General features: G+C 66.0%; 103 protein-coding genes, 5 tRNA genes and 1 riboswitch (1 of these 109 cut by a window edge). Of the genes, 42 read left to right on the forward strand and 66 right to left on the reverse strand.

The window, feature by feature from the left end; genetic code table 11:
• Positions 1 to 235, forward strand: partial view of an AMP-binding protein gene (locus QTH97_RS02705; RefSeq protein WP_286566474.1) — the end only. The gene continues 1334 nt to the left of window position 1, outside the view; only the last 235 of its 1569 coding nucleotides appear in the window; its start codon lies beyond the left edge, outside the window; it ends in the stop codon at positions 233 to 235.
• A gap of 13 nt (positions 236 to 248) precedes the next feature.
• On the opposite strand, the gene QTH97_RS02710 is transcribed toward QTH97_RS02705, so the two are convergent.
• Positions 249 to 1436 carry an aminotransferase-like domain-containing protein gene (locus tag QTH97_RS02710; RefSeq protein WP_286566475.1) on the reverse strand — a complete coding sequence of 396 codons (1188 nt, stop codon included), beginning with the start codon at positions 1434 to 1436 and terminating at the stop codon, positions 249 to 251.
• Between the two features lie 152 nt (positions 1437 to 1588).
• Between QTH97_RS02710 and QTH97_RS02715 the strand changes: the two genes are divergently transcribed.
• From QTH97_RS02715 to nth, 3 genes are read left to right on the forward strand one after another with little or no spacing between them, the layout of a single operon-like run.
• Positions 1589 to 2461 (forward strand): hypothetical protein, encoded by an 873-nt coding sequence (locus tag QTH97_RS02715; RefSeq protein WP_286566477.1) that lies wholly within the window; start codon positions 1589 to 1591, stop codon positions 2459 to 2461.
• Positions 2462 to 2469: 8 nt separating this feature from the next.
• Complete coding sequence (locus QTH97_RS02720; protein WP_286566479.1) at positions 2470 to 4158, forward strand: SulP family inorganic anion transporter; 1689 nt, start codon at positions 2470 to 2472, stop codon at positions 4156 to 4158.
• A 13-nt stretch (positions 4159 to 4171) separates the two neighbouring features.
• Complete coding sequence (gene nth, locus QTH97_RS02725; protein ID WP_286566481.1) at positions 4172 to 4810, forward strand: endonuclease III; 639 nt, start codon at positions 4172 to 4174, stop codon at positions 4808 to 4810.
• Positions 4811 to 4814: 4 nt separating this feature from the next.
• Here nth and QTH97_RS02730 read toward each other — a convergent pair whose 3' ends face one another.
• The 4 genes from QTH97_RS02730 to QTH97_RS02745 are packed head-to-tail and all read right to left on the reverse strand — an operon-like array spanning position 4815 to position 8663.
• The gene (locus QTH97_RS02730; protein WP_286566482.1) at positions 4815 to 5363 is read right to left on the reverse strand and encodes a histidine phosphatase family protein; all 549 of its coding nucleotides are present in this window, start codon (positions 5361 to 5363) and stop codon (positions 4815 to 4817) included.
• Positions 5360 to 6157, reverse strand: coding sequence for an adenosylcobinamide-GDP ribazoletransferase (locus QTH97_RS02735; protein WP_286566483.1), 798 nt, complete (start codon positions 6155 to 6157; stop codon positions 5360 to 5362). The genes QTH97_RS02730 and QTH97_RS02735 overlap by 4 nt, the downstream gene beginning before the upstream one ends.
• Positions 6154 to 7197 (reverse strand): nicotinate-nucleotide--dimethylbenzimidazole phosphoribosyltransferase, encoded by a 1044-nt coding sequence (gene cobT, locus QTH97_RS02740; protein ID WP_286566484.1) that lies wholly within the window; start codon positions 7195 to 7197, stop codon positions 6154 to 6156. Before cobT ends, QTH97_RS02735 begins: the two co-directional genes overlap by 4 nt.
• Entirely contained in the window at positions 7194 to 8663 is a 1470-nt protein-coding gene (locus QTH97_RS02745; RefSeq protein ID WP_286566486.1) for a cobyric acid synthase, read from the reverse strand. The genes cobT and QTH97_RS02745 overlap by 4 nt, the downstream gene beginning before the upstream one ends.
• Positions 8664 to 8786: 123 nt before the next feature.
• Between QTH97_RS02745 and QTH97_RS02750 the strand changes: the two genes are divergently transcribed.
• Positions 8787 to 9017 carry a hypothetical protein gene (locus QTH97_RS02750; RefSeq protein ID WP_286566487.1) on the forward strand — a complete coding sequence of 77 codons (231 nt, stop codon included), beginning with the start codon at positions 8787 to 8789 and terminating at the stop codon, positions 9015 to 9017.
• Positions 9018 to 9074: 57 nt separating this feature from the next.
• On the opposite strand, the gene QTH97_RS02755 is transcribed toward QTH97_RS02750, so the two are convergent.
• The 6 genes from QTH97_RS02755 to QTH97_RS02780 form a co-directional block, all read right to left on the reverse strand.
• Positions 9075 to 10754, reverse strand: a complete 1680-nt coding sequence (locus tag QTH97_RS02755) for an amidohydrolase (RefSeq protein ID WP_286566488.1) — start codon at positions 10752 to 10754, stop codon at positions 9075 to 9077.
• 15 nt (positions 10755 to 10769) lie between these two features.
• On the reverse strand, positions 10770 to 12278 hold the full coding sequence (locus QTH97_RS02760) for an amino acid permease (protein WP_286566489.1): 1509 nt from the start codon (positions 12276 to 12278) through the stop codon (positions 10770 to 10772).
• A 120-nt stretch (positions 12279 to 12398) separates the two neighbouring features.
• Positions 12399 to 13898, reverse strand: a complete 1500-nt coding sequence (locus tag QTH97_RS02765; protein ID WP_286566490.1) for an efflux transporter outer membrane subunit — start codon at positions 13896 to 13898, stop codon at positions 12399 to 12401.
• 41 nt (positions 13899 to 13939) lie between these two features.
• Entirely contained in the window at positions 13940 to 17209 is a 3270-nt protein-coding gene (locus QTH97_RS02770; RefSeq protein WP_286566491.1) for an efflux RND transporter permease subunit, read from the reverse strand.
• Between the two features lie 25 nt (positions 17210 to 17234).
• The gene (locus QTH97_RS02775) at positions 17235 to 18479 is read right to left on the reverse strand and encodes an efflux RND transporter periplasmic adaptor subunit (protein ID WP_286566492.1); all 1245 of its coding nucleotides are present in this window, start codon (positions 18477 to 18479) and stop codon (positions 17235 to 17237) included.
• 247 nt (positions 18480 to 18726) lie between these two features.
• A complete protein-coding gene (locus QTH97_RS02780) occupies positions 18727 to 19587 on the reverse strand; it encodes an alpha/beta hydrolase (RefSeq protein ID WP_286566493.1) in 861 nt (286 codons plus the stop codon).
• Between the two features lie 164 nt (positions 19588 to 19751).
• Between QTH97_RS02780 and QTH97_RS02785 the strand changes: the two genes are divergently transcribed.
• The 3 genes from QTH97_RS02785 to QTH97_RS02795 all read left to right on the forward strand — a co-directional run bounded on the left by QTH97_RS02785 (position 19752) and on the right by QTH97_RS02795 (position 21387).
• Positions 19752 to 20666, forward strand: a complete 915-nt coding sequence (locus QTH97_RS02785) for a LysR family transcriptional regulator (RefSeq protein WP_286566495.1) — start codon at positions 19752 to 19754, stop codon at positions 20664 to 20666.
• Positions 20667 to 20761: 95 nt separating this feature from the next.
• Entirely contained in the window at positions 20762 to 21139 is a 378-nt protein-coding gene (locus QTH97_RS02790; protein ID WP_286566496.1) for a hypothetical protein, read from the forward strand.
• A gap of 11 nt (positions 21140 to 21150) precedes the next feature.
• The gene (locus QTH97_RS02795; RefSeq protein WP_286566497.1) at positions 21151 to 21387 is read left to right on the forward strand and encodes a YMGG-like glycine zipper-containing protein; all 237 of its coding nucleotides are present in this window, start codon (positions 21151 to 21153) and stop codon (positions 21385 to 21387) included.
• Positions 21388 to 21393: 6 nt separating this feature from the next.
• Here QTH97_RS02795 and QTH97_RS02800 read toward each other — a convergent pair whose 3' ends face one another.
• From QTH97_RS02800 to QTH97_RS02835, 8 genes are all read right to left on the reverse strand, one after another.
• Positions 21394 to 22395, reverse strand: a complete 1002-nt coding sequence (locus tag QTH97_RS02800; protein ID WP_286566498.1) for an aminotransferase class I/II-fold pyridoxal phosphate-dependent enzyme — start codon at positions 22393 to 22395, stop codon at positions 21394 to 21396.
• Complete coding sequence (gene cbiB / locus QTH97_RS02805; RefSeq protein ID WP_444813381.1) at positions 22392 to 23414, reverse strand: adenosylcobinamide-phosphate synthase CbiB; 1023 nt, start codon at positions 23412 to 23414, stop codon at positions 22392 to 22394. Before cbiB ends, QTH97_RS02800 begins: the two co-directional genes overlap by 4 nt.
• Positions 23415 to 23436: 22 nt before the next feature.
• Positions 23437 to 24006: a cob(I)yrinic acid a,c-diamide adenosyltransferase gene (gene cobO / locus QTH97_RS02810; RefSeq protein ID WP_286566499.1), complete on the reverse strand. Its 570-nt coding sequence runs from the start codon at positions 24004 to 24006 to the stop codon at positions 23437 to 23439.
• A 20-nt stretch (positions 24007 to 24026) separates the two neighbouring features.
• Positions 24027 to 24818, reverse strand: a complete 792-nt coding sequence (locus tag QTH97_RS02815; RefSeq protein ID WP_286566500.1) for an ABC transporter ATP-binding protein — start codon at positions 24816 to 24818, stop codon at positions 24027 to 24029.
• On the reverse strand, positions 24815 to 25780 hold the full coding sequence (locus QTH97_RS02820) for a FecCD family ABC transporter permease (RefSeq protein WP_286567078.1): 966 nt from the start codon (positions 25778 to 25780) through the stop codon (positions 24815 to 24817). Before QTH97_RS02820 ends, QTH97_RS02815 begins: the two co-directional genes overlap by 4 nt.
• 67 nt (positions 25781 to 25847) lie before the next feature.
• Entirely contained in the window at positions 25848 to 26711 is an 864-nt protein-coding gene (locus tag QTH97_RS02825) for an ABC transporter substrate-binding protein (protein WP_286566501.1), read from the reverse strand.
• Entirely contained in the window at positions 26708 to 27277 is a 570-nt protein-coding gene (locus tag QTH97_RS02830) for a bifunctional adenosylcobinamide kinase/adenosylcobinamide-phosphate guanylyltransferase (protein ID WP_286566502.1), read from the reverse strand. Before QTH97_RS02830 ends, QTH97_RS02825 begins: the two co-directional genes overlap by 4 nt.
• Positions 27274 to 28998, reverse strand: a complete 1725-nt coding sequence (locus QTH97_RS02835; protein WP_286566503.1) for a TonB-dependent receptor domain-containing protein — start codon at positions 28996 to 28998, stop codon at positions 27274 to 27276. The genes QTH97_RS02830 and QTH97_RS02835 overlap by 4 nt, the downstream gene beginning before the upstream one ends.
• A 241-nt stretch (positions 28999 to 29239) precedes the next feature.
• A riboswitch (cobalamin riboswitch) is annotated at positions 29240 to 29477 on the reverse strand.
• Positions 29478 to 29516: 39 nt separating this feature from the next.
• Here QTH97_RS02835 and QTH97_RS02840 point away from each other — a divergent pair.
• From QTH97_RS02840 to QTH97_RS02860, 5 genes are all read left to right on the forward strand, one after another.
• Entirely contained in the window at positions 29517 to 29741 is a 225-nt protein-coding gene (locus tag QTH97_RS02840) for a DUF904 domain-containing protein (protein WP_286566504.1), read from the forward strand.
• Positions 29741 to 30058, forward strand: coding sequence for a cell division protein ZapA (locus tag QTH97_RS02845; RefSeq protein ID WP_286566505.1), 318 nt, complete (start codon positions 29741 to 29743; stop codon positions 30056 to 30058). The genes QTH97_RS02840 and QTH97_RS02845 overlap by 1 nt, the downstream gene beginning before the upstream one ends.
• Before the next feature lie 278 nt (positions 30059 to 30336).
• The gene (locus tag QTH97_RS02850) at positions 30337 to 31152 is read left to right on the forward strand and encodes a sulfite exporter TauE/SafE family protein (protein ID WP_286566506.1); all 816 of its coding nucleotides are present in this window, start codon (positions 30337 to 30339) and stop codon (positions 31150 to 31152) included.
• 166 nt (positions 31153 to 31318) lie between these two features.
• Entirely contained in the window at positions 31319 to 31762 is a 444-nt protein-coding gene (locus QTH97_RS02855) for a universal stress protein (protein ID WP_286566507.1), read from the forward strand.
• A gap of 65 nt (positions 31763 to 31827) precedes the next feature.
• The gene (locus QTH97_RS02860) at positions 31828 to 32253 is read left to right on the forward strand and encodes a universal stress protein (RefSeq protein ID WP_286566508.1); all 426 of its coding nucleotides are present in this window, start codon (positions 31828 to 31830) and stop codon (positions 32251 to 32253) included.
• A 5-nt stretch (positions 32254 to 32258) separates the two neighbouring features.
• Here the strand turns inward: QTH97_RS02860 and QTH97_RS02865 are convergent, their stop codons facing one another.
• The 7 genes from QTH97_RS02865 to QTH97_RS02895 form a co-directional block, all read right to left on the reverse strand.
• The gene (locus QTH97_RS02865) at positions 32259 to 33809 is read right to left on the reverse strand and encodes a malonate--CoA ligase (RefSeq protein WP_286566509.1); all 1551 of its coding nucleotides are present in this window, start codon (positions 33807 to 33809) and stop codon (positions 32259 to 32261) included.
• Positions 33810 to 33816: 7 nt separating this feature from the next.
• Positions 33817 to 34593, reverse strand: a complete 777-nt coding sequence (locus tag QTH97_RS02870; RefSeq protein WP_286566511.1) for an enoyl-CoA hydratase/isomerase family protein — start codon at positions 34591 to 34593, stop codon at positions 33817 to 33819.
• Positions 34590 to 35576 (reverse strand): Bug family tripartite tricarboxylate transporter substrate binding protein, encoded by a 987-nt coding sequence (locus tag QTH97_RS02875; RefSeq protein ID WP_286566512.1) that lies wholly within the window; start codon positions 35574 to 35576, stop codon positions 34590 to 34592. Before QTH97_RS02875 ends, QTH97_RS02870 begins: the two co-directional genes overlap by 4 nt.
• A gap of 70 nt (positions 35577 to 35646) precedes the next feature.
• The gene (locus QTH97_RS02880) at positions 35647 to 37083 is read right to left on the reverse strand and encodes a malonyl-CoA decarboxylase (RefSeq protein ID WP_286566514.1); all 1437 of its coding nucleotides are present in this window, start codon (positions 37081 to 37083) and stop codon (positions 35647 to 35649) included.
• On the reverse strand, positions 37080 to 37748 hold the full coding sequence (locus QTH97_RS02885; RefSeq protein WP_286566515.1) for a GntR family transcriptional regulator: 669 nt from the start codon (positions 37746 to 37748) through the stop codon (positions 37080 to 37082). Before QTH97_RS02885 ends, QTH97_RS02880 begins: the two co-directional genes overlap by 4 nt.
• Before the next feature lie 125 nt (positions 37749 to 37873).
• Positions 37874 to 38701, reverse strand: a complete 828-nt coding sequence (gene lgt, locus QTH97_RS02890) for a prolipoprotein diacylglyceryl transferase (protein WP_286566516.1) — start codon at positions 38699 to 38701, stop codon at positions 37874 to 37876.
• A gap of 102 nt (positions 38702 to 38803) precedes the next feature.
• Positions 38804 to 39730, reverse strand: a complete 927-nt coding sequence (locus tag QTH97_RS02895; protein ID WP_286566517.1) for a LysR family transcriptional regulator — start codon at positions 39728 to 39730, stop codon at positions 38804 to 38806.
• A 98-nt stretch (positions 39731 to 39828) separates the two neighbouring features.
• Here QTH97_RS02895 and ilvD point away from each other — a divergent pair, with 98 nt between their 5' ends.
• On the forward strand, positions 39829 to 41523 hold the full coding sequence (gene ilvD, locus QTH97_RS02900) for a dihydroxy-acid dehydratase (protein WP_286566518.1): 1695 nt from the start codon (positions 39829 to 39831) through the stop codon (positions 41521 to 41523).
• An 87-nt stretch (positions 41524 to 41610) separates the two neighbouring features.
• Here ilvD and QTH97_RS02905 read toward each other — a convergent pair whose 3' ends face one another.
• Entirely contained in the window at positions 41611 to 41847 is a 237-nt protein-coding gene (locus QTH97_RS02905) for a TIGR04438 family Trp-rich protein (RefSeq protein WP_286567079.1), read from the reverse strand.
• Between the two features lie 104 nt (positions 41848 to 41951).
• On the opposite strand from QTH97_RS02905, the gene QTH97_RS02910 reads away from it, so the two are divergent.
• Positions 41952 to 42257 carry a c-type cytochrome gene (locus QTH97_RS02910; RefSeq protein ID WP_286566519.1) on the forward strand — a complete coding sequence of 102 codons (306 nt, stop codon included), beginning with the start codon at positions 41952 to 41954 and terminating at the stop codon, positions 42255 to 42257.
• Positions 42258 to 42267: 10 nt separating this feature from the next.
• Here the strand turns inward: QTH97_RS02910 and QTH97_RS02915 are convergent, their stop codons facing one another.
• On the reverse strand, positions 42268 to 42774 hold the full coding sequence (locus tag QTH97_RS02915) for a LapA family protein (RefSeq protein ID WP_286566520.1): 507 nt from the start codon (positions 42772 to 42774) through the stop codon (positions 42268 to 42270).
• Between the two features lie 84 nt (positions 42775 to 42858).
• Entirely contained in the window at positions 42859 to 44853 is a 1995-nt protein-coding gene (acs, locus tag QTH97_RS02920) for an acetate--CoA ligase (RefSeq protein ID WP_286566521.1), read from the reverse strand.
• A gap of 150 nt (positions 44854 to 45003) precedes the next feature.
• On the opposite strand from acs, the gene QTH97_RS02925 reads away from it, so the two are divergent.
• A complete protein-coding gene (locus QTH97_RS02925) occupies positions 45004 to 45621 on the forward strand; it encodes a YqhA family protein (RefSeq protein ID WP_286566522.1) in 618 nt (205 codons plus the stop codon).
• Between the two features lie 21 nt (positions 45622 to 45642).
• Here QTH97_RS02925 and fumC read toward each other — a convergent pair whose 3' ends face one another.
• Positions 45643 to 47040, reverse strand: coding sequence for a class II fumarate hydratase (fumC, locus tag QTH97_RS02930; RefSeq protein ID WP_286566523.1), 1398 nt, complete (start codon positions 47038 to 47040; stop codon positions 45643 to 45645).
• 12 nt (positions 47041 to 47052) lie between these two features.
• Entirely contained in the window at positions 47053 to 47508 is a 456-nt protein-coding gene (locus tag QTH97_RS02935; protein WP_286566524.1) for a GAF domain-containing protein, read from the reverse strand.
• A gap of 123 nt (positions 47509 to 47631) precedes the next feature.
• Between QTH97_RS02935 and QTH97_RS02940 the strand changes: the two genes are divergently transcribed.
• From QTH97_RS02940 to QTH97_RS02950, 3 genes are read left to right on the forward strand one after another with little or no spacing between them, the layout of a single operon-like run.
• Positions 47632 to 49182: a fumarate hydratase gene (locus QTH97_RS02940; RefSeq protein ID WP_286566525.1), complete on the forward strand. Its 1551-nt coding sequence runs from the start codon at positions 47632 to 47634 to the stop codon at positions 49180 to 49182.
• 2 nt (positions 49183 to 49184) lie between these two features.
• Positions 49185 to 50033, forward strand: a complete 849-nt coding sequence (gene murI / locus QTH97_RS02945; RefSeq protein ID WP_286566526.1) for a glutamate racemase — start codon at positions 49185 to 49187, stop codon at positions 50031 to 50033.
• Positions 50034 to 50041: 8 nt separating this feature from the next.
• Positions 50042 to 50806, forward strand: a complete 765-nt coding sequence (locus QTH97_RS02950; RefSeq protein ID WP_286566528.1) for a PA3715 family protein — start codon at positions 50042 to 50044, stop codon at positions 50804 to 50806.
• A 20-nt stretch (positions 50807 to 50826) separates the two neighbouring features.
• Here the strand turns inward: QTH97_RS02950 and QTH97_RS02955 are convergent, their stop codons facing one another.
• The 12 genes from QTH97_RS02955 to QTH97_RS03010 all read right to left on the reverse strand — a co-directional run bounded on the left by QTH97_RS02955 (position 50827) and on the right by QTH97_RS03010 (position 63851).
• The gene (locus QTH97_RS02955) at positions 50827 to 52125 is read right to left on the reverse strand and encodes an MFS transporter (RefSeq protein WP_286566529.1); all 1299 of its coding nucleotides are present in this window, start codon (positions 52123 to 52125) and stop codon (positions 50827 to 50829) included.
• A gap of 68 nt (positions 52126 to 52193) precedes the next feature.
• A complete protein-coding gene (locus QTH97_RS02960; protein WP_286566530.1) occupies positions 52194 to 52826 on the reverse strand; it encodes a DUF6806 family protein in 633 nt (210 codons plus the stop codon).
• Positions 52827 to 52848: 22 nt separating this feature from the next.
• Positions 52849 to 52941, reverse strand: a tRNA-Leu gene (locus QTH97_RS02965).
• An 86-nt stretch (positions 52942 to 53027) separates the two neighbouring features.
• Positions 53028 to 53101, reverse strand: a tRNA-Cys gene (locus QTH97_RS02970).
• 78 nt (positions 53102 to 53179) lie between these two features.
• Positions 53180 to 53255: transfer RNA gene (locus tag QTH97_RS02975), tRNA-Gly, on the reverse strand.
• Between the two features lie 53 nt (positions 53256 to 53308).
• Positions 53309 to 55750 carry an endopeptidase La gene (lon, locus tag QTH97_RS02980; RefSeq protein WP_286566531.1) on the reverse strand — a complete coding sequence of 814 codons (2442 nt, stop codon included), beginning with the start codon at positions 55748 to 55750 and terminating at the stop codon, positions 53309 to 53311.
• A gap of 122 nt (positions 55751 to 55872) precedes the next feature.
• Positions 55873 to 57138, reverse strand: a complete 1266-nt coding sequence (gene clpX / locus QTH97_RS02985) for an ATP-dependent Clp protease ATP-binding subunit ClpX (RefSeq protein WP_286566532.1) — start codon at positions 57136 to 57138, stop codon at positions 55873 to 55875.
• A 107-nt stretch (positions 57139 to 57245) separates the two neighbouring features.
• A complete protein-coding gene (gene clpP, locus QTH97_RS02990) occupies positions 57246 to 57854 on the reverse strand; it encodes an ATP-dependent Clp endopeptidase proteolytic subunit ClpP (protein ID WP_286566533.1) in 609 nt (202 codons plus the stop codon).
• Between the two features lie 96 nt (positions 57855 to 57950).
• Positions 57951 to 59264: a trigger factor gene (tig, locus tag QTH97_RS02995; protein ID WP_286566534.1), complete on the reverse strand. Its 1314-nt coding sequence runs from the start codon at positions 59262 to 59264 to the stop codon at positions 57951 to 57953.
• A gap of 34 nt (positions 59265 to 59298) precedes the next feature.
• Positions 59299 to 59385, reverse strand: a tRNA-Leu gene (locus QTH97_RS03000).
• Between the two features lie 112 nt (positions 59386 to 59497).
• Positions 59498 to 62671 (reverse strand): efflux RND transporter permease subunit, encoded by a 3174-nt coding sequence (locus tag QTH97_RS03005; protein WP_286566535.1) that lies wholly within the window; start codon positions 62669 to 62671, stop codon positions 59498 to 59500.
• A 10-nt stretch (positions 62672 to 62681) separates the two neighbouring features.
• A complete protein-coding gene (locus QTH97_RS03010; protein WP_286566536.1) occupies positions 62682 to 63851 on the reverse strand; it encodes an efflux RND transporter periplasmic adaptor subunit in 1170 nt (389 codons plus the stop codon).
• 140 nt (positions 63852 to 63991) lie between these two features.
• On the opposite strand from QTH97_RS03010, the gene hpnC reads away from it, so the two are divergent.
• From hpnC to hpnE, 3 genes are read left to right on the forward strand one after another with little or no spacing between them, the layout of a single operon-like run.
• Positions 63992 to 64897, forward strand: a complete 906-nt coding sequence (hpnC, locus tag QTH97_RS03015; protein ID WP_286567080.1) for a squalene synthase HpnC — start codon at positions 63992 to 63994, stop codon at positions 64895 to 64897.
• A 13-nt stretch (positions 64898 to 64910) separates the two neighbouring features.
• Positions 64911 to 65750 carry a presqualene diphosphate synthase HpnD gene (gene hpnD, locus QTH97_RS03020; RefSeq protein ID WP_286566538.1) on the forward strand — a complete coding sequence of 280 codons (840 nt, stop codon included), beginning with the start codon at positions 64911 to 64913 and terminating at the stop codon, positions 65748 to 65750.
• Between the two features lies 1 nt (position 65751).
• Entirely contained in the window at positions 65752 to 67035 is a 1284-nt protein-coding gene (gene hpnE, locus QTH97_RS03025; protein WP_286566539.1) for a hydroxysqualene dehydroxylase HpnE, read from the forward strand.
• On the opposite strand, the gene QTH97_RS03030 is transcribed toward hpnE, so the two are convergent.
• Entirely contained in the window at positions 67032 to 68483 is a 1452-nt protein-coding gene (locus tag QTH97_RS03030) for a sigma-54 interaction domain-containing protein (RefSeq protein WP_506555383.1), read from the reverse strand. The two genes, hpnE and QTH97_RS03030, sit on opposite strands and share 4 nt — an antisense overlap.
• A gap of 53 nt (positions 68484 to 68536) precedes the next feature.
• The gene (locus QTH97_RS03035; protein ID WP_286566542.1) at positions 68537 to 69826 is read right to left on the reverse strand and encodes a DUF3450 domain-containing protein; all 1290 of its coding nucleotides are present in this window, start codon (positions 69824 to 69826) and stop codon (positions 68537 to 68539) included.
• 619 nt (positions 69827 to 70445) lie between these two features.
• Between QTH97_RS03035 and QTH97_RS03040 the strand changes: the two genes are divergently transcribed.
• The 4 genes from QTH97_RS03040 (at position 70446) to QTH97_RS03055 (ending at position 73541) form a co-directional block, all read left to right on the forward strand.
• Positions 70446 to 71840 (forward strand): hypothetical protein, encoded by a 1395-nt coding sequence (locus QTH97_RS03040; protein WP_286566544.1) that lies wholly within the window; start codon positions 70446 to 70448, stop codon positions 71838 to 71840.
• A 96-nt stretch (positions 71841 to 71936) separates the two neighbouring features.
• On the forward strand, positions 71937 to 72311 hold the full coding sequence (locus tag QTH97_RS03045) for a hypothetical protein (protein ID WP_286566546.1): 375 nt from the start codon (positions 71937 to 71939) through the stop codon (positions 72309 to 72311).
• Between the two features lie 10 nt (positions 72312 to 72321).
• A complete protein-coding gene (locus QTH97_RS03050; RefSeq protein WP_444813359.1) occupies positions 72322 to 73002 on the forward strand; it encodes a C39 family peptidase in 681 nt (226 codons plus the stop codon).
• Complete coding sequence (locus QTH97_RS03055) at positions 73002 to 73541, forward strand: hypothetical protein (protein ID WP_286566548.1); 540 nt, start codon at positions 73002 to 73004, stop codon at positions 73539 to 73541. The genes QTH97_RS03050 and QTH97_RS03055 overlap by 1 nt, the downstream gene beginning before the upstream one ends.
• Before the next feature lie 12 nt (positions 73542 to 73553).
• On the opposite strand, the gene QTH97_RS03060 is transcribed toward QTH97_RS03055, so the two are convergent.
• Positions 73554 to 74279, reverse strand: coding sequence for an HAD family hydrolase (locus tag QTH97_RS03060; protein WP_286566550.1), 726 nt, complete (start codon positions 74277 to 74279; stop codon positions 73554 to 73556).
• A gap of 15 nt (positions 74280 to 74294) precedes the next feature.
• Here QTH97_RS03060 and hemH point away from each other — a divergent pair, with 15 nt between their 5' ends.
• Complete coding sequence (gene hemH / locus QTH97_RS03065) at positions 74295 to 75326, forward strand: ferrochelatase (RefSeq protein WP_286566551.1); 1032 nt, start codon at positions 74295 to 74297, stop codon at positions 75324 to 75326.
• Positions 75327 to 75343: 17 nt separating this feature from the next.
• Here the strand turns inward: hemH and QTH97_RS03070 are convergent, their stop codons facing one another.
• The 9 genes from QTH97_RS03070 to QTH97_RS03110 all read right to left on the reverse strand — a co-directional run bounded on the left by QTH97_RS03070 (position 75344) and on the right by QTH97_RS03110 (position 85071).
• Positions 75344 to 75850 (reverse strand): DUF1993 domain-containing protein, encoded by a 507-nt coding sequence (locus QTH97_RS03070; RefSeq protein ID WP_286566552.1) that lies wholly within the window; start codon positions 75848 to 75850, stop codon positions 75344 to 75346.
• 51 nt (positions 75851 to 75901) lie between these two features.
• On the reverse strand, positions 75902 to 76723 hold the full coding sequence (locus QTH97_RS03075; protein ID WP_286567082.1) for an alpha/beta fold hydrolase: 822 nt from the start codon (positions 76721 to 76723) through the stop codon (positions 75902 to 75904).
• Positions 76724 to 76773: 50 nt separating this feature from the next.
• The gene (locus QTH97_RS03080; protein ID WP_286566553.1) at positions 76774 to 77847 is read right to left on the reverse strand and encodes a branched-chain amino acid ABC transporter permease; all 1074 of its coding nucleotides are present in this window, start codon (positions 77845 to 77847) and stop codon (positions 76774 to 76776) included.
• Between the two features lie 116 nt (positions 77848 to 77963).
• Positions 77964 to 78944: a branched-chain amino acid ABC transporter permease gene (locus QTH97_RS03085; RefSeq protein WP_286566555.1), complete on the reverse strand. Its 981-nt coding sequence runs from the start codon at positions 78942 to 78944 to the stop codon at positions 77964 to 77966.
• The gene (locus QTH97_RS03090) at positions 78941 to 79669 is read right to left on the reverse strand and encodes an ABC transporter ATP-binding protein (protein ID WP_286566557.1); all 729 of its coding nucleotides are present in this window, start codon (positions 79667 to 79669) and stop codon (positions 78941 to 78943) included. Before QTH97_RS03090 ends, QTH97_RS03085 begins: the two co-directional genes overlap by 4 nt.
• Positions 79666 to 80430 (reverse strand): ABC transporter ATP-binding protein, encoded by a 765-nt coding sequence (locus tag QTH97_RS03095; RefSeq protein ID WP_286566558.1) that lies wholly within the window; start codon positions 80428 to 80430, stop codon positions 79666 to 79668. The genes QTH97_RS03090 and QTH97_RS03095 overlap by 4 nt, the downstream gene beginning before the upstream one ends.
• A gap of 42 nt (positions 80431 to 80472) precedes the next feature.
• Positions 80473 to 81936: an extracellular catalytic domain type 2 short-chain-length polyhydroxyalkanoate depolymerase gene (locus tag QTH97_RS03100; protein WP_444813360.1), complete on the reverse strand. Its 1464-nt coding sequence runs from the start codon at positions 81934 to 81936 to the stop codon at positions 80473 to 80475.
• A 184-nt stretch (positions 81937 to 82120) separates the two neighbouring features.
• Complete coding sequence (locus QTH97_RS03105; protein WP_286566559.1) at positions 82121 to 83317, reverse strand: substrate-binding domain-containing protein; 1197 nt, start codon at positions 83315 to 83317, stop codon at positions 82121 to 82123.
• Between the two features lie 215 nt (positions 83318 to 83532).
• Complete coding sequence (locus QTH97_RS03110) at positions 83533 to 85071, reverse strand: sigma-54 interaction domain-containing protein (protein ID WP_286566561.1); 1539 nt, start codon at positions 85069 to 85071, stop codon at positions 83533 to 83535.
• A 236-nt stretch (positions 85072 to 85307) separates the two neighbouring features.
• Between QTH97_RS03110 and QTH97_RS03115 the strand changes: the two genes are divergently transcribed.
• From QTH97_RS03115 to QTH97_RS03130, 4 genes are all read left to right on the forward strand, one after another.
• Positions 85308 to 86810, forward strand: coding sequence for an efflux transporter outer membrane subunit (locus tag QTH97_RS03115; RefSeq protein ID WP_286566563.1), 1503 nt, complete (start codon positions 85308 to 85310; stop codon positions 86808 to 86810).
• On the forward strand, positions 86807 to 87961 hold the full coding sequence (locus QTH97_RS03120; RefSeq protein ID WP_286566565.1) for an efflux RND transporter periplasmic adaptor subunit: 1155 nt from the start codon (positions 86807 to 86809) through the stop codon (positions 87959 to 87961). The genes QTH97_RS03115 and QTH97_RS03120 overlap by 4 nt, the downstream gene beginning before the upstream one ends.
• Positions 87962 to 87972: 11 nt before the next feature.
• The gene (locus tag QTH97_RS03125; protein ID WP_286566567.1) at positions 87973 to 91101 is read left to right on the forward strand and encodes an efflux RND transporter permease subunit; all 3129 of its coding nucleotides are present in this window, start codon (positions 87973 to 87975) and stop codon (positions 91099 to 91101) included.
• Positions 91102 to 91165: 64 nt separating this feature from the next.
• Positions 91166 to 91597, forward strand: a complete 432-nt coding sequence (locus tag QTH97_RS03130; RefSeq protein ID WP_286566569.1) for a hypothetical protein — start codon at positions 91166 to 91168, stop codon at positions 91595 to 91597.
• Between the two features lie 18 nt (positions 91598 to 91615).
• Here QTH97_RS03130 and QTH97_RS03135 read toward each other — a convergent pair whose 3' ends face one another.
• Positions 91616 to 92320, reverse strand: a complete 705-nt coding sequence (locus tag QTH97_RS03135; protein WP_286566571.1) for a Crp/Fnr family transcriptional regulator — start codon at positions 92318 to 92320, stop codon at positions 91616 to 91618.
• Between the two features lie 145 nt (positions 92321 to 92465).
• On the opposite strand from QTH97_RS03135, the gene QTH97_RS03140 reads away from it, so the two are divergent.
• Complete coding sequence (locus QTH97_RS03140; RefSeq protein ID WP_286566573.1) at positions 92466 to 92915, forward strand: hypothetical protein; 450 nt, start codon at positions 92466 to 92468, stop codon at positions 92913 to 92915.
• Between the two features lie 89 nt (positions 92916 to 93004).
• On the opposite strand, the gene QTH97_RS03145 is transcribed toward QTH97_RS03140, so the two are convergent.
• The 3 genes from QTH97_RS03145 to QTH97_RS03155 form a co-directional block, all read right to left on the reverse strand.
• Positions 93005 to 94498 (reverse strand): tripartite tricarboxylate transporter permease, encoded by a 1494-nt coding sequence (locus tag QTH97_RS03145; protein WP_286566574.1) that lies wholly within the window; start codon positions 94496 to 94498, stop codon positions 93005 to 93007.
• Position 94499: 1 nt separating this feature from the next.
• The gene (locus QTH97_RS03150) at positions 94500 to 95033 is read right to left on the reverse strand and encodes a tripartite tricarboxylate transporter TctB family protein (RefSeq protein ID WP_286566575.1); all 534 of its coding nucleotides are present in this window, start codon (positions 95031 to 95033) and stop codon (positions 94500 to 94502) included.
• Positions 95034 to 95146: 113 nt separating this feature from the next.
• Positions 95147 to 96106 (reverse strand): tripartite tricarboxylate transporter substrate binding protein, encoded by a 960-nt coding sequence (locus tag QTH97_RS03155; RefSeq protein ID WP_286566578.1) that lies wholly within the window; start codon positions 96104 to 96106, stop codon positions 95147 to 95149.
• 110 nt (positions 96107 to 96216) lie between these two features.
• Here QTH97_RS03155 and QTH97_RS03160 point away from each other — a divergent pair, with 110 nt between their 5' ends.
• The 5 genes from QTH97_RS03160 (at position 96217) to QTH97_RS03180 (ending at position 100646) form a co-directional block, all read left to right on the forward strand.
• Positions 96217 to 96897 carry a response regulator transcription factor gene (locus tag QTH97_RS03160; protein ID WP_286566580.1) on the forward strand — a complete coding sequence of 227 codons (681 nt, stop codon included), beginning with the start codon at positions 96217 to 96219 and terminating at the stop codon, positions 96895 to 96897.
• Positions 96894 to 98312, forward strand: a complete 1419-nt coding sequence (locus tag QTH97_RS03165) for a sensor histidine kinase (protein WP_286566583.1) — start codon at positions 96894 to 96896, stop codon at positions 98310 to 98312. The genes QTH97_RS03160 and QTH97_RS03165 overlap by 4 nt, the downstream gene beginning before the upstream one ends.
• Positions 98313 to 98314: 2 nt before the next feature.
• The gene (locus tag QTH97_RS03170; protein ID WP_286566584.1) at positions 98315 to 98740 is read left to right on the forward strand and encodes an RNA-binding S4 domain-containing protein; all 426 of its coding nucleotides are present in this window, start codon (positions 98315 to 98317) and stop codon (positions 98738 to 98740) included.
• A gap of 62 nt (positions 98741 to 98802) precedes the next feature.
• Positions 98803 to 99609: a polyphosphate kinase 2 family protein gene (locus QTH97_RS03175; RefSeq protein WP_286566585.1), complete on the forward strand. Its 807-nt coding sequence runs from the start codon at positions 98803 to 98805 to the stop codon at positions 99607 to 99609.
• A 419-nt stretch (positions 99610 to 100028) separates the two neighbouring features.
• Positions 100029 to 100646, forward strand: a complete 618-nt coding sequence (locus QTH97_RS03180; RefSeq protein WP_286567084.1) for an N-acetyltransferase — start codon at positions 100029 to 100031, stop codon at positions 100644 to 100646.
• A gap of 83 nt (positions 100647 to 100729) precedes the next feature.
• Here QTH97_RS03180 and QTH97_RS03185 read toward each other — a convergent pair.
• The 6 genes from QTH97_RS03185 to cysS form a co-directional block, all read right to left on the reverse strand.
• Positions 100730 to 100822 (reverse strand) — tRNA-Ser (locus QTH97_RS03185).
• Between the two features lie 23 nt (positions 100823 to 100845).
• Positions 100846 to 102114, reverse strand: coding sequence for an aspartate kinase (locus tag QTH97_RS03190; protein WP_286566586.1), 1269 nt, complete (start codon positions 102112 to 102114; stop codon positions 100846 to 100848).
• 87 nt (positions 102115 to 102201) lie between these two features.
• Entirely contained in the window at positions 102202 to 103176 is a 975-nt protein-coding gene (gene tilS / locus QTH97_RS03195) for a tRNA lysidine(34) synthetase TilS (RefSeq protein WP_286566587.1), read from the reverse strand.
• 13 nt (positions 103177 to 103189) lie between these two features.
• Complete coding sequence (locus QTH97_RS03200; RefSeq protein WP_286566588.1) at positions 103190 to 104170, reverse strand: acetyl-CoA carboxylase carboxyltransferase subunit alpha; 981 nt, start codon at positions 104168 to 104170, stop codon at positions 103190 to 103192.
• Between the two features lie 16 nt (positions 104171 to 104186).
• A complete protein-coding gene (locus tag QTH97_RS03205; protein WP_444813361.1) occupies positions 104187 to 104855 on the reverse strand; it encodes a DNA-3-methyladenine glycosylase family protein in 669 nt (222 codons plus the stop codon).
• A complete protein-coding gene (gene cysS, locus QTH97_RS03210; protein WP_286566589.1) occupies positions 104852 to 106228 on the reverse strand; it encodes a cysteine--tRNA ligase in 1377 nt (458 codons plus the stop codon). Before cysS ends, QTH97_RS03205 begins: the two co-directional genes overlap by 4 nt.
• 193 nt (positions 106229 to 106421) lie before the next feature.
• On the opposite strand from cysS, the gene QTH97_RS03215 reads away from it, so the two are divergent.
• Genes QTH97_RS03215 through QTH97_RS03235 form a run of 5 tightly spaced genes read left to right on the forward strand, consistent with a single transcriptional unit; the run spans position 106422 to position 109729 of the window.
• A complete protein-coding gene (locus tag QTH97_RS03215; RefSeq protein ID WP_286566590.1) occupies positions 106422 to 107003 on the forward strand; it encodes a tetratricopeptide repeat protein in 582 nt (193 codons plus the stop codon).
• A 52-nt stretch (positions 107004 to 107055) separates the two neighbouring features.
• Positions 107056 to 107637, forward strand: coding sequence for a peptidylprolyl isomerase (locus QTH97_RS03220; RefSeq protein WP_444813362.1), 582 nt, complete (start codon positions 107056 to 107058; stop codon positions 107635 to 107637).
• A gap of 15 nt (positions 107638 to 107652) precedes the next feature.
• Positions 107653 to 108162: a peptidylprolyl isomerase gene (locus QTH97_RS03225; protein WP_286566592.1), complete on the forward strand. Its 510-nt coding sequence runs from the start codon at positions 107653 to 107655 to the stop codon at positions 108160 to 108162.
• Between the two features lie 11 nt (positions 108163 to 108173).
• Entirely contained in the window at positions 108174 to 108932 is a 759-nt protein-coding gene (locus QTH97_RS03230; RefSeq protein WP_286566593.1) for a UDP-2,3-diacylglucosamine diphosphatase, read from the forward strand.
• A complete protein-coding gene (locus tag QTH97_RS03235; protein WP_286566594.1) occupies positions 108932 to 109729 on the forward strand; it encodes a M90 family metallopeptidase in 798 nt (265 codons plus the stop codon). The genes QTH97_RS03230 and QTH97_RS03235 overlap by 1 nt, the downstream gene beginning before the upstream one ends.
• A 39-nt stretch (positions 109730 to 109768) precedes the next feature.
• Here the strand turns inward: QTH97_RS03235 and QTH97_RS03240 are convergent, their stop codons facing one another.
• Positions 109769 to 112615, reverse strand: a complete 2847-nt coding sequence (locus QTH97_RS03240) for a DUF349 domain-containing protein (RefSeq protein WP_286566595.1) — start codon at positions 112613 to 112615, stop codon at positions 109769 to 109771.
• Positions 112616 to 112621 lie beyond the last annotated feature (6 nt).

Raw genomic sequence — 112621 nt, forward strand, 5'->3', positions numbered from 1 at the left:
CAACAAGGACCTGGGCGAGGAAGTGAAGGCGGTCGTGCAGACTTTGCCGGGCGTGGCCCACACGCCCGACCTGGCTGTCGAGTTGATCGAGTTCTGCCGCTCGCACCTCGCGCACATGAAGTGCCCGAAGACCGTGGACTTCACCGACCAACTACCGCGCCTGCCCACCGGCAAGCTCTACAAGCGCAAGCTGCGCGATGCGTTCTGGGTCGGACACGCCAGCCGCATCGTCTGACGCCGCTATCCGTTCAGAGCGCTGCGCCGAGGCGCGCAATGCCTTCCTGAATCTTCTCGACATTGGCGGTAGCGAAGCTCAGGCGCAGCGTTGAAACGTCGGGCTTCTCCGCGAAGAACGGCGCGCCTGGCACGAAGGCCACGAGCTTCTCGATGGCGCGCTTGGCGAACACGTTGGCGTCGGCGACCTTGCCGTTTGCGCCGGTGAGACGCGCCCAGAAGAACAAGCCCCCTCCAGGCTGCGTGAAAGTAATGGCATCGCCCAGTTCCTTCTGCAGCGCGGTACCCATGGCCTGCGCACGTTCGGCGTAGACCTTGCGCACATTGGCCAGCGTGCCCGGCATGCGGCCGCTCCTGAGGTACTGCGCCGCGGTCGCCTGCGCGAAGGTGCTGGTATGCGCATCGCTGAACTGCTTGCACATGGTTGCCTTCGCGAGCAGTTCGGCCGGGCCGATCATCCAGCCGATGCGCAGACCGGGGCTCAACACCTTGCTCAGGCTGCCGCAGTGCACGACGAGTTCGCGGCTGCCGGGCACGTCCTGGCTCAGCGACATGATCGACGGCGGCGGCGCCTTGTCGAAGTAGAGGTCGCCGTAGGGATCGTCCTCGACGATCAGCGTCTGGTGCTTCACCGCCATCTCAAGCACCTTTTTGCGTCGCTCCAGGCTGAGCAAGGCGCCGCTGGGGTTGCCGAAGGTCGGGATGAGGTAGACAAACTTCGGCTTGTGTTCGGCGATGAGTCTCTCGAGCTCGTCGGTGCGCACCCCATCGGCATCGATGGGGGCGCTGATCAATTGCGCGCCGTAGAGGCGAAAGCACTGGATGGTCGCGAGGAAGGTCGGGCCTTCGACGATCACCTTGTCGCCGGGAGAGATCAGCGTCTTGCCGAGCAGGTCGAGCGCCTGCTGGCTGCCCGTGGTGACGATGAGGCCGCTCGGGTCGACGTCGACGCCCTTGGTCTTCATGAAGGCGCCGAGTTGCGTGCGAAGCGGCTCGTAGCCTTCGGTCGCACCGTACTGCAGCGCGCCGCCCGGCTCTTCCGCCAGCGCCCTGGCGCTCGCTTCCTTCAAGCCCTCGACGTCGAACATCGCGCTGTCCGGAAAGCCACCCGCAAAGCTGATGATGCCGGGCGTGCCGAGCAGCTTGAAGAGTTCGCGGATGGCGGAAGTTTCGACGTTGTCGAGGCGGGAGGCGAATTGCATGGGAACTTTCTGTCGGAGAGTTGCAGCCCGCCATTGTCGCAGCGACACCCGCCCTGAGCGGCCTGGATCCCTCGGTACCAATGACCGCCCGCGGTGTATGGTCTCGATTTCCGCAGCGCCGCACCGGCGCTGGCTGCAAAGGAGGTTTCGCCGTGGGCCTGCGAACTTTTCTTCCCGTACTGACGGTGGCAGTTGCAGCCACCTGGACGACCTGGGCGCCGCCAGCCGCCGCGCAGGCTGGCGCCTCCGCGTTGCGAGCAACCTACGACAAGCTCGCTCCCGGCATGGCGAGCAGCCCGTTCGGGCGACCGATGGTTCTGAATTCCGCCGAAACGGCGAACGGCCTCAAAGGCGAGGTGTTCGGCGTACTGGATCATCCGCTAGGCAAGGTCAGCGCCGCGCTCAGTACGCCGAAGCAATGGTGCGAGATGCTGATGCTCCATCTCAACAACCGTGCCTGCCGGGTCGACGCCGCCAAGCAGACCCTGACACTGAGCGTGGTACGGCGCTACGACGTTCCCATCGACGACGCGTTCGAGCTGACTTTCAACTTCCAGGTCGTCAGCGCGAAGCCTGACTACTTCAATGCGAAACTGACTTCGGGCAAGGGTCCGTTCGGCACGCGCAACTATCGCATTTCGCTCGAAGGCATCCCCGTCGGAACGGGAAAATCCTTCGTTCAATTCAGTTATGCCTACGATCAGGGCTCCGCGACACGCGCGGCAACCCGCAGCTACCTGGCAACCCTGGGACGCGGCAAAGTGGGCTTCACGGTCGTCAAGAAGCAAGCGAACGGCGAGCCCGAACTCATGGGGGGCATGCTGGGCTTGATGGAACGCAACGCCATGCGCTACTTCCTGGCGCTGGACGCCTACCTGAGCGCGCCGGACGACTTCGAGAAGCGCCTGGCGCTCTGGTATGCAAGCGTGGAAAAGTACCCGCGGCAGTTGCACGACCTCGACGAGGCAGAGTACCTCGAGTTGAAACGCATGGACCGGAAGCGCCAGAGCCGGGCGCGCCCCTGATCGGCATCATGCAGCGCCGGATCCTTGCGTCGCTTCGCGGCTACCGCATCGAATGGCTGTCGCGCGATCTCGTTGCCGGGCTGATGCTCGCGGCCATCGCCATTCCCGGCCAACTCGCCACTGCGCGGCTGGCGGGGATGCCTCCCGAGACGGGCATCTATGCGTTCGCGGCCGGCTCGATCGCATTTGCGGCTTTCGGCGCCAACCGCTTCATGTCGGTCGGGGCGGACTCGACCATTGCGCCGATCTTTGCCGGCGGGCTGGCATCGATCGCCGTTGCGAGCGGCCATGGCCATGCGCAACTGGCCCCGCTCTTCGCGCTGCTGGTCGGCTCCGTGCTCATTGCGATCGGCCTTCTGCGGGCCGGGTGGCTCGCGACGCTGCTGTCTGTTCCCGTCACCACGGGCTTTCTGGCGGGCATCTCGATCCACATCGTCGTGGGCGAACTGCCCACGTTGCTGGGCGTTCCCGACGAGAAAGGACACCTCCTCGTCCGGCTCGCCCACGTCATCAGCCAGGTGCCCCACGCCAATCCCTTTGCGTTTGCATTGGGCGCCGGTGTCCTCTGCGTGACGCTGGCCGCGTCGCGTATCAGCCCCCGGATTCCGGGGGCCCTGCTGGGCCTGGTCGGGGCGGGCGCGGCGACGGCGTTCTTCCATCTCGAGTCGCGCGGCGTCAGCCTGCTGGGCCCCCTGTCCGTGACGCTGCCGCACTTCTCCTTTCCCGGCCTGCCCGGGATCGATGAACTCGGCCGCATGGTGCAACTGGCACTGGTGGTCGCCATGGTTTGCGTCATGCAGACAGCGGCGGTAGCGAGCACCTTCCCCTCCGACGAAGGCAGGGCCGAGGACGTCAGTCGAGATTTCGGCGCGGTCGGGGCCGGGAGCGTCGCCGCAGCGCTGGTCGGCTCCTTTCCCGTCAACGCCAGCCCGCCCCGCACGGCGATCGTTCGCGAATCCGGAGGGCAAAGCCAATTGGCGGCACTCGCGGCGGTCGCGCTGGTGGTCGCGCTGGTGATCGCAGCGTCAGGATTGACGGCCTATGTGCCCCACGCCGCGCTGTCCGGCATCCTCCTCTACGTCGCCTGGCGCATTTTCCGCATCAACGAGATGCGCCAGATCCATCACCGCGGCGGCCTCGAGATCCTGCTGGTGGCGGCAAGCGCCGCGCTCGTCATTGCGCTGCCGATAGAGACCGGCATGCTGCTGGCCATCGTGATGTCCTTCGTGCACAGCCTGTATATCGTTGCCAGGCCCTATTGCGTCGAGCTGGCTCGCGTGCCCGGCAGCACCGTGTGGTGGCCACCTGTACCGGATGCGCCTTTCGAGCACGAGATCGGGGTCCTCGTCTTCGCCCCGGGCGCGCCGCTCAACTTCACCAACTGCGAGCGCATCTGCGCCGAAATACGGTCGGCCATCGCGCGCCAGCGCCAGCCCGTGAAGCTGCTGGTCATCGAGGCCAACGGCATCATCGACATCGACTACACGGGCTCGCAAGTCCTGCGGCGAGCCATCGCGGAGTGGCAAGACGCCGGCATCGTGGTGGCCATGGCCCGGCTGTCCGCTGGACGCGCGCGTGAGCAGGCCCATCGCACCGGCGTGATCGAGACGCTCGGCCAGGAGCGCGTGTTCATGTCGGTCGAGGAAGCCGTGCGAACGCTCTCCCCGCTCCGACCTCCGGCAGCGGCGCCGGCCTAAACTCGCCGCCACGATGAAAAAAGCCGCGATCGAATCCTTCTTCGCAATACTCCAGGCCGCGAATCCGACACCGGAAACCGAACTCGAATACAGCACGCCCTTCGAACTCCTGGCGGCCGTCCTTCTGTCCGCGCAGGCCACGGACGTCGGAGTGAACAAGGCCACGCGCAAGCTGTTTCCGGTCGCAAACACACCGCAGGCGATCCTGAACCTGGGCGTCGAAGGCCTGGAAAGCTACATCAAGACCATCGGTCTCTATCGCAGCAAGGCCAAGCACCTGATCGAGGCCTGCCGCATGCTGGTGGAGCAGCACGGCGGCGAGGTGCCGAGGACGCGAGCGGAGCTCGAAGCGCTGCCTGGCGTGGGGCGCAAGACCGCGAACGTGGTGTTGAACGTCGCCTTCGGCGAGGCGACGATGGCGGTCGACACGCACATCTTCCGCGTCGGCAACCGCACCGGGCTTGCGCCGGGCAAGACGCCGCTGGAGGTCGAGATGAAGCTCGAGAAGCGCGTGCCTGCGGCGTACCGCCTGCATGCGCACCACTGGCTGATCCTGCACGGACGCTACGTCTGCGTGGCGCGCAAACCCTTGTGCTACCAGTGCGCAGTGGCGCCTTGTTGCGACTACAAGCCCAAGACCCCAGCGCCCTGATCGATCAGGCTTCGATCGTCACGCATTCGCCGAACGCGATCGGCTGCGACGGCCATTGATCGGCGTGGTCGACGCAGCGCGTGCCGTCGCGCAGCAGCCAGACGGCGCGGATCACGCCGGCGTGCGTGATCCAGATCGCATCGCGCCCGCCGGCATGCCAGTCGTCGAAGGCTTCCCCTACTCGCCTCATGAACTGACGCGTGCTTTCGCCGATGCGGCCTGCAGGTGTATCGGCGAATTCTCGGGTCCAGGTTTCGAACTCGGCGCGATCGATCGCCGTCCACGGGCCGCCCTCCCACGCACCCATGTCCATCTCGGCGATGCGAGGGTCCGGCCGGGGACTGAGATCGGGCCGCAAGACCGAAAGGGCGCGCGCGAGTTCGGAACATCGCATCAGCGGAGAGCAGGCCATCGCGACGTCCAAAGGGAGCATGGGGGCTACCCTTTCCGCCACCGCCAGCGTCACTTCGGGAAGCACCGGAACATCGGTTCGACCGTAGCACTGCCCTTCTTCAGCAGTGGTCTGCGCGTGTCGGACGAGCAGGAGCTTCATGCGTGCCACGCCAGCGCGAGATAGATCGCGAGTTCGCAGACCTGTTGCGTCGCGCCCAGTCCGTCTCCCGTGAAGCCCTGGAGGCGGCGCATCAGGAGTCGCGCCGTCCACATCGCCGCCAGGGCGCAAAGCAGGAGGGCCGCCAGTCCGTGCTGCGCGCCATGCGACCACAGGAGGAGCGCAGCGGCCGGGATCGACCACGCGACGCCGACCATCAAGGCGCCACTGCCGATCGCAGCGGCCAGGGGCTTGGCCTTGCTCGCCGCGTTCTCGTCGCCGACGTAAGGCAGCCATCGGATCAGGAACAACGGCGCGAGCCGCGAAAGCACATGGGCACTCAAGAGCGCAACGGATGCGGTCCAAGCGCCCTGCCCGATCAACGTCGCCAACAACACGATCTTCAGGCCGAGCGCCAGCACCAGCGCGATCGCACCGAAAGCGCCGATGCGCGAGTCCTTCATGATCTCGAGCGCGCGCGCGCGATCGGCCGAGCCGCCGAGTCCATCGGCGACGTCGGCCAGTCCGTCTTCGTGAAACGCGCCGGTCATCAGCACGGTCGCGATGGTCGACAGCGCAGCAGCCGCGAGAGCGCCAGCGACACCCGGAAGACCGGCTTGCGCGAACCACAGCACACCCGCGCCCACGCCGCCGACGAGCCAGCCCACACCGGGGAAATGGGCAGCGCTGGCACGGAGCATCGCCGGACTGAAGCCGACCCAGCCGGCCAGCGGCCCCGTGACCGGGACACGCGTGAAGAACTGCAGCGCCAGCAGGAAATGGCGCACCCCGTTCATGGCGTCTCTTGCTTCGACACGCCTGCCGATTCGAAGCTCGCCATCTCGCCCAGGATGCGGCAGGCAGATTCGAGCAGCGGCCAGGCAAGCGCGGCGCCCGAGCCCTCGCCGAGCCGCAGGTCGAGTTGCAGCAAGGGCTCCAGCCCCAGGACATTCAACAGCAGCCGATGGCCGGGCTCGACCGATTGGTGCGCTGCCACGCAGCGCTGCACGACCTGCGGGCGAAGAGCCTGGGCGACGAGCACCGCTGCGCTGGCGATGAAGCCATCGAGCACGATCACGCGGCGTTCGTGGGCTGCCTGCAACACCACGCCGACCAGCGTGGCGATCTCGAAGCCGCCGAGGGCGGACAGCGCATCGAGCGGTGCCGTGGCATCGGCATGCCGTTCGAGCACTCCCCGCAGGATCTTGCGCTTGTGCGCACGGCCTGCGGCGTCCAGTCCGGTTCCGGCGCCGGTGCAGGCATCGATGTCCTGGTGGGCAATGCGTGCCAGCAGCATCGCCGCGGCGGACGAATTGCCGATGCCCATCTCGCCCAGCAGCACCGCGTTGCCTGGCAACTCACGCAGGAGCGCCATGCCGTTGGCAATGGCCGTCTCGCACTGCGCCGCGCTCATGGCCGGTTCGACGGAAGCGTCCGCCGTGCCGGCTGCCGTCTTGCGGATCAACAGGCCGTCGCGTGGCGCGAAGTCGTGGCGCACGCCGCAGTCGACCACCGTCAACGTCAGGCCGTGCTGGCGCGCCAGCACACTGACGGCCGCGCCGCCGGCGAGGAAGTTCTCGACCATCTGCCAGGTCACGTCGCTCGGATAGACGGACACCCCGCGCGCGGCCAGGCCGTGGTCGCCGGCGCAGACGACCATCTGAGGCGCCGTCATCGATGGCGAGTCGGTGCCGAGGATCGTGCCCAGCCGCAGGGCCAGCGCCTCCAGCCGGCCCAAAGCGCCGACCGGCTTGGTCTTGCCATCGAGCAGATGCTGCAGGCGCGCAGAAAGTGCAGCGTCGTCGAGGTCGGGGACCGAAGGGAGTTCCAATGTCATTCGATCAGCGAGCGCAGCACGCCCGGTTCAAAGTGGGAGTCGATGTGGTCGGCCAGTCCGTCGAACACCGCGTCCAGCGTGCGCGCGGCGACGCCAAACATCGCCTGCAGCACGGCAGGGTCTTCGAAGAGACCATGAAGATAAAGCCCGAGGACGTTGCCAGCGCCGTTTTGCCACGCCAGCTCATCGGGCATCACTGCCGTGGCCCGGTCACCGGCGGCGGCCATCGCGGCATGCTCCGCGGTTTGGCCGTGGTGGATCTCGTAGCCGCGCACGTTGATGCCGGACAACGCCGACCAAGGCCCTGCGAGCGTGGCGAAGGCGGCCTCCCGGTGGCGCACGGTCTTGTCCACCGCGAACACGGTGACCAGCGGCAGCAACCCCAGCCCGGGCCCATTGCCGTCGACGCCGTGTGGATCGATCAGGGCCTCGCCCAGCATCTGCAGGCCACCGCAAACGCCCAGCACCATGCCGCCACGCGACGCATGCGCAGCCACCGCGCGATCCAGCCCTTGCGTGCGCATCCACGCCAGATCACCGCTGGTGTGCTTGGAGCCCGGCAGGATGATCCAGTCCGCGCCTGCGACGTCGGCCGGGCTCCGCGCCCAGCGCAGGCGTACGCCCGCAATGTTCTTGAGCGGCTGGAATTCGTCCAGGTTGCTGATCCGCGGATAGGCAATCACTGCGATGGTTCGGGTGACTTCGCCGCTCGACACGCTGCGATCGTCGAAGACGCCGTCCTCCTCCGGCAGGCCGTGCTGCCACCACATGGGCAGCGTCGCAACAGTAGGCACGCCCGTCAGCGCCTGCAACTGCTGCGGGGCCGGCGCCAGCAAAGACGCATCGCCGCGGAACTTGTTGAGAACGAAGCCGGCGAGCATGTCGCGGTCGCCCGGCGGCATCAGCGCCCAGGTGCCATAGAGATGGGCGAAGGCGCCGCCGCGGTCGATGTCCGTCACCAGCAGGCAGCGCGCCCCGGCGCGACGCGCGACACGGAGGTTGACGATGTCGCTCTCCATCAGGTTGATCTCGGCCGGCGAGCCTGCGCCTTCGATGACGACGACATCGTTGTCGGCACGCAGTTCATCCAGCGCCTGGGCGATCCGCGGCCACACCCGCTCGCTTCGCCCGCGCCAGGGCAACTCCGAAAGTTCGTTGCTCACCTGCCCCATCAGGATGACCTGGCTGTGGGTGTCCCGTTCTGGCTTGAGGAGCAGCGGATTCATGCGCACCTCAGGCTCGGCCCGCGCCGCCAGGGCCTGGAAATACTGTGCACTGCCGATCTCGCCGCCCGCGACGACCCTCGCGTTGTTGCTCATGTTCTGCGCCTTGAACGGCGCGACCTGGAGCCCCTGCCGGGCATACCAACGGCACAGCGCCGTAGCGAGCCAGCTCTTGCCGGCGCCGCTGGTGGTGCCAAGGACCATGACGCAGCGCGCTCGGCGGTTTAGCACATCGGGAATCATGGGTGCGATTGTCCTTTACGTGAAGTTCGTCACGCTTCCCGTTGCGGCCTTCAATGAGGTCGAAACTATTCATTCGATTCGCCCGTAGCTTCAAGACTTGTTCAGAAAAGGGAGCCCCGGCGAATGCCAGCTTTACGAGATATCGCGCTCACGGTGGAGGAGCGTGGACAGAATCAATACTTCTGGGTCCTCCTGGAGGCCTTCAACAGCGACGCCGTCGAAGCGATCCACTACCAGCGGATCCACACCGCCTCCGTGGCCCAGACCACCTATTCCAGCGCGCTGGTGATGGGCGCGAATGCGCTGCGCAGGCTGATCGAGTCCAACTCGGGGCGGATCGACACCGGCTTCTAGCGCCCACAAAAAAGCCGCCCGGGGAATGCCTCGCCGGGCGGCTTTCTGCTTTCAGTTTCAATCGCCTGCTTTTTGCGAGTAGACCTTTTCGCCCGCCAGCCACGTTTCAAGTACCTTGGTCTTCCACAAGTCTGCCGGCGCGATCTTGAACGGGTCCTGGTCGACCACGATGAAATCGGCCCACTTGCCGGGCTCAAGCGAACCGATTGCCTTTTCCTGGTGCTGCGCATACGCGGCATCGAGGGTGAAGGCGCGGAATGCCTGGGGCAGCGTCATTGCCTCCTCGGGATGCCAGCCTTCGATGGGCTTGCCTTCATGGTCGGTACGCGTCACGGCGGCATGCAGACCAAAGAAGGGGTTGGCCGACTCGACGGGGAAGTCCGAACCACCCGCGATCACGGTGCCTTGTTTCAGGATCGTGCGCCAGGCGTACGCGCCCTTGATCCGCTCCTTGCCGACGCGGTCTTCCGCCATGTTCATGTCGCTCGTGGCGTGCGTGGGCTGCATCGAGGCGATCAGGCCCAAGGTCTTGAAGCGCGGAATGTCCGAGATCGCCACCACTTGAGCGTGCTCGATGCGGTTGCGCTGCTCGATGCCGCCGCCGTCCTTGTACGCAGCCTCGAAGGCATTCAGGATCTGGCGGTTGGCCGCATCGCCGATGGCATGGACGTTGACCTGGTAGCCGGCCTTGAGCGCGGTCTTCATCTTGGCCTGGACCGTGGCATCGTCCATGAACAGCAACCCCTTGTTGCTGTGGTCGTCCGAATAGGGTTCGAGCAGCGCCGCGCCACGGCTGCCCAGGGCGCCGTCGGCGTAGAGCTTGACCGAGCGCAGGTTGAAGCGGTCGTCCGCATAGCCCTTCAGCGGGCCGCTGGCGGACAGCACCTTGAAGTCGTCGGCCACGTCGCCAATCATGGCGTAGACGCGGGTCGTGAGCTTCTTCTGGTCGGCGAACTCGCGGTAGATCTTCACCTCGTTGGCCGTCACGCCGGCATCGCCCACGCCCGTGAGACCCAGGGAGCCGAAGTGCCGCAATGCAGAGTCGAGTGCGATGCGACGTTCAGCGTCGGAGTACGGAGGCATGACCTTCACGAGCAGGGCCTGCGCCTTGTCGACCAGCACACCACTCGGGTTGCCGTTGGCGTCGCGCTCGATGCGGCCGCCCACTGGGTCGGGCGTCTCGCGCGTGATGCCGGCGAGTTGCAGCGCCTTGGTGTTGGCCCAGGTCGCGTGGCCGTCCACGCGGCGCAGCGTCGCGGGGCGGTCGGCAATGGCGACGTCGAGTTCAGCCGCGGTCGGGAAACGGCCGAGCTTCCAGATCACCTGGTTCCAGCCCTGTCCCATGATCCACTGGCGAACCGGGTTGGCTTCGGCGTAGGCCTTGACGCGGGCTTGCGCTTCCTGCAGCGACTGGGTACCGGTGACCGCGACTTCGCTCGTGCGGAAGCCGATGCGGAACACGTGCCCGTGGGCGTCGATCAAGCCCGGCAGCAGGGTCTTGCCCTGACCGTCGACGCGACGGGCATCGGGGTACTGCTTGGCGAGCACGGCCGCATCGCCGACGCCGAGCACCTTGCCCTGGTCGAAGACCAGGCCGGTGAAAGACGTCAGTTTGTCCTGGCTGAAGGTGTAGCCCTGAACGTGGTCCACCAGCGTCGGCGCGGCTTGGGCCGAACCGGCCGCGAGGGCCGCGGCAGCAGCGAGCACCGCTACGGGTTGCAAGAGGTATTTTTTCATTGGAGTTCTCCTTGGTTATTGGATTTGCGAACCGGGCGTATTCGGTCGCGGGAAATACATGTCGGCGTAGGCCACGATGCGGGTCTTGCGAACCACTCGATAGCCCAGCCACATCGCCAGAAAGATCGGGATGCCGATGTAGGTGGCCAGCACGGCAATCCAGTCGATGCGCCCGCCCATGAAGGCTGCGTAGTTCTGCCCCAGCGTCACGATCAGGCAGAGCCCGAACGCGAACAGGGGACCGTACGGAAAGAATGGCGAGCGGTAAGGCAGCATTGCCAGGTCCAGCCCCTGCGCCATGAAGCCCTTGCGAAACCGGTAGTGGCTGATGGCGATGCCCAGCCACGCGATGAAGCCCGTCATGCCCGACAGGTTGAGCAGCCACAGATAGACGCTCTGGCTTTCGAACAGCGAGGTCAGGAAGCACAACGCGCCCACCAGCGCAGTCGCCAGCAGTGCATAAAGCGGCACTCCGTTGCGGGTCAGCCGGGCAAAGCAGCGCGGCGCACGCCCGTCGACGGCCAGATTGAAAAGCATCCGCGTCGACGCGTACATGCCCGAATTGCCGGCCGACAGGACGGCCGAGAGGATCACCGCGTTCATCACGCTCGCGGCGAACGCCATGCCCGCACGCTGGAACACGAGGGTGAAGGGACTCACGCTGACCGCGCCGATATCGGTCTTGATCAGGTTCGGGTCGGTGTACGGGATGAGGATGCCGATGACCAGGATGGCCAGCACATAGAACAACAGGATGCGCCAGAACACCTGCCGCATGGCGCGCGGAATGGTCCTGCCTGGATCCTTGGATTCACCCGCGGCGACGCCGATCAGCTCGGTTCCCTGGAACGAGAAACCCGCGATCATCGCGACACCGATCATGGCCGGCAGCCCGCCCACGAAGGGCGCGTCTCCCACCGTGAAGTTCGACAGCCCCGGAGAGCGCTCGCCGTTCATGATGCCGAAGATCATCAGCGTGCCGATCGCGATGAAGGCCACGACCGCCACCACCTTGATCAATGCGAACCAGAATTCCGCCTCGCCGAAGCCGCGCACGGAAATCGCGTTGAGCAGGAACATCACCGAGAGAAACAGCGCGCTCCACATCACGCCCGACGTGCCCGGGAACCAGTACTGCATGACCAGTTGGGCAGCGGCCAGTTCGACGGCAATCGTGACGGCCCAGTTGTACCAATAGTTCCAGCCCAGCGCGAAGCCAAAGCCTTCGTCGACATACAACGCGCCGTAGGTGGCGAACGACCCGGAAACCGGCATGTAGGCCGCGAGTTCGCCGAGGCTGGTCATGAGGAAGAACACCATCGCGCCGATGAGCAGGTAAGCCATCAGCGCCCCACCCGGGCCCGCCTGCGACACGCTGGCGCCCGATGCCACGAACAGCCCCGTGCCGATCGACCCGCCGATCGCGATCATCGTCAGGTGTCGCGCACCCAGCGCCCGCCGCAACTTGGGCGCGGCATTTTTGTCAAGGGAGTTGGATGTCGCCGGCGCTGATGTCGTCTGCATACGCAATTTTCTGTTTGATGCTCGGCACACCGATGACATCAAACCCGACGATCAGCGCGAAAGCGCCGGGAGTCTATCAGGCCGCCCGAAGCCGATCTCGGGCCGCCGTGCACATACTTCTTATTCCAAATTCATCGGGCGAGTGGCCGCAACCTGCGCCTTGCCTGTTGCACCGGGAGCTACCGGCCCGGCATCCCAGCCACCACCAATTGCACGGATCAAGCCGACCGTCGCCTGGTATTGAGCTGACTTCACCTGCAACGCCTGCCTGCGGTTCTGCAATTCCTGCCGACGGGCATCGAGCAAGTCCAGCTGGCTGACCAGACCATTGCGATAGCGCGAATCCGACAAGGTCGTGGCCCGGGTCGCCGACGCCACCGCCTTGGCCTGCACGCCGGATTGCTGCTCCAGGATTCGCAGGGAAGAGAGCTGGTCCTCCACCTCCTTGAAGGCGACGAGCACTTGCGACCGGTAGTTTGCGAGCGCGCCATCGAGCTGCGCCGAGGCGTTCTGCACGCCCGCTTCGCGGCGTCCACCATCGAAGATCGGCAACGCGAGCAACGCACCAATGCCCCATGACCGTGCCGACCATTTCACGAGGTCGCTGAAGTCCGACGTCGCGTATCCGCCGCCCGCGGTCAATGCGATATCGGGAAACCAGGCCGCCTGCGCGACGCCGACGCGCGCCTGCGCCGCCAGCACCGCCTTCTGCGCGGCAGAGATGTCCGGCCGGCGCGTGAGCACTGTCGCAGGCACGCCCGGCGGGATCGTGGGCAAGGCGGTCGACCATTCATCCGCGCTCACGCCGAAGTCCGACGCCAGGTCGCCTGCCAGCACCGCCAGCGCGTGCTCCAGTTCGGCACGGCGGCGGTCCAGCGTCATTGCATCGGACTCGGTGGAGGCGACTTCGGTCTCGACGCGCGCCACGTCGAGTTCGGCCACGTCGCCTGCCCGTTCGCGGCTCTGCGTCAGCTTCAGGGTGTCGCGATAGGCCTCGACCGTTTCCCTCACCAGCGCACGCTCGGCATCGAGAGCGCGCAGGGCGAGATAGGTCTGCGCCACCTCGGCTTCGACCAGCAGGCGCGTGCTCTGCAGCAGCCCGTCGCGGGAATCGGCATCGAGCCGTGCCGCATCGCTCGCTCGGGACAACTTGCCGAAGAGGTCCAGCTCATAGGAGAGTTCCAGCCCCGCCGTGAACAACGAAGACGGCCTGGGCGTCAGGTTGCGGTCCAGGCCGGCACTGCGCACGCCGCCTGCGACGGCGTTGACCTGCGGCGCACGATCCGCATCTGCGTTGCGGGCCAACGCGCGGGCTTCTGCAAGCCGCGCTGCCGCGGCCTGGATGCTGGTGTTGCGCGCGTCGGCGCTCGCAATCAGCTTGTCGAGCACCGGATCGTTGAACGCGCGCCACCATTCGCCCCGCGCTTGCGCTTCGGCGGGCTGGGCACGCGTCCACGCGCCCTCCGGCGCTACGGCGGCCTGCTCCTTGAACTGTGCGGGCGGCGTGAACGAGGGAAGCTCCGCCGGCGCCGTGGCGCAGCCTGCGAGCACCAGCGCCGCCAGCAGCGGTGCCAGCGCGGCGCGCCACCGCAAGCCTCGGGATGGAGATGTCTGATTCATGATGAACTTTCTGAACGTTGGGAGGTGAGCGCCAGATCGCCTCACTCGATGGCCTTCAAGGGCGCCGCGGGCGATGGCCGCAACGAACCTCCGCCAGCTGCACCGGCATGCGCGGCCGCCACGGGCTGATCCGCAGACACAAACGCATCGCCGTGCGGCACTTCGCCATGCAGCTTGAGCGGCCGATTGCCTGTCATGCGACGCAACAGCACATAGAACACTGGTGTGAGGAACAAGCCGAAGGCCGTCACGCCAATCATTCCGGAGAACACCGCGATGCCCATCGCCTTGCGCATCTCGGCACCCGCGCCGGTGGAAAGCACCAGCGGCAGTACCCCCATCACGAAGGCCATCGAGGTCATCAGAATCGGGCGCAGCCGCAGCCGGCTCGCCTCGATGGCCGCCTGGATCGGCGTCCGCCCGGCGAACTCCAGCTCTCGCGCGAACTCGACGATCAGGATTGCGTTCTTCGCCGACAGCCCCACCAGCACCATCAGCCCGATCTGCGTGAAGACGTTGTTGTCGCCGTGAGACAACCACACGCCAGTCATCGCAGCCAGCAGCCCCATCGGCACGATCAGGATGATCGCGACCGGCAAGGTCAGGCTTTCATACTGCGCGGCCAGCACCAGGAACACCAGAAGGATGGCGAGCGGGAAAACCCACAGCGCCGAGTTGCCGGCCAGGATTTCCTGATAGGTCAGCTCCGTCCACTCGAAGCCGATGCCCTTGGGCAGCGTCTCGGCGGCGATGCGTTCGATCGCGTCCTGCGCCTGACCCGACGAAAAGCCCGGCGCCGGCCCGCCGTTGATATCGGCCGAGAGAAAGCCGTTGTAGCGCATCGCACGCTCCGGCCCATAGCTGGGCTGGATGTTCATCAGCGCCGACAGGGGCACCATCTCGCCGCTGGCCGAACGAACCTTGAGCAGGCCGACGTCCTCGGCGCGCGCGCGGTACGGCGCATCCGCCTGAACGCGCACGCTGTAGGTGCGGCCGAAGCGGTTGAAATCGTTCGCGTACAGGCTGCCGAGGTAGATCTGCATGGTGTCGAACACGTCCGTCACCGACACGCCGAGCTGGCGGGCCTTGGTGCGGTCGATGTCGGCATAGAGCTGCGGCACGTTGACCTGCCAGCTCGTGAACATGCCCGCGAGTTCCGGCGTCTGGTAGGCCTTGGCCATGAACGCCTTGACCGCGCCGTCCATCGCCGCGTAGCCGAGCGACCCGCGGTCTTCGAGCTGCAGCTTGAAGCCGCCCGTCGTCCCCAGCCCTTGTACCGGCGGCGGCGGGAAGATCGCGATGAACGCATCCTGGATCTGGCTGAACTGGCCGTTCAACTGGCCCGCGATCGCACCCGCGCTGAGGTTCGCCGCCTTGCGCTCGTCGAAGTCCTTCAGGCTCACGAAAACGATGCCGGAGTTCGAGCTGTTGGTGAAGCCGTTGATCGACAGTCCGGGGAAGGTGATGGCGTGCTCGACACCCGGCTGCTTCATCACGATGTCGTTCATGCGGCGCGTCACTTCTTCCGTGCGGTCGAGCGTGGCGCCGTCGGGCAGTTGTGCAAAGCCGATCAGGTACTGCTTGTCCTGCGCCGGCACGAAGCCGCCGGGCACCGCCTTGAAGAGCCCGAAAGTCACGGCCACCAGCGCGAGGTAGATCACCATCATCAGCGCCTTGCGCGAGATGGCTCCTTTCACGCCGGTGCTGTAGCCCTCGGCGCCGCGATGAAAGATGCGGTTGAAGCCCCGGAAGAAGCCGCCGAACACGCGGTCCATGCCACGCGTCAGTGCATCCTTGGGCGCGTCATGGCTGCGTAGCAGCAGCGCGGCGAGCGCGGGCGACAAGGTCAGCGAATTGACGGCCGAGATCACGGTCGAGATCGCGATCGTCAACGCGAACTGCTTGTAGAACTGCCCCGTGAGGCCGCTGATGAATGCGAGCGGCACGAACACCGCCACCAGCACCAGCGCGATCGCGATGATGGGCCCCGACACTTCGCGCATCGCACGGTAGGTCGCCTGGCGCGGACTCAGGCCGGCCTCGATGTTGCGCTCGACGTTCTCGACCACCACGATCGCATCGTCCACCACGATGCCGATCGCGAGCACCAGCCCGAAGAGACTCAGTGCGTTGATCGAAAAGCCGAAGAGATGCATCACCGCGAAGGTGCCGATCACCGAGATGGGCACCGCGAGCAGCGGGATGATCGATGCGCGCCAAGTCTGCAGGAACAGGATCACGACCAACACCACGAGCGCGATCGCTTCGAGCAGCGTGTGCACGACAGATTCGATCGAGGCACGCACGAACTGCGTCGGGTCGTAGACGATGCTGTAGTCGACGCCATCGGGCATGTTCTTCTTCAGCTCGGCCATCGTGGCGCGAACGTCGTTGGAGATCTGGATCGCATTGGAGCCAGGCGCGGCGAAGATCGGTACCGCCACTGCATCCTTGTTGTCGAGCAGCGAGCGCAGCGCATAGCTCGACGCGCCGAGTTCCAGCCGCGCGACGTCGCGCAGCCGCGTCACGGCACCGTCGCTACCGGTCTTGACGATGATGTCGCCGAACTCTTCCTCGGTCTGCAGACGGCCCTGTGCGTTGATCGAGATCTGCATGTCGACGCCTTGCAGGCCAGGCGATGCACCGACCACGCCGGCGGCTGCCTGCACGTTCTGTTCGCGAATGGCGCGCACCACGTCGCTGGCGGAGAGGCCGCGCTGGGCGACCTTCTGCGGATCGAGCCAGACACGCATCGAGTAGTCGCCCGAGCCGAACAACTGCACGTCGCCCACGCCCTGCACACGCGCCAGCCGGTCCTTGACATTGAGCACTGCGTAGTTGCGCAGGTAGGTCATGTCGTAGCGCCCGTTGGGCGAGAGCAAGTGCACCACCATCGTGAGATCGGGTGAACTCTTGATGGTCGTGATGCCGAGCCGTCGCACTTCCTCGGGCAGGCGCGGCTCGGCTTGCGAGACGCGGTTCTGCACGAGTTGCTGTGCCTTGTCGGGATCGGTGCCGAGCTTGAAGGTCACGGTCAGCGTGAGCAGGCCGTCGGTCGTTGCCTGGCTGCTCATGTAGAGCATGCCTTCGACGCCGTTGATCGATTCCTCCAGCGGCGTGGCCACCGTCTCGGCAATGACCTTCGGGTTGGCGCCGGGGTAGTTGGCGCGCACCACGACCGAGGGCGGCACCACCTCGGGGTACTCGGAAATCGGCAGCCCGCGCAGCGCGATCAGCCCCGCGATCAGCATCAGCAGCGAGAGCACGCCGGCAAAGATCGGCCGGTCGATGAAGAACTTGGAAAGATTCATGATGATTTCTCCGAGAGCCGTGCGATCAGGACTTCGCGTCGGCCACGTGCTGGGCCGGTGCTTGCACTTCGGCCTTGGCGTCCATGGTCACGGTCTGCGGCGCCACGAGTGCACCGGGGCGGATGTGCTGCAGGCCATTGACGACCACGCGCTCGCCCGCCTTGAGGCCCTTGGTCACGACACGCAGACCATTGACCGGCGCGCCCAGCGATACCTCGCGGTACTCGGCCTTGTTGTCCTCGCCGACGACCATCACGAACTTCTTGTTCTGGTCGGTGCCTACCGCGCGCTCGTTGACCAGCAGTGCCGTGTCGTTGCGCGCCTGGCCCATGCGGATACGGGCGAACTGGCCGGGGATCAGCGCACCATCCTTGTTGTCGAAGGCTGCGCGCACGCGCACCGTGCCGCTCTTGGCATCGACCTGGTTGTCGATGAGTTGCAGACGGCCTTCATAAGGCGTGCCGTCGATGCCGGCAGTGCCCATCTGCACGGGGATGCCCTCGATGCGGGTGCGCGCGCTGGCGCCGCCGGGCAGGTCCTTCAGCGCGCGGACGACGATCTGCTCGTCGGCATCGAAGCTGGCGTAGATCGGGCTGACGGACACCAGCGTCGTCAATACCGGCGCGCCGGGGCCGGCCGCAACGAGATTGCCGATCGTCACTTCGAGCTTGCCGATGCGACCCGCGACCGGGGCGCGGACTTGCGTGTAGCCGAGGTTCAGGCGTGCGCTCTGCAGCGAGGCCTGCGCCGCGCGCAGGTTGGCTTCGGCTTCGCGACCGGCGTTGGTGCGCTCATCCAGTTCGCGCTGCGCGATGGCCTTTTCATCCCAGAGACGGCGTGCGCGTTCCTGCTCGCTGCGGGTGAACGACACCCTGGCCTGTGCCGAGGCCACCTGTGCCTCGGCGCGTTGCACTTCCGCAGCGTAGGGAGCAGGGTCGATGGTGATCAGGAGTTCGCCCTGCTTCACCAGGGCGCCCTCGCGAAAGTGCACGGCTTGCACGGCACCCGCCACGCGGGACCGCACATCGACTCGTTCGACCGCTTCGAGGCGACCGGAGAACTCGTCCCACGTGTTGACTTCCGTCGCGGCCACGGTCGCCACCGAGACTGGCGTGGCGCGCGGCGCCGAGACGGCCGGGGCGTTGTTTGCCTCGGCATTGAAACTGTGGAAGCCGAGCGCGGCGGCTGCAATCGCCACCAATGCCGTGACGCCGGTCACCGCGGGCCAGAGGCCGCGACGGGCCATGGAGGAAAGCTTGGGGTTCGTCATGATGAAACGTCCTTTTGGTGACTCTTGAGATGCAAAGCGCCCTCCCGCGCGGATAGCGCAGGACAGCGGGGAAAACGAAATCGGGTGGGAGCGCGTCGCCGGAGCACCACGGATGGGCGGTCGCGCAGGCAAAGGCTCCCCCCGCAAGGCGGTCGTGTCGCCTTGCAGATCGAGGTGCAATCACCTCACCTTTGGGTGATCCCGCGCGACGGGATCCTTCAGTGCACGGGGCGCCGTGCTTCGCCGCTCAGTGAGGCGGCGGTGCCGCGCTGAAAAACTCGCGGAAGTGCTTCTGTACGACCGCCTCGCAGGCCGCACAGCCAGAATCGTCCGGCCGGTAGAGCGCCTCGGGCCAGTTCGAAGCGCCGGGCAACACATTGCTCGTGACCTCGATGCCGGCGTCGCTCAGCCGTTTGGCGAAGTTCAGCGCTTCGTCGCGCATCGGATCATCCTTCCCGACAAGCACCAGCGTTCTCGCCAGTTCGGCCAGACGCAGCGACCCGCCGGGCACCGCGTATGGGTGCGTCGCATTCATCGGGCGGCTGAGGTATTCCTGCCAGCCGGAGGCCCACTTGCACTGCACGGCATCCCCCTTGGCCTGCCGGAGCGAAGGCGTCCCAGCGCAGGGATCGAGCATCGGCGAAAGCAGGATCTGCCCAGCCAGCGGCGGATGCGCCCTGTCCCGCGCCATCAGGGCCACTGCAGCCGCCAGATTGCCGCCGGCTTCCTCGCCGGCCAGGAACAGTTGCGCGCCCCTGCCCGCCAGCTTCATGCGTTGCTTGTAGACCCACTCCAGCGCGGCAAAGCCGACCTCGATGGGTTCGGGAAACGGTGCCTTGGGCGCAAGCGGATAGTCCAGCGACACCACCACCGCGCCGGCACCCGCCAGCAGGCGGGCCACGTTGCGCCCGTTGTCCAGGTCGCCGCACACGAAGGTGCCGCCGTGGAAATGGAGCACCAGCGGTGAGGTGGTGCCCCGCACACGCTCGCCATACAGCCGGGCCAGCACGGGCTCCCGGTCCGGCAGTTCGATGCGGATGTCGGTTTCGGCGCCCCGCGCGGCAGCCGTGGGGGCTTCAGCAGTTGGCAGGGTTGGACGGGTGGACATGGACGACCTCGGTGGGTGGACGATGGGTTGAATATAAGACGTCGTTGATATGCTTCAACAAGGGCTCGGACCTCACTCTGTTTCCAATCGGCTAACAATCGCCTCAAAAGGCCGTGTGAGAATTCCGCTCCCCCCGGCCCCAGGCCACCCCAGGAGCAGCATAGATGGATCAGATCCAGGCCATGCGGATCTTTGTCCGCGTCGTCGAAGCAGGCACATTCACCCGCGCCGCCGATTCGCTCGGCCTGCCCAAGGGCACGGTCACCAAGCAGATCCAGGCGCTGGAGTCGCGCCTGCATGTGAAGCTGCTCAACCGCACCACGCGCCGGGTCACCGTCACGCCGGACGGGGCGGCGTACTTCGAACGCACCGCGCGCCTGCTGAACGACTTCGACGACATCGAGGCCAGCATGACCAATGCACAGGCCAACCCCACCGGCAGGCTGCGCATCGACGTGGGGTCGTCGATGGCGAGGCTGGTCATCCTTCCCGCCCTGTCGACTTTCTGCGACCGCTACCCCGACATCCAGGTCGATGTGGGCGTGAGCGACCGCGCGGTGGACCTGATCACCGACAACGTCGACTGCGTGATCCGCGGCGGCGAGTTGGCCGACCAGTCGCTGGTGGCGCGCCGCATCGGCAATCTGCCCTGGATGACCGTGGCTTCGCCGGCCTACCTCAAGCGCTACGGCGCGCCGCAGCATCCGACAGACATCGAGAAGCGCCATCTGGTGGTGAGCTTCTTCTCGGGCAGCACGCGCCGCGTCTACCCGCACGAATTCCATCGCGGCGATGAGCAATTCGAGATCGCAGGCCCCTACCGCGTGGCGGTCAACGACAGCAACGCCCACATGACCGCGGTGCTGGGGGGCTTCGGCCTCTCGCAGGTCATTACTTATATGGCGGAGCCCTACATCGCCAGTGGCGAACTCATCGAGATCCTGCCGGACTGGAAGCGCCCCCCCCTGCCCGTACACGTCGTGTATCCGCCAAACCGCCATTTGAGCGCCAAGGTCCGCGCCTTCGTTGATTGGGCTGCCGACCTCTTTGCGAAGCACCCGCAGTTGCAGAGAATCTGACGGCACGTAAACCTGGACCGGGCTCTTCAACAAGTTTGACATCCGTCCGCGCCCAAGCGCAATATGCAGCGCATGTAGTTCGCTTGGAGAGTGCGATGAACATGAAACTTCAGTTGCGCACGGCTGCGGCCGTGACATGCATGGCGCTGGCGATGGCAGCTGCGCCAGTCCGCGCGGCCGAGGTCCAGATGGTCACCGGTGAGCAATGGACTCAGTCGAGCGAGGCCGTCAAGAAGGCGTACCTCGTCGGCCTTGCCAACATGGTCCAGGTCCAGACCGCCTATCACGGCGCCAATCCACCCACCGACGCGCAAAGCTTCATCCCGCGCCTGGCCAAGGGCATGCAGGGTCAGACGCTGGACGGCGTGCGCGAAAACCTCGACCGCTGGTACGCAGCGAATCCGACGAAGCTCAAGCGGCCGGTGCTCGACATCATCTGGTTTGAAATGGCCGTTCCCGGCCTGAAGAAGTGACGGAGCTGACCATGAAACGACTCGTATGGATGTCGACTGTTGCGGCCATGACGCTCTTGGCCGCGTGCACGGACATGACACCGCGGCAGCAGGGAACGATGAGCGGCGCGGGCCTGGGCGCTCTGGGCGGTGCAGGTATCGCCGCGATCGCCGGAGGCGACGCGTGGACCGGTGCCGCGATTGGTGCCGTTGCCGGGGGCGTCGCCGGGAACATCAAGGGCGGCCGGCAACAGCAAACCGGCTGGTGATCGGATTCAGGATCGCGATGCGATCCACGCCCGTTGCAACGCCACCTGACTGGCCGGCGACAGTACGCCGAGCCGAACGTGCCCCGGAATGCCGAAGGAGGCGGTGTCGCGCAGCTTGATGCCCTCCGCCCTCAGTTCGGATACGCGCGCCCCTGAATACGGTACGTCCGGCTTCGCACAGAAGTAGCTCGCGACGCTGGGTTCGCACACCCAGCCCAGCGATTCGCACAACTCGCGTTGTTCAGCCTCCCAGACTCCGAGCTTGAGCCGGCTCTTGCCGAGCCACTTTTGCGTGCTCTCGCTGGTCCACGATTCGAGCAGTGCCACGCCATGTGCGCCCAAGGGCCAGGAAGGTGCCAGACGTTCGAGGCGCGTCGCCATGTCTGCGGCATCCACCGGCGCAATGGCATAGGCGGCCCGGATGCCCGTGAGACCGAGTGCCTTGTTCGGCGTCCAGAGTTGCCAGACGCGATCGAGCCGGTCTCGGCCCAGGGCCAATGAACCCCGCAAGCGCAGGGGCTCGTAGGCCAGGTCGAGCACACACGTCGCTTCCGCGCGCAACCGCATGACGATTTCCGCGAGTTCACCCGCCTGGCCCAGCGGACTGGACGGATCGCAGCACCACACCAGATCCGCAGCACCTGCCTCGGGCTCCGGCTCGAATCGCCATGCGCTCGCGGCACGAAGATAGTCGCCATAGCAATGCCGCGGCACCCAGACGCGCCGGCTGTCCCCTTGCGCCACGGCCGCCGTGATCCGGCCGATGAATTCGCTGGCGCTCGCGGCGATCACGATCCGACGGACTTCGACCTGATGAAAGTGTGCAAGCCGTTCGCGCAGCGTCGAGTAGAGCGGGTCTGGATAGCGGCCGGCATCCACGCGTTGAAGCGCCAGCCTCGTTCCCGGGCAAGGGCCGCAGGCGTTGGCGTTCGTGGAGAAATCGTGCGGCGCCGCGCCTTGGGCATCCGTGCCGCCGTGCAGAGACTCGAAGATGTGGGATGAGGTCATGGCGATCCCCATGTCGACATGGAGCCGATCGCCAGTGTGGCGCAAAGCGCCGACAGTGCGACCACTCGACGCCCCAATGCCACTGCGCGCAGCGTGTCGCATGCGAACGGCTGACGCCCCGCAGGGTTCAGGGTGTATGCGCCCGGCTTCGCGAGCCGCACGCCGAGCAACAGAGCCATCGCGGCCATCGGCCAACCGCTGTTGGGGGATGGCGTCTTCCGCGCTTCCGATCGGAGCTCACGCATTGCCATCCCCGCGCCGGAGAAAAGGGAGCAGCACAGAAGCAGCAATGCCGTGAGGCGGGCCGGCACCCAGGAGAGCACGTCGTCGGCCCGGGCAGCCCATTTCCCGGCCCACTCCCACCTTCGGCCGTCGCGCTCGCCGCGGTAGCCCCACATCGCGTCGGCCGTGTTGGCGAAGCGATAGACCGCCGCGCCGGGCAATCCGAACAGCACGAACCAGAAGACGGGTGCGACCAGCGAATCGTTGAGGTTCTCGGACAGGGATTCGATCGCGCTTTCACGGACCTCGCTGGCACTCAATGCGCTGACGTCGCGGCTGACGAGTCTTGCGAGTTGCGTGCGGCCCACAACGAGGGAACGATCGAGTGCGCCCTCGACTTCGAGCACCTCGTCGCGAAGCATGCGCCATGCAAGCAGTGGTTTGAGCGCTAGGCCTGTCAGCAAGGCAGCCGCCCACATTGGCAGGCCCTGTGCAGCCGCGGTCAGGCCCCATGCCACGACCAGCACCAGGAAGGCACCCGCACACCAGGCAACACTGCCTGCGGCAAAACGGGAGAGATCACGCGTTGCTCCGGCGACTGCGGGCGGGGCGATGTGTCGGCCGGTCCAGCCCAGGTAGCGGCCGATCCAGACCACCGGATGCCAGCGCGCGGGGGGTTCGCCCAGCCAATGGTCGATGGTCAGGGCGAGCCAGAGGGCTGCGATCGATGCCAAGGCTGGCGCGCCCCCACCCCAGCCCTCCCCCAGAGGGAGAGCGAGCCATGCGGCGCCGGGCACGTTGGTCACGGGTTGGCGACGGCTAGTCTTCGATGCCGCGTTGGGCGGGGACCCCTGCCTTGAAGGCGTGCTTGATCATCTGCATCTCGGTGACCGTATCCGCCAGCTCGATGATTTCGGGCGGGCAGCGCCGGCCGGTCAGCACCACATGCACTTCCTTCGGTCGCGCGCGCAACGTTTCCAGCACGTCTTCGAGAGGCAGCCATCCGTAGATCAGCGGATAGGTGATCTCGTCCAGCACGACCAGGAAATACTCGCCCGACAGGATCGACGCCCTGGCTCTCTCCCAGCCGTCCCGGGCCAGTTGCGCGGAGTGCTCCAGGTCCTGGCTCTTCCAGCTGAAGCCGTCGCCCAGCCCTTCGATGGGGATGCCGATCTGCTCGAACATCCGGTGTTCGCCGAAGCGCGCCGTCGGCACCTTCATGAACTGGTAGATCTTCACGGCCTTGCCGCGGCCATGCGCGCGCAGTGCCAGGCCGAAGGCTGCCGTGCTCTTGCCCTTGCCGTCGCCGGTGTTGACGATGACGACACCTCGCCGTTCGCCTTCAGGTTTTTCGTACGGTTTTTCGCTCGGTGGATTTTCGATTTGCATGAGTGCAGTCAATGAATTCGCTATCTGGGAACGGCCATCCAGTGCTCGGCGACCCGATGCACGACCACCCGCTGGTCGAACACCGCTTCCAGCGCGCGATGCGTGACCGCCTCGTCGCAGGCGCCGTGGTGCAACACCAGGCCGCGCGCCATGACGACCATCGCGTCGGCGGCGAGCGCGGCGTTGAGTTCGTGAAGAACGCTGACCACGGTGCGGCCCTGGGCCACGAGTTCACGGGTGGTCTGCATCCAGTCGGCCTGGTGCGGCGGATCGAGGTTGGCGAGCGGCTCGTCCATCAGCAGCACCTCGGCTTCGACCGCGAGCGCACGCGCCAGCAACACGCGCTGGCGTTCGCCACCCGAGAGTTGGCCGAGGGGACGGTCGCGCCAATCCCAGGCCTGCGTGCTGCGCAGCGCGCGCTCGACCGCGGCGCGATCGGCTTCGCTCGGCGCCGCGAGCCAGCGCTGGTGCGGCAGCCTCCCCAGCATGGCGACGTCGTAGACCATGAGGTCGTCCGCGCTGCCCTCGCCGGCCCCGCCCTGGCCGAGCCAGGACATCCGCCGCGCACGCTTGCGCCCGGACAGCGCGCCGAGCGGCTGCCCGAGCAGGCGGACCTCGCCGCCGTGCGGAAGCAGTCCCGCCACCACCTTGAGCAAGGTCGACTTGCCAGCGCCGTTGGGACCGACGATGCTGGTCCAGCGGCCGGCTGCGAACGCAAGGTCGATCCCATGCAGCACCTCCGTCACCCCGAGGGTCGCGCGCACGCCCAGCGCTTCCAGCGCGGGTTCCGGCGTGATACGTTGCGCGCTCACAGGCCCCCCCGTGCGCTGCGCCGATGCATGAGCCACAGCAGATAGCCCCCGCCGAGCACCGCCGTCAACACACCGACCGGCAGTTCCTGCGGCGCGATCAGCCAACGCGCTAGCAGGTCGGCCGCCATCAGCAGCAGGCCGCCCATGGCGCTCGACAGCACGATCAGCCGAGCGTGCGTGGTCTTCACGACCGAGCGCACCAGATGCGGCGCCGCGAGCCCGACGAAGGCGATCAGCCCGGTCTGCGCAACGGCCGCGCCTGTAGCCAGCGCCAGCGCCGCGACCAGCGCGATACGCATGGCGCCCAACGGCAGGCCCAGGCTGCTGGCGGTCGCTTCGCCGAGCGCCAGTCCGTCGAGCAAGGGCGCCAGGGCCCAGCCGAGCAGCAGGCAGATCGCGCCGAGCCCGCCCATCACGGCGCAGGCGCTCCATCCGACCAGGCCGGTGCTGCCGAGCATGAAACCCTGGATGGCCTGAAGGATGTCGGCCGAGGCGATGGTAATCAGGTCCTTTGCTGCGCCGAGCACGACGCCGACGATCACCCCGGCAAGCAGCAGTCGCAGCGTCTGCTGCACGCCGCGCGCCAGCGCCAGCGTGAGCAACACCGCCAGCACCGCGCCGATGAACGCGGCGCCCGTGAGCCCGAGACGCACCACCCATTGCGTACTGAGCGGCGACACGCCGAACATCATCAATGCGATCGCCATGCCGAGCGATGCGCCCGACGAGCTTCCCAGCAGATAGGGATCGGCCAGCGGATTGCGGAACAGTCCCTGGGCCACCGCACCCGCCAACCCGAGCAGCGCGCCCGCGAGCCACGCACCCAGGGTACGCGGCAGGCGAATGTCCCAGACAATCTGCAGCGCGACCGGATCGTGCCGTGCCGCGAACACACTCTCGAAGCCCGTGCTGCCGATGCCTGCACCCAGCACCAGCAGCGCGGATGCCAGCGCCAGCAGCATGATGCCCAACACCAGCGCGCGGCGATGGTGGCTCTTCACGCGCGCCGACCTCGCACGGCGGCGCCGATCACTTCGCCTTCTCCTGCAGGCAGTGCGCCATCAGACGCGCGGCCTCGCCCATGCGCGGGCCCGGCCGCACGAGCACATCCGATTCTGCCGCCGTGAAGCGGCAGATGCGACCTTCGCGCACGGCCTTGATACCCGCCCACCCCGGCCGCTGTTCCATCCCCTGCGCGCTGCGCTCGCCGACCATGATCAGGTCGGGATTGGCGCGGACCACGAACTCCGGATTGAGCTTTGGAAACGGTCCGAGCGAGGCGGGCACGATGTTCCGGACACCGAGCCGCGCGAGCGTTTCGCCGATGAACGAGACCTCTCCCGCTGCATAGGGCGTGCTGTTGATCTCGAAGTAAACACGCGTGCTCTTCACACCCGCGGGCAGCGACTGCGCCGCCGCGGAGACGCTGGCGTCGATGGCGCTCCACGCGCGTTGCGCATCGCTGGTGCCCAGCACCTGGCCGATCACGTCGAGTACGCGCCGCACATCGGCATGGCTCTTCGGTTCGAGCACCAGCACTTTGAGGCCCAACGTTTCGAGCCGCTCCGTGACGCGCGACGACTTGGCGAGCAACACCACGTCGGGCTTGAGCGCGACGATGGCCTCGACATTCGGATCGATGCCCCCGCCGACCTGCGGCAGCCCACGAACGGAATCGGGCCAGTTGGAATAGCGGTCGACGCCGACCAACCGATCGCATGCGCCCATCGTGCAGACGAACTCGGTCAGCGAAGGCAGCAGCGTGACGATGCGTTGCGGCGGCTTGGGCAAGTCCACGTTGACGCCGCGCTCGTCGGTCACGACGACCGCTTGCGCCCCAAGGGCCAGCAGAGCCGCGGCCGCGGCGAGGGCAAGCCTTGCAGGAAGATTCATTCAGGTTCTTTCAGGGTGATGGCCAGCCCCGCCACCATCATCGTGACACGGTCGCAGGCGCCGGCCACTTCCTGGTTGAGGCGGCCCAGACCATCGACAAACTCGCGCACCTCGCGGCCGAGCGGGATCACACCCAGGCCGATCTCGTTGCCCACCAGAACCAGCGGGCCGGCCGATTCCTTGATCGCGTCGAGCAGTTCGGCAACGTCCGAGTCGACCGCAGGCATCGCACCCACTGGCCCGTTCACCGGCATGAGCAGGTTCGTGAGCCAGAGCGTGAGGCAGTCGACCACCACCAAGGTCTGCGGGGTGCCGTGCCGGCGCAAGGCCAGCGCAAGCGCGACCGGCTCTTCCACCGTCGCCATCGCAGGCACGCGCGCCGCACGGTCGGCGCGGTGCCGCTCGATGCGCGCGCGCATTTCGTCATCGTGCGCATGCGCCGTCGCGATCAGCACAGCCCGGTGCGCGGGCGATTGCGAAAGCCAGGCCGCGGCAAGCTGCTCGCCGCGGCGCGATTTGCCGCTTTTCTGACCGCCGAGGATCAGTTCGCGGCGAGCGATCTTCACTTCGGCTGCCACCGCAAGGTCAGGTAGAAGGCCCGGCCGGGCTGGTTGTAGCCATAGGCCGTCTCGTATTCCACGTCGCCCACGTTCGCGACGCGGCCCTGCACGAACCATTCCTTCGCGAAGCGGTATTCCGCATAGAGGTCGACCGTGGTGTAGCTGTCGAGGAAGCGCAGGTTGGCTGTGTCGTCGAATCGGCTGCCCACATAGAGCGCCGATCCGCCCAGCTTCCAGTCGCCTGCGGCGTAGTCGATGCCGAGCGCCGCCTGCTCCTTCGAACGCCGGGGGAGCAACTTGCCGGTGATCTCGTTGTGCGGGTCGAGCGAGTCGTAGCTCGCATGCAAGCCGACATTGCCGAACTGGCCGTCATAGCTCAGCGTCGCACCCTGGATTCGGGCCCGCGGAATGTTCTGAGGCAGCGTCTCGTTGGTGATGAAGCCACGGACCTTGTTGTCGTATCCGACCAGCTTCACGGTGTGCACACCCTGCGTCCAGGTGATGCCGACATCCGTGTTCTTGCCCTCCTCCGGTTGCAGCGCAGGATTGCCGAAGCCCGGGAAGTAAAGCTGGTTGAACGACGGCGCGACGAAGCTGGTTCCCTGCGACACGTTCACTCGCCAGTTCGGCGAGATGCGATAGCCGTAGCCGGCGAACCAGTTGTTGTTGTCGCCGAACTGCGAGTTGCTGTCGTGCCGTGCATCGAGCTGCCAGCTGTGCGGGCCGGAGTTGCCGTTGAGGCCGACGAACGCAGAATCGATGGCGCGATCGGTCACCGTGTATCTCGTGTCGCTGTTCACGTCCTGGTCGCGGCGCTCGAGGCCTGCCATGACGGTACCGATCGGCGTGGCGAAGTCGTTCTGCCAGAGATACTGGTTCTCCACGGTCTCGAACAGGCCCGGCAGGTTGAAAGGCGCGGCCACGATGGCGCGGCTGTAGTCCTCGCTGCGTGCATAGCGTAGCTGGGTGGTCCAGTTCGACATGACGGTGCCGCGCGCACCGACGTAGGTGGTCTGCGTACGCAAGGTGCCGCGGGTGTCGCGGTTCGGACCGTCGTCGTAGTGGTTCAGGCCGTCGGCATACAGCAGCCCGGCGTCGACCTTCCAGTCTGGGTTGATCTGGTAGCCCAGCGAAGCGTTGACTGCGCTTTGCGAAAAGGGATCGCGATCAGGGTTGTAGTTGCCGAATTGCACCTTGCTGTTGGTTGCCGAGAAACTCTTGTCGATTGTGCGCTGGATGTCCAAGGAATAGGTCGCGGCCCCGGAGGCGCCGCTGAAGCCGCCCGTGATCTGCTTGTAGCTGTCGGTGCCGACGGTCGCGGACGCACGCGGGCTGAAGACCGGATCCCCCGCATTGGCCTTGCGGGTGAAGATCTGCACCACGCCGCCCACGGCATCGCTGCCGTACAGCGCGGAGGCCGGCCCCTTCACCACTTCGATGCGATCGATCATCTCGACGGGAATGTTGTCCCACGACGGTGTGCCGGCGGTGGCCGATCCGTAGCGTATCCCGTCGATCAGCAGGATGGTATGGCGAGCCTCGGCGCCGCGGATGAAGACGTTGCTCGTCTTGCCGCGACCGCCGGTGGCCGACACCTGGACGCCTGCAAGGCGCGCCAATATGTCCGGCAGGGTGCGGTTGGCCAACTGCTCGATCTGCGCGCGCTCGATGACGACGGTGTCCGACACCAGTTCGTCGATGCGCGTCGGCGTGCGGGTCGCGGTCACGACGGTTTCGGGGAGCGCGGGCGCCGTGCCTTGCGCGAGTGCTGGAAGCGCGAACCCTGTCAGCAGTGGAGCAACCGACAAGGAAAGGGCATGGGCACGCGCGAGCGGCCACGGCGAAGCACACCGGGCGGCGCGGGTAGAGGAAACGCAGATTTTCATGGGAGCGACAAAAGATCAATGTCCCTCACCGGCTTCCCCGCCGGTGCTTGGACGTCATGGCCGCGTGCACGCCTTCAGACATGCGGCAGCCGCCTCGTTGGCCGGTATCCGGGCTGGCAGCGCGGCCCTCGCCGCCTTCCCAGAGGCCTGTTTCAGGGCGTCCAGTGGCTGATTGACGAGGTGGCACCCGATGGGCGCCGTCTGCTTGACCGTTGCGGGGGCAGCGCAGGCTGGCTCGGCCCTGGGGGGCCTCGACTCCTGCTTCCCGTTGAACTGCGACGCGTGAACCGCGGCGCGAGCACCAACGCGCGGGATTTTAGGTGGAAACCCGCCACCGCCGGAATCTACAATCGCCCTCCATGCCTGCATCCAGCCGTATTGAACAGATCGCCGAGCGTGTCGAACGCCTGCTTGTGCGCCATGAAGAAGTACAGCGCACCAATGCGTTGCTGCAGGACCAGGTGGACGCGCTCACGCGCGAACGCGATGCGCTCAAGTCCCGGCTCGCCGCGGCGCGCACACGGCTCGATGCCTTGCTCGAGCAGCTGCCGGCCGATCCCTCCCAAGACGCATCCTCTTCCTGATGAAACAAATCGAAGTCCAGATCATGGGCCAAAGTTACCTGCTCGGCTGCCCGGAAGGCGGCGAAGCGCAATTGCGCGAAGCGGTCGAAAGAGTCGATGCCGCGATGTGCAAGATCCGCGACGCGGGCAAGGTCAAGGCGCGGGACCGCATCGCGGTGCTCGCATCGCTCAATCTGGCATTCGACCTCGTGCAGCGCGAAGCCGCGCCTGCCCCTGCGCCCACAGCAGCAACCGATACCGGCCCCGACGACGCGCGCGCCTCACAATTGATACAGCGTCTGGACCAAGCACTTGCCGGTGACGGACATTTACTCTGAAGGCATTCGCCGAAGCCCCGAGCGGGCGTAAAATGCACCGTGTCTGCGGTGCGCGTCGGGCTCTATATGTCCTTGTTCCAATGCTCTACGGAGCAGGGCTTGGTATATCGCTCGGTGGGTGTGATCATCTCGCGTCAGATGAACCCGAAGCCTTGCTGCCCTCGCCCACCTGAACCCCGGTTCAGGATGCGAGTCCGGCCCACACTCGCAGACACCTATTCCTGACGGCCACGGCCCCTTCACGGGGCCGTGGCTTTTTTCTGGACTCGCTTGCTTTCATGACGATCGAACCCATCCTGATCGCCGAACTCGCCCTGCTCGGCGTCGGCACCGGCTTTCTCGCAGGCCTGCTCGGCATCGGCGGCGGCATGCTGATGGTGCCCTTCCTCACGATCATCCTCGGCAACCGTGGTGTGCCTGCCGACCTGGCGGTGAAGATGGCGATCGCGACCTCGATGGCAACGATCATCTTCACGTCGATCTCCAGCGTGCGCGCACACCACAAGCGCGGCGCCGTGCGGTGGGACATCGTGCGGCGTCTCGCACCCGGCATCGTGATCGGCAGCCTGATCGGCAGCCTCGGCGTCTTCGCGCTGCTCAAGGGCACCGCGCTCGCGATCTTCTTTGCGCTGTTCGTCGGCTTCTCGGCAACGCAGATGTTCCTCGACAAGAAGCCGAAACCCACGCGCCAGATGCCGGGCACGGCCGGCCAACTGGGCGCGGGCGGCGCCATCGGCTTCATCTCCGGCCTGGTCGGCGCGGGCGGCGGCTTCATCAGCGTGCCATTCATGACATGGTGCAACGTCGCGATCCACAACGCGGTGGCCACCAGCGCGGCGCTGGGATTTCCGATCGCAGTCGCCAACGTGGTCGGCTATGTGTGGAGCGGCCAGGCAGTTCAAGGCCTTCCGGAGGGTTCATTCGGCTTCATCTGGCTGCCCGCACTGGGCGTGATCGCGATCTGCAGCTTTCTCATCGCGCCGCTGGGCGCCAGGGCGGCGCACAGCCTGCCGGTCAGCAAGCTCAAGCGGGTGTTCGGGAGCATTCTCTATGTGCTGGCGGCGTACATGCTCTGGAAGGGCCTGCGCGGGTAGCGGAGTGCGCGCCCGGGCCTGTGCCCTTTCGTGTCGCGGCCGGCATAGCTGTTTCCGCGCGATTCTCCGGGCTCGGCTTGCGCCGGATCGAATGGAGGTGTCGGCAGGGGTCGCCCTGAGCATGGGCGTGGCTTAAAGTGTGCACATCCATCTTCTGGAGAACTCCATGTTCCAGCGCATCCTGGTTGCCACCGACGGCTCACCGCTTTCGAAGAAGGCCGTGGCGAGCGCCATCGAGCTTGCCACGCAGAACGGCGCCGAACTGGTCGCACTGACGGTCGTGCCGCGCTATCCCAAGAACTATTTCGATGGCGCTGCCGTCTTCACACCCGAGGACATCGCGCGCATCGAGAGGCAATGGGCGGAAACGGCACAGGAAACCCTCGACGCCGTCGCCAAGCGCGCCAAGGCCAGCGGCGTGAAGATCAAGACGGTGACGGTCAGTTCCGATCTCATCGCTGAAGCCATCGTCAATGCCGCGAAGAAGCACAAGAGCGACATGATCGTGATGGCCTCGCATGGCCGCAAGGGCATCAAGCGGCTGCTGCTCGGCAGCGAAACCCAGCACGTGCTCACGCACTCCGAACTGCCGGTATTGGTGCTGCGCTGATACCGGTTTATAACGAAGGCACGCGGTGCTTTCGCCGCGGATTGCGTAACAACGAGAGGTAGTGCATGAAGATCCTGATCGCCATTGACGGCAGCTCGCACACGCAGAAGGCCATCGAGTATCTGGCCCGGCACCGGAACATGTTTGTCGATGGCAATGAACTGGTGCTGGTGCACGTGTGCATCGGCGTGCCCGGCCATGTGGCGCGCCATCTCAGCAAGGGCGTGATCTCGGAGTACTACACCGAGGAAACCGCCAAGGTGATCGATCCGGTCAAGGCACTGCTTGCGAATCACAACATCGCCAACTACACCATCGAGCAGCGGCACGGCCATGCAGCGGAAGAGATCCTCAAGGCGGCCGAGGCGGCCAAGGTCGAACTGATCGTGATGGGCACCCACGGCCACGGCATATTCGGCCGTGCGCTCATGGGCTCTGTCGCCACCAAGGTGGTGGCGGAGACAGACATCTCCGTGCTGCTGGTGCAGTAAGCGCGTCAGCCCTCGAAAAGGCGCTTGTGCTGCTCACGCAGCAGCGCCTTCTGCACCTTGCCCATCGCGTTGCGCGGCAGTTCAGCCACCACGAAGCAGCGCTTGGGAATCTTGAAGTTCGCGAGCTTCGACTTGAGTTCCGCGATGATTGCCTCGCCATCGAGCGACGCACCCGCCCGGGGAATCACGATGGCAACGCCCACCTCGCCGAAGTCCGCGTGCGGCACACCCACCAGGGCGCTTTCGGCGACGCCCGCCATCTCGTTGATGTAGCCCTCGATCTCCGCCGGATAGACGTTGTAGCCGCCGCTGATGATCAGGTCCTTGCTGCGTCCGACGATCGTCACGTAGCCGAGTCCGTCGACCTTGCCCACGTCGCCCGTCCTGAAGTAGCCGTCAGCGGTGAATTCTTCCTTCGTCTTCTCCGGCATGCGCCAATAGCCCGCGAACACGTTCGGACCGTCGACCTCGATATGGCCGATCTCGTCGGTCGGGCACGGTTTGCCCTCGTCATCGCGAACGCGGAGTTGCACGCCCGGAAGCGGAAAGCCCACGGTGCCGCCGCGGCGCTCCCCCGAAACGGCGTTGTAGGGGTTGGAGGTGAGCATCACCGTCTCACTCATGCCGTAGCGTTCGAGGATGGTGTGCCCCGTGCGCTCGCGCCATTCGTTGAACGTCTCGATCAGGAGCGGCGCCGAGCCGGAGATGAAGAGGCGCATGTTGCTGCACGACTTGCGCGTGAGGCCGCGCTCCGCGAGCATGCGCACGTAGAGCGTCGGCACGCCCATGAATACCGTCGCCTCGGGCAGTCGGGCCACCACGCGCTTCGGGTCGAAGCGGTTGAGCCAGATCATCTTGCTGCCGCTGATGAGCGCACCGTGGATCGCGACGAAGAGCCCGTGCACATGAAAGATCGGCAGCGCATGGACGAGGACGTCGCCGCCCTGCTCCGCCGTTCGCCAGCCCCAGTAGTCCTTCAGCACTTCGGCATTCGACCGCAGGTTGCGATGCGTGAGCATGGCGCCCTTGCTGCGGCCCGTCGTGCCGCTGGTGTAGAGGATGGCAGCGAGGTCATCGTCAGCCTTCGTCACGACGGTATGCCGGTCGCTGCATTGCGCGGCCACATCGAGCAAGGTGCCCTTGCGGTTGTCGTCGAGCGTGAAGACGTGCCGCGTACCGGCCGCCGTGGCGATGGGCGCGACCCAGGAGGCGTTGGCGCTGCTGCAGACCACCACCTCCGGCTCGGCATTGCCGATGAAATATTCGATCTCCGCGCCGCGGTACGCGGTGTTGAGCGGCAGGAAGACGTAGCCTGCGCGCAAGGTGGCGAGGTAGAGCAACAGGGCCTCGACCGACTTCTCGACCTGCACTGCGATGCGCGCGCCCTCCTCGAGCTTCAGTGCATCGAGCAGGTTGGCGATCATCGCGCTGGCGCGGTCCAGGTCGCGCCACGAATACAGGAGGTCGTCATCGGTCTCGATCGCGATCTGGTCGAGGTCGGACGGGAAAGCCGCGCGCAATGCGGCGAAGAGATTGGCGTTGGTCGGTTCGGTCATGATGGTTTCAGAAGACGGGTGCGCGCTTGGAAAGAAAGGCCTCGATGCCTTCGCGATGCTCCGTGGAGTCGGCGTAGTCGTAGGCGGCGGCGAGCAGCGGCGCGATCGATTCGTGCGCCGTGGATCGGCGAAGGGCGGCGAAAGTGCGCTTGTTGAGTCGTGCAGCCCCGGGTGCCAGCGCGGCGATGCGCTGCGCGAGATTCAAGGCCTCGGCGGCCAACTCCGCATCAGGGACCACGCGCAGCAGGAAGCCGGCGTCGTACAGGCGATCGGCGCCGTGCACGCTCGCGGCCAGCAGCATGTCGCGCGCCAGCGCATCGCCGATCGCGCCATGGACGAGCGCCGCTTCTCGCGGCGCCATCGGAAAGCCCAGCTTCGCGATGGGCGCGCCGAACCTGGCGGAAGCGCCTGCCAGGCGGATGTCGCAACAACTCGCGATTTCTAGGCCGGCGCCCATGCATGCGCCTTCGATGCAGGCCACCATCGGCAGCTCGCAGGCCAGCATCGCGGCCAGTGCGCTCCACACCTCGTTCTCGTGGAATTCGCGCAGGCGCGCTTCGTCGAAACGAAAAGACGGGTACTCGGAAATGTCGCCGCCTGCGCAGAAGGCAGCGCCCTCCCCTCCAATGACGACGCAGCGCAGCGACGCATCCTGCGCCAGTCCCTCGAAGACGGTACGAAGCTCGATCCACATGGCGCGCGTCATCGCGTTGAGCCGACTCGCATTCGCGATCGTCACGAATGCGATCGGGCCCTCGCTGCGCAGCCTGATCGACGCCGTCATTCCAGCTTGGCCCCCGACTCCTTGACCACCGCCGCCCAGCGCTTGATCTCCGCGTTCACGAACGCGCCATACGCTGGCCCGACGACGTTCGGAATCTCCGAGCCGTTGCTGGCCCAGATCGCCTTGAGATCATCGGTCGCGAGCGCCTTCTTCATGTCGTCGACGATCTTTGCCTGCACGTCGGCCGGGGTGCCCTTGGGCGCCCAGAGGCCATACCAGGTAGTCACTGTGTAGTCCGGCAATCCCACTTCTGCAGCGCAGGGCACGTCGGGGAACGCCGGGTTGCGCTTGTTGCCGGCAACCATCAGCGCCTTGATCCGGCCGGCCTTGATGTGCTGCGCCGATGAACCGAGGCCGTCGAACATCACGTCGACATTGCCGGCGATCAGGTCCTGCAGCGCCGGGCCGGCGCCGCGATAGGGGATGTGGGTGATGAAGGTTCCGGTCTGCAGCTTGAACAGTTCACCCGCCAGATGGTGCGAGGTTCCCGCACCGGCCGAGGCGTAGTTGAGCTTGCCCGGGTTCTGCTTGGCAGCGGCGACGAAAGCCTTGAGCGTGGTCGCCGTCACGCGCTTGGGGTTGACCACCACTACCTGCGGCACGTTCGCCAGCAGCAACAGCGGCACGAAATCCTTCTCGATGTCGTAGTCGAGCTTGGGATAGACCGCCGGCGCGATGGCATGGTGCACGGCGCCCATGAAGAGCGTGTAGCCGTCCGGATGTGCCTTGGCCGCGATGCTGGCGCCCACGGTGCCCCCGGCGCCTCCCCGGTTGTCGATCACCAGCGTCTGGCCGGTGATCCGGCTGAACTGTGCGGACAGCGGCCGTGCAAAGGCGTCGGTGCCCCCGCCCGCCGGGAACGGAACGATCATCGTCACGGGCCTGGTCGGCCATGCCGTCTGGGCCCATGCTCCGCCGGAAAGCGCTGCGGCTGAAGCCGCGGCGAGGCGCAACACGTCGCGCCGCTGGAATTTGGGGGTCATTGCTAGTCTCCTGTCGTTGTGAACTCTCATGTGCCGGGGCCTTCGGCACGCTGGAATCGGCCCTCTGCAATCAACTTTTCAGAAAGAGATCGTCGATGTCCCCGGACACCGCAACCTTGCCCTGCGCCAGCAGCGTCCGATGCTTGTCCAGGCGCTTCAGATCGTAGAGATAGTTGACCATGAGGCCGTAGGACTGCTTCAGTCCCTTGGGCGAGGGATCGCCGGCCCAGTTGAGGCGCTCCACACGGGCGCCATTGCCGAGATGGAAGCGCGCGACAGGGTCGATCGGTTTGCCGTCGGAGGTGGCTCGGCCCAGGTACTCGGCGGCCGAATTCAGCAGCAGTTGACGTACGGGCGACCTGGTGTCGAGCGCGCTCGCCTCATCTGCCGCGGCCAGGAAGCGCTCGGCCGTGGGCGGCAGCGAGCCGACGACGCGCCCCAGTTCGGTCGCGCGCTTTTCATCGAGCCTCTCGACCATCCCGGCCGCATGCTTGGCGAGCCATCCGCGAAACCCCGGGATCGGCGACAGCGTGGCGAAGGTCTTGAGGCGCGGCAACTCCTCCTGCAGCGTCTCGACCACTCGCTTGATCAGCGAGTCGCCAAAGCTCACGCCGCGCAGCCCGGTCTGGGTGTTGCTGATCGAATAGAAGATGGCGGTCGTGGCCTTGTCCGGCTTGACGAGCGCTGCAGCCTCGTCGAGCAGCGGCACGATGCCTTCGCTGACACGATCGACAAGCGCCACCTCCACGAAGATCAATGGCGTGTTCGGCAGGCGCGGATGGAAGAAGCCATAGCAGCGGCGATCGCTGTCGAGCCGGTTCTTGACGTCGGCCCAGCTCTTGATGTCGTGGACGGCCTCGTACTGGATCAGCTTTTCGATCAGCGAGGCGGGCGAATCCCAACTAATGCGGCGCAACTCGAGAAAGGCCACGTCGAACCAGGTCGAGAAGAGGTGCTCGAGTTCGGCGTCCAGGGGCAGGAGCCGGCGGTCGCCCTTGAGGTGCGGCAACAGTTCCGCGCGCAGGTCGACCAGGAAACGCATGCCGTCGGGGTCGATCGCAAAGCGCTGCAGAAGGCGCGCACGCGGCGAGACAAGCGCCCGTCGCAGGTGAACCTCGGCCTGGCCTTCGTCGGGCGTGCCGACGGCCGCCTCGTGCTGGTCGCGGGCATCGCTGAGCTTCTGCACGTCGGGCGCGAAGCGTTCGCTCATGAGCAACCAGATGTCGCGCCGCTCGTCCAGGTCGCGGCCGGCGTACCACTGCACGACAGCGTGGGCGCGGCGCCCGGCCTCGACTTCGCTCACGCGCGGATCGACCACTGCCTGCAGTTCGACCAGCGCACGGCGAAGCGCACGCGGCGCGAGCGCTTCGCCGTTGCGGCGCAGCGTCGCCTCCAGCCGATCGGCCAGCGGCCGAGGGCCCGCAGTGGATGCGGTCTTCTTCCCTCCCGGGTCGCTGCCCGGGCGCAGGCGCGAGACCCCGCGCGTGATCCAGTCGCTGGCATTCATGAAATGAGCTTTGCCTTCTGTTGGAGCGCGACGGCCCGCAGGGCTTCGCGCTGGCGGTGGAGATGGGTGCGCATCGCGGCCTCCGCACCGTCGCTGTCGCGCGCCTTGAGTGCGGCGAACACTGCGAGATGCTCCGAGAGGCTCTGGTCGAGGCGTCCCGGCGCATGCAATTGCTGCAGTCGCGCAAGCTTGAGGATCTTGCGAAGATCGCCGATCACCTGCGCGAGCCAGCGGTTGTCGGCCAGCATGATGATGGCCTCGTGGATCGCGAAGTTGGTGGCGTAGTACTCGTTGATGCGCTTCGCACGCGCGTTCTTCGCGAGCCTGACGTGCAGCGTTTCGAGCGCATCGAGATCGGCATCGCTCGCGTTGCGCGCGGCCTCCCAGGCGCAGCGCCCTTCGAGCAACGCGATCACCGGAAAGATGTCATCCAGATCGCGCTGGGTGACCTCCGCTACAAAGCAGCCGCGCCGCGGTTCATGACGCAGCAGCCCCTCTGCGGTCAGTACCTTCAAGGCTTCGCGCAAGGGTGTGCGCGAAATCTCCAGCCGCTCGCACAGGGCGGCCTCATCAATGAAGCTGCCGGGCGCCAGCGCGCCGGCGAAGATTTCCTCGCGCAGGGTCGCGGCTACTTCGTCGTGCAGGGAGTTATGGACGAGACGCATGGGCGGCGGCAAGCGGATCGATACGGGCCAGCGGTGATTTCTGGAAATTACGCGTAATTATGGGAATCACACGTCCGGGCGCAAAGCATTTTTTCCTTCGGAGATACCCTGCTCGCGGCAGGCGGTCAAGCTCGCGCGGCCGCCACACTCCTGCGGGCGGGCGCACTGGCATAGAGCCAGATACCAAAGACGATCATCGGCACGCAGAGCCATTGCCCCATGCTCATGTTGAGCGCGAGCAGGCCGAGGAAGTCGTCGGGCTCGCGGAAGTATTCGGCGATGAAGCGCATGAGACCGTAGCCGATCAGGAACACGGCAGACACGCGGCGCTCGCGCCGCTCCTTGCGGGCATAGAGCCACAGCAGCACGAAGAGCAGCAATCCCTCGAGCAGGAACTGGTAGACCTGCGAAGGATGGCGTGGCAGCATCGACCCGCTCTGGGGAAACACCATGCCCCAGGGTAGATCGGGGCTGCTGAAGCGGCCCCAGAGTTCGCCATTGATGAAATTGCCGACGCGGCCCGCGGCCAGCCCGGTGGGCACGCAGGGTGCCACGAAATCCATCACCTGCCAGAAGGGCCGCGAACGCGAGTGAGAAAACCAGACCATCGACGCGATCACTCCCAGCAGCCCGCCATGGAAGCTCATGCCGCCCTGCCAGACGAAGAAGATCTCGAGCGGGTGGGTGAGATAGAAGCCCGGCTTGTAGAACAGGCAGTAGCCCAGTCGGCCACCGACGATCACCCCCATCACGCCCAGGAAAAGGATGTCTTCGAGGTCCTTTCGGGTCCATGCGCCCGGGCCGGTGATCGAGCGGAACGGCTCGTGCTGCAGCCGGCGCGTGCCGAGGAAGAAGAACAGTGCGAAGGCGGCCAGATAGGTCAGGCCATACCAGTGGATGGCGATCGGCCCGAGCTGCAGGGCCACGGGATTGATCTGCGGGTACATGAGCATGCCGAATTAAAACACCGCGGGCCTGCTCGCTTCGCGTAGCCGCCCCCCCTTGCAGGGGGCAATGCCGCACCGGCGGCGCCGGATCCGCGGCATTCCCGGCTCCTACGACTTGATGAATCGAATGAATCGCGCCAAGGCCGGGTTGTCGACGTGGGTCGGCCAGACCAGGCTGGTCTCGCAACTGGGCAGAGTTGCGGCAGACCGACGGCGCCCGGCAGGCTCGAACTCGCTCGCAGCGCGGTAGACCACGCCTGAGCGTCGGAACTGCGTGACGCTTTCCGGAACCCAGGCCACGCCCAGGCCGCCCCAGACCAGGTTCACGATGGTCTGCATCTGGATGGCTTCCTGCGCGACCTCGGGCGCTCGACCAGCCGCGTGATACAGGCCGAAGATGGCATCGTGCAGCGACGGGACGATGCGACGCGGGAAGATGACGAGCGGCTCGGCCAAGGCGTCCGCCACGGACACCTTGCTCGCCTTTGCCAGAGGGTGCCTGGCCGACAACGCAAGCACCAGCGGCTCTTCGGAAACTGCCAGGCGCTCCAGGCCCGGCGGTGCGAAGCCGGGGGAATGCAGCATCAGCCCGGCATCGATCTCGCCGCGCGACAAGGCTTCAAGCTGCACGTCGCCGGTGGCCTCGACCAGTTCCAGCGCCACCTCCGGACACTGGATGCGAAATTCACGCACCCATGCGGGCAGGCGCTCGAAACCGATGGTGGACACGAAGGCGAGGCGTACTCGGCCGACCTCGCCCGCGGCCGCTGCCTTGGCGCGCGCCGGTAGCGCCTGCGCGCGGGCCAGCAGTTCGCGGACATCGGGCAGCAGCGCCTCGCCGGCAGGCGTGAGCGCCACCCTGCGTCGCGTGCGGTCGAACAGCCCGACGCCCAGCGTCCTTTCGAGTTGCGCAATGGCCTGCGTGACCGGAGGTTGCGTCATGTGAAGGCGCTGGGCGGCGCGGCCAAAGTGCAGTTCTTCGGCAACTGCGACGAACTGACGCCAGGCACGCAGGTCGATCCATGCTTCTTTCATATGCCGAGCATATCAATCAGACACAAAAAACGGATTGGAACCAATCAATCAATCGTCCGATACTTGGCGTCCCCGATTCCCGACCCACGAGACACACGATGGACACCAAAACGATCCAGATCAACCGCCGAAGCGCCAACATCGTCGAAGGCAAGAGCCGCGCGCCGAACCGCTCGATGTTCTACGCCATGGGCTACGAGGAAGGCGACTTCAAGAAGCCGATGGTCGGCGTGGCCAATGGCCACAGCACCATCACGCCCTGCAACTCGGGCCTGCAGAAACTGGCGGATGCGGCCATTTCCGGCATCGAGGAAGCCGGCGGCAACGCCCAGGTGTTCGGTACGCCCACGATCTCGGACGGCATGGCGATGGGCACCGAGGGCATGAAGTATTCGCTCGTGAGTCGCGAAGTCATCTCCGACTGCATCGAAACGTGCGTCGGCGGCCAGTGGATGGACGGCGTCCTGGTGGTCGGCGGCTGCGACAAGAACATGCCCGGCGGCCTCATGGGCATGCTGCGCGCCAACGTGCCGGCCATCTACGTCTACGGCGGCACCATCCTGCCGGGCAGGTACAAGGGCCAGGACCTGAACATCGTGAGCGTGTTCGAGGCGGTCGGCCAGAACGCCGCCGGCAACATGAGCGATGAGGACCTCAAGGAAATCGAGATGCGCGCGATTCCGGGCACCGGTTCCTGCGGCGGCATGTACACGGCCAACACGATGAGCTCCGCTTTCGAGGCGCTGGGCATCTCGCTGCCCTACTCGTCGACCATGGCCAACCCGCATGACGAGAAGGCCAACTCCGCCAAGGAATCGGCCAAGGTGCTCATCGAGGCGATCAAGAAGGACATCAAGCCGCGCGACATCGTGACCAAGAAGGCCATCGAGAACGCAGTGGCGGTGATCATGGCAACCGGCGGATCGACCAACGCGGTGCTGCACTTCCTGGCAATCGCGCACACGGCCGGCGTCGATTGGTCCATTGACGATTTCGAGCGCATGCGCAAGAAGGTTCCGGTGCTGTGCGACCTGAAGCCCAGCGGCAAGTATCTCGCCGTCGACCTGCACAAGGCTGGCGGCATCCCGCAAGTCATGAAGGTGCTGCTGAACGCAGGCCTGCTGCATGGCGACTGCATCACCATCACCGGCCAGACCATCGCCGAAGTGCTGAAGGACGTGCCGGACCAGCCGCGCGCCGACCAGGACGTGATCCGTCCGATCAACAATCCGATGTACGCCGAAGGTCACCTCGCGATCCTGAAAGGCAACCTCTCGCCTGAAGGAGCCGTCGCGAAGATCACCGGCCTCAAGAACCCGGTCATCACCGGACCGGCGCGCGTGTTCGATGACGAGCAGTCCGCCTTGCAAGCCATCCTCGACGGCAAGATCAAGGCCGGCGACGTGATGGTGCTGCGCTACCTCGGTCCGAAGGGTGGCCCCGGCATGCCGGAAATGCTGGCCCCCACCGGCGCACTGATCGGCGCGGGTCTGGGGGAAAGTGTCGGCCTCATCACCGACGGCCGTTTCTCCGGCGGCACCTGGGGCATGGTGGTCGGCCACGTCGCGCCCGAAGCCGCGGCCGGCGGCACGATCGCTTTCGTCAACGAAGGCGACTCCATCACCATCGACGCCCACCAGCTCAAGCTGGAACTGAACATTCCCGACGCCGAACTCGCCAAGCGACGCGAAGGCTGGAAGGCCCCCGCCCCCCGCTATACCCGCGGGGTGCAAGCCAAGTTCGCCTTCAACGCCTCCAGCGCCAGTTCCGGCGCGGTACTCGACAAGTTCTAGACAAGCGACTCCCGGAGCTTCAATCCGGGAATACCGCGGATCCGGCTCCGCCGGTCCGCAGGTATGTGCGCGCAGCCTGGGGTGCGCCTATTTCCGTCGGAGAGTGCCCAGCTTGCTCCGCTGGCGATCGATGCGCTCCTGCCGGCGCGCGTTTTCCCGCTCGACCACCTTGCGCTTGGTATAGCCGGACGAATCGGCCCAGGCCCACCAGACGATCGCCAGCGCGAACGGGATCAGGACGATCCACCAGTTCCACGTGGCGACCGGGCCGACTTCGAGCAATTTGAGAGCCACCCCGAGCAGGCCCAGCATCAGAAACCACATTGCGAACTTCTCCGTTGATTGCGCGAACGCGTGGAAGGCGGTGTGCACGGCCCTGCCTACAATCGCGTTGGATCGACTTTAACGCACCGACTCGATAAGACCCCATGAAAAAAGCACTTCTGCTTGCCGCATTGAGCCTTGGCTGTGCCGCGCCCGCATTCGCCGACCTGGCCCTCGCCACTTCGAAAAACTGCATGAGCTGCCACGCGGTCGATCGCAAGGTGCTCGGGCCGTCGTTCAAGGAAGTGGCCGCAAAGTACAAGGACGACAAGGGTGCCGTCGACATGCTGGCCAGCAAGATCGTGAAAGGCGGCTCGGGCGTCTGGGGCCAGATACCGATGCCGGCCAACAACCAGGTCAGCGAAGCTGACGCGAAAAAGCTGGCCGCCTGGGTGCTGTCGACCAAGTAGGCGTTGGTGGTCAGACCGCCGGCGGCATGCCAGCCGCCGACGCCGACGCCCGGCGGTCGAATCGATCTTCCAGTTGACCGATGTGGGCGGCGATCGTGTTGTCCGATTGGTCGCTGCGCGTCTTGAACACCGTCTCCAGTTGCTCCACACGGGCGAGAAGTGCGGCGTGCCTCTCGGCATTGCGCGCCATGTGGGCGTTTTCCTGCGCCTCCAGGAAATTGCGCAACTCAGTGAAGCGGGAAGCTTCGGCCTTGTCGGCCAGGTCTCGCTGAGCCTGCATCTCCTTGGTGTGGCGGCGCGTCTCCATCAGGATCGAGCTCTGCAGGTAGACGATGTAGGCCACGAAGAAGATGCCCAGCAGCGCCGTGAGCCCCAGCATGATCAGGCCGAATGGCGCCGTGACCTGCATGAAGCCGACGGACATTGCAGTGGGCGTGACAAGCAAGCCCCAGTTCAACGCTGCCAGCGCCACGATCAGCAGCACGACAACCAGCAGCACACCGGTTCTCAGTCCCATGACGTTGTCTCCTCGACGATCAATGGGCCATTTGTAACGCATCCCCGCCACGCGCCCTGTCGGACGGAGGCGCGGACGGTGAAATCAGTACGCCTGGCCCAACTGTTCGAGGATGGCGGGGTTCTCCAGCGTCGAAGTGTCCTGCGTGATGGCCTCGCCCTTCGCGATGCTGCGCAGGAGCCTCCGCATGATCTTTCCACTGCGCGTCTTCGGCAGGTTCTCGCCGAAGCGGATGTCCTTGGGCTTGGCGATCGGGCCGATTTCCTTGGCCACCCAGTTGCGGAGTTCGGCAGCAATCTGCTTGGCCTCGTCACCGCTCGGACGGCCGCGCTTGAGCACGACGAAGGCGCAGACCGCTTCGCCGGTGAGATCATCCGGCCGGCCAACGACCGCGGCCTCGGCCACGAGATCGGTCTTGGCGACGAGCGCGGACTCGATTTCCATCGTGCCCAGCCGATGACCCGACACATTGAGCACGTCGTCGATGCGCCCCGTGATGCGGAAATAGGCCCGATCGGCGCTGCGCACGGCACCGTCGCCGGCAAGGTAGATCGTGCCGCCCATCTCTTCGGGGAAGTAGCTCTTCTTGAAGCGCTCCGGATCGTTCCAGATCGTGCGGATCATCGAAGGCCAGGGCCGCTTGATCACCAGCATGCCGCCGGCGCCGTGAGGGATGTCCTTGCCCGTCTCGTCGACGATCGCGGCCATGATCCCGGGAAGCGGCAGCGTGCAGGAACCCGGCACCAGCGGCGTCGCGCCCGGCAACGGCGTGATGACATGGCCACCGGTCTCGGTTTGCCAGAAGGTGTCGACGATCGGGCACTTCTCGTGGCCGACGTTCCGGTAGTACCACATCCAGGCTTCGGGATTGATCGGCTCGCCGACCGTACCGAGGATGCGCAGCGAAGACAGGTCCCAGTTCTTGGGATGCACTTTCTCGTCGCTGTCGGCCGCCTTGATGAGCGAACGGATCGCAGTCGGCGCGGTGTAGAAGATCGAGACCTTGTGCTTCTCGATCATCTGCCAGAAGCGCCCGGCATGCGGGAAGGTCGGAATGCCTTCGAACACCACCTGAGTCGCGCCGGCCGCCAGAGGCCCATAGGCAACGTAGGTGTGGCCGGTGATCCAGCCGATGTCCGCGGTGCACCAGAAGATGTCTTCCGGACGGATGTCGAAGGTCCAGTCCATCGTGAGCTTGGCCCACAGCAGGTAGCCGCCGGTCGAATGCTGCACGCCCTTGGGCTTGCCCGTCGAGCCGGAGGTGTAGAGGATGAAGAGCGGATGCTCCGCGCCGACCGGCACGGGGGCGCACTCGGTGCCCTGCCCCTTGAGCGCCTCGTCGAAGGTCTTGTCGCGACCCGCCACCATGTTGCAGGGGGTCGCCGTGCGCTGGTAGACCAGCACCGTCTTGATCGACTCGCAGCCGCCCAGCGCGATGCCGTCGTCCACGATGGCCTTGAGCGGCAGCTCCTTGCCGCCGCGCAACTGGAAGTTGGCAGTGATGACCCCCACCGCGCCGGCGTCGATGATGCGCTCCTGCAGCGCCTTGGCCGAGAAACCGCCGAACACCACGCTGTGGGTCGCGCCGATGCGGGCACAGGCCTGCATGGCAATCACGCCCTCGATCGTCATCGGCATGTAGATGATGACGCGGTCGCCCTTCTGGATGCCCTGGGCCTTCAACGCATTGGCGAACTGCGAGACCCGCGCCAGCAACTCCTTGTAGGTGACCTTCGTGACGGCGCCATCATCGGCCTCGAAGATGATCGCGGTCTTGTTCTCGACCGGCGTGCCCATGTGCTTGTCGAGGCAATTGGCCGAGGCGTTGAGCTCGCCGTCGTCGAACCACTTGTAGAAAGGCGGGTTGGACTCGTCCAGCGTGCGCGTGAAGGGCTTGCTCCACACCACGTTGGCGCGCGCCTGGCGTGCCCAGAAACCTTCGAAGTCGTCGGCCGCCTCCTTGCTGAGGGCGTCGTAAGCGGCCATGTCCGGCACGCGCGCGCCCTTGCTGGCACGGGCGTCGGGCGGAAACACGCGGTTTTCGACCAGGACGGATTCGATCGTGGAAGCGCTGCTCATTCGGTGTCTCCTGTACCTGCGTTCACTACGGGCGGTAATGTGGGCGTCCGCACTTACGGTTCACTGACGGGGCATGTTAACCACAGGGGGCATGCTACCGACAGCGGCATGCCGCCCCTAAAATCGCGCCTTTCCCACCGATTCGCATCGATGTCCAACACCGACCCCCTCCTTCCGCCCACCGGTAAGACCTCGCCGCTTCGCCCGCTTCCCAACCTGATCTTCGCGAGCCGCTGGCTGCAGTTGCCGCTGTATCTGGGGCTTATCGTGGCGCAGGGCGTGTATGTCGTGCATTTCCTGGTTGAACTTCTTCATCTCGTGGAAGCTGCTTTCGGGAGCAAGGACGCACTGGAGGCGCTTGTCACCAGCATCGGCTACAAGACCACCGCGCCCGTCGCGTCGCTCAATGAGACGGTCATCATGCTCGTGGTGCTTGCGCTGATCGACGTGGTGATGATTTCCAATCTGCTCATCATGGTGATCGTGGGCGGCTATGAGACTTTCGTGAGCCGCATGAACCTCGAAGGCCATCGCGACCAGCCCGAGTGGCTGAGCCACGTGAACGCCTCGGTCCTGAAGGTGAAGCTCGCGACGGCCATCATCGGCATCAGCTCGATCCACCTGCTCAAGACCTTCATCAATGCGGACAACTACACCGACCGCGTGCTGATCGCGCAGACCGCGATCCACATCACCTTCCTGCTGTCGGCCATGGCGATCGCGGTCACTGACCGGCTGATGTCGCCGGGCCCTTCCGCCGACCACTGAGCCCGCTCGGGCGGCGAGCGATCACCGCCCTGTCATGTTCTCGGGAATCACCCACTGGTCGAACTGCTCGGCCGTCAGATGGCCCGAAGCGATGGCCGCATCGCGCAGGCTGCTTCCTTCCTTGTGCGCCTTCTTCGCGATGAAGGCGGCCTTGTCGTAGCCGATATGCGTGTTGAGCGCCGTCACCAGCATCAACGAGCGCTGGACCAGTTCGGTGATGCGCTCGCGGTTCGGCTCGATACCCACCGCGCAATGGTCGTTGAAGCTCACCATGCCGTCCGCCAGCAGGCGCACGCTTTGCAGGAAGTTGTGCGCCACCATCGGGCGGAAGACATTGAGCTCGAAGTTGCCCGAGGCGCCGCCGAAATTGATCGCGACGTCGTTTCCGAACACCTGGGCCGCGAGCATCGTGACGGCCTCGCTCTGCGTCGGATTGACCTTGCCCGGCATGATGGACGAGCCGGGTTCGTTCTCCGGGATGCTCAGTTCGCCGATGCCGCTGCGCGGACCGCTCGCAAGCCAGCGCACGTCGTTGGCAATCTTGGTCATGCTCGCAGCCAGCGTTTTCAGCGCTCCATGCGCGTGGACCATGCCATCGACGCTCGCCATCGCCTCGAACTTGCTCGGCGCGGTGACGAAAGGAAGTCCGGTGAGCCTTGCCAGTTCGGCAGCCACCTGCTCGGCGTAGCCTTTGGGCGCATTGAGGCCGGTACCCACCGCGGTGCCCCCCAGCGCGAGTTCGCACAGGTGCGGCAGCGCCGCACGCACGTGCGCCTCGCCGTGCGCGAGTTGCGCCACGTAGCCCGAGAACTCCTGGCCCAGCGTGAGCGGCGTCGCATCCTGCAGGTGGGTGCGGCCGATCTTCACGATGTCGGCGAAGTCCTTCGATTTCTTGTCGAGCGTGGTGCGCAGCTTGGCGATGGCGGGAAGGAGCCTGTGCGTGATGGCATCAACCGCCGCGACGTGCATCGCGGTGGGAAAGACGTCGTTCGACGACTGGCTGCGGTTGACGTCGTCGTTCGGGTGTACCAGACGCCCTTCCCCGCGCTCGCCGCCCAGCAGTTCGCTCGCGCGGTTGGCGAGCACTTCGTTGACGTTCATGTTGGTCTGGGTGCCCGAGCCGGTCTGCCAGACGACCAGGGGGAATTCGTCGTCATGCTTGCCGTCGATGACCTCGTCGGCGGCGGACACGATCGCCTTGGTCTTCTTTTCATCCTGCAGGCCCAGCGCATGGTTCACCACCGCCGATGCACGCTTGACCTGCGCCAGCGCCCGGATGATCTCGCGCGGCTGTCGCTCGCCGGAGATGTCGAAGTTCTGGAGCGAGCGCTGCGTTTGCGCGCCCCACAGCTTGTCGGCAGGCACCTCGATGGGGCCGAAGGTGTCGCGCTCTACGCGGGTCTTGGTTGTAGTGGCCATGAGGAAATCTTCTCAAAGATGAGTTGACAGGACGCGAGCAGCCTCGTGCAGGAACTCGAATTCCTGGTCGGACAGTCGCCGGGGTTCGAAATCGAAATGACACAAGGTGCCGAACAGTTCCCCATTCTTGTCGACCAGCGGGATACCGTGGTACGCCAGGACCACGCCCTTGAAAGGGCTGCCGTCGACCCGCGAATCGACACGCGAATCGTCGGTGAGGAAGGCGCCTTCACGAATGGCGTGCTGGCAGAAGCTGTCGTCGAGGGGGACCACGCCGAGCGATTCCGGCAGGAGCGCGCCCTCGCGGTCGTACAGGTACAGATTGCGCACCGTCATCGCCTCGAGGCGATAGATGGCGGTGCAGCGGTGCTCCACGCGCTGGTTGAGAAACCGCAGTCCGGCGACCACTCCTTCAGTGCGGAGAACTTGCTCGAATTCGTGGACGGGCGTGGCGACGGCAGTGCTCATAGGGTTTGATCCTCACTTGACAAATGAAGATAGCACAAGGCTATCTGCGGCGCTGTCGGACAGGCGTGAACCGCGGCGGGGATAATTGCGGGGTTTGTCTGCCACCCTCCCCACGAAATCGCCATGACCATCATCCAGCAAGCCGACCTGATCGAGTCGGTTTCCGCCGCGCTGCAATACATCAGCTACTACCACCCGACCGACTACATCGCCCACCTGGCCAAGGCCTACGAGCGCGAGCAGAGCCCGGCGGCCAAGGACGCGATGGCGCAGATCCTGACCAACAGCAAGATGAGCGCCACCGGGCACCGTCCGATCTGCCAGGATACCGGCATCGTCAACGTGTTCCTGAAGGTCGGCATGGATGTCCGCTGGGGCGGCTTCACCGGCAGCCTGGACGACGCCATCAACGAAGGCGTGCGCCGGGGCTACAACCATCCCGACAACATGCTGCGCGCGTCCGTCGTGGCCGACCCGCAGTTCGACCGCAAGAACACCAAGGACAATACGCCGGCCGTGATCTTCACGGAAATCGTACCCGGCAATACGGTCGAAGTGACGGTCGCGGCCAAGGGCGGCGGCAGCGAGAACAAGAGCAAGCTCGCGATGCTGAACCCCGGCGACAGCATCGTCGACTGGGTGCTGAAGACCGTGCCGACCATGGGCGCCGGCTGGTGCCCGCCCGGCATGCTGGGCATCGGCATCGGCGGCACGGCCGAAAAGGCCACCCTGCTCGCCAAGGAAAGCCTGATGGACGACCTCGACATGCACGAGTTGCAGGCCAAGAAGGCGTCGGGTGCGGAGCTCAGCAAGGTCGAGGCGCTGCGTATCGAGCTGTATGAGAAGGTCAACGCGCTCGGCATCGGCGCGCAGGGCCTGGGTGGTCTCTCTACCGTGCTCGACGTCAAGATCAAGATGTACCCGACGCACGCTGCGAGCAAGCCGGTCGCCATGATCCCGAACTGCGCCGCGACCCGCCACGCGCACTTCGTGCTCGACGGCTCAGGCCCGGTGTACCTCGAAGCACCCTCGCTGGACCTCTGGCCCAAGATCGACTGGGCACCCGACTACAACAAGAGCAAGCGCGTCGACCTCGACAAGCTCACGCCCGCCGAAGTCGCGAGTTGGAAGCCTGGCGACACGCTGCTGCTGAACGGCAAGATGCTCACCGGTCGCGACGCCGCGCACAAGCGCATCGCCGACATGCTCGCCAAGGGCGAGAAACTGCCGGTGGACTTCACCAACCGGGTGATCTACTACGTGGGCCCGGTCGATCCGGTTGGCGACGAGGCCGTCGGTCCCGCCGGCCCGACCACCGCCACGCGCATGGACGGCTTCACCGAAATGATGCTCGCCCAGACCGGCCTGATCGCGATGATCGGCAAGGCGGAGCGCGGCCCGGTCGCCATCGAGGCGATCAAGAAGCACCAGAGCGCCTACCTGATGGCGGTCGGGGGTGCGGCCTACCTCGTGAGCAAGGCGATCAAGACCGCCAAGGTGGTCGGCTTCGCTGACCTCGGCATGGAAGCGATCTACGAATTCGATGTCGTCGACATGCCGGTGACGGTGGCGGTCGACGCCGGCGGCACCAGCGCCCACATCACCGGCCCGGCGGAGTGGCAGAAGCGCATCGCGAGCGGCGAGTTCAAGACGATCGCGCTGCAGCCGGCCTGAGCATGACGCACGCCGGCAACCTCACGAGCGCCGATCGCCCGATCGGCGTCTTCGACAGCGGCGTCGGGGGCCTGAGCGTCCTCAACGCGCTGCGTGAAGAGTTGCCCCACGAGCGATTCGTCTACTTCGCGGACAGCGCGCATGCGCCTTACGGCGAGCGCGGCGACGCCTATGTCGGCGAACGCAGCGGCGTGGTCGCGCGGTATTTGCTGGAAACGCATCGGATCAAGGCGCTGGTCGTGGCGTGCAACACCGCGACGGCGGCCGCGATCCACCGGCTTCGGGCGGACCATCCGGCACTGCCTGTGATCGGGCTCGAACCTGCCCTCAAGCCCGCGGTGGCACTCAGCAGGACGAAGCACATCGCAGTCATGGCGACACGCGTGACTGTGGAAAGCCGAAAGTTCGAGACGTTGCGGGCCTCCCTCGCTGCGGAGGCCACCTTCCACATCGTGCCTTGCGACGGGCTGGCCGGTGCGATCGAGCAATCCGACGCTCCCAGGATCGCGGCACTGTGCGAGCAGTACGCGGGTGCCGCGGGAATCTTCGGGAGCGATGCCGGACAGATCGACACCCTCGTGCTCGGCTGCACCCACTACCCGTTCATTGCCAACGAACTGCGACGGCACACGGGCGAAGCCGTGCGCTTCATCGACACCGGCTCTCCGGTGGCGCAGCAAACGCGCCGGCGCCTCAGCCAGACCGGGCAGCTCGCGACGCAAGGCGAAGGCGCCGTGCTGTTGCTCAGCAGCGCAGCGCCCGAGTCGCTGGATTCGGCCACATCGCGCTGGCTGGCGTTGCCCGCCGGCCCCGCGAGACTGGCCCAAACCGCCATCGCGGTGACTGCCTGACGCCGCGCATGGCCCGAAGACTCCTCGCCGCCGGCCTTCTGGGCGCCTTCTGCGTCGCAGGCCACGCCGCATGCGATACGGGCCTCGCAGAGCGCATGCACGCCAAGCTGCACCCCAAGCGTGCGCTCGACCACGAACGCGCCGCGTGCGAGCCTTGGCGCGGCTTGCCGGGCCGCTTCATCGTTGTCCTGCCCATGCCGCGCCCATCGTCCGAGCCGGGCGTCACAGATTTCGACCTCGACGTGCTGGTAGTCCAGCAGGCCGACAACGGCAACACAGAGCGCGCCAAGATCGTCAGCCGGCTCTTCGAGGAATCTGCATTGACCGAAGACGCCGTTCGCATCGGCGAGATCAAGGTCGACACGGCGCGCTACACGCTGGCCGCCGATACGCGGGCGTTCGGCGTGCGAATCCTCCGCCAGGGCTCGTCCCGCGCCAACCCCTATTCCAGCGAAACGCTGACGCTCTACGTGCCGCAAGGCCAGAAGCTCGTCAAGGTATTGGATGATCTCCAGGTCACGTTGGAACGCGGCGAGTGGGACACGAACTGCGCCGGCAACTTCGAGACAGTCAGGGGAACCCTGTCCGTCGCGCGCGGCAGCACGCACAGCGGCTATGCCGATCTGATCCTGCGGGAAGCGCGATCAGAGACCCGCTCCACGATGCAGGGAGAGGAATGCGCAACGCACGAGCGCGCGCCGACCTTCAAGTCGACCGTGCTGCGCTATGACGGGGCAGGCTACCGCGCCTCCAAGGCCGTCGCGTCCAACTAGCGCCGACGAGATTTCGAGCGTCAGGTACGCAACGCCGCTTCGCGACCGCGCCGCATGTCGATCGGCAAGAGAAGCACCAGCCCGGCGATGAACAGCGCCGCCGTCGAAAGGATGGCGATGCGCTGGTTGCCGCCGGTCATCCAGGTGATGGCGCCGTAGCTCAGCGGACCGATGATGCTGGCCAGCCGGGTCGCGAAGGTCCAGAGCCCGAAGAATTCGGCGAGTTGGCGCGGCGGCGCCAGAACGCCCGTCATCGCCCGCCCCGCCGACTGGCTCGATCCCATCGCCAGTCCGGCGATCGAGGCAGCCCACCAGAAGCCACCCTTCGTCGTGACCGAGGCAGCGATCACGCACACGGCGATCCAGGCCACCAGGGTGCCGGCGAGCGAGCGCTTGTGGCCGAGCCGATCCTGCCAATAGCCGAACACGAAGGCCCCGAGCGCCGCCGCGATGTTCAGCACGAAGATCAGCACCATGGTTTCACTCGGGACGAAGCCGATCACCTGCTCGGCGTAGATGGCCGCCAGCGTGATCGCGACCGCCACCCCGCCCTGGTAGCAGACGGTGCAGGCCAGCAGCCACATGAAGTCACCATAGGCACGCGCCTCGCGAAAGGTGCTGCTCAATTGCAGCCATGCGCTTTGCTCTTCACCACGCTTCTGTGGCACGGCGCGCTCGGGCAGCAACGCAAAGGTGACGCAGGCTGCCGCGCCGTAAATGGCGGCCGTGATGAGCATCGTGACGGGCACGAAATGCGCGGCTGGCAGTCCCTTGGCCTGCGCCGAGAGGACATAGGCCAGGCACAGGCCCAGCGCAAGCATCCCCCCGATGTAACCGAAGGCCCAGCCCCATCCGCTGACCTTGCCCATGCCTTCGGCCGTCGCCAATTCGGGCAGGAAGGCTCCGGTGAGCGACTCGCCATAGGAATAGAAGGTGTTGGAAATGATCACCAGCCCCATTGCCAGCGCCACGGCGTAGGTTCCGCCCAGGCGCGGCGTGAGGGCGAGCGCTGCAGTGCCGGCGACGCAGCCCGCGGTGACGATCATGAGCACACGCTTCTTGGCGGCATGGAGGTCGGCCCAGGCGCCGATGGCGGGCATCGTGAGCATCACGATCGCGTACGAGATGCTCAGGGCCATCGTCCATGCGAAAGCGCCCCAGGGCGCGCCCTTCGCGATCCCGCCGACAAAGTACGCGGCGAACACCGCAGTGATCACGACCGTGGTGTAGCCCGAATTGGCGAAGTCGTACATGGCCCAGCCAAAGACCTCGCGCTTGCGCACGCCGGGCTGGAGGGCAGACTGGGGGAACAGGGCCAAGCAACGTCTCCTTGAAAAACGTCGCCGAGCATAGCGGAGCGGCTTGACCGCCCCGTGGCGCAATGGCCCTAGTGCAGGTGGCGCGGGCGGCGTCCGCCGCCGTGGCCGCCGCTGCCCGGACCGCCGGTGCCACCACGCGGGCGCTTGCCGATTTCGAGCGAGTTCACCAGCGCATCGAAGCGATCGCCGAACAGTTTGTCGATCTCGGCGACCACACCGCCGAGTTCGGCGCCGTCGAAGTGGCGTTCCATCAGGTTCACCACGTCCTCGACCAGCAGGTCGCGCTGCACCTGCATGATCGCGGCGGGGTTGGGCCCGACGAAGAGCATCAGGAAGTCGTCGCGCGATTCCTCGTCGGGATCGCCCTCTTCCTCGTCGAAATCGGTGTCGTAGAAGGTGACTTCGAGCGCCGCGCCCTGCTCCGCCAACTCGTTGAGCGCCATGCACATCTCATCGAGCGCCTGGCGGAAATCCTCGTCGCCAGCGACCGTCCAGCAGATCTGGAGCATGTGGTCCTTCTGCTCGAAGCGGATACCCGGCTCCTCTTCATAGACGCTGGTCGCGCCATCGGCCAGCGAACGCGCGCCGGCGTATTTCCAGAGCGGCTTGAGCGCTTCCTGGATCTGCTCGAAGTTCACATCGGAGCGCAACGGCACATCGCCGTGCACATGGATTTCGAACGGAGCGTTATAGCGAGGCATGTCTTGCTCCCTTGTAGTGTGGTGGTGCCCGGAACCGGGGTCGAACCGGTACGCCCCTTATGCAGGAAGCGGCGGATTTTAAGTCCGATGTGTCTACCAATTTCACCATCCGGGCCGTCCAGTCGGACGTTGACGATACCCCAAACAAAAACAGCCCCGACAACGTTGGTTGGCGGGGCTGCGTTTTCAGTACCGAAGAGGTGGAGGCGCGACCCGGAGTCGAACCGGGCTAGACGGATTTGCAATCCGTTGCATAACCGCTTTGCTATCGCGCCACGTTCTTTTCTCGAGACTTTCGAAGTCCTACGAATACCGCGAAAAAAAGGGAAGCCTGGGCTTCCCTTTTTCAAAACTGGAGCGGGAAAAGAGTCTCGAACTCTCGACCTCAACCTTGGCAAGGTTGCGCTCTACCAACTGAGCTATTCCCGCGTTTCGAGCCTCGAATTATATACCACTTTTTCGAGGTCCCGCAACTGCCGCATTCAATGTTTGACCGAGCCTTCCACCGGCGTTGCCGCGCGCTGCTTGGCCAGCTCCGCTACGGCGGCGGCCGAAGCCGCAACCTCTTCGTCGGACAGTGGAGTCGGCATCTTCTCCAGCGCGATCTCGAGCACCTTGTCGATCCACTTCACCGGCACGATCTCGAGGCCGTTCTTCACGTTCTCGGGGATGTCCTGCAGGTCCTTCGCGTTTTCTTCGGGGATCAGCACGGTCTTGATGCCACCACGCAGGGCTGCCAGTAGCTTTTCCTTCAGGCCGCCGATGGCCGTGACTTCGCCACGGAGGGTGATCTCCCCGGTCATCGCCACGTCGGCGCGAACCGGGATGCCGGTGAGCGCCGACACGAAGGCCGTCGTCATCGCCGCGCCAGCGCTGGGGCCGTCCTTCGGCGTTGCGCCGTCCGGCACGTGGATATGGATATCACGCTTCTCGAATACTTCGTCCTTGATGCCCAGGCGGCGGGCGCGGCTGCGCACCACGGTGCGCGCGGCCTCGACCGATTCCTTCATCACGTCGCCAAGCGAACCCGTGCGGCTGATCACGCCCTTGCCGGGCATGGTCACGGCCTCGATCGTGAGGAGGTCGCCGCCGACTTCCGTCCATGCGAGGCCCACCACCTGACCCACCTGGTTCTGCTTCTCCGCGAGGCCGAAGGTGTACTTGCGCACGCCGAGGAAGTCATTGAGGTTCTCGCCATTGACGACCACCTGCGGTTCCATCTTCTTGAGCAGCAGCCCCTTGACCACCTTGCGGCAGATCTTCGACAGCTCGCGCTCGAGCGAACGCACGCCCGCTTCACGCGTGTAGTAGCGCACGATGTCGCGCACCGCTTCCTCGGCGATGAGGAGTTCCTCCTCCTTCACGCCGTTGTTCTTCATCTGCTTGGGCAGCAGGTACTTCAGCGCGATGTGCGTCTTCTCGTCTTCGGTGTAGCCCGCGAGGCGAATGACTTCCATCCGGTCCAGCAGGGCCGGCGGGATGTTCATCGAGTTCGACGTCGCGACGAACATGACGTCGCTCAGGTCGAAGTCGACCTCGACGTAGTGGTCGCCGAAGGTGTGGTTTTGCTCGGGGTCCAGAACTTCGAGCAGCGCGCTCGACGGATCGCCGCGGAAATCGGTGCCGAGCTTGTCGATCTCGTCCAGCAGGAACAGCGGATTGCGGGTGCCGACCTTGTTCAGGCTCTGCAGCACCTTGCCCGGCAGCGCGCCGATGTAGGTACGGCGGTGGCCGCGGATCTCGGCCTCGTCACGCATGCCGCCCAGGGCCATGCGCGTGTACTTGCGGCCGGTCGCCTTGGCGATCGACTGACCGAGCGAGGTCTTGCCGACCCCCGGCGGGCCGACCAGGCAAAGGATCGGCGCCTTCACCTTGTCGACACGTTGCTGCACCGCGAGATATTCCAGGATGCGGTCCTTGACCTTCTCCAGGCCGTAGTGGTCCTCGTTGAGCACTTCCTCGGCATGGGCGAGGTCGTGCTTGATCTTGGTCTTCTTGCTCCACGGCAGGCCGATCAGCACGTCGATGTAGTTGCGCACGACGGTCGCCTCGGCCGACATCGGTGACATCAGCTTGAGCTTCTTGAGTTCGCCCTCGGCCTTCTTGAGCGCTTCCTTGGGCATCTTGGCGAGCTTGATCTTCTTCTCGATCTCCTCGATGTCCGCGCCCTCTTCGCCTTCGCCCAGTTCCTTCTGGATGGCCTTGACCTGTTCGTTCAAGTAGAAGTCCCGCTGGTTCTTTTCCATCTGGCGCTTCACGCGGCCGCGGATCTTCTTGTCGACGTTGAGAATGTCGACCTCGCGTTCCAGTTGCCCGAAAAGGTTCTCGAGACGCGCCTTGATGTCGTCCAGGTCGAGCACCGCCTGCTTGTTGTCGAGCTTCAGCGGGAGGTGGGCTGCAATGGTGTCGGCCAGACGGCCTGGATCGTCGATGCTCGATATCGAGGTGAGGATCTCCGGTGGGATCTTCTTGTTGAGCTTCACGTACTGGTCGAACTGCTGCATCACCGCGCGTCGCAGCGCCTCGACTTCCGTGCCCTTCTGCGCGGCGACTTCGGGCGCCTCGACCGGGGTCACGTTTGCGGAGAAATGCGTTTCGCCGTCGTCGATGCGGTTGACTCTTGCGCGCTGCTGGCCTTCGACCAGGACTTTGACGGTGCCGTCGGGCAGCTTCAGCATCTGGAGGATGGTCGAGATGCAGCCGACCTCGAACATGTCCTCGACCGAGGGCTCATCCTTGGCAGCGGCCTTCTGGGCCACCAGCATGATGCGGCGTTCGGCTTCCATGGCGAGTTCGAGCGCCTTGATGCTCTTGGGGCGTCCCACGAACAGCGGGATGACCATGTGAGGAAACACGACCACGTCGCGCAGCGGGAGCAGCGGCAGGTCGAGTTCGGTAGCAGGCAGGGGGGTATGACCGGACATGGGAATCCTTTACTTGATCATGGAAAGATGGTCGGCCGCGCGCACTTTTCAAGTGAGCGGGCACAGTCTTCGTCGAAGACGACGCCGGACGCCTGGCGGGGAGCGACCGGCTGCTTGAGCATTCAGGCCTTCTTGGCCGCTTCGCGATAGACGAGCAAGGGCGGCTTGTTCTCGTCGATCGTGGATTCCTCGACCACGACCTTGTCGACATTGGTCGCGTTCGGCAGTTCGAACATCGTGTCGATCAGCGACTGTTCCAGGATCGAACGCAGGCCACGCGCACCCGTCTTGCGGGCCAGCGCCTTGCGCGCGATCGCCTTCAGCGCGGCGGGGCGGATTTCGAGGTCCACGCCTTCCATCTGGAGGAGCTTGGTGAACTGCTTGACCACCGCGTTCTTCGGCTCGGTCAGGATTTGCACCAGCGCGTCTTCGCTCAGTTCGGCGAGCGAGGCCACGACGGGCATCCGGCCGACCAGCTCGGGAATCAGGCCGAACTTGATCAGGTCCTCGGGCTCGACCTCGCGGAACACCTCGGTGATGCTGCGCTGCTTCTTGCTCTTGACGGATGCGCCGAAGCCGATGCCCGAGGCTTCGGTGCGGTTTTCGATGACCTTTTCGAGGCCGGCGAACGCACCGCCGCAGATGAAAAGGATGTTCGTCGTGTCGATCTGCAGGAAATCCTGGTTGGGATGCTTGCGTCCGCCTTGCGGCGGCACGCTGGCCATCGTGCCTTCGATCAGCTTCAGCAGGGCCTGCTGCACGCCCTCGCCCGACACGTCGCGGGTGATCGACGGGTTGTCCGATTTGCGCGAGATCTTGTCGATTTCGTCGATGTAGACGATGCCGCGCTGGGCGCGCTCGACCTCGTAGTTGCAGCTTTGCAGCAGCTTCTGGATGATGTTCTCGACGTCCTCGCCGACGTAGCCGGCTTCCGTCAACGTCGTGGCGTCGGCCATCACGAAAGGCACGTCGAGCATGCGGGCGAGCGTCTGGGCCAGCAGCGTCTTGCCCGAGCCGGTCGGGCCGATCAGCAGGATATTGCTCTTGCTGAGTTCGACGTCGTCGCCCTTGGCCTTTTCCTTGTGGCGCAGGCGCTTGTAGTGGTTGTAGACCGCAACCGACAGCATCCGCTTGGCGGGTTCCTGGCCGATCACGTAGTTGTCGAGGTTGGCCTTGATCTCCAGCGGCGTCGGCAGGTCGCTGCGCGCCTCGCGCGATTCGTCGCCCGTGGGGAGTTCGTCGCGAATGATCTCGTTGCACAGATCGATGCATTCGTCGCAGATGAAGACCGAAGGTCCTGCGATCAGCTTCTTGACCTCGTGCTGACTCTTCCCGCAGAACGAGCAGTAAAGCGTTTTTTCGCTGGAGGAGCCTTTTTTCTCGGCCATGGACAATTGCCTCGTAACTGGGGTTTAACAATGATAGCGAAACAAAAACGGCGTTCCCCGTGTGGGAAAACGCCGTTGTTGCTTGGGCGCCTCAGCGCCGGGGTGCGTTAACTGCGCTTCGCGATCACCTGGTCGATCAGACCATACTCCTTGGACTCGTCCGCCGTCAGGAAATAGTCCCGTTCGGTATCGCGGGCAATCTTGTCGAAAGACTGGCCGGTGCGCTCCGCCAGGATGCGATTCATCTGCTCACGCGTCTTCAGGATGTCGCGGGCGTGGATCTCGATGTCCGTGGCCTGGCCGCGAGCGCCACCCAGCACCTGGTGGATCATGATCTTGGAGTTCGGGAGCGAGAAACGCTTGCCCTTCTCGCCTGCAGCCAGCAGGAAGGCGCCCATGCTGGCAGCGAAGCCGATGCACAGCGTCGACACGTCGGGCTTGATGAATTGCATGGTGTCGTAGATCGCCATGCCGGCGCTCACGCTGCCGCCCGGGGAATTGATGTAGAACGAAATGTCCTTGTCCGGGTTCTCGCTCTCGAGGAACAGGAGCTGCGCCACCACGAGATTGGCGGTCTGGTCGTTGACTTCGCCGACCAGGAAGATCACCCGTTCCTTGAGAAGGCGCGAATAGATGTCGTAGGACCGTTCGCCACGGCCCGACTGCTCGATGACCATCGGAACCATGCCGAGGCCCGTAATTTCCTGTGCGCTCATTTTTGCTCTCCAGAGGGGTTTGTACTGTACCCAGACGAAATGGGGCTCGTGCCGCAAAGCACAAGCCCCATGGTTGGACCGCGGTGCTCCGCCCGATCAGCCCTGCTGGGCCATCAGTTCGTCGAAGGAAACCGACTTGGCGTTGACCTTGGCCTTGCCGAGCACGAAGTCCGTCACGTTGTTCTCGATCACGACGGCTTCGACTTCCGCGAGGCGGCGGTTGTCGCCGAAATACCAGCGAACCACGTCGGCCGGCTTCTCGTAGCTGGCGGCGAGTTCGTCGATGTGGGCCTTGATCTGCTCGGGCTTGGCTTGCAGGTTGTTCGCACGCACCAGTTCGGCCACGACCAGGCCGAGGCGCACGCGGCGCTCGGCTTGCGGACGGAACACGTCATCGGGGATCGGGGCCTTGTCGGCGTCCTTGATGCCGCGCTGCTTGAGCTCGGCGCGGGCGCCTTCGATCATGCGGTCGACTTCGGCCTGCACGCTCGACTTGGGCAGGTCCAGCTCGGCGTTGGAAATCAGCGAGTCCATCACCGCGTTCTTGTTGCGGGCCAGCAGGCGGAACTTGACTTCGCGCTCCAGGTTCTTCTTGATGTCGGCGCGCAGGCCTTCGACCGTGGCGTCGGCGATGCCGAGCGACTTGGCGAGCTGTTCGTTGACTTCGGGCAGGTGGGAGGCTTCGATCTTCTTCACGGTGACCATGAAGTCGGCTTGCTTTCCGGCCACGTCCTTGCCGTGATAGTCGGCCGGAAACGACAGCGGGAAGGTGCGGCTGTCGCCGGCCTTCAGGCCGCGCACGGCATCTTCGAATTCCTTGAGCATCTGGCCTTCGCCAACGATGAACTGGAAGTCCTCGGCCTTGCCGCCCTGGAAGGTTTCGCCGTCGATCTTGCCTTCGAAGTCGACAGTGACGCGGTCACCGTCCTGTACCACGGCGTCCTGCGCGCGCTGTGCAAAGGTACGGCGTTGCTTGCGCAGGATGTCGAGCGTCTTGTCGATCGCGTCGTCGCCCACTTCAGCGCTGAGCTTTTCGACTTCGGCGCCGGACAGGTCGTTGATCTTGACGTCCGGGAAGACTTCGAAAACCGCGTCGAAAGCGAGTTCGCCCTCGGGCGCATCTTCCTTTTCGGTGATGCGCGGCTGGCCGGCCACGCGCAGTTTGGCTTCGTTGGCCGCCTGCGAGAAAGCCTCGCCGACCTTGTCGTTCATGACTTCGTAGTGGACCGAGTAGCCGTAGCGCTGGGCCACGACGTTCATCGGCACCTTGCCGGGACGGAAGCCGTCCATCTTGACGGTGCGGGCCAGCTTCTTGAGGCGCGAATCGACCTCGGACTGGATGGTGCCGACGGGCAAGGTCAGCGTGATCTTGCGTTCGAGCTTCTCGAGGGTTTCAACGTTCACGGTCATTTCAGTCTTCCTTGTGAGGGGTCTTGTCTTGTGCTGGTGCGCGGGGCCGGACTCGAACCGGCACGCCATTGCTGGCGTCAGGACCTAAACCTGGTGCGTCTACCAATTTCGCCACCCGCGCGGTTCCAGTGTCTTCAGGTGATGAATAAACGAAAGCGGCCCAGAGGCCGCCTTCGTCTACCAGGAGCGGACGACCCGGAAGCCCCCCGCTTGAAATCGGTCAACCGCGTATTTTAAGCGCGAACGAGAGCCTCTTCGGCCTCCACCGCCGGGTTTCTCTCATCCCGCTTCACGCGGAACCATGCCGCATACATGGCCGGCAGCGCCAGCAGCGTGAGCACCGTCGCCACGATGAGCCCGCCCATGATGGCCACGGCCATCGGCCCCCAGAAAACGCTGCGCGACAACGGAATCATGGCCAGCACGGCCGCCGCCGCGGTCAGCACGATCGGCCGCAGACGCCGCACCGCCGATTCGACGATGGCCTCCCAGGCCGGGACGCCGGAAGCGCGGTCGCTCTCGATCTGGTCGATCAGGATCACTGCGTTGCGCTGGATCATCCCCATCAACGCGATCACGCCCAGCAACGCCACGAAGCCGAACGGCCGGTTCAGCGCCAGCAAGGCGCCCGCGACACCGACGATGCCCAGCGGCCCCGTGATGAACACCAGCAGCGAACGGCTGAAGCTGTGCAGTTGCAGCATCAGCAGGGTGAACACCAGGAACAGCATGATCGGCACGCCGGCCACGATGGAGGCCGAGCCCTTGCTGCTTTCCTCCACAGCACCCGCCACCTCGATGCGGTAGGCGCCGTCGCCGGCCGCGTGCCATCGAGCCTCCAGTTCGCGCAGTTTCGGCAGCAGTTGGTTGGTGACGGTCGCGCCCTGCAGGCCTTCCACGATGTCGCCCTGCACCGTGATTGCATAGTCGCGGTTCTCGCGCCACATGACGCCCGGTTCCCAGGTGAAGACCGGCTTGGCGATCTGCGTCAGGGGAATCGAGCGGCCCGAGCTCGTGGGCAGGTAGGCGTTGCCGATGTCCGAGATCGCCTCGCGCTCGTCCGGGGACTGGCGCAGCGTGATGTCGATGAGCAGATCGTTCTCGCGGTACTGCCCGACCGTCGTGCCGCTGAACATGGTCCGTGAGGCCTGCGCGATCGCCTGGCTGGTGACGCCGAGCGCACGCGCCTTGTCCTGGTCGACTTCGAGCCGGATCACCTTGACCGATTCGTTCCAGTTGTCATTGACGCCGCGCATGTTCGCGTTCTCGCGCATCACGGCCTTGACCTGGTCCGCGTGCGCGCGCAGCTGCGCGGGGTCCGTGCCGATCACGCGGAACTGGACCGGGTACGGCACCGGCGGGCCGTTGGGCAGCAACTTGACGCGCCCGCGCGCCTCGGGGAATTCCTGCGCCAGCACGGCGGGCAGCTTGATGCGCAGCGATTCGCGGTACTTCAGGTCCTTCGTCAGCACGATCATCTGCGAGACGTTGGTCTGCGGAAACACCTGGTCGAGCGGCAGGTAGAAGCGCGGAACGCCCGAGCCGATCCAGCTCGTGACGGTGCTGACGCCGTCTTCCTTCTGCAGCCGCTGCTCGACCCGCTTCGCCACTTCCTCGTTCGCGGCAAAGGACGTGCCTTCCGGAAACCACAACTCGACCAGGATTTCCGGCCGGCTCGAATCCGGGAAGAACTGCTGCTGGACCTTCCCCATACCGAAGATGCCCAACGCAAAGACCAGCAGCGTGGCGCCGATGGTCAACCACCGATGCTCGACGCACCAGTTCACCGTGCGGCGGAAGGTGTTGTAGAACGGCGTGTCGAAGAGTTCGTGCGGCGGCGCATCCGGATCGTGCGGCTTCACCTTGAGCAGCAGCGTGCCGAGGTAGGGGACGAAGTAAACCGACACGAACCAGCTCAGCACCAGCGCGATCACGGTGACCGCGAAGATGGCGAAGGTGTATTCGCCTGTGACGGACTTGGCGATGCCGATCGGCAGGAAGCCCGCCGCCGTGATCAGCGTGCCCGTGAGCATCGGCTTGGCTGTGACGTCGTACGCGAAGGTGGCGGCGCGGACCTTGTCGTAGCCCTCCTCCATCTTTCGCACCATCATCTCGACCGCGATGATCGCGTCGTCGACCAGCAGTCCGAGCGCGATGATCAGGGAACCGAGCGATATCTTGTGCAGGCCGATGCCGAAGTAGTTCATCGCGAGGAAGGTCACGGCCAGCACCAGCGGGATGGTGATCGCCACCACCAGGCCCGGCCGGATGTCGACGTACCAGCCGAAGCGCCCGCCCTTGTGCAGACCCAGCGCGATGAAGCTCACGGCAAGCACGATCGCCACGGCCTCGATCAGGACGCTGACGAATTCATTGACCGATCTCGAGACGGCCACTGGCTGGTCCTGCACCTGCACGAGCTTGACGCCGACCGGCAGCCGATGGTCGATCTCGGCCGTGGCGCTGCGCAGCGCCTTGCCCAGCTCGATGATGTCGCCGCCCTTGGCCATCGAGACACCGAGCGCAATCACTTCCTTGCCCTGGTGGTGCACCTTGACGGCCGGCGGATCGACGTAGGCTCGGTGAATCTCGGCGATGTCGCCCAGGCGCATCTGGCTGCCCGAACTGCCGCGGATCGGCATCGCGCGCAGTTGCTCCACGCTCGTGAACTGGCCCCCGACGCGCACCTGCACGACGTCCTGCGGCGACTGGATGGTTCCAGCGCTTTCGATCGCGTTCTGCGACCCGAGCTGGGCCAGCACGGTATTGAAGTCCAGACCGAGCTGCGCGAGCCGCTTCTGCGAAACCTCGATGAAGACCTTCTCGTCCTGCACGCCGAACTGCTCGACCTTTGCCACGTCCTTCACGCGCAGCAGGCGCTGGCGCACGTCGTCCGCAAAGGTCTTGAGTTCGGCATAGCTGAATCCGTCGCTTTCCAGCGCATAGATAACGCCGTAGACGTCGCCGAAGTCATCGTTGAAGAACGGGCCCTGGATGCCGGCCGGCAGCGTGCCCCGCATGTCGCTGATCTTCTTGCGCACCGTGTACCAGACGTTCGCGACCTCGCTGGCCTTCGACGAATCCTTGATCTGGAAAATGATCTGCGACTCGCCCGGCTTCGAGTAGCTGCGGATCTTGTCGGCGTAGGGTGCTTCCTGAAGCGTGCGTTCGAGCTTGTCGGTCACCTGCTCGGCCACCTGCTGCGCGGTAGCGCCCGGCCAGTAGGTGCGAACCACCATCGCGCGGAAGGTGAAGGGAGGGTCTTCGTCCTGGCCCAGCTGGAAATAGGACGCGAAGCCCAGCAACATCAGCACGAGCATCAGGTAGCGCGTGAGCGCCGCGTGCTCGAGCGCCCATTTCGAAAGGTTGAAGCCGGCCTTGCCGGACGCGTCGGTCTGGGACGTCATGACGGCGTCCTCAGCGCGTGGCGACGGGAGCGACGGGGGCTTGCGCCGGCGCGATCGCCTGCCCGGGAGTGCCGGGCGTCGCGCCCTTCCCTTTTTCCTGGTAGATGGTGACCTTCTGCCCCGGCGACAGGACGTGCACCCCCGCCGCAACCACCAGCATGCCCGGGGAGACGCCACTGCCGATCACGGCTTCGTTGCCATCGGCCGTGGCGACCTGCACCGGCTGCGAGCGGACCGTCATTGTGTCCTTGTCGAGGACCCAGACGGCGGTTCCCTGGCCTTCCTGGCGCAATGCGCTGGTCGGCAACTTCAGCACCACCGCACCGTTGCGCGACAAGGCTTTCGGACGCGCATACACCGTCGCCCCGAGCGCAGGTGCCGTCGCGGCGTCGATCGTCACCTTGACGGTGTACGTGCGCGTGACCGCGTCGGCGCTGGCCGCCACCTCGCGCACCTTGCCCTCGAGTTCCGCTCCGCCGGCCCAGCCGCGCACCGCAACAGCGGAACCCGGCTTGACCAGCGCCGCCCGGTCTTCGGGCACCGCGAAGACGACGTCGCGCGCGCCGTCCTGGGCGATGCGCACGACCGGCGTTCCGGCCGCCACCACCTGCCCCGGCTCGGCCTCGATCGCGGTGATGATGCCCGGCACGTCGGCCACGAGCGTCGTGTAGTTGGCCTGGTTGCCCTGGGACGCCAGTTGCGCCTGCGCCTGTTCCAGTTGAGCCTGTGCGGCCTTGTAGGTGGTCTCCCGGCGCTCCAGGTCGGCGCCGCTGATGAAATTCTGCTCGCGGAGTTCGCGGTAACGCTTGAGGTCCGCCGCCGCGAGATCGCGATTGGTCAGTGCGGCCGCGTGCTGCGCGCGGGCGCCCTCGGCCGCCAGCTTGTAGTCCTGCGGATCGAGCTGGGCCAGCACCTGCCCGGCCTGCACGTGCTGGCCGAGTTCGGCCTGGCGACGCGTGATCTTGCCGGCCACCCGGAACCCGAGCCGCGACTCGACCCGTGCCCGCACTTCGGCCGAGAACTCGGGTTCGGTTTCATAAGCAGTCGCCCCCACCGAGACTACCTTGACGGCCCGCAATGGCTCCTCCGCAGCGGGCGGGCGCGAGCAGCCGGCAAGTGCAAGGATGGCAAGCAGCAGCCAGGCGCGGCCGGGCAACGAGGAGAGGGACGACGCGGTCATGAAGCACCCTTGAAAAGCGAAAGGGCCATTAATGACCCGCCGGTTAGTAATCTAGGGTAAACGCCAATCGCTGTCAACGAAATCAGTAGCACTGCGGCGGAATCCTCGCCGCGCCGGCCGCGTCGTACCCGTGCAGCACAATCCGCCGCGTGCCATCCACCTCCACTCCCGTCCGCGCGGCCGCGCCGACCCACTACGAAAATTTCCCCGTGGCCTCCTGGCTATGCCCGCCCCGGCTGCGCCCGCCCATCGCCGCGATCTATGCCTTCGCGCGCACGGCCGACGACATTGCCGACGAAGGCGATGCCAACCCGGCCCAGCGGCTCGGGGCGCTGCGCGCCTTTCGCGCGGACCTTGCCTCTGCGGCGCGAGGCGCAGCGACGTCGGATCGCTGGCCTGAAGTCTTCGGCCCCCTCGCGCATGCCATTCGCGGCTTCGCATTGCCGGAAAACCTGCTCGCCGACCTCCTCTCCGCGTTCATGCAGGACATCGAGAAGACGCGCGACAGCGCAGGCTACGCCGACCGCACCGAGTTGCTGGACTACTGCCGCCGCTCGGCCAACCCGATCGGCCGGCTCTTGCTGCATCTGTATGGTGTCGACGATGCGCCCTCGCTTGCACGGAGCGACGCCATCTGCAGCGCCTTGCAACTCATCAATTTCTGGCAGGACCTGAGCGTCGATCTGCCTCGAGGGCGTTTCTATCTGCCGCACGAGGACAGCCGGTCACATGGACTGGGCGCCGGCGACTTCCACGCCTTCAGGCCACTGGGACCTGCAGCCCCGACGCCGAAGGCCATCGAACTCGTCGCCAGCGAGGTCGCGTGGGCGCGCGCACTGATGCGCGAAGGCGCGCCGCTCGTGCATCGGCTTCCGGGACGCGCCGGATGGGAGCTGCGCTTCGTGGTCCAGGGCGGCAACCGCATCCTCGACAAGATCGAAGCGCTCGGTTGCGACACCTTCTCGGCCCGACCGACCATCGGCGGCGCCGACGCGCCGCTGCTCGCGTGGCGGGCCCTGCGTATGCGGAGACAATTGTCCGCATGAAGAGGCCCGCACGATGACCCCCGAGCAGTACGTCCAGGACAAGGCCGCTGCATCGGGCAGCAGTTTCTATTACGCATTCCTGTTTCTCCCAAAGCCGCGCCGCGCCGCCATCACCGCGTTCTATGCGTTCTGCCGCGAGATCGACGACGTGGTCGACGAGGTCACCGATCCGGGCGTCGCGGCCACCAAGCTCGCGTGGTGGCGAACCGAGGTCGCCCAGTCCTATGCTGGCCAGCCTCACCATCCGGTGATGCAGGCGCTGATGCCGCATGCCGCCACCTACGGCATCGAGGAGCGCCAGTTGCACGAAGTGATCGAGGGCTGCCAGATGGACCTGGACCAGACCCGCTACCTCGACTTCCTCGCCCTGCGACGTTACTGCCACCTGGTGGCCGGCGTGGTGGGCGAAGGCGCGGCACGCATCTTCGGCCAGAGCGATCCGCGGACCACCGAGTACGCGCACAAGCTGGGCCTCGCGCTGCAATTGACCAACATCATCCGTGACGTCGGCGAGGACGCGCTGCGCGGACGCATCTACCTTCCCGTCAGCGAGTTGCAGCAGTTCGACGTCAAGGCGCACGAGATCCTGAATCGCGTGCACTCGGAGCGTTTCGTCACACTGATGAAGTTCCAGGCGGCACGTGCGCACACGGCCTACGACGAAGCGCTCGCCCTGCTCCCGCCCGCCGACCGCCGCATGCAGAAACCCGGGCTGATGATGGCCAGCATCTACCGCACGCTGCTGCGCGAGATCGAGCGCGACGACTTCCAGGTGCTGCACCAGCGCGTGAGCCTGACACCCGTGCGCAAGCTGTGGCTGGCATGGCGGGTACAGGCTCTGGGGAAGCTCTGATTTGAGCAGCGTCGCGATCATCGGCGGCGGATGGGCCGGCATGGCCTGCGCCGTCGAGGCCAGGCGGGCAGGCCATGCGGTCACGGTGTTCGAAGCCGCCCGCAACTGGGGTGGCCGTGCGCGCGCGCTGACCGCCACGCTGCCGGACGGCCAGGACGTGACGCTGGACAACGGCCAGCACATCCTCATCGGCGCGTACACCCGCACGCTCGAACTGATGGCGCGAGTCGGCGTCGACGCAGAGCGCGAGCTGCAACGCGTCCCTCTCATCCTTCGCTTTCCCGACGGCGGCGGCCTGTCGCTGCCGCGGATTCCACAGTGGCTCGACCGCGCAACCCGGCGCATCGCACCGCTCGACGTCCTGGCCGGCGTGCTCGGCGCGCGCGGTTGGACATGGCGGGACAAGCTTTCCTTGCTGACGACCTCCACCCGATGGCAAAAGCAAGGCTTCACGTGTCCGGATTACCAGACGGTCGCCAGCCTGTGCGCCACGCTCACGCCCCGCGTGCGCGCGGAACTCACCGACCCGCTGTGCGTGTCGGCGCTCAATACGCCCGCCGACCAAGCCAGCGGGAAGGTATTCCTTCGCGTACTGGCGGAGGCCCTGTTCTACACGCCCGGTGGATCGCAACTGCTCCTGCCGCGGGTGAACCTCGGTGCGCTGTTCCCCGAGGCGGCCGACCGATGGCTGAGAGAGCGAGGCGTCCGGACGGTGGCCGGCCAGCGCGTGCGAGCCCTCTCGCGCGCAGGCGACGGCTGGCGTGTCGATGAGGAGCCCTTCGATCGCGTGGTGCTGGCTTGCTCGCCGTGGGAAGCCGCGCGGCTGACCGCCGACCTCGCATCGTCCTGGTCCGCCGTGGCCGACGCCCTGCCCCACGAATCCATTGCCACGGTCTACCTCCACGGCGACGTGGCCTTGCAGGCGCCCTTCGTGGCGCTGCGCAGCGGCTCCGAGTCGCCTGCCCAGTTCGTCTTCGACCGCGGCCAGCTCGGGGGACCGAAGGGCCTTCTGGCCTTCGTGATCAGCGCGAGCACCGGCGATCGCGAGACGCTGCAGCGGCAAGTGCTGACGCAAGCCCGTGAGCAACTCGCACTTGAGCAGCTGCTGCCGGTGCTGACCGTGGTCGAACGGCGCGCCACCTTCGCCTGCATCCCCGGCCTGGTCCGCCCGCCGATGCGGATCGCGTCCGACCTCATGGCCTGCGGTGACTACGTCGAGGGCGACTATCCCGGCACGCTCGAAGGGGCGGTGCGCAGCGCCATCGCCGCTGCCGCAACGCTCTAGGCCCGCCCCGCTGGCTTGCCGGCGCCGGTCCAGTCGGCACGGAAGCCGTTGCCAGAGGATTTCAGGATCGCATCCAGCGGATTCGCGACGCCCGAAGGCGCCGGACGAATCTGCGGCTCCGAGGGCGGCCATTGCGCAGCCGGGTGCGGCCGCGATTCCGAATCCAGCGCGATGCTGTGCTTGTCCATCAGCCGGTACAAGGTCATGCGCGAGACGCCGAGTTCGCGCGCAGCGTGCGTGATGTTGCGCCCGACCCGCGTCAGCGTGAGGTAGATGACGTCGCGCTCTGCCAGCGTGCGGGCGACATCGAGTCCCATGCCGACAGGGTTGTCCACCATCGTGAGTCCGAGGTCGGTCGGGCCGATGAGGCGCCGGTCGGTCATGACGACCGCGCGCTGCACGCGATTGAACAGCTCGCGTACATTGCCCGGCCACGCGTGCGCGAGCATGGCCGCGACGGCCTGCCGGCTGAAGCCCCTGACGCGGGCCCTGCTCTTGGCCACGCAGCGCTGGAAGAAGTATTCGGCCAGGATGGGGACGTCCTCCATGCGCCGCCGCAACGGCGCGACATCGATCGACAGCACGTTCAAGCGATAGAACAAGTCGTCCCGGAACTGGCCGACCGCTACGGCCTCGGCCAGGTCCACGTGCGATGCCGCCACGACACGCACATCGACATGGAGACTGCGCACCGCGCCCACGCGGCTGATCGTCTTTTCCTGCAGGAAGCGCAGGAGGTTGGTCTGCAACTCCACCGGCAGGTCGCCGATCTCGTCAAGAAAGATCGTCCCGCCGTTGGCCGCTTCGATCAGGCCTCGCCGCTCCGCCGACGCACCAGTGAACGCGCCGCGCTCATGCCCGAACAGTTCGGACTGGATCAGCGACGGAGAGATCGCGCCGCAATTGACAGCGACGAAGGGCCCGGCCGAGCGCTGGGAGCATTGGTGGATCGCCCGGGCAGCCAGTTCCTTGCCGCTGCCGCTCTCGCCGCCGATCAGCACCGGCGCTTCCGTGGCCGCGACCTTGCGAATCTGTTGGCGCAACCGCGTGATGGCCGGGCCCTGCCCCACCATGCCCAGCGCATCCACCGCATTGCGGTGCGATGCATCATGGCGCTGCCGGAGCATGGCGCGCTGGCCGGCCCGGTCGAGCATCAGCTCCAGTTCGTGCACATCGAAGGGCAGCGGCTGGTGGTCGAAGAAGCTGCCGAGGATCAGTTCGCGAAAATCCGCGGACTCGAGCGCTTGCGGCTCGCAGACGCACACCCACTCCGAACCGCCCGAGGCCGCGACGCAGGCCTCGACCGCCGCTTCGGGGACGGTCAGCGCGCTGCCGACGACCAGCACGCTGACGTTGAAATTCCGGTGCGCCTGGACGCGGCCCGCCCCCACCAGATCCGAAGCCTGTGCGACATCCCATCCGCGCGCGATGAGCTGGTCGGCGACCATGCTCGGGTTTCCGCCCAGCGTCACGCAAAGAATATTTCCGTGCATAGGAAGCACTAGAAGGTGAACGGCACCCTGACTGTCAGTTGGAGGTCGGGCGTGTCGCGGGTCAACCCGGCGCCGACGCTGACATTCAGAAGGGTCTTGTCGCTGTAGCGGTAGGAGTAGCCCAGCAGCAGCGAGGCCAGCTGGGTGCGTACCGAGCCGATGACGTACTGGCCGTTCTGCTTGGTGCGGCCGACAGAATACAACTCCATGCCGAGACTGAAGGACGAGCGCTCGTTGATGGCCAGGCCCATGCCGAGATTCATGCCGAAGACGTCGCCGGCCTTCACGTCGCCGAGGAACTCCGTCAGGCCACCCACCACCGTGCGGCTGACGTCATTGCGAGCCATGGTGTAGGTGTAGCTGAGACCACCGAAGAACACCGCGGGATCCGACGGCAGCAGGAACGTCAGGCTGGGCTGCAGCGAATAGAAGCCCGATCCAACCGGGAGTTCCAGCGGCAGACCCGTTCCGGTCGCGTTGCCGATGCAGCGCGTCACGCAGTCCGTCGTGACCTCGAAGGGATCCTTGCCGTTGCGCGCCTTGAAACGCAGCGCGCCGACCACATAGGGCTTGTTGTTGTCCCTCCCGTCGGCAAGCTGGTAGCGAAGGGCGACCTCGACATCGCCGATGCCCTTGCCGTGCGTATTGAAGACGTTGTCGAACGCGCTGCCCGTGAAGATCTCGCGGCTGATCGTGGAGTCCGACCGGTTGACGTAGGGCACCTTCAACTCGAGTTCCATGCGATTGGTCGCGCCCCACCGACCCGTCAGCGCGCTGATGAAGGTGTTGTTCTTGAATTCTCGAACGTCGACGAGGCCGATCAGGATTGCGGGAATCACCGTGTAGCCCACCAGCGCGACCCGGTTGCTGGACGAATAGCCGTACTGAATCGAAGGCTCCAGGACGAACTTGCCCTGCGGCGTGAGTATCCCCGGCTCGCTGAAGATCTGCGCCACGGGAGGCGATTGGGTCTCGGCGACAGGCGCCACGCCCACACGCACCGGTGTCGTCGAGTCGGCGGCTTCGGCGGTCTCGGTCGGGATCCTGCCGGGTGCACCGGGTGTGGCGGGTTGCGGCTTGCTCCCGGGGGCTGGAAGTTCTCGGGCTTCCTGGCTGGACAGGCGCTCCTGCAGTTCCCGGAAGCGCGCGTCCTGCTCGCTTGCCAGCTTGCGAAGTGCCTCGATCTCCCGTCCCTGGTCGGTCACCTGCTGCTGAAGCGCCTCGATGCGCTTGGCGGTGTTGCGCGCTGCCGCCGTACCCTGACCCTGGGTTTGCGCGACGGCACCTGACCATGCCATGGATGAACAAGCAAGCAGCACGAGCGCCCTGTGCGGACGAAAGCTCTCCATCTTTTGCCCCCTCTTTATGGTTCTGCGCGCGAGGTGATCGGGCGCCAGACTAATCTCATTCCTGTAACAGTGCCAAGCCACAAGTTGCAATTAAAGGTAAGTCGAAGGTCCACATATGCCCGGTGTCTCAGAACTGTGGCACTTCGGTCCCGAGGCACGTCGAAACAGGCACGCCATCCGAGGCAAGGCCGGGTCTTGTCGCTATACCGTTCGGCCTACGTGCAACGCCTTACTTCCTCGAAAACGACTGTCACTCAACTGAGACAGAACAGGAATCTTCCGGCTCGGTCGCGCGTGTCAAGGCGCTGCTTGGTCCTCCTCGCTGGCGATGGATGCAGGCTGGGTCCAGCGTCAAGCAACTGTGACACTGCGGGCCCGGATTCAGCCCCTCCCACCCTCGAGATAAGCGAGGGCACGCACTCTCGAAAGCGGCCCATGGCATGGCATCCCAATGGAGAACGCTATGCAGGAAACAAGCGGTAAGTTGGTGGCACTGAAGTTGCACTGGCGCCCTTGATTTGCGGCGACGCACGTCACTACCAAGCTTGTTCAACTTTTTGGAGGGTTCATGAAAAAGACACTTCTGGCTTCGGCCATTGCGCTTGCCTTCGGGTTCAGCGGCTCGGTGTTCGCCAATGACACGGACCAGGCTGCACGACAGCGTACGGTCACCGGCAGCAACACCAATACCGAGACAAGCACGAGTACCAGCACGAGCACACGCACGAGCACAAGCACGCGCAACAGCACGAGCACCAGCACCAACAGGGAATCGGGTGCTGCAGAGGCCAGCGCCGCGCGTTCCGCCGCAATCAACAACGGTTCCACCGGCACTTTCACCAACGCATTCAACACGGCGAAGGCGACGGCCCTCAGCAAGCTGGATGGCTATGTCTCCGGCAACACGGTGTCCAACATCGGAAATTACGCGACCAATAACGGTTCAGCCGCAGGCGGCGGTGGCTACGGTGGCCACGGTGGCACGGGCAGGGGCGGCACGGCCTCCGGCCAGGGCGGCAACGGCGCCACGGGCACCGGTGCGGTCGGTGCGGTGGGCGGCAGCGCATCCAATGGCGCGATCAACCACGGCAGCGCCACGAATGGAGGTTCGGAAGCGGGTAACGGCGGCAACGGCCTCGGCGGCATCGCAGCTGGCCTGACCGGCAGCGGACGCGCCTCTTCCAGCGGCGGCGACGGCGGGCGCGGCGGCTCGAGCGGCGACAGCGGCCGCGGCGGAAGCAGCGGCAGTCTGTCCGCTGCGCTCGGCGGAAGAAGCGGCGGTGGCGGCGGTGGCGGAAGCTCCGGCAACACCTCGGCAGGCTCGGGTGGCTATGGCGGCAGCGGTGGCTCAGGTGGTGAGGGCGGCTTGGCCGGCGCAGCGGGCGGCGCGGGCGGCAATGGCGCAGCCGGCGGCGCGGGTGGCGCAGGCGGTGCAAGCGGCGCGGCAGGCGCGGGCGGCGCGAGCGGTGCGGGCGGAGCCGGTACATCGACCAGCACGGCAGGCGCCGGTGGTGCAAGTGGCGCGACGGGTGCCGGTGGAGCAGGCGGATCGGGCGGCGGCGGTGGAGCAGCCACCAGCACGGCGACTGGTACCCAGACCGGCGGCGCAGGCACGGGCGGCGCAGGCGGCTCGAGCACGAACGGCAGCGCCACCAATGGCAGCGCCAGCAACGGTAACAACACTGCAGGCGCCGGCGGCGCAGGCGGTAGCGGCACCGGCGGCGCGGGCGGCGCAGGCGGAACCAACACGGGCAACGGCGGAACTGGTGGCACTGGCAACGGCGGCACCGGCGGCGCAGGCGGCACGGTCACGGTCAACGCCGGAACGTTCAACATGTCCAACACCATGACGAGCGTCGGCCAGACCGCCGCGGGCATCATGGTCGCGAACCAGAACAGCGGTATCGCCTCAATGGTTCAGCAAAGCGTGAACGTCCAGGCCAACCTGTCCGTGGGACGCTGATCGATCGCGAAGACCGATGGACGTCGTGCAGCCTGAACCGCTCAGGCTGCACGGCGCCTGTCGGCTCGCCTTCACATGAGGCCGAAGGGAGACGCCATGAAATTCACCACCCTCATCGGGTCCGTTTGCACGACCCTGGGGATGCTGCTGTTGCCGGCTGTGGCTGTGGCGCAAGGCGCTCCGGCGACCAGCGAGGCATCGGCCGGGAGCGATCGAAGCGTGGCCTTTGCGGCCGTGCCGGTCGACTCATCAAGGCTCGCCAGCTATCGCGGAGGAAGCGAACAGGTCAACAACGAAATGACGCTGAACGGCACCACGGCCAACAACTCGGCCAACCGTGTCAATACAGGCGACAACACCATCAGCGCGGGCTCGTTCGCCAACATGAACGGGCTGCCGGTCGTGATCCAGAACTCCGGCGCGAATGTACTGATACAGAACGCAGTGATCCTTCATCTGCAGATGAACTGAGGAGAGCACCATGCGCGGCATGCTGCTTTCCTTCGCACTGCTGACTGCGGCCATCGGGGCGCCTGCGCAGCAGGCCTACCTACCCGGCTTGGGCGGGGTGGACGTGCGCATGCCCATCACCAGCCTGAAGCAGGCGCGCATGGCGCGCACACTGATCCAGAAATACGACTTCAGCTGCGGATCGGCAGCCGTCGCCACGTTGCTGACTCACCACTATGACTACCCGGTCACCGAAGAAGCGGTGTTCAAGGAGATGTACGAAAACGGCGACCAGGAAAAGATCCACAAGGAAGGCTTCTCGCTGCTCGACATGAAGCGCTACCTGCAGGCACACGGCTTCCAGGCCGACGGCTTCGAGCAGCCTCTGGAAAAGCTCAACGAGGCGCGCATCCCCGCAATCGTCCTGATCAACTCGAACGGCTACCACCACTTCGTCGTGGTCAAGGGCGTGCAGGACGAGCGCGTGCTCGTCGGCGATCCCGCGCAGGGTACGCGCGCGATGTCGCGCAAGGCATTCGACGACAGCTGGAAGAACGGGCTGCTCTTCGTCATCCACAGTCACATAGAGAAGGCGCAATTCAATGTGGCCGCCGATTGGCGCGTGACACCTCGCGCGCCGTTGGGGCGTGGAATCGGCCGCTCGAGCCTGAGCGACATCACCATGCCGAAGCTGGGGCCGGGAGACTTCTGATGCACGCCGGCCACTTTCCGTTCGCGCGAATCGGGCTGGGGCTCTGCCTCGGCCTGCTGGCGGGAAGCGCCCTTTCGCAGGTGCAAGCCGGCGAACCCGATCCCGTACCGCGCCGCGAGGAGGTGTGGATGGCGGTCAGCAGCCGCACGCTCGACCAGATGCGCGGTGGCTTCGACCCGGGCAACGGCCTGCTGGTGAGCTTCGGGATCACGCGGGCCGTCTACATCAACGGCAATCTCGTGACGCAAACCACTCTGGACTTCGGCCATATCAACAACCTGACCCCGGTGCAGGCGGCGCAACTCGACAAGCAACTGTCGAGCTTGAACCTGGTGCAGAACGGACCGGGCAACACCGTCCAGGCGCAACAAGGCGGCGCAAACTACGGCACCGTGATCCAGAACACGCTGGACAACCAGCACATCGTGAATCACACCGTCATCAATGCGACCAGCAACGCGGCGGGAATGCTCAAGAACTTCAACATCCAGTCGACCGTGAGCGACGCGGTGGCTCGCGCCATCATGAGCTCACGCTGACGAATCCGCGGCCTACGCGGACTCCAGCGCCATGCACAGCGCGTGCAGGTTCGGCACGATCAACTGCGGCCGCGCGCCGTGTTCCCACGGACGCTCATCCCGGACCAGCCAGGCCGCCTGCATGCCCGCATCGAGCGCACCGACCACGTCCAGCACGGCGTCGTCGCCGACATGGAGCACGTCCTTGGGCAGCAGCCCGACCGACGCCGCGGCCGCGCGGAAGATCGGCGCATGCGGCTTGCCGCTGCCGAATTCGCGCGCATTGAAGCCGCTGCGAAACCAGCGGCTCACGCCGGTGAGCTTCAGGTCGGCATTGCCATTGGAGATCGCGACCAGCGGGTAGCGTTCGCTCAGCCACCGGAGCGCGGGCAGGACGTCGTCGTAGAGCGTCACGCGCTGCCGCTCGGCGAAGAAGGCGTCGAAGGCGGGATCGGCCAGCTTGGGATCTTCACCCGCGCGGCGAAGGGCGGCACGGATCGACTCGCGGCGCAGCGCGCTCAGGTCGTGCGCAAGATCGGAGCGTTCCTTGGCCGTGGCTTCGCGCAGTTCGCGCAAGACGCCGGGCGTGATCAGCAGGCTGGCCGTCTTCGGCGCCTCGCGGACCAGCCATTCATGAAGAACGCGTTCTGCGCGCTCGATGGTCGGCCAGATCGGCCAGAGCGTGTCGTCGAGATCGAGTGAAATCGCGGCAATGCGCTTCACGTCGAGGGTCATGGAGTCGGGGGTCACGGAGGGCATGACAGAGAATATCGCATGCCTTTTCGACCTGAAGCGCCTGCCGGCGACAACGCCCAGGAGCGCATTGCCGTGCTCTGGTGCAACCTGGGATCCCCCGACGAACCGACCGCGAGCGCCGTGCGCCCCTACCTCGCCGACTTTCTCGGCGACCCGCGCGTGGTCGAGATACCGCGCGCGCTGTGGGCGCTCATCCTGCACGGCGTCATCCTGCGCACGCGGCCCGCCAAGTCGGCTGCCAAGTACGCCAGCATCTGGATGCCCGAGGGCTCCCCGCTCAAGGTGTGGACGAAGAAGCAGGCCACCCTGCTGGCCGGCTGGCTCGGCGAGAAAGGCCACCGCGTGACGGTCCGCGACGCGATGCGTTACGGCAGTCCGTCCATCGCCTCGCGGCTCGACGAACTCAAGGCCGAAGGCGTCACGCGTGTGCTCGTGCTGCAGGCCTATCCGCAATACTCGGCCACCACCACGGCGAGCGTGATCGACGCCGTCAATGGATGGAGCGCCAGAATGCGACGCGTGCCCGAGTTTCGCTTCGTCAACGACTATCACGACGATCCGCTCTACATCGACGCCCTGGCGCAAAGCGTTGCGCGGCATTGGCAGCAGAACGGACGCGCCGATCAGCTCGTCATGAGCTTCCACGGCATTCCGGAACGCAACATCAGGCTCGGCGACCCCTACCAGGCGCAATGCCTCGCGACCGCGCGGCTGCTTGCGGACAGGCTGCAGCTCGTGCCGGCGCAGTACCGCGTCACCTTCCAGTCACGCTTCGGCCGCGCCAGATGGCTGGAGCCCTACACCGAACCCACGCTGCGCGAACTCGGCGCGGCGGGCGTCTCCAGGGTGGACGTGGTGTGCCCGGGCTTTCCGGCCGACTGTCTCGAGACTCTGGAAGAAATCGCGATGGAGGGCCGTGACGCCTTCCTCGGCGCGGGCGGCAAGAAATTCCGCTACATCCCCTGCCTGAACGACAGCGCGCCCTGGATCACGGCGCTGGCGGGCATCGCCGACCGCCACCTCGGCGGTTGGCCCACCCGGCAGCGTTGAAGCGCTCTGCCGCACGATCAGAACCGACCGAGATAGTCGAGCTTGCTGAGGGGCACGCCGCTGTGCCGCAGCACGTCGTAAGCGGTAGTGACGTGGAAGAAGAAGTTCGGCAGCGCGAATTGCAGCAGGTAGCGCTGCCCGGTGAACTTCAGCTCGGCGCCGCGCACCTTCATCGTGACCTCACGGTCTTCGGCGCCGTCGATGAGCGCACGATCCACACTGCCGAGATAGTCGATCGTCTTCGCGACGCGGGCCTGCAGTTCGGCGTACGTCGTCTCGGTGTCGGGAAAGCTGGGCGCCGTGACTCCGGCTATGCGCGCGGTGCCGAGCTTGGACGCATCGCTCGCGCTCTGCACCTGCCCCGCGAGGGTGAACATGTCCGGCGCCAGCCGCGCATGCACGAGTTGGGCGGGATCGATGCCGGCAGACTGCGCATGCGCAAGCCCTTTGTCCAGGACGTGGGATAGCTGGCCCAGCCCGCGGATGAACACCGGGACCGAGATGTCGTAAAGCGAGAGCGCCATGTTGCTTGACTCCGTGTTGAATGGGCGGCCCGATTGTCGGGCCGCCATCGCTCACGTGCCGGCGGAGCGGACAAAGGCCTCGATCGGGTCCAGATGGGCGGGGACGTTGAGCGCCGGCGCATGGCCGCAGCCCGGTACCTCGATGATCTGCAGGCGGCCCGTCGCCCCCGGTCCACGACGGCGCATCTCGTCGAGCGTCTCTCGCAGGACCAGGTCGGAATCGACACCGCGCAGGCACAGCAAGGGCGCCTCCACGGCGTCGTAGTGCGTCCACAGCAGATAGTCGTCGGGATGCGCGCTGAACTGCCGCACCATCGCAGGGTCGTAGTGCGGCGTCACCCGGCCGTCCGGCAGGCGCCGCGTCGATGTCTCGGTCAGCCGCCGCCACTGCGCATCGCTGAGCCAGCCGTAGGGCTTGTAGACGGTGCGGAAGAAGGCTTCGAGTTCGATGACCGTATCGAAGGCCGGCGGCTTCCCCGCATAGGAGCGAATGCGTTCGACGGCGGCGGCGGCGATCTGTGGCGCAGTGTCGTTGAGCACGAGGCTGGCGATGCGGCCTTTCATCGCCGGCTCGACCAGTCCGCCCGCACAGACCAGTCCGATCGCACCGCCCATCGACGTGCCGACCCAGTGCACGCGCGTGAGTTCCAGCTCTTCGCACAGCGCGGCCGCGATGCGAGCGTAGAAGGACAGCTGGTATTCCTCGTCCGGCACCGGGCTCCACTGGCTCAGTCCGCGGCCGATCGTGTCCGGGCAGACCACGCGAAAGCCGCGCACCGCGAAATGTGCCGCAAGCTCATCCATGTCGCGGCTGGTGCGCGCCAGGCCGTGCCAGGCGATGACCACCGGGGCCTCGCGCGGCCCCCAGTCCATCCAGTGGATCTCGCGGCCGGCGAGCTGCGAATAGTTCGAAGTCGGATTGATCACCGCGATGCCCTCGCACGAAGACGGCCGACGATGCCGGTCGGGAAGTAATAGACCGAGAGCACGAACAGCACGCCCAGCCACAGCAGCCAGCGGTCCGGCGACAGCAACGCGGCCAGCCAGCCCACGCCGCTCGCGGCCTCGCTGCCGAAGCGCAGAAGATCCTGCAGGTAGCTCTGTGCCACCACGAAGATCACCGCACCGATGACCGCGCCGTAGATCGTGCCCATGCCGCCGATCACGACGATCAGCAGCACGTCGATCATGATCTCGAAGCTCAGCGAGGTGTCGGGCCCGTTGTAGCGCAGCCAGATCGCGAGCATCGCGCCCGCGAGCGTCGCGAACAGCGCCGACAGCACCGAGGCCGTCGTGCGATACACCACCACGCGATAACCGATCGCCTCCGCGCGAAACTCGTTCTCACGGATTGCCTGCAGCACGCGGCCGAAAGGCGAGTTCACGATGCGCAGCAGCGCCAGCACCAACACCACTGTGACCACGAACAGCATGTAGTAGCAGAGAAGGCGCCCGTCGAGGGAAACGCCGAGGAAGGGCTCCTCGGCAAACTCGAAGCTCGGCGAGATCAGCTCCGGCAGCTTGAAGGTCAGGCCATCCTCGCCGCCGGTGAAGTCCGACAGTTGCGAAGCCAGCGTCTGGAAAGCGGACGCCACCGCGAGCGTGATCATGGCGAAGAAGATCGCGCGCACCCGCAGCGAGAACAGCCCGATCGCGAGCGAGAGCACCAGCGAGACCGCGGTTGCCGCGGCGAGGCCCAGCAGTACCGCGCCCCACCCTGCCCCGAGCCGCGTGGCCGAGATGGCGATGCCGTAGGCACCGATGCCGAAGAACATGGTCTGCGCAAAGCTCACGATGCCGGTGTAGCCCAGCAGCAGGTCGAAGCTCGCGACCAGCACGATGAAGACCAGCACCTTGGCCGCGACGCTCAGCGCCTTGACGCCGGGAAAGATGAAAGGCGCAAAGGCCAGGCCGAGCACCAGAGCGGCAAGCAGTACCGCGAGCAAGCGGCTGCGCGGCATGTCGTTGGAAAGAAGACGGGAAAAAGCAGGTTTCATTCAGTTCTCCTGTGCGCTGTGCCAGGAACACCGCGGAACCGGCTCCGCCGGGCCGCAGGTGTTGCCCCCGGCGAGGGGGTTGGCGGCCACACGCAGTGGGCAAGCCTGGGGGTGAGTCATCTGTTCGCGACCGGGTACACGCCCTGGGGGCGCCAGAGCAGCACGGCCACCATCAGCAAGATGCTGGCGAACTGCGTCAGCGTGGGCACGAGGAAGCCGATGTAGTTGGTCATCAGCCCGACCAGCAACGCGCCGATCAGCGCGCCCGCCGTCGATCCCAGTCCACCGATGATGATCACGATGAAGATCAGCACGTTGACCTGCGCACCCATCTGCGGAATCAGGTTCTGCTGGAACAGCCCCCACATCACGCCCCCCAGCCCGGCAAGCGCGCTGCCGACCACGAACACGCCGACGAACAGCCGGCCGATGCGATAGCCGAGCGACTCGACCATCTCGCGGTCCTGCACGCCGGCACGGATCAGCAGGCCGATCTTGGTGCGACCCAGCGTCCATGCCAGGAGACCGAACACGAACACGCCGATCACGACCGCCAGGATGCGGTACTTGCTGATCGCCGCATCGCCGATGAGCAGCGAGCCCCGCAGCGCATCGGGCAGCGGCAGCGGAACCTGGCCGGGGCCCCAGATCACCTTGATCAGTTCCTCGCCGATGATCATCCCGCCCATGGTGATGAGGATCTGCTTCAGATGCTGGCCGTAGACCGGCCGCACGATGAAGCGCTCGAAGGCCAGGCCGACTGCGCCCGCCGCCGCCATGGCCACCAGCATCGCCGGGAACACGGCCACGAGGTTGCGCCACAGTTCCTGCGATCCGGTCCAGTCGGACATGCCGCCGAGCACGCTGCTTGCGACGAAGGCGCCGAACGCGATGAATACGCCGTGGCCGAAATTCAGCACGTCCATCAGGCCGAACACGAGCGTGAGGCCGGAGGCGATGATGAAGATGATCATGCCCATCGCAAGGCCTGCGACGGTGAGCGTGAGCCAGGTGGAAACGGAACCCGTCAGGGGCAGCGCGATCAGCGCGAGCACCGGCACCAGCGCCATGGGCTTCCAGTCGAACTCGATTTTCATAGCGCCAATCCCAGCAGCGATTGCTGCAAATCCTGATCCGCCGAGAACGCCGCCATGCTCCCGCTGTGCACCACGCGGCCGTTGTCCATCACGGCCACCGTGTCGCCCAGGCGTTGCGCGAAGTTGATGTTCTGCTCGACCAGCAGGATCGTCACGCCGCTGCGCTTGAGTTCGCTGAAGGCGTCGATCATGTTGTTGATGATGGCCGGCGCGAGGCCCTTGCTGGGCTCGTCGATGATGAGCAGTTCACGCGGCTCGACGATCGCTCGCGAGACAGCGAGCATCTGCTTCTGCCCGCCCGAGAGCTTGCCCGCAGGATGGTTCCAGAACTTCTCGACCGCGGGGAAGAGCTTGAAGATCCACTTCAGCCGCTTGTCGTCCATCTGTTCGGCGTTCTTCGCTGCGCGTGCGGCGAGCAGCATGTTTTCCTTCACGGTGAGGTCCGAAAAGATGCCCATGTTCTCCGGCACGTAGGCGATGCCGAGCTCGGCGATCTGCGGCGTGTGGAGTGCGGTGATGTCCTGGTCGCCGAAGCGCACACGGCCCTGGGACGCATGCCACAGGCCCATGATGGTCCGCAGCGTGGTGGTCTTGCCGGCGCCGTTGCGCCCGAGCAGCATCGTGAGTTGGCCGCGCGGCACGGCGAGGTCCACGCCGTGGAGGATGTGGTACGCCCCGATGTGCGTATGCACGCCCTGGAGTTGCAGGAGGTTGTTGTCAGTCATGCGGCCTCCTTCGACACGCCCAGGTAGGCCTCTTGCACCACCGGCGAGGCGATGACCTCGGCCGGTTCGCCATCGGCCACGAGCTGACCGTTGTGCAGCACGATGATGCGATCGGCGAGTTCGCGCACCACGTCCATCTTGTGCTCGACCAGCAGGATGGTCTTGGTCTTGTCCTTCTTCAGCGCGCGGATGAGATCGAGGATCACCGGCGCCTCGGCCGCATTCATGCCGGCCGTGGGCTCATCGAACATGAAGACCTTGGGTTCGAGCGCCATCAGCAGCGCGACTTCGAGCTTGCGCTGGTCGCCGTGCGGCAGGCTCGCGACCGTGGCGTGCTCCTTGGCCTTGAGCGCCACGTCGGCCAGGATCTGGTCGGCACGCTGGGTCAACGCCCGGTGGTCGCTCCAGATGCTCCAAAGATTGAGCCCGCGCCGATGCGGTCCTTCGCGCGTGGCCTGTACGGCCAGGCGCACGTTCTCAAGCACCGACAAATTGGGAAAGAGGTTCGTCAACTGGAACGCGCGGCCCAGCCCCGCGCGGGTGCGGGCCGAGGCCGGCAGGCCCGACAGCGGTTGCCCGTCGAGCCACACCGTGCCCTCGGTGGCCTTGAGCTGCCCCGAGATCAGATTGAAATAGGTGGTCTTGCCCGCGCCATTCGGGCCGACGATCGCGGTGAGCGTGCCGGGCGCAAAGGCACAGCTGACGGCATTCACCGCCACATGGCCGCCGAAGCGGATGGTCAGGTCTCGGGTCTCAAGCATCGTTTATCAAGCGAGGCTGCCGTTCGGCAGTGGAAGTTGGTTTCAGCATGTGCCGATCACGTAGTAGTTGGGGCTGGTCTGCTTCAGGGTCGTGGTGACGAAGGTGTTCCACAGGCCCATGTTCTGGTTGGAACCCTTGGCGTAGGTGTAGCCGCCACTTTGCGTGGCGCGGCCTGCCGTGGTGTGGGCGTAGTTGGTGGCGGTGTAGCAGGTCGCCGTGCCGCCGCCGCTACCGGCCAGGGTGGTACCCGTTGCGGCGCCGGACATCGCGCTTTCCACGTTGCTGCTGTCCAGCGCCGTCACGCTCCAGCTGTAGGTCGTGGACGCCGACAGCCCCGTGTCGGTGTAGCTGGTACCGGCGACGGGCGAGGCATTGACCTTGCCGCCGCCGCGATAGACGTTGTAGCCCGCGGCGCCCGACACGCCATTCCAACCGATCACCATGCTGCTGCTGGTGGCGCCGGAAGTGCCGACGCCGGTGGGCGCAGGCAGTGCCGATCCGCCACCGCCGCCGCCCGAAGTGCTGGTCACGCGGTCGACCATGCCCTTGATGGCGGCCATCTGCGGGCCGGACTTCCTGGCGTAGTTCGCGTTGTCGTAGCCCCACCAGTCCCAGCAGCTGTTGGTCGCGGCCGTGCTGGTCTGCGGGTAGATCAGGATGATGTTGTTGGTGTCGGCCCAGCGGTTGTAGCCGGTCTTGCGCACGTACTGGTCACCGACATCGTTGAAGTTCTGCTTGCAGCCATGCAACACCACATGCGTGCGGCAGGTGGTGCTGCCGCAGCTTTGCGGCACGTAGATCCAGCCCGTCGCGGCCATGCCGTGGCCGCTGATGAAGCTGGTCTGGCTGAACTCGGTGAAGGTGCCCGACAACGTGCCGTTGTTGCGGGCGTTCAGCGGGCCATACAGGTACTGCAGGATGTCGCCGGCCAGATCGAAGCCGCAGTTGTTGATGTAGGGCGATGCCGTCGTCCCGCAACTGCTGCCGTAGTCGTCGGTGATCATCGCGTGACCGGACCCGAGATTGTTCTTGTAGTAGGTGCTGGCGGCGGGAACGAAGCTTTGGTAATAGGTCTTCAGGTCGTTCATCACGGCCTGCTTGACCGTGTTGTCCGAAGTGCCGGAATAGAGATACACCTTCGAGGTCGAGAGGTTCGACACCGGATCGATGGCTCCGCTCGACGCCCAGCTGTTGGTCGTGCTGACGAGCGATGACACGGGAATGCTGCTGCTGTGCGACATGCAACGCCCCGTCGCGTTGATGATGGAACCCTCGGCGCAATAGAACGGTCCGCCGGCGACCACGCCGGCCCCGCGCTTGAAAGTGCCCGAATAGGCGACATGCAACTGCACCGCCATGAAGCCGCCCGCCGACAGGCCGGACACGCTGACCTCCGCAGGATCCGCCCCCAGCGCCGGCAGCGGCACCGCAGCCGTGGCGGCATGGATCGACAGCGCGGCAAAGGCCGTGGCCATGCTCATCTTCATCATCCAGTTGCGCTTCATGCTTGTCTCCTGTCGGTTTTTTTAGGATGCACTGAACCGCCCCCCTCTCACGAAGGGGATCGATGGAAAGAACGTTGCGCGCTAAGTCAAAGGCCAGGAACCCCACGGAACCGGCTCGGCCGGGCCGTAGGGGTTGCCCCCGGAGACGGGGTGGAGAGCGACACGAAGTGCGCGAGCCTGGGGGTTATCTCTTGTTCCGGATGGGAATGTCCATCTCTTCCGGCTTGATCTCATGGACCAGTTCAGGCACGCCCCACGCGAACGCCGGGTCCACCTTGATCTTGAAGTGGTACATGCTCTGCATCGCCTGGTGATCTTCCTTGCGGAAGGTCATCTTTCCCTTGGGCGTGTCGAAGCTCATGCCTTCCATCGCGGAGATGAGCTTGTTGGTGTTGGTGTCTCCGCCCGTCTTCTTCAGCGCGGTCACCACGGCCATCGCGGCAGAGAAGCCGCCTGCCGTGAAGAAGTCCGGCGGCGTCTTGAACTCCTTGTAGTGCATCGAGACCATGGCCTCGTTCACCGGATTCTTCGGGATGCCGAAGTAGTAGTAGGCCGCGCCTTCCATGCCCGGCAGCGCCTTGTACGCCGCCATGGCCGGCAGGATGTTGCCGCCGGTCGCGATCTCGATGTTGTAGCGCTTGAGGTCGAGGTCGACGATCTTGAACGGATTGCCCGCGCCCGCCCACACGATCCAGATGATCTTGCGGCCCGGCTGGTCCTTGAGCTTGTCGATCAGGCGCTGGGCGCCCGCGGTGAAGTCGGTGGTCGCGGGCGGCAGGTATTCCTCGTGCGCGAGCTTGGCCTTCTTGAGCGCGTCCTTGAACGCCTTCACGCCGTCGCGGCCGAAGGCGTTGTCCTGCGCGAGCGTGGCGACCGTGACGCCGGGCTTGTCGACGGCGACCGCGTTCGAGATCGCGTCCTGCGAACTGTTGCGCCCGGTGCGGAAGATGTACTTGTTCCACTTGTCACCGGTGATCGAGTCGGCCACGGCGGGCTCGACCAGCAGGATCTTCTTGTATTCCTCCGCCACCGGCAGCATCGCCAGCGCGACGCCTGAAGAGGTCGGGCCGACCGCGAGCGCGGCCTTGTCGTCGGCATAGGCCGCCGCCAGCAGCGACTTGCCGAGGTCGGGCTTGCCCTGGTCGTCCTTCTCGATGACGACGATCTTCTTGCCGTTGACGGTCATGGTGCCGCCGGTCGCGTAGTCCAGGCCCATCATGAAGCCGGTCTGCGTCTGCTTGCCGTAGGCTTCGAGCGGACCCGTCTTGCTATAGATGTGGGCGATCTTGATCTCGTTGGACTGGGCCCAGGCCGGAGCGGTCAGGGCCGATGCGCCAGCGATGGCGAGCCCTGCCAAGGCGACGAGGTGGCGACGTTGCATTCTTTGTCTCCTGATGATGATGACTGAATATTGCACAGTTCATGCCAGGTGGAGCTCACCCCCAGGCTCGCGCACTACGGGTCGCTATCCGCCCCTCTCCGGGGGCAACCCCTGCGGCCCGGCGGGGCCGGTTCCGCAGGGTTCCTGGACCGCGTTTCGAATCGGCTGATTTCAAGACACGTCACATGTCTGAAATTCAGACAACTGCACTTTCCTCAGTCAGGGTTTTCCAGACGTTCGTAGAGGGTTGCGCGGGAGATGCCGAGCAGCCTCGAACTCGCGAGCTTGTTGCCGCCGGTCGCAGCCATCGCAGCGGCGATCGCGCGACGCTCGAGTTCGGCGACCTGCTGGGCGAGGGGCCGCAGCAGAGCTGCGCTTTCTTCCCCATCCGAGGTTGCCGTAGCGGTCACCTTGCTGGGCGTCGCGATCTTTTCCTGGCCGGCTTCGCGCAGGATGCGTTCGAGCTGCGCCGCGTCGATGCGCTGCGAATCGCTGCGCATGGTCACCTGCTCCAGCACGTTGCGCAGTTCGCGGATGTTGCCGCGCCAGTGCTGCGCGGCGAGGAGCGCCAGGGCGTCGGGCGTGAGTTCAGGAGGCGCCTCGCCGCTGCGCAGGGCCATGTCCTCGCCCAGCACCTCGACCAGCGCTGGAATGTCGGCACGCCGCTCTCGCAGCGGCGGCACGCGCACCGGCAGCACGTTGAGGCGGTAGTACAGGTCTTCGCGAAAGCGCCCTTCCCGCACCAGCGCGGCGAGATCGCGCGAAGTCGCCGCGATCACGCGCGCATCGAAAGGCACCAGCTTGTTCGAGCCCAGCGGTTCGATCTCGCCCTCCTGCAGCGCGCGCAGCAGCTTGGCCTGCAGGCCCAGCGGCATGTCGCCGATTTCGTCCAGGAACAGCGTGCCGCCATCGGCGAGCTTGAACTTGCCTTCACGCGCCTTGCGATCGGCACCGGTGAAGGCGCCCGGCGCGACGCCGAAGAACTCCGCTTCGAGCAAGGTGTCCGGGACCGCCGCGATATTGACGCTGACGAAGAGACCACCAGCCCGCGCGGACGCCGCATGGATGGCATGGGCGAGAAGCTCCTTGCCCGTCCCGGTTTCGCCCAGCAGCAGCACCGGACTGGACGATTGCGCCGCGCGCCGCGCATGGCGCTTGACCTCCACCGCCGCCGGGCTGCTGCCGATGAAGCTGGCGAATGTGTACTTGGAGCGCCGTTGGCCGTCGGCCGACTGCTGGTACAGCGGATTGTTGCGCTGGCTCGCGAGTTCGCGCCGCGCATCGTCGAGGTCGCGCTGCAGCAGCGCGAACTTGCTGATGAGCGGCTGCAAGGTGGTTTCGGGATGGTCGAACAGCACGATGCCGATCGCGCCGATCACCTCGCCCGGCACGGCACCGGAGTCGCCCTCGCGCTCCTCGCGCAATGGAATGCGGCTCACGACGAAGGTGCCGGCCTTGTTGGTCAGCAAGTCGATCAGGATCGGCTCGCCGGTCTCGAGCACGCGGCGCATCTGGGTGTTGGGGATCACGTCCTCGACCCGATGGCCGAGGAACTGGTCGATCGACGAGAAGCCGAGCGCCGGCAGGAAGCGGCGATAGCCCTCGTTGACCCAGACGATCCGGCCGCTGCGGTCGACCAGGAACATGCCCTGGCTGATGCTGGAGAACAAATGGAACATCGAACGCGCGGCGAGCGCGAGGATGCCTTCGGCATCGAGCGGCAATGCGGGTGGGGCGGCAGCGGCGGGAGACATGGGCGGGATCGTAGCGCGCCGGCTCCGCGCATCAATCCGCGAATGAAAAGCATCCCTCGACATCTGCGTTGCTGATTAGGATCGAAGGCTCCGGGAATCGCGGCGCGCGCCGACAAATGGCCGCGGCACCCCTTGTTATGCTGCGCGCCTTGCACGGCCCACCGGCCCCACACGGCGGCATGGCGATCGACCTGCTCGCCTGAACCACGCCTCTATTTTTTGCGGACCCCGATCTCATGAGGAACATCCGGCTTCCCACGCTTTGCCTTGGCGCCTCCCTGCTGCTTTCGGCCTGCGCGGTCCCGCGCCCGCCCGAGAAGGTGGAGGCGCCGGTGCCGGCGCAGTGGAACACCCCCCTGCCCGCCTCCACTGCCGCGCTGCCGCACGGCGGTTCGCTGCCGACCCTGGCCGAATGGTGGCGCCAGCTCAACGATCCGCTGCTGGTCGAACTGATCTTCGCGGCGGAAGCCGCCAGCCCGACGGTCGCCAGTGCCGGCGCGCGCATCACCGAAGCCCGAGCCTCGCGCGTGGCAGCGGGTGCGGCCCTGATACCCAATCTCACCGGCACGGCGTCGGCGAGCCGCGGCAACTCGCCGAGTTCCGGCTTTTCCACGGGCTCGACGAGCGGTTCGACCGACGGAATCCCCACCAGCCTGCCGATCCTCACGACCGGGCAGGCGGGCCTGCAATCGAGTTGGGAGATCGACCTCTTCGGCGGCTTGCGCGCCAACCGGGATGCCAGCCAGGCGCGCTTCGTGGGCGCGGACGCGCAATGGCACGAAGCACGGGTATCCGTCGCCGCCGAGACAGCCAACGCATACCTGGCGGAACGCGCCTGCCGTCGCCAACTGGTGGTGTCCACGTCAGATGCCCAGTCGCGCGCCGAGACTGCGCGGCTGACCGACCTGTCGGCGCGCGCCGGCTTCACTGCGCCGGCCGACGCCGCGCTGGCGCGCGCGAGTGCCGCCGAAGCAGCGGGACGCCTGACGCAGCAGCGCGCGCTGTGTGCCGTGCAACGGCAGGCCCTGTCGGCGCTGACCGGTATCGAAGCACCCAGCCTCGACGCCAAGCTGGACGCCGCATCCATCGACGTCACCTTGCCGGCCGTGCAGGCCGTTCACAGCGTCCCCGCCGAGGCCCTGGCGCAGCGGCCCGACATCTTTGCCGCGCAACTGGCCGTGGCGGCGGCCAGCGCCGATGCGGGCGCGGCGCTGGCCCAGCGTTTTCCGCGGCTGACCCTGCAGGGCTCCATCGCCACCGTCCAGGTCCGCGCCGGAGGCTTCCGCGAAACGCTCGACACCTGGACCATCGGCCCGCTCGCGCTCACCGTTCCCATCTTCGATGGCGGCACGCTCGCGGCCAACTCCGAGGCCGCGAAAGCGCGCTACGACGAATCCGTCGCCGTCTACCGAGCCCGGGTGCGGCAAGCCGTGCGCGAGGTCGAGGAAGCGCTGATCAACCTCAAAAGTACCGACGAGCGCGCCAGCGACGCCGACACCGCGGTGACGAACTACCAGGCCTCCTTCGATGCCACCCAGCAGCGCTACGGCACCGGGCTCGCGAGCCTGTTCGACCTGGAGGACGCGCGGCGCACCCTGTTCGTCTCCCAGACCGCCCGCGTCTCCCTGCAGCGCGAGCGTGCCGAAGCCTGGGTGTCGCTCTACCGTGCCATGGGCGGCGGCTGGTCGCGGCCCGAATCCGTTGCCACAACGACAAATCCTGTGACCCCGTCGCCATGAAAAGAATGAAGCGCTCCACCCTCATCGTCGTCGTACTGGCCGTCGTGCTGGTCCTTGCAGCCGCCGCGTTCTTCCTCACGCGCGGCAAGCAGCCCGCAGGCGCCGCCAAGCCGAAGGAAGCCGCGACTGCCCGGCCGACGCTGACCGTCACCGTCGCCAAGCCGGAAACCAGCGAGCTCAGCGTGACGCTTGCGGCCAATGGCAACGTCGCGGCCTGGCAGGAAGCCAGCATCGGCTCCGAATCCAGCGGCCTGAAGCTCGCCGAAGTGCGCGTGAACGTCGGCGACGTCGTCAAGAAGGGCCAGGTGCTTGCGACCTTCTCGGGCGAGACCATCCAGGCGGATGTGGCCCAGGCGCGCGCCTCGCTGGCCGAAGCACGCGCGACTGCCGCCGATGCCACGGGCACCGCCGCTCGCGCACGCACGCTGCAGGCCACGGGGGCGATGAGCCAACAGCAGATCAACCAGTACCAGACCGCTGAACAGACCGCCAAGGCGAGGGTGGAGGCGGCCGAGGCCGTGCTCGCGGCGCAGCAGGTGCGCGGCCGCAACACACAGGTGCTGGCGCCCGATGACGGCGTGATCTCCTCACGCAGCGCGACGGTAGGCAGCGTGGTCAACGCCGGCACCGAGCTGTTCCGGCTGATCCGCCAGGGCCGGCTCGAGTGGCGCGCCGAAATCACCTCGTCCGAGCTGGGCCGCATCGCGGTCGGCACACCGGCTGTGGTCACCAGCGCCAGCGGCGCGCAGGTCACCGGCAAGGTGCGCAGCGTGGCACCGACGGTGGACCCGCAGACGCGCGCAGCGCTGGTCTACGTCGACATCCCGAACGTGCTCCAGAACACCGGCATCAAGGCCGGAATGTTCGCGCGCGGGGACTTCCAGCTCGGTCGCACCAGCGCGGTCACGGTGCCGCAAGCGTCGATCGTGCCGCGGGACGGCTTCAACCATCTGCTGCTTCTGCAGCCGGACAACCGGGTCTCGCAGCTCAAGGTGGACACCGGCCGGCGCGTGGGCGACCGGGTCGAGATCACGACACCGCTGCCCGCGGACGCACGCGTGGTGGTCCAGGGCGCCGGCTTCCTCAACGACGGCGACCTGGTCCGCGTCGTGGAGGGCTCCGCAAAGCCGGCCATCGACGCCGCGAAGTAAGGAGCACCGCCATGAACGTGTCGGCCTGGTCCATCCGAAACCCCATCCCGGCGGTGATGCTGTTCGTGCTGCTCACCTTTGCGGGACTGCTGTCCTTCAACGCGATGAAGGTGCAGAACTTCCCCGACATCGACCTGCCGACCGTCACGGTATCGGCGGCGCTGCCGGGCGCCGCGCCGTCGCAGCTCGAAACCGATGTCGCGCGCAAGCTCGAGAACTCGATCGCCACCATCCAGGGCCTGAAGCACATCACGACCAAGGTGCAGGACGGCGCGGCAACGCTGATCGTCGAGTTCCGGCTCGAAAAGCCGGTGCAGGAAGCGGTCGACGACGTGCGTTCGGCTGTGCAGCGCGTGCGAGCCGACCTGCCCGCCGACGTGCGCGACCCGGTGGTCACCAAGCTCGACTTTGCGGCGCAGCCGGTGCTGGCTTTCACGATCTCGTCCTCACGCATGGACGGCGAGGCCCTCTCCTGGTTCGTGGACAACGACATCTCGAAGAAGCTGCTCGCGATCAGCGGCGTCGGCGCGGTCAACCGCGTGGGCGGCGTCACGCGGCAGGTGCACGTCGATCTCGACCCCGAAAAGCTGCAGGCGCTCGGCGCCACCGCCGCCGACATCTCGCGCCAGTTGCGCCAGGTGCAGACCGAGAGCGCCGGCGGCCGCACTGACCTGGGCGGCAGTGAACAGCCCGTGCGTACGCTCGCCACGGTGAAGTCGGCCGACGAGCTCGCCGACATGCAGATCTACCTCTCGGATGGCCGCCGCGTCCGGCTCGACCAGGTGGCCCGCATCAGCGACACGATCGCCGAGCCGCGCGCCGCAGCCTTGCTCGACGGCAAGCCGGTGGTCGGATTCGAAGTTGCCCGCAGCCGCGGCGCGAGCGAGGTCGAAGTCGGCGCCGCGGTGCAGAAGGCGCTCGCCGAGCTTCGCGCTCAACGCCCCGACATCCAGCTCACCGAGGCCTTCAACTTCGTCGACCCGGTGCAGGAGGAGTACGAAGGCTCGCTGCACCTGCTGTACGAAGGGGCCATCCTCGCGGTGATCGTGGTGTGGCTCTTCCTGCGCGACTGGCGCGCGACCTTCATCTCGGCGGTCGCGTTGCCGATGTCGGTCATTCCGGCCTTCGCGGGCATGTACCTGCTGGGCTTCTCGGTCAACGTGATTTCGTTGCTGGCGCTGTCGCTGGTCGTCGGCATCCTGGTGGATGACGCGATCGTGGAGGTCGAGAACATCGTGCGCCACCTGCGCATGGGCAAGACGCCCTACCAGGCCGCGATGGAAGCGGCCGACGAGATCGGGCTGGCGGTGATCGCCACCACCTTCACGCTGATCGCCGTGTTCCTGCCGACCGCCTTCATGAGCGGAGTGGCAGGCAAGTTCTTCAAGCAGTTCGGCTGGACGGCATCGCTGGCGGTGTTCGCCTCGCTGGTCGTGGCGCGGGTGCTCACGCCGATGATGGCGGCCTACCTCCTGAAGCCGATCGTCGCCGCCGAGAAGGAGCCACGCTGGCTCGCGATCTACATGCGAATGGCCGAGTGGTGCCTGAAGCACCGCTTCACGACGATGGTGCTGGCCACCCTTTTCTTCTTCGGCTCGGTGGCGATGATCCCGCTGCTCAAGACCGGCTTCATTCCCCCTGACGACAACTCGCAGACCCAGGTGTATCTCTCCTTGGCGCCCGGCGCGACGTTGGCCCAGACCATGGCGGCGGCGGAAGAAACGCGCCGCCGCGTGATGGGGATCGAGCATGTGCGCAGCGTCTACACCACCGTGGGCGGTGGCAGCGCGGGCGGCGACCCGTTCGCAAACTTCGGCACGCCCGAGACACGCAAGGCCACGCTCACGATCCAGCTCGACCCGCGCGGCGACCGCCCGCGCAAGCAGGTGATCGAGAACGAGATCCGCGCCGCGCTCGAATCCCTGCCGGGCGTGCGCAGCACCGTGGGGCTGGGCGGCTCGGGCGAGAAGTACATCCTCGCCCTGAGCGGCGACGACCCGACCGCGCTGACGACCGCGGCGCGCGCGGTGGAGCGCGACCTGCGCACCATCCCCGGCCTCGGCAACATCACCTCCACGGCAAGCCTGATCCGCCCTGAGATCGCGGTGCGGCCCGACTTCGCACGCGCGGCGGACCTCGGCGTGACCAGTTCGGCCATCGCCGACACGCTGCGCGTCGCCACGCTCGGCGACTACGACCAGAACCTGCCCAAGCTCAATCTGGCGCAACGGCAGGTGCCCATCGTCGTCAAGCTGGAGGACTCCGCACGCCAGAACCTGGCCCTGCTCGAGCGCCTCGCCGTCCCCGGCGCGCGCGGCCCCGTGATGCTGGGCCAGGTGGCCGCGCTGACGGTCGAGGGCGGCCCGGCCGTGATCGACCGCTACGACCGCTCGCGCAACGTCAACTTCGAGATCGAGTTGTCGGGCGTCGGGCTGGGCGACGCCAAGGACGCCGCGATGAAGTTGCCCTCCATCCGCAGCCTTCCGCCCGGCGTGCGTGTGGCCGAGGTCGGCGACGCCGAAGTGATGACCGAGCTGTTCGCGAGCTTCGGCCTGGCGATGCTGACGGGCGTGCTCTGCATCTACATCGTGCTGGTGCTGCTGTTCAAGGACTTCCTGCACCCGATCACGATCCTGTGCGCGTTGCCGCTGGCACTCGGCGGCGCCTTCGTCGGGCTGCTGATCGGTCAGAAAGCGCTGTCGATGCCTTCGCTGATCGGGCTGATCATGCTGATGGGCATCGCGACGAAAAACTCGATCCTTCTGGTGGAATACGCCATCGTGGCGCGGCGCGACCACGGCCTGAGCCGGTGGGATGCGTTGCGCGATGCATGCCACAAGCGGGCGCGGCCGATCATCATGACCACGCTCGCGATGGGCGCTGGCATGGCGCCGATCGCGCTCGGCCTCAGCACGGCCGATTCCAGCTTCCGTTCGCCAATGGCGATGGCGGTCATCGGCGGGCTCATCACTTCGACGGTGCTGAGCCTGCTGGTGGTGCCAGCCGTGTTCACCTACGTGGATGACGTCGAGCACTGGATCCGCCGCACCTCTCGGCGGATTCGCGGAAAAGTGGGCCATCATGAATCCGGGACGGCGCCTTCCTCGCACGCCGAGGAGCAGGCCGCACCCACGCCATGAAGAGCTGCCGTCGCAAATTGTTGCAAGTTAGACTAGCCGTATCGTCGTACGACGGAGGCACACCATGATCCGAATCCACGCGCGTGTCGCGCTTTCCGGCGCCCTGCTGGCCACGGCGCTGGCAGCAGGGGCCCAGACCGCGGCGGACCTCGCGAAGGCCCAGCAACGCCACGACCAGCAGATTGCGAAGTGCAACGATGGCTCCCTGGCCGCGCCGGCCCGGGAAGCCTGCGTGCGCGATGCGGGCGCCGCACTGGACCGCGCACGGGGCGGGCCCCCGCGCAACGTCACGAAGCGATCCACGGATCGCCGGTCCACCGTCGTGACGCCGCAAGGCGCATCTGCGCCTTCGGGGACCGAGACGTCCAGGTCGGGCGACCGCCGATCCACGGTCGTCACGCCCCAAGGCACGCCGGCACCCGCGGGCAGCGAAACGATCCGATCGAACGACCGCCGCTCCACGGTGGTGCAGCCGGCTGGCCAGCCCCAACGCTAGGCGCACGGCGGCCGGGACTCAGGCGAAGCCCCGCACCTCGGCCACCAACGACGCCAGCCGCCGGACATCGGCGACGACGAGCGCCTTGCCATCCTTCGCAAGCACGCCATCGCGCCGCAACGCATTGAGTTCGCGCGTCACCTGCTCGCGATTGGTGCTGATCTGGCTCGCCAGTTCAGCGTGGGTCGGGGCGGGATCCAGCCGTGCCTGGTTGTCGACGATGCCTGCCGCCCGTGCGAGCCGAAGCAACTCGGCGTGCACGCGGTTTTGCACGCCCAGTGTGCTCAGGTCGATGACGCGATCCGACAACTGGCGCACCAGCGCGGCGAGGTTGCGCATCACGCGCTCGGCGACGATCGGCTCGCTGCGCAGCAGATCCAGGAAGCCCGAGCGATCGAGGCTGGCGACGACGGTGGGCTTGAGCGTCACGACGTCGGCGGATCGCGGCTTGCCGTCGATGGCGGAAATATCGCCGAAATACTCGCCCTCCTGCAGGTCGCGGAAGGTCACCTGGCGACCGCTCGCCGAATAGGTCGTCACGCGCAACTGGCCCGAGACGAGGAAGAAGACGTCGCTCTTGTCTTCGGACCGCAGCAGCAGCGGCGTGCCGGCCGCGACGCTCTGCCACTGACAGCGCTGGGCGAGCGCATCCAGCCGTTGCAACGGCAAGGCTTCCAGCAGCGCAATGTGCTGCAGGGCAAGACTGGAACGCTGGAGCGCCATCGTGTCGTACTCGCACCCAAGACAGCCCGGTTGAAAAAATCTGTGCGCAAACGCACAGCGCGATGGGCCGCGCGCCGCCACAGTTGCATCCCGTGGTGACTGCAATTCCGGCGGCCACACCTCATAGCCTCAAGGAGATTTCATCATGAATGCAAAGCTACTTCTCGGTGCCTCCGCTCTCGCGCTGGCCGGGGCCGTATCCGCTCAGACCGTGCCCGCCGAATTGTGGGTCGGCGCCCCCATTCAGATGACCGGGCAGCTCAGCCGCGCCCAGGTGTCGGCCGATCTCGCGGCAAATCGATCGGAAATGAACGCCGTCGCGTCGGAATACCGCGTCGGCCCCCCCGACTCGACCATCGGCGCCTTGAGCCGCGCCGAAGTCGCTGCCGACCTGAGCCTGTGGAACAAGTCCGGGATGTCGCAAGTTGCCGGCCGCGACAGCTTCGATCCGAACAGCCCGGCCTATGGACGCCAGATGTCGGCCTACCAGAGCATGCGCAACGGCCCCGAATACGTGGCGGAGATCCAGCGCATCAAGGGCTTCGGCGCCCGGTCGACGACCGCCAGGTACCAGTCGGACGCCACTGGCAACTGAAGCCGAGAGGGAATCAGGGAGGTCCGGAAACACCGCGGACCGGCTCGGCCGGTCCGCGGGTGTTGTCCGCGGTCAGGGGGCGGGGCAAGCTATCTTCTCGACATGCGCTTGGCAAGGCGAGGCAGGATCATCACGCCCAGGATGACGACGATCAGCACGATCGACATCGGGCGCTGGAAGAACACCGCCGCACTGCCCTCCCCGATCGACATCGCATTGCGGAGCTGTGCCTCTGCGAGCGGCCCGAGGATCATGCCGACCACGACCGGCGCCGTCGGAAAGTCGAAGCGCCGCATGATCACACCCAGCACGCCGATCGCGTAGAGAAGCACGAGGTCGAACGCGCTTTGCCGCATGCCATAGGCACCGACTGTCGCGAAGATCAGGATGCCCGCATAGAGCTGCGGTTTCGGGATCTTGAGCAGCTTGACCCACAACCCGACCATCGGCAGGTTCAGCACCAGCAGCATCACGTTGCCAATGTAGAGCGACGCGATCAGCGCCCACACCAGTGCGGCAGACGTCGTGAAAAGCTGCGGCCCCGGCTGGATGCCGTAGTTCTGGAATGCACCGAGCAGGATCGCGGTGGTGTTGGATGTCGGGATGCCCAGCGTGAGCAGCGGAATCAGCGCCGCAGTCACGGTCGCATTGTTGGCCGCCTCGGGTCCCGCCACGCCTTCGATCGCCCCCTTGGTGCCGAACTCGGCCTTCGCATCCGCGTCCTTCGCCAGCTTCTTTTCGGTCGCGTAACTCAGGAAGGTCGGGATTTCGGTGCCGCCGGCCGGAATGCAGCCGAAAGGCGTGCCGATGGCGGTGCCGCGCAGCCACGCGGGAATCGAGCGCTTCCAGTCGCGGGCGCTCATGTGCACGCGGCTCAGCTTGTTCTGCCCCTCGACGACCTTGCCTTCGTACAGCACGGCGTAGAGCACTTCGGCCACTGCGAACAAGCCGACCGCGACCAGCACGATCTCGATGCCGTCGAGCAGTTCAGGAATGCCGCCGGTGTAGCGGCCCTGGCCGGATATCTGGTCGAGCCCGATGCATCCTGCAGCGAGGCCGATGAACAGCGCCGTCATGCCGCGCAGCGTGCTCTTGCCGAGCACCGCGCTCACGGTGGTGAAGGCCAGCAGCATCAGCAGGAAATACTCGGGCGGCCCGAGCTTGACTGCGAATTCGGCCACGAAGGGCGCGAACAGCGTGACGATCACGGTGGCGATGGTGCCGGCCACGAACGAACCGATCGCGGCCGTGGCCAGTGCCGCGCCCGCCCGGCCGCTCTTCGCCATCTTGTTGCCCTCCATCGCCGTCACCATGCTGGCCGTTTCACCGGGCGTATTCAGCAGGATGGACGTGGTCGAGCCGCCGTACATGGCGCCGTAATAGATCCCCGAGAAGAAGATCATCGAGGCCGTGACATCGACCTTGCCGGTGATCGGCAGCAGCATCGCGACCGCGACGGCCGGGCCGATGCCGGGCAACACGCCGACGGCCGTGCCCAGGGCACAGCCCACCAGGCACCAGAGAAGATTGACCGGCGTGATCGCGAGCGCGAAGCCGTGCATCAGTGCATTGAAGATGTCCATGTCAGAGCCACCCTGTGCCGGTCAGGCCCGGCAGATTGATTGCCAGGAATTGCGTGAACATCCAGAAAACGGGTGCCGAGATGAGCAGGCCCGTCACGATGTCGATGAACCAGGTGCGCGGGGAGTTGACGCCCGCCTGTCCACTGGCGCGGCGCAGGCCCTGGACAGCGAGCAGATAGCACAGGGTGCAGCTGAAGATGAAGCCGATGGTGGTGATGAGCGCGGCGTTGAGCAGCAGCCCGGCCGACACCCACACGAAGCCGGCCCAGTAGGGCTGGACGGCGCCCGAAGGCTCGTCCATTTCGCGAAAGCCGCCCGTGCGCGATTCCCAGATGATCCAGGCGCCACACACCGTCAGCGCAATGGAGACCAGCCAGGGGAGGAAATTGGGCCCGACGCCGCCGTAGCCGGCCTCGGACGAGATGCCGATGGCACCGAACGCGAGCGCCAGCCCGGTCAGCAGCACGCCGGCACCGACGAGCGTTTGCGGCCATACCGCCGCAGACGGCGAGACCGAAGATGGTGGAGTTGTCATTCTTTAGTCCCTGAGTCGAGTTGGGAAAAGCCCTTTCCGGCAAGCACCGCCGAGCCGGCGCTACCGGACCCGCGGTGCCGCCGCGATCACGAGGAAAGCGAGCCCGAAGAGAGTCAGACCATGCCGGACTTGACCATCGTCGCGCGCAGGCTTGCGAACTCGTCGTCGACGAACTTCGCGAAAGCGTCGCCCGAGAGCACCGCCGGGGTCCAGTCGTTCTTCTTCATCGCGTCGGCCCAGCTCGGCGTCTTGAGCGCTGCCAGCACCATGTCCGTCAGTGCCTTGCGCTGCTCGGCCGTGATGCCGGGCGCGCCATAGACGCCGCGCCAGTTGCCGATCTCGACGTCAATGCCCTGCTCCTTGAGCGTGGGCACGTTGATTCCGGGCAAGCGTTGTGCCGAGGTCACCGCGATGGCCCTCATCTTGCCGGCGTTGATGTATTCCGCGAACTCGCTGAAGCCGCTGCCGCCCACCGTGACGTTGCCGCCGAGGATGGCTGCCGTGGCCTCGCCGCCCCCACGGAACGCCACGTAGTTGATCTTGGACGGATCGACGCCGACCTTCTGCGCGATCATGGCCGCGGCGATGTGCTCGGTGGATCCGCGCGAGCCGCCGCCCCACTTGACGCTGCCCGGGTCCTTCTTGAGTTGCTCGACCACGTCCTTCATGGTCTTCAGCGGCGAACTGGCCGGCAGCACGAACACGTTGTATTCGCTGGTGATGCGGGCGATCGGCGTGGCTTGCGAGAGGCTGACCGGCGGCTTGCCGGTGATGATGCCGCCCAGCATCACGGCCCCCATGATCATCATGGCGTTCGGGTCGCCCTTGGAACCGTTGACGAACTGGGCGAGTCCCAGCGCACCGGCAGCGCCGCCCTTGTTGTCATAGGTCACCGTATCGGCCAGCTTGCCATCGGTGAGCGCCTTTCCCAGCGCGCGGCCCGTCGTGTCCCAGCCACCGCCCGGATTGGCGGGAATCATCATCTTGACGTTGGCAGCGGCCCAGGCCGACAACGGCAGGGCTCCGGTGGCGGCCAAGGCGGCCAGTGACTTCAGAAAGGTATCGCGACGCATGCATGTCTCCTTCGAATGGAAGCTGAGTAGAAGCTGAACGCCGCTATGATGCGCCGCCCCGCTGTCAGTTGGCTGTCCGGCACACTGGGGTAAACACCGAAAATCGCGAGATGAAGCTGCTGCTAATCGAAGACGATCCGTCGATGCAAACCACGCTGCAGCGCACGCTCGGCCGCCGCCAGATCGACGTGCGCATCTGCGGCGATGGAGCCCTGGCGCTCGACCAGTGGCGCGAGCTGGAGCCCGATGTGGTGGCGCTGGATCTCAGCCTCCCGCATCTTGACGGCCTGCAGGTGCTGGCCCAGGCGCGCGCCGCGGGGCTGCGCACGCCGGTGCTGCTGCTGACCGCGCGAGGCACGGTGGGCGACCGCGTCGTCGGCCTGAATGCAGGCGCGGACGACTACCTGCCCAAGCCCTTCGACCTCGACGAACTCGAGGCCCGCATCCGGGCATTGAACCGGCGCCACCAGAACGCGGGCCCTGACTCGCTGTCGCGCCCGCAAGTCGTCGGCGGCCTTCGCTATGAACCCGACAGCGGAGCCATCTATCACCGCGCCGACGTGCTCGAACTCACGCCGCGGGAACTGGCACTGCTGACCGCCCTGATGGTCAAGCCCGGCCACGCCGTGTCGAAGGAGCGCCTGTTCGAACTGGTGTTTCCGAGCGAGATGGACGTCCAATACGAAGCCGTCGAAGTCGTCGTCTACCGACTCCGAAAGAAGCTGGCGGGCACGGGCGTCACGCTGATGACCCTTCGCGGCCTCGGCTACCTCCTGCGCGAAGAGACATGAGGCGCATCTCGTCGCTGCGTGCGAGGCTGCTGCTCGGCATCCTCGCGCCGGTTGCGCTGTTCATCGTGATCAACAGCGTGAGCCTCTACCGGCAGAGCCTTGCGGCCGCGACGACCGCCTACGATCGCACGCTGCTCGCCTCGGCGAAGACCATCGGCGAGCAACTCGACGTGGAGGGCTACGACGAGGCGGCGTCGCTCCGCGCCATCGTGCCCTACTCGGCGCTCGAGGCCTTCGAAGCCGACAACCAGAGCCGCATGTACTACCGCGTCTCCGCGCAGGACGGGGAGATGATCTCCGGCTTTGCAGAGCTGCCCTTCTGGCACGGAAGGCTCCCGAATCGGCCGCCCTACGCCGCGCTGGTGGATTTCTACGACGCGGAATTCCGCAACATGCCGGTGCGCGTGGCCGTCCTGCTCCAGCCGGTCGCCGGCGCACACGGCCGGGGAATGGCCGTGGTGCAGGTCGCGGAGACGATGGAGTTGCGCGAGACGCTTGCACGCAAGCTGCTCATCGACACGCTGTGGCGGCAGCTCGTGTTGCTGGCCGTGATCGCCGGCGTCACGGTGCTTGTGGTGCAGCGCGCGACCCGTCCGGTGCGCGAGCTCGGCGAAGCGATCGCGGCGCGCGCGGCCGACGATCTCTCGCCCATCGAGGCACCCGAAGCGCCTCGCGAACTCCTTCCCTTGATCGACGCCACCACCCAGGTGATGGGACGCCTGCGCCGGTTGCTGGACCACCAGAAGCGCTTCGTACGGGACAGCGCGCATCAGTTGCGCACCCCGCTCGCCGTGCTCAAGGCGCAGGTCCAATCCGCGCGCCGCGGGGACGTGCCGGCCGCACAGGCCTGGGGCGAAATCAGCGAGACGGTCGACCGCGCAACCACTCTCGCCAACCAGATGCTGTCGCTCGCCAAGGTGGAGCAGTTGCGCCAGCAGCCCGAATCCGTGGCGCTCGACCTCGGCGAGACAGTGCGCGACATCGCACTCGACCTCTCGCCGCTCGTCGCGGACAAGGCGCTCGATTTCGAACTCTCCACCGCGCCGTCGCCGGTACGGGTGCTTGCTCACCGCTGGATGCTGCAGGAGCTCACGCGCAACCTGCTGCACAACGCCATCAAGCACAGCCCGCGCGGCGCGGCGCTCGTCGTGCGAGTGGAGGCGGACGGCGCGGCGGCCGTGCTCACGGTCAGCGACGCGGGCCGCGGCATCTCCGACGAACTGCGGCAGCGGCTGTTCGCCCCTTTCGCGGCGGGCGATGTCGCGAGCGGCTCCGGATTGGGCCTCGCGATCTGCCACGAGATCGTGCTGGCACTGGGCGGAAGCATCGCTCTCGACAACAGGGAATCCGGCGGACAGATCGTCGGGCTCGATGCCGTCGTCAGCCTCCCTCTCGCGCGCGACAATCGGCAGTGAACATGGATCGCCTTCGCATCGACAAATGGCTCTGGGCCGCGCGCTTCTTCAAGACGCGGTCGCTCGCCGCCGACGAGATCGGCAAGCACCGCGTGCAAGTCAACGGCGACATCGCCAAGGCCTCGCGCGAGGTCAAGGCAGGAGACACCGTCACGATGCGGCTCGGGGCGATCACGCGCACCGTGCTCGTGCGTGGAATCAGCGGCCAGCGCGGACCGGCGCGCGTCGCACAACTGCTATACGAGGAAACCCCGGAAAGCGTGGCCGCGCAGGCCGAGGCGCGTGAACAGCGTCGCCTGGGCAGCGAACCGGCCCTGAGCATCGAACAGGGGCGCCCCACCAAACGCGACCGGCGCGACCTCGACGACGCGCGGCGGGGAGGCTGGGACAACCGCTGGAGCGCCTCGCTGGACCCCGACGAGAAGTAGGCGTGGCGAAGACGGCGCCGCAATCGCTTACCCTGCGGTTTTGCGCAAGGAGCCTCCACCCCATGGCCAGCTTCAAGAAATTCCGCGTCGACGGCAAGTTCCAGCTGTCGAAGGTCGATCCCGCGAACTCGCCCTTCCTGGAAGGCGACGAGGCCGAACAGCGCGAACAGCTCGACGCGCTGGCGATCGAACTCGACGAACTGCAGAACCTCCTGCACGCCGAAGGTCGGCGCAAGCTGCTGCTGGTGCTGCAGGGCCTGGACACCAGCGGCAAGGACGGCACGATCCGATGGGTGTTCTCCCGGACCTCGCCGCTCGGCGTGCGCGTGACCGCTTTCAAGGCACCCAGCAACGACGAACGCGCGCACGACTTCCTGTGGCGGTGCCACGCCGTGGTGCCGCGCTCCGGTGAGATCATGGTGTGGAACCGGAGCCATTACGAAGACGTGCTGGTGCCCGTCGTCGAAGGCTGGATCGACAAGGCCGAGACGAAGCGCCGCTATGCGCACATCAACGATTTCGAGCGGCTGCTCACCGAGACGGGCACCGTCGTCGTCAAGTGCATGCTGCACATCAGCAAGGACGAGCAGCGCTCGCGCCTGCAGGCCCGGGTCGACGACCCGGGCAAGCACTGGAAGTTCTCCATGGACGACCTCGCGGTACGCAAGAAGTGGGATGCCTATCAGCGCGCCTACGAAAGCGCGCTCACGGCCACGTCCACCCCTGATGCGCCGTGGTACGTGGTCCCGGCAGACAGCAAGCGCCATCGCAACCTGATGATTGCCCAACTGCTCGTCAAGACCCTGAAGGAAATGAAGCTCAGGACACCCTCTTCGGATCCGGCACTCAAAGGGCTGGTCGTGGAATAGGCAACGCCCATCGGCATCATAGAAGCCGCGATGCGCCGCACGCTCGAACTCTCGTTCTGCTCCCATTGGCGCATGGAAGCGGGCCGCGGCACCCCCATGCAGTTCCCGCGAGGAATCCATCACGGTTCTTGATCGCTGCAACAAGGACTAATCTGATGGCAGCTCAGGCAGTGAGTGACTAGACTCCTGGCCATGCTGTCACTCACCATCGCCCTCAGTCGTTGCGCCGCGCGCGAGCGCTGCGTCGCGGTCATGGTGTCGTGCGCGCTGCAGCCGGACCAAGATTCCTAGGCCCGGCGATCCGCTTCTTCTTCCCTTTCAGCGCAAACCATCGATCGCCGGGCCCCCCAAGCCGCGCACTAGCGACTGGCCCTCGGGGGTCGGCTCGCGCTCGACTGGAGAAGCTCGTGACACTCACGATGCCCAATTTCGATCTGATTCCCCCCTGGCTGTCGCGCCTGATGGAACTGCGCATTGACGTCAGCCATGATCCCAAGCGCCTGGACGGCGAGATGGGCGCGATTCACGACCGCATCCGCACGCCCGGCGACCCACTGCACGGCATACCGCAGATTGGGATGAACGACCCCGACCTCGTCATTCGCCACCGCGAGGCCGACGGCGAGTTCTACGTCTACGTGGAGGACATTCGCCGCAAGCAGTTGGCAGGCTATACGGTGTTCAACCGGCTCATCGAAGTGCCACGCCGCACCGATCGCTATGTCAGGGCACCGCATTCCAAGTACGACCCGCACTACCAGCGCCGGGGTCTGGCAACGGCGATCTACCGGTGGGGGCTGGACGCGGGGCTTTGCCTGCTGACCGGTGCACGGCAGTCGCCCGGTGCGCATGCGCTCTGGCATTCACTGGCACGGCACTACCAGTTGGGGTATGTGGACTTGCGGGAGAAGACGCTGACCTACCTGGGCCGCGAAATCGCGCCTCAGGTATTGGATGAGCTTCCTACGCGGATGCTCCTTCTGGGGAGAGGCTGGACGATCGACAAGTTCTCGGCAGCTACCGGGATGCGCTACTAAGGAGAGGGACGCAAAAAAGCCCCGGCTGGCGGGGCTTTTTTTGGGCTTTTGACTCACCGATGAAGTGATCTGGAAGCCAATCCTGGCGGAACCGGAGGGATTCGAACCCTCGATGAGGCTCTACACCCCATACTCCCTTAGCAGGGGAGCACCTTCGGCCACTCGGTCACAGTTCCTGAGCCGTCTATTATGCCACCCTTCAGGCGGCCGGCTGATCCAAATCGAAAGCTTTGTGCAGCGCGCGCACAGCGAGTTCCATGTATTTCTCGTCGATCACGACCGAGGTCTTGATCTCGCTGGTGGAGATCATCTGGATGTTGATGCCCTCCTCGCTCAGCACGCGGAACATCTTGCTCGCGACGCCGACGTGGCTGCGCATGCCGATGCCGACAATGCTGACCTTGCAGATCTTGGTGTCGCCCACGATGTCGGCCTCGCCGAGCGTCGGCAGCACCTTGGCCTTGAGCAGGTCGACCGCCTTCGCGTAGTCGTTGCGGTGGACGGTGAAGCTGAAGTCGGTGCGTCCGTCCTTGCTCAGATTCTGGATGATCACATCGACTTCGATGTTGGCGTCGGCGATGGCGCCGAGGATGTGATACGCGATGCCCGGCTTGTCAGGCACGCCAAGCACCGAAATTTTGGCTTCGTCGCGATTGAACGCAATGCCGGATACGACGGCTTGTTCCATGTTTTCGTCTTCCTCGAAAGTGATCAGCGTGCCGGACTTGGCTTCTTCGTTGATGTCGATGTCCCAGGGCGTGAAGCTCGAGAGCACGCGCAGGGGCACCTTGTACTTGCCTGCGAACTCGACCGAGCGGATCTGCAGCACCTTGGAGCCCAGGCTCGCCATTTCGAGCATCTCCTCGAAGCTCACCGTGGTGAGGCGTCGCGCGTCCGGTTCGACGCGCGGGTCGGTGGTGTAGACGCCGTCGACGTCGGTGTAGATCAGGCACTCGTTGGCCTTCATCGCAGCGGCGATGGCGACCGCGGAGGTGTCGCTGCCGCCACGACCCAGAGTCGTGATGTTGCCGGCCTCGTCCACGCCCTGGAAGCCGGTGATGACAACCACCTTGCCGGCATCGAGATCGGAGCGCACGCGCTCGTCATCGATGCTCTCGATGCGTGCCTTGGTGAAGGCGCTGTCGGTCTTCACCTGGACTTGCCAACCAGCGTAGCTGACGGACGGGAGGCCTTCGGCCTGAAGCGCGATCGCCAGCAGCGCGGACGACGCCTGTTCGCCGGTGGACGCCAGCATGTCGAGTTCGCGGTTGTGGTCGTCGCCGAACTTGCCGGAAGCGAGTTCCTTGGCCAGGCCGAGCAGGCGATTGGTCTCGCCGCTCATGGCGCTCGGAACCACGATCATCTGGTGGCCGGCGCGCGCCCACTTGGCCACGCGCTTGGCGACATTCCGGATGCGCTCGGTCGAGCCCATCGACGTGCCGCCGTATTTATGAACGATCAATGCCATGGGTGAAGTCAAAGAGAAGAGTTCGGGCGCCGCAATGCCGACGTCCGTGCGCCCATCGAAAGCCGACTTCAGCGCAAAGTCCGAGGGCTACGACAAGGGCGGGGCATTGTACCAATGCAGCGCGTCCCCCTCGCGTTCGACCCTGCCGGCAGCGATCTTGAGGTTGATGCGATGGCCACGTGTGGTGCATGCGGCGATCTGGTCGAGGAGTTGCTCGAGCTGTGCTTCGCTCGGCACGGCACCATGATCGCGCTTGAGCCAGTGGCGCAACGCATTGGCCAGACGCTCTCGAGGCAAGACGCGCAAGACGGCCAATCGGGGGGGCGAGCCTGCCCCTGCCAAGTCCATGGAGCCAAGTTCGGCCAGCAGGGCCGATGCCTTCGCGGCATTGCGTGCCGAGCGCGCAAAGGTTTCGCGGAATTGCGGCAGCGCAGCAGCCATCGCCGGAAGCACCAGCTCGCGAATGCGGTTGCGCGTATATCGCAGGTCGTTGTTGCTCGGATCGTCGATGTGGGGCGTACCGCTGGCTGCAATCCAATCTCGCAACGCGCTGGCATGGATGTCGAGGAGCGGGCGATGGAAGTGCACGCCGTGTCGCCGCATCTGCCGCGGCATGCCGGCCAGCCCGTCGAGCCCGGCGCCACGGCTGAGCGCAATCAGCATCGTCTCGACTTGATCGTCGACATGCTGCGCCAGCGCAACGTGTTGCAAGCCCTGCGCCTGGGCGAGCCCTGCCAGCGTTGCATAGCGCGCGCGGCGTGCAGCGTCTTCGGGGCTCTCGCCAGGCGAATGACGGGCGTCCACACGCCCCACATGCAGCGGAACATCCAGCAGCGCGCAGGCAGCCGCACAGTGCGCCTCGAAGTCATCCGCAGCATGCTGGAGGCCGTGGTGCACGTGCAGTGCATGCACCTGCCCCGGCCAGCGTCGCGCGGCCGCGTGCAGCAGTGCGGTCGAGTCGGCCCCACCGCTGTAGGCAACGCCCAGCGGCAACGGAGCCGCCCAGGATGCCAGTGCATGGGCGGCGGGATTTTCCATCGGGAACAGCGCAGAGCAGGCCATGGCCTGCCCGGCGTCACTTGCCGCTGTCGGCCTTGGTGTCGGCGAAGCGGCCGTAGCTTTGCAGCCGCTCGTAGCGGCGATTGAGCAATTCCTTGACCGACAGGTCGCTGACCTGACGGAAGGCATCGTTCAACGCGCGCTTGAGGAATGCGGCCATTTGCCGGTGATCGCGGTGCGACCCGCCGACCGGCTCGTTGACGATCTTGTCGACCAGACCCAGCGCCTTGAGACGGTGTGCCGTGATGCCGAGAGCATCGGCGGCTTCCTGCGCCTTGTCGCTGGTCTTCCAGAGAATGGACGCGCAGCCTTCGGGGCTGATCACGGAGTAGACCGAGTACTGCAGCATCAGCACCTGGTCGCCCACGGAGATTGCAAGCGCGCCGCCGGAGCCGCCCTCGCCGATGATGGTCACGATGATCGGCACCTCGAGCTGCGCCATCTCGAAGATGTTGCGGCCGATGGCTTCCGACTGGCCGCGCTCCTCGGCATCGATGCCCGGGTAGGCGCCGGGCGTGTCGACGAAGGTGAAAACCGGCAGCTTGAACTTCTCGGCCGTCTTCATCAGCCGGAGCGCCTTGCGGTAGCCCTCGGGCTTGCTCATGCCGAAGTTGCGCGCGGTGCGCTCCTTGGTGTCGCGGCCTTTCTGGTGGCCAAGCACCATGCAAGGCGTACCGTTGAAGCGCGCCAAGCCCCCGACGATGGACAGATCGTCCGCAAAGTGACGGTCGCCGTGCAGTTCGACGAAATCCGTGAAGATCTCGTTCACATAGTCGAGCGTGTAGGGGCGCTCCGGATGCCGGGCGATCTTGGTGATCTGCCAGGGTGTCAGGTCGCTGTAGATGTCCTTGGTGAGCTGAAGGCTTTTCTTGCCCAGCTGATCGATTTCTTCCGAGATGTCGACCGCGGATTCGGTCTGGACATAGCGCAGTTCTTCGATCTTGCTTTCGAGTTCAGCAACGGGCTGCTCGAAGTCGAGGAAGGTTCGTTTCGCCAACGTCTTCTCCTGTTATTCAGTATGCGACCGGTAGCGGGTCGAGCGATCTCCAAATATACCAAGTCGCCACGCTGCAGTAAGGGGCCCAGGCAACGGCCACCTCGCGCGCATCGCTGCGGCTGACGGGATCGCCCGAGAAATAGTTCTGACTGATGCCGTTGATCAGGCCGAGGTCGTCCAGAGGCAGCACATTGGGCCGCATCAGGTGGAAGATCAGGAACATTTCGGCGGTCCAGCGGCCGATACCGCGAATCGCGATCAGCTCCGCGATGATCATCTCGTCGGACATGTTCTCCCACGCGTCGACGTGCACGGCGCCCGAATCGAAATGAAGGGCCAGGTCGACGAGGTATTCCACCTTGCGAACCGACAGGCCGGCCGCGCGCATGTCGTCGACCTTGAGTTTGAGCACGCTGGCCGGCGCCATCCTGCGTGGAAGCTTGGCAAAGCGGTCCCAGACGGATTGAGCCGCCTGCACCGAAACCTGCTGCCCCACGATGCTGCGCGCCAGCGTGGTGAAGGCATCGCCGCGCGACTCGAGGCAGGCGTCGCCGAAGCGCGGAATCAACCGCTTCATGACGCGGTCCTTCTTGGCGAGGTGCTTGCAGGCTTCTTCCCAGTAATCGGGCGTGAAGACCTGGACCAGCGGCTCCTTGGCCACGGCTGTCGTTCTCGCCGCGTTCACTGGGCCGACGTCCAGGTCGTGCCCGTGGGCGAGTCCTTGAGCACGATGCCCTGCGCGAGCAGGTCATTGCGGATACGGTCGGCCTCGGCGAAGTTCTTTGCGGCCTTGGCATCGGCTCGCTGCTGGATCAGCGCCTGGACGGACGCCTCGTCCAGCGTCGCTCCCGCCTGCAGGAAACCCTGCGGGTCACCCTGGAGAATCCCCAGGCAGGCGCCCAACGCCTTCAGCAGGCCGGCCGAGTCGGGCGACTTCGTCCGGTTGACCTCGCCGACCAGGTCGAACAGCACCGCCACGGCTTCGGGAGTGCCGAAGTCCTCGTCCATCGCCGCCTTGAAGCGGGCCGCGTACGCATTGCTCCAATCGATCGTCACTGGAGCGGGCGCCACGAGATGCAGCGCGGTATACAGGCGCTTCAGCGAATTGCGTGCATCGTCCAGGTGCACGTCGCTGTAGTTGAGCGGGCTGCGGTAGTGCGCGCGCACGACGAAAAACCGGATGGTCTCGGCGTCGTACTTCTTCAGCACGTCGCGGATGAGGAAGAAGTTGCCCAGGCTCTTGGACATCTTCTCGTCATCGATGTTGATGAAGCCGTTGTGCATCCAGGTGCGTGCCAGCGGCTTGCCGTTGGCACCCTCGCTTTGCGCGATCTCGTTCTCGTGATGCGGAAACTGCAAGTCCGCCCCACCGCCGTGGATGTCGAGGGTTTCGCCGAGAAGCTTGCACGCCATGGCCGAGCACTCGATGTGCCAGCCGGGGCGGCCCGGACCGAATTCGCTGGCCCACTTCACCTCTTCGGGCTCAGTAGGCTTGGCGCTCTTCCAGAGGACCGGGTCGAGCGGGTCGTCCTTTCCGTCCAGAACGGCGACGCGCTCGCCGGCATGGAGTTCGTCGAGTGTCTTGCCGCTGAGCTTGCCGTAGCCGGGGAACTTGCGCACCGCGTAGTTCACGTCACCGTTCGGCGAGCGGTAGGCGAGGCCCTTTTTCTCCAGCGTCGCGATCATCGAAAGCATCTGCGGAATGAACTCCGTCGCGCGGGGCTCGTGTGTAGGCCGTTCGATGCCCAGCGCGTCGGCGTCCTCGTGCAGTGCAACGATCATGCGATCGGTGAGCGCACGGATGCTCTCGCCGTTCTCGACGGCACGGCGGATGATCTTGTCGTCGATGTCGGTGATGTTGCGAACGTAGTCGACCACGAGGCCCGACGTCCTGAGCCACCGCTGCACCACGTCGAACGCGATCATCGAGCGCGCATGGCCCAGGTGGCAGTAGTCATACACCGTCATGCCGCACACGTACATGCGCACCCTGCCAGGTTGCAGAGGAGAAAATTCCTCCAGTTCACGCGAAAGCGTGTTGTAGATGCGAAGACTCATGGGCTCGGAAAACGTCGGTTCGCGCGCGTGCAAGAACGGGCGAAGGACGCTATTTTTTCAGGGGTGGAAGTGATGTTGCAACGAGGACCTTGACGTGGGCCCTCGGCTACAATCCTGCGCATTGTAAACGGCCACCGGCGGATATTTTCTTCGTGTTTACGAAGGCCCGCATCCCCCTTTCTCTCGAGGCTTCATGAAGCACGCCGCTTTCCCGTTCTCATCCCTCCTCCGAATTTTCCCGGCCCTGCTGCTGGCGCTCGTGGTCGGCGCGGCCCATGCCGACGATTATTCCGACGTCAACGCACTCCTGCGCCAGGGCAAGGCGGACGAGGCGCTGACAAAGGCAGATGCCTACATCGCCGGCAAGCCGCGCGATCCCCAGATGCGCTTCCTGCGCGGCGTCATCCTGACGGAGCAAGGCAAGCAGGCCGAGGCGACCGCAGCCTTCACGCAGCTCACCCAGGAATTCCCGGAGCTGCCCGAACCCTACAACAACCTGGCCGCGCTGTATGCCGCACAAAGCCAGTTCGACAAGGCTCGTTCCGCGCTCGAAATGGCGATCAAGCTCAACCCCGAATACGCCACGGCGCACGAGAATCTCGGCGACGTCTACGCTCGTCTCGCCGCCCAGTCCTATGGGCGGGCGCAGCAACTCGAAGCCGGCAACACCACGGTGCCTCCAAAGCTCGCGCTGATCCGCCAGATGTTCAGCACACCCACGGCCAACGCGCTGCCCCCGGCGACGTCGGCCGCCCGCAAGCCCGTGCGCCAATAAGCCACGTTCAGACCGCGCCGTGGCGCATCTCTTTCTCGAAAGCGATCCTCTCGTGACACTTCAAGCCTTTTCGCGCCGCACGGCGCTGGTCCTGGCCACGGCGCTGGCCCTCGCAGGCACCGCCAGTTGGGCGCAGAACGCGCCGCGCGTGAAGCTCGCCACCTCGGCCGGCGACATCGTGATCGAACTGGCGCCCGACAAGGCACCGAAGACGGTCGACAACTTCCTGCAGTACGTCAAGGACAAGCACTACGACGGCACGGTGTTCCACCGCGTCATCGACGGCTTCATGATCCAGGGTGGCGGCTTCACCTCCGACATGAAGCAGAAACCGACGCGCGCGCCCGTGCCGCTCGAAGCCGGCAACGGCCTCAAGAACGACAAATACACGGTCGCGATGGCGCGCACTTCCGACCCCAACTCCGCCACGTCGCAGTTCTTCATCAACGTCGTCGACAACGCCCGCCTCAACGCGCCCAACCCGGACGGCTACGGCTACACCGTGTTCGGCAAGGTCGTCTCCGGCACCGAGGTCGTCGACAAAATCCGCGCCGCGCGCACGGGCAACAAGGGCGGAATGTCGGACGTTCCGCTCGAAACCATCACCATCCAATCCGCCACCCTGGCGAAGTAATCCGAAGGAGCCCTCATGAGCAACCCCCAAGTCGAACTGCACATCAAGGACAAGGGCGTGATCACGCTCGAACTCGATCAGGACAAGGCGCCCAAGTCAGTCGCCAACTTTCTGGAGTACGTGACCAAGGGACACTACGACAACACCGTGTTCCACCGCGTCATCCCCGGCTTCATGGTGCAGGGCGGCGGTTTCGAGCCCGGCATGTCGCAAAAGCCGACCGGCGCCGAGATCCAGAACGAAGCCAACAACGGCCTCAAGAACGACAACTACACGGTCGCGATGGCACGCACCAGCGCGCCCCACTCCGCCACCGCGCAGTTCTTCATCAACGTGGCCGACAACGGCTTCCTGAACCACACCGCGCCGTCGGCGCAGGGCTGGGGCTATGCCGTGTTCGGCAAGGTGATCGACGGCAAGGACGTGGTCGACAAGATCAAGGCCGTCAAGACCGGCCGCAAGGGCTTCCATGACGACGTGCCGCTCGAGGACGTCGTGATCGAGAAGGCCGTCGTCAAGAGCTGAGTCCGCGCACCGTGGCGTTCGCCGAGATCGTCGCTCCTGCAGGCTGGCGCACGGTCGACCTGATCTCCGACCTCCATCTGCAGGCCTCGGACGCGGCAACCTTCGGTGCCTGGCAGGGCTATCTCGAGACCACGCCGGCCGACGCGATCTTCATCCTCGGTGATCTGTTCGAGGTCTGGATCGGCGACGACGCAGCCACCCTCCCCGGCTTCGAGGCGCAATGCGCCGAGGTGCTGCACACGGCGGCCGCGCGCCGTCCGATCTACTTCATGCACGGGAACCGAGACTTCCTTGTAGGCGCAGCGTTCGCGGCCCAATGCGGGCTGACGCTGATTGAGGATCCCACCGTGCTGGCGCTGCACGACAGGCGCTGGCTGCTCAGCCACGGCGACGCACTCTGCCTCGACGACACGGATTACCTCCGGTTCCGGGCCCAGGTACGGACGCCAGCCTGGAAGGAAGCCGTTCTCGCCCGGCCGATGGAAGAGCGTCGCGCACTGGCGCGCTCCGTGCGCGCACAAAGCGAGGACCGCAAGCAAAGCCCCGGCATGGTCTGGGCCGACGTCGATGCAGACGCCGCGCGCGACTGGCTGCGCCAGGCCAACGCGACCACGCTCGTCCATGGCCACACCCACAAGCCGGCCACGCACTCGCTGGGCGACGGCCTCGATCGCATCGTGCTGAGCGACTGGGACGTCACCGCCCACCCGGCGCGTGCGCAGTTGCTTTGCATCTCCAGCGCCGGCGCGAAACGCGTCGACCTGCGCTGATGTTCTCCTGGTTGCGCAGCCTGCGCGCGCCGCCCCGAATCCCGGACGCCGCCTGGCATGCGACCCTCGCACGCTACCGCTTTCTCGGCGAACGGCCGGCAGCGGACGTGGAGCGCCTGCGTCAACTCGCCGCGGAATTCCTGCGCGACAAGCGCTTTCACGGTGCGCACGGCTTCGTGATTACCGACGAAGTCGCGCTGGCAGTGGCGGCGCAGGCCGTGCTGCCCGTGCTGCACCTCAAGGGCGGACTCAACTGGTACGACGATTTCGTCGGGATCGTGATGCACCCGTCCGAAGCCGTTGCGGTCCGCAAGACGACCGACGACACCGGCGTGGTGCATGAATACGAAGAGGTCGTTGCCGGCGAGGCCATGGACCGCGGCCCGGTGATGCTGAGTTGGCAGGACGTGCTCGCAAGCAGCGTCACGCGAGCCGAGGGCTACAACGTCGTGATCCATGAGTTCGTCCACAAGATCGATCTGCGCGGCGGCGGTGCGTTCGATGGCTGCCCGCCCCTGCCGCCCGGCTTCCGGGGCACCTCGAGTTCGCGGGACGCACGCGCCGCGTGGTTTGCAGTGCTGCAGCCGGCCTACGACACTTTCCGCGAGCAAACCATCTTGGCGGAACGCTTCGGCGGGGAGCCTCCTTGGCTGGACGACTACGGCGCACAATCGACCGGCGAATTCTTCGCGGTCGCCTGCGAGGCCTACTTCGTGAATCGCGCCCGACTGCAAGCCGACTTCCCGGCACTGGTGTCGCTCTTCGACGAGTTCTTCACGCCGACGGACAAGGCGTGATCGGCGGCCTGCCCGAAGGCAGACCGACCCTCTTCAAATTTACTTCCGCAGGAGCGCCTTCAGCGCGTTTTGCAGGCGACGTGCCGACGCCGCATCGTGCGGTGCCGCCAGCACCTTGCCGGCATCCTGACCCCAGGTCTGAGCCGGCGCCGGATCGCCGCGTCGCGTCAGGAGCTTGAGTTGCAAGGCACGGCGCGCTTCGAGTTGTTCGGCTGGCGTGGGCACTTCCGCCGCCATTTCGAGTCGCAGCAATGCCTCGGCCGCGTCGTTCGCCTGCGCCGACGGAGCAGAACCCAAGGCTTGCGACCAACCGGTGCGAACCGCCGGGGTCACGGCACGGCCGAGTTCCTGGACGCTGGGCAGTTGCGCCGCATCGCGCTTCTCCCATGCACCGAGCACCTGCGTGAGCGCTTCGCCGTGGGCCTGCGCCGCGAGCTTGCGCAGCGCGAGGTCGGCGCGCTCGAGCGCTTCGCGTTGCGCGCGGAACGCCGCATCGCCCAGACGCGGACCGCGGTCCTCGAAGCGCGGCGGACGGTCGCCAAAGCGTCCGCCGCCGGCGGGTGCGCCGCGATCGCCTCGGTCACCAGGGCGTGGGGGCCGCTCGCCGGGTCGACCACCGGGCGCGCCGCGGCTGTCACGGCGATCTCCAAACTTGCCGCCGCGGCCGGTCGGTGCGGGTTCGGCCTTCTTGTTCCCTGGGCGGTCATCGCCACGCACCGCGATCACTGGTTTGGGGGCGGGCTTCGGAGGCGCTGTCGGCGCGGGAGTGGATTCCGCCGCTTCGGCGTCGGCGCGTGCCGACGGGTCCGCGCCGTCCGCGGGCGCGACCAGATCGTCGGCAGGCGCCGCGGCCTCGGCCGGCACGCCGGCAGGCGCAGCCCCGGCATCCTCGGGCGCGGGCGACTGTCCGGCGCTTTCGCCGAACTCGGCCGCGGCCTGACCCGGGGCGACCACTTCCGTGGCACCCACGGCGGGGCCGTCGGCTTGCGCAGCCTGGGTCGGCTCCGCCGTCGCAGACTTCGGTGCCGGCGGCGGCACTTCGCCACGCATCGCGGCTTCCAGTTGCGCCACAGCGGCGCGGATCTTCTGCGCGTCACCGGTGTTGTTGGCTGCTTCGAGCGCCTTGGATGCGTTCAGCACATGGCGATCGTGCTCGCTCATCGCTGACGAGGCCTTTTCGCGCTCCGCGCTCTTGCGATTGAAAGCCTCGTCGATCGGGGCGCGGAAGGCATCCCACATCTTCTGTTCGTGACGGCGATCGAGCGGCACCGACTGCGCTTCCGCCTGCCAGCGTTGCTGCAGCGCCTTGACTGCGTCGATGCGCAGCACCGGCGCAGCACCGAGCTCGGTCGCCTCGGCGATCATGGCCTGGCGACGCTCGACGCTCGCCTTCTGAGCGGCCTCAAAAGGCGTACGCGCGGCGCCAAACACTTCATTCCATTGCGCTTGCAGTTCTGCAAACACCTTTTCGCCGACATGGCCTGCATCACGCCAGCGATCGGCGAACTGGTGCAGTGCGCGGTTGTGCGCCTTCAGGTCCGATGCCTGCGCATGCTCTGCCGCCCAGGCCTTCACTTCCTCAATCAGCGCGACACGCTGGGCGCGGTGCTCGGCCGCGTCGGCCCGGACCTTTTCGAGCCAGGCCTCGACCACCTTGTGGGCTTCGTTGCATGCTTCATCGAAGCGCTTCCAAAGGGCGTGGTTGGGCACGCCACCCTGATCGGACTGTTTCCACTGCTCGCGCAGGCTGCGCAAGGTTTCCTGCATCTTGCGACCGCCGAGGGCCTGGCCCTCGGGACGCTTCAACAGGCCTTCGGCCTTGGCGACCAGTTCTTCGCGAACCTTGTCGGCGCTCCAGCGCTGCCAGCCTTCGAGTTCGCCGGCGGCGACCAGGGCCGCGTGCACACGGGCTTCGAGCGCAGCGTCGACCAGTCGGCCGTGCTCCTTGAGCACCGCACGCAGCGCAGCGGCCGCTCCCGCACTCGCCTTGCCGTGGCCTTCGGCGGTTTCCTGCTCGAGCTTGGCCAGCGCGGCCTGGACGGCGTCCTGCGCGGCCGCCCGCTTTTCAGGATCGACCTTCGGTGCCGCAGGCTTCTGCGCCGCGGGCGGTGCAGCCTCGGGCGCACCGCCTCGCGCGATACGGAGTTCATCCGCCCACACCGGCACGGGGGGCAGCGGCGCGGCGGCATCGGCCGCAGCGGACTGGGCCTGGGCCAGTGCGCCATGGAATGCGTCGGACACTACCAGCAGTTGCGCCTTGGAGGATTCGAGCTGCGGCGCGAACCTCGCGTCGAGGCTGCTCCAGTTGCCGTCGGCGATGATATCGGCGGCCTGTTGCTGCCAGTGCGCAACGTCGGCGCGCAGGGCTTCTTCGGCGGCCTGGGCGTCGCGCCAGCTCTTCGTTGACAGCACCTCGAAGCGCTGCGCCAGCAGCACGGCGGCCTCGCGATGGACTTGTGCGCGGTGCTGCAGATCCTCGATGCCCTTGACACGTTCGGCGAGCCGCAGCTTGAACCCTGCGAGCGGCTCGCGCGACAAGGGCGCCCCCGCCTTGGCGGCATCGCGCTGCCAGGCGAGCGCGTCGGCGATGTTGAGCTTGGGCTGCGCCAGCAAAGCCTCTGCCTTGTGCGTCCACTCGACCGCAATGGCCTCCTGGTCCTTGGCACGCCGGAGTTCGTCGAGCTTTTCGCGCAGCGGGCGCGCAGCCCCCTTGTCGCGGCCGCTCATTTCCTTGAACACGTCCTGCACGCGCTCGGGCGCCGGGTTGCTCGCGAGCCATTCGCGGATGCGCTGCGCACGCTCGCCGGAAGTGGGCGCAGTGAACGCGCCCCCGGTCAACGTGTCGAGGGACTGGATGTCGTGAGGCTTGGAGGAAGTTGAAGTCACTGCGCG

Source organism: Variovorax gracilis (assembly GCF_030317115.1).
Classification (GTDB): Bacteria; Pseudomonadota; Gammaproteobacteria; order Burkholderiales; family Burkholderiaceae_C; genus Variovorax; species Variovorax gracilis.

Excerpts from the sequence above, each read along its gene's own strand:
- QTH97_RS03115 (WP_286566563.1), top strand. The coding sequence starts at position 85,308 with ATGAGGAACATCCGGCTTCCCACGCTTTGCCTTGGCGCCTCCCTGCTG.
- QTH97_RS02925 (WP_286566522.1), top strand. The coding sequence starts at position 45,004 with ATGTCCAACACCGACCCCCTCCTTCCGCCCACCGGTAAGACCTCGCCG.
- fumC (WP_286566523.1), bottom strand. The coding sequence starts at position 47,040 with ATGGCCACTACAACCAAGACCCGCGTAGAGCGCGACACCTTCGGCCCC.
- QTH97_RS02790 (WP_286566496.1), top strand. The coding sequence starts at position 20,762 with ATGAACATGAAACTTCAGTTGCGCACGGCTGCGGCCGTGACATGCATG.
- QTH97_RS02720 (WP_286566479.1), top strand. The coding sequence starts at position 2,470 with ATGCAGCGCCGGATCCTTGCGTCGCTTCGCGGCTACCGCATCGAATGG.
- QTH97_RS03085 (WP_286566555.1), bottom strand. The coding sequence starts at position 78,944 with ATGAAAATCGAGTTCGACTGGAAGCCCATGGCGCTGGTGCCGGTGCTC.
- QTH97_RS02895 (WP_286566517.1), bottom strand. The coding sequence starts at position 39,730 with ATGAAAGAAGCATGGATCGACCTGCGTGCCTGGCGTCAGTTCGTCGCA.
- QTH97_RS03235 (WP_286566594.1), top strand. The coding sequence starts at position 108,932 with ATGTTCTCCTGGTTGCGCAGCCTGCGCGCGCCGCCCCGAATCCCGGAC.
- QTH97_RS02855 (WP_286566507.1), top strand. The coding sequence starts at position 31,319 with ATGTTCCAGCGCATCCTGGTTGCCACCGACGGCTCACCGCTTTCGAAG.
- QTH97_RS03125 (WP_286566567.1), top strand. The coding sequence starts at position 87,973 with ATGAACGTGTCGGCCTGGTCCATCCGAAACCCCATCCCGGCGGTGATG.
- QTH97_RS02755 (WP_286566488.1), bottom strand. The coding sequence starts at position 10,754 with ATGAAAAAATACCTCTTGCAACCCGTAGCGGTGCTCGCTGCTGCCGCG.
- QTH97_RS02865 (WP_286566509.1), bottom strand. The coding sequence starts at position 33,809 with ATGACCGAACCGACCAACGCCAATCTCTTCGCCGCATTGCGCGCGGCT.
- QTH97_RS03225 (WP_286566592.1), top strand. The coding sequence starts at position 107,653 with ATGAGCAACCCCCAAGTCGAACTGCACATCAAGGACAAGGGCGTGATC.
- QTH97_RS02915 (WP_286566520.1), bottom strand. The coding sequence starts at position 42,774 with ATGGGACTGAGAACCGGTGTGCTGCTGGTTGTCGTGCTGCTGATCGTG.
- QTH97_RS02765 (WP_286566490.1), bottom strand. The coding sequence starts at position 13,898 with ATGAATCAGACATCTCCATCCCGAGGCTTGCGGTGGCGCGCCGCGCTG.
- QTH97_RS02775 (WP_286566492.1), bottom strand. The coding sequence starts at position 18,479 with ATGACGAACCCCAAGCTTTCCTCCATGGCCCGTCGCGGCCTCTGGCCC.
- QTH97_RS03175 (WP_286566585.1), top strand. The coding sequence starts at position 98,803 with ATGGCCAGCTTCAAGAAATTCCGCGTCGACGGCAAGTTCCAGCTGTCG.
- QTH97_RS02935 (WP_286566524.1), bottom strand. The coding sequence starts at position 47,508 with ATGAGCACTGCCGTCGCCACGCCCGTCCACGAATTCGAGCAAGTTCTC.
- tilS (WP_286566587.1), bottom strand. The coding sequence starts at position 103,176 with ATGGCCTGCTCTGCGCTGTTCCCGATGGAAAATCCCGCCGCCCATGCA.
- cobT (WP_286566484.1), bottom strand. The coding sequence starts at position 7,197 with ATGACATTGGAACTCCCTTCGGTCCCCGACCTCGACGACGCTGCACTT.
- QTH97_RS02795 (WP_286566497.1), top strand. The coding sequence starts at position 21,151 with ATGAAACGACTCGTATGGATGTCGACTGTTGCGGCCATGACGCTCTTG.
- QTH97_RS03030 (WP_506555383.1), bottom strand. The coding sequence starts at position 68,483 with ATGGTCGCCGACCAGCTCATCGCGCGCGGATGGGATGTCGCACAGGCT.
- QTH97_RS03050 (WP_444813359.1), top strand. The coding sequence starts at position 72,322 with ATGCGCGGCATGCTGCTTTCCTTCGCACTGCTGACTGCGGCCATCGGG.
- cobO (WP_286566499.1), bottom strand. The coding sequence starts at position 24,006 with ATGCAAATCGAAAATCCACCGAGCGAAAAACCGTACGAAAAACCTGAA.
- murI (WP_286566526.1), top strand. The coding sequence starts at position 49,185 with ATGACGCACGCCGGCAACCTCACGAGCGCCGATCGCCCGATCGGCGTC.
- QTH97_RS03155 (WP_286566578.1), bottom strand. The coding sequence starts at position 96,106 with ATGCGTCGCGATACCTTTCTGAAGTCACTGGCCGCCTTGGCCGCCACC.
- QTH97_RS02770 (WP_286566491.1), bottom strand. The coding sequence starts at position 17,209 with ATGAATCTTTCCAAGTTCTTCATCGACCGGCCGATCTTTGCCGGCGTG.
- QTH97_RS03055 (WP_286566548.1), top strand. The coding sequence starts at position 73,002 with ATGCACGCCGGCCACTTTCCGTTCGCGCGAATCGGGCTGGGGCTCTGC.
- QTH97_RS03145 (WP_286566574.1), bottom strand. The coding sequence starts at position 94,498 with ATGGACATCTTCAATGCACTGATGCACGGCTTCGCGCTCGCGATCACG.
- hemH (WP_286566551.1), top strand. The coding sequence starts at position 74,295 with ATGCCTTTTCGACCTGAAGCGCCTGCCGGCGACAACGCCCAGGAGCGC.
- QTH97_RS03160 (WP_286566580.1), top strand. The coding sequence starts at position 96,217 with ATGAAGCTGCTGCTAATCGAAGACGATCCGTCGATGCAAACCACGCTG.
- QTH97_RS02870 (WP_286566511.1), bottom strand. The coding sequence starts at position 34,593 with ATGACGGCGTCGATCAGGCTGCGCAGCGAGGGCCCGATCGCATTCGTG.
- QTH97_RS02745 (WP_286566486.1), bottom strand. The coding sequence starts at position 8,663 with ATGATTCCCGATGTGCTAAACCGCCGAGCGCGCTGCGTCATGGTCCTT.
- QTH97_RS02940 (WP_286566525.1), top strand. The coding sequence starts at position 47,632 with ATGACCATCATCCAGCAAGCCGACCTGATCGAGTCGGTTTCCGCCGCG.
- QTH97_RS02910 (WP_286566519.1), top strand. The coding sequence starts at position 41,952 with ATGAAAAAAGCACTTCTGCTTGCCGCATTGAGCCTTGGCTGTGCCGCG.
- hpnD (WP_286566538.1), top strand. The coding sequence starts at position 64,911 with ATGACCCCCGAGCAGTACGTCCAGGACAAGGCCGCTGCATCGGGCAGC.
- QTH97_RS03180 (WP_286567084.1), top strand. The coding sequence starts at position 100,029 with ATGCCCAATTTCGATCTGATTCCCCCCTGGCTGTCGCGCCTGATGGAA.
- QTH97_RS03150 (WP_286566575.1), bottom strand. The coding sequence starts at position 95,033 with ATGACAACTCCACCATCTTCGGTCTCGCCGTCTGCGGCGGTATGGCCG.
- QTH97_RS02880 (WP_286566514.1), bottom strand. The coding sequence starts at position 37,083 with ATGAATGCCAGCGACTGGATCACGCGCGGGGTCTCGCGCCTGCGCCCG.
- QTH97_RS03080 (WP_286566553.1), bottom strand. The coding sequence starts at position 77,847 with ATGAAACCTGCTTTTTCCCGTCTTCTTTCCAACGACATGCCGCGCAGC.
- QTH97_RS03075 (WP_286567082.1), bottom strand. The coding sequence starts at position 76,723 with ATGGACTGGGGGCCGCGCGAGGCCCCGGTGGTCATCGCCTGGCACGGC.
- QTH97_RS02730 (WP_286566482.1), bottom strand. The coding sequence starts at position 5,363 with ATGAAGCTCCTGCTCGTCCGACACGCGCAGACCACTGCTGAAGAAGGG.
- QTH97_RS03215 (WP_286566590.1), top strand. The coding sequence starts at position 106,422 with ATGAAGCACGCCGCTTTCCCGTTCTCATCCCTCCTCCGAATTTTCCCG.
- QTH97_RS02820 (WP_286567078.1), bottom strand. The coding sequence starts at position 25,780 with ATGCTGCTGGCGCTGGCATCCGCGCTGCTGGTGCTGGGTGCAGGCATC.
- QTH97_RS02780 (WP_286566493.1), bottom strand. The coding sequence starts at position 19,587 with ATGTCCACCCGTCCAACCCTGCCAACTGCTGAAGCCCCCACGGCTGCC.
- QTH97_RS02905 (WP_286567079.1), bottom strand. The coding sequence starts at position 41,847 with ATGTGGTTTCTGATGCTGGGCCTGCTCGGGGTGGCTCTCAAATTGCTC.
- QTH97_RS02845 (WP_286566505.1), top strand. The coding sequence starts at position 29,741 with ATGAAACAAATCGAAGTCCAGATCATGGGCCAAAGTTACCTGCTCGGC.
- QTH97_RS03140 (WP_286566573.1), top strand. The coding sequence starts at position 92,466 with ATGAATGCAAAGCTACTTCTCGGTGCCTCCGCTCTCGCGCTGGCCGGG.
- QTH97_RS02885 (WP_286566515.1), bottom strand. The coding sequence starts at position 37,748 with ATGCGTCTCGTCCATAACTCCCTGCACGACGAAGTAGCCGCGACCCTG.
- QTH97_RS03165 (WP_286566583.1), top strand. The coding sequence starts at position 96,894 with ATGAGGCGCATCTCGTCGCTGCGTGCGAGGCTGCTGCTCGGCATCCTC.
- QTH97_RS03190 (WP_286566586.1), bottom strand. The coding sequence starts at position 102,114 with ATGGCATTGATCGTTCATAAATACGGCGGCACGTCGATGGGCTCGACC.
- QTH97_RS03045 (WP_286566546.1), top strand. The coding sequence starts at position 71,937 with ATGAAATTCACCACCCTCATCGGGTCCGTTTGCACGACCCTGGGGATG.
- QTH97_RS03070 (WP_286566552.1), bottom strand. The coding sequence starts at position 75,850 with ATGGCGCTCTCGCTTTACGACATCTCGGTCCCGGTGTTCATCCGCGGG.
- QTH97_RS02800 (WP_286566498.1), bottom strand. The coding sequence starts at position 22,395 with ATGACCTCATCCCACATCTTCGAGTCTCTGCACGGCGGCACGGATGCC.
- QTH97_RS03100 (WP_444813360.1), bottom strand. The coding sequence starts at position 81,936 with ATGAAGCGCAACTGGATGATGAAGATGAGCATGGCCACGGCCTTTGCC.
- QTH97_RS02710 (WP_286566475.1), bottom strand. The coding sequence starts at position 1,436 with ATGCAATTCGCCTCCCGCCTCGACAACGTCGAAACTTCCGCCATCCGC.
- nth (WP_286566481.1), top strand. The coding sequence starts at position 4,172 with ATGAAAAAAGCCGCGATCGAATCCTTCTTCGCAATACTCCAGGCCGCG.
- QTH97_RS03090 (WP_286566557.1), bottom strand. The coding sequence starts at position 79,669 with ATGACTGACAACAACCTCCTGCAACTCCAGGGCGTGCATACGCACATC.
- QTH97_RS02875 (WP_286566512.1), bottom strand. The coding sequence starts at position 35,576 with ATGACCCCCAAATTCCAGCGGCGCGACGTGTTGCGCCTCGCCGCGGCT.
- acs (WP_286566521.1), bottom strand. The coding sequence starts at position 44,853 with ATGAGCAGCGCTTCCACGATCGAATCCGTCCTGGTCGAAAACCGCGTG.
- QTH97_RS03035 (WP_286566542.1), bottom strand. The coding sequence starts at position 69,826 with ATGGCATGGTCAGGTGCCGTCGCGCAAACCCAGGGTCAGGGTACGGCG.
- QTH97_RS02860 (WP_286566508.1), top strand. The coding sequence starts at position 31,828 with ATGAAGATCCTGATCGCCATTGACGGCAGCTCGCACACGCAGAAGGCC.
- QTH97_RS03060 (WP_286566550.1), bottom strand. The coding sequence starts at position 74,279 with ATGCCCTCCGTGACCCCCGACTCCATGACCCTCGACGTGAAGCGCATT.
- QTH97_RS03095 (WP_286566558.1), bottom strand. The coding sequence starts at position 80,430 with ATGCTTGAGACCCGAGACCTGACCATCCGCTTCGGCGGCCATGTGGCG.
- clpP (WP_286566533.1), bottom strand. The coding sequence starts at position 57,854 with ATGAGCGCACAGGAAATTACGGGCCTCGGCATGGTTCCGATGGTCATC.
- QTH97_RS02750 (WP_286566487.1), top strand. The coding sequence starts at position 8,787 with ATGCCAGCTTTACGAGATATCGCGCTCACGGTGGAGGAGCGTGGACAG.
- lgt (WP_286566516.1), bottom strand. The coding sequence starts at position 38,701 with ATGCTCATGTACCCGCAGATCAATCCCGTGGCCCTGCAGCTCGGGCCG.
- QTH97_RS02840 (WP_286566504.1), top strand. The coding sequence starts at position 29,517 with ATGCCTGCATCCAGCCGTATTGAACAGATCGCCGAGCGTGTCGAACGC.
- cysS (WP_286566589.1), bottom strand. The coding sequence starts at position 106,228 with ATGAGTCTTCGCATCTACAACACGCTTTCGCGTGAACTGGAGGAATTT.
- tig (WP_286566534.1), bottom strand. The coding sequence starts at position 59,264 with ATGACCGTGAACGTTGAAACCCTCGAGAAGCTCGAACGCAAGATCACG.
- QTH97_RS02950 (WP_286566528.1), top strand. The coding sequence starts at position 50,042 with ATGGCCCGAAGACTCCTCGCCGCCGGCCTTCTGGGCGCCTTCTGCGTC.
- QTH97_RS03040 (WP_286566544.1), top strand. The coding sequence starts at position 70,446 with ATGAAAAAGACACTTCTGGCTTCGGCCATTGCGCTTGCCTTCGGGTTC.
- QTH97_RS02785 (WP_286566495.1), top strand. The coding sequence starts at position 19,752 with ATGGATCAGATCCAGGCCATGCGGATCTTTGTCCGCGTCGTCGAAGCA.
- lon (WP_286566531.1), bottom strand. The coding sequence starts at position 55,750 with ATGTCCGGTCATACCCCCCTGCCTGCTACCGAACTCGACCTGCCGCTG.
- QTH97_RS02735 (WP_286566483.1), bottom strand. The coding sequence starts at position 6,157 with ATGAACGGGGTGCGCCATTTCCTGCTGGCGCTGCAGTTCTTCACGCGT.
- QTH97_RS03120 (WP_286566565.1), top strand. The coding sequence starts at position 86,807 with ATGAAAAGAATGAAGCGCTCCACCCTCATCGTCGTCGTACTGGCCGTC.
- QTH97_RS03135 (WP_286566571.1), bottom strand. The coding sequence starts at position 92,320 with ATGGCGCTCCAGCGTTCCAGTCTTGCCCTGCAGCACATTGCGCTGCTG.
- QTH97_RS03010 (WP_286566536.1), bottom strand. The coding sequence starts at position 63,851 with ATGACCGCGTCGTCCCTCTCCTCGTTGCCCGGCCGCGCCTGGCTGCTG.
- QTH97_RS03005 (WP_286566535.1), bottom strand. The coding sequence starts at position 62,671 with ATGACGTCCCAGACCGACGCGTCCGGCAAGGCCGGCTTCAACCTTTCG.
- clpX (WP_286566532.1), bottom strand. The coding sequence starts at position 57,138 with ATGGCCGAGAAAAAAGGCTCCTCCAGCGAAAAAACGCTTTACTGCTCG.
- QTH97_RS03130 (WP_286566569.1), top strand. The coding sequence starts at position 91,166 with ATGATCCGAATCCACGCGCGTGTCGCGCTTTCCGGCGCCCTGCTGGCC.
- QTH97_RS02760 (WP_286566489.1), bottom strand. The coding sequence starts at position 12,278 with ATGCAGACGACATCAGCGCCGGCGACATCCAACTCCCTTGACAAAAAT.
- QTH97_RS03110 (WP_286566561.1), bottom strand. The coding sequence starts at position 85,071 with ATGTCTCCCGCCGCTGCCGCCCCACCCGCATTGCCGCTCGATGCCGAA.
- QTH97_RS03170 (WP_286566584.1), top strand. The coding sequence starts at position 98,315 with ATGGATCGCCTTCGCATCGACAAATGGCTCTGGGCCGCGCGCTTCTTC.
- QTH97_RS03105 (WP_286566559.1), bottom strand. The coding sequence starts at position 83,317 with ATGCAACGTCGCCACCTCGTCGCCTTGGCAGGGCTCGCCATCGCTGGC.
- QTH97_RS02850 (WP_286566506.1), top strand. The coding sequence starts at position 30,337 with ATGACGATCGAACCCATCCTGATCGCCGAACTCGCCCTGCTCGGCGTC.
- QTH97_RS02960 (WP_286566530.1), bottom strand. The coding sequence starts at position 52,826 with ATGCCTCGCTATAACGCTCCGTTCGAAATCCATGTGCACGGCGATGTG.
- ilvD (WP_286566518.1), top strand. The coding sequence starts at position 39,829 with ATGGACACCAAAACGATCCAGATCAACCGCCGAAGCGCCAACATCGTC.
- QTH97_RS02825 (WP_286566501.1), bottom strand. The coding sequence starts at position 26,711 with ATGAATCTTCCTGCAAGGCTTGCCCTCGCCGCGGCCGCGGCTCTGCTG.